Below are 115343 nucleotides of genomic sequence, written 5' to 3' on the forward strand. Positions count from 1 at the left end.
ACAATTCCAGACAATCCATCAAAGCCATTTCGCATGTCAACAGTGCTGCAACACAGAAAGTATCGCAGATTAGCACTTAAACCAAGCATGACTAGTAAATTTTTATATGTATTCCTCCCGGTAATTCAATCTCCATCCGGATCGGCTGAACCTGATCATTCATATCTAAACCGGAACTGAGCTCTACAAAATCAGGCATCATAGATCGGGATGATTGAGTTGAAGTTTTTGTCGGCTGATCAACTTTCACTACTTCGTTGTATTGTTTTTTACACCAATAATTGAATGACTCATACTTAAATCCATGTTGATTTGCAAACGACTTGCGCGTCATACCTGATTCACGCCATTGTTCTACCATTGCAAACATTTTTTCTTTCTTGCTCATGTTTTTTTTGATGCAAAAATATTCCCGATCATCTAATTATGAAATATGCACGCAATGGGGTGGATACCCTAAAACAGGACTTTGAGCAATTGCCCATCCCCCTTTCCGAGACCGACTAATGGTGTGGTTACTTACCCATACAATTATGCCTCGTATTCCGTTCCTGTTCGTCAGTTCAGACTTTTGTAGGCTCGCTTACTTCACTGCATGAATCACTCCAAACCAGCTTGCGACTTACTAATGTTTCCCGGTGTTAACCAAGCACATAAGAGACTTGCACTCTCTGGACTTTCTCACTATAAAATGTGAAAATTTGTTTATATTTACCATTCAAGGCACACACATTTTATAAATTCCATGGCGGCCTTAGTGGTACGCCAGCAGCGGATTTCCGCATGTTTTCCTTGTCCGTATGCGGACAGGAAGTCACCCGCAATCCGCCACGTAACTTATAATTTTCCGTTAGGCAACATATAAACCCACAACTATGGAAAATCCATTATCTAAAGAAGAATACAGAAAAAGAGTAAATGAAAAAGAGTATCCAATAAGAGGAGATTACTTTCGTGACCAAACCGCTATAATACATTCGATGCCATATCGTAGGTTAAAACACAAGACGCAAGTTTTTTTCTCGCCAGAGAATGACCATGTTTGCACTAGAATTGAACATGTTATGCATGTTGCAACGATTGGTGCAACAATATGTAAAGGATTAAATAATTTTGGATGGGATTTAAATGTTGAAATGGCATTTGCTATTGGATTAGGACATGATTTAGGACATGCCCCATTTGGTCATGCAGGAGAGACCGCTCTAAATAGAAAATTGAATGCTGACTTTAAATTCGTTCATGAAGTAAATAGTTACAGAGTTGTTCAATATTTAGCAAACAAAGGAGAAGGGCTTAATTTAACCTACGGCGTTAAAGATGGAATTATTAATCATAATGGAGAAAAGTTTGCTCAATATTTGAAACCATCAGAGTCTAAGAATGACTTAGATAAAATTAAAACAAGAGATTATTTTGCATCAAGTTACGAAGGAATTATAGTCAGATTTGCAGACAGTATCGCTTATTTAGGTAGAGATATTGAAGATGCAGTTTTGGCAAAATATATTACATTATCAGATATCCCCGAAACAATTCGAGATTATATAGGCAAATCAAATGGAGATATAATTAATTCCTTAACAATTGACTTAATAAATAACTCAAAAGAGAGTGATAAAATAGGGTTCTCTGACGAAATGTTTGAAAAATTAAACATTTTAAAACAATTTAATTACCGAAATATCTATTTACATCCTGATATTTTAAAATATCGAAAAAAAGGAGAAAAAATCCTCGAAGAACTATTTGATTATTTGATAGATATTTATGATAACAATGGTCAAAATTACTCAAAATATACTTCTAGTGATTCTGACCTTGGTGTTAGTTTTGGTCGATATTTAGAAAAAATGAAGACTCTTTATGATAAAGAAAATAATATTCCAAGACAGATAGTTTGTGATTATATTGCTGGTATGACTGATAATTTTGCATTAGAGGCTTTTAAATCAATAAAACTTCCAAAAGCCATTAAATTTTAAATACGTTGCCTAATATATAGGAGTATGAGCGGTCGGCATGACCCAGCGATTACTCCAGGTTGAACCACATCCCGGTAGAACTACAACTAAATACTATGGACCTACTGCCGTTTTTTTATGTTTTTGAGAAAAATGCCCATGCTAGTCTTGTGCAGCTACCACGCCTAAGTTTATTTTCTCAATTTTTTTTTAATAGGCTTTAGTTTTAAGTATATTAGGGGGTTGTTTTTGCGAAAACGATATGAATACTGTTTGTTGCCTTCGTTTGATAAACGATATATTAGGTAATTACTATTTAATGCGAGAAATGTTAATAACGATATGAGTGTGTTAGCCCACATTAAAAAAAATAAAATATGCCAACAATACAAAAGTTCATAAACGACGGAAATAAATACAAAGTCGACCATACTTACCAGAGACCAGTTGACGCTTGGTCTAAATTGGACAAGCAATGTCTAATTGATACTGTATTAAAAGGAGAACCTATTCCAATCTTCTTTATGAATTATAAATCAGGCGAAGATAAATTTTATATTGTAGATGGACAACAACGACTTCATTGTATTCAAGAATTTTATGACAATAAATTATCCTTAAATAAGAAATTCTCTGGAGAAGATAATCACGGATTAACTTTCAATGGAGAGAAAGCATTATCTGATAACCAAAAAGAGACTTTTCTAAATTACAATTTAACCTTTCACGTTATGGAGGACTATGATGATGAAAGAGTTAGATTAATATTCTCAAGACTTCAACGTGGTAAACCTTTACAGCTTGGAGAAAGATTAAATGCGAATCCTGGTACCATTGTAGAATGTATGCGAGAAATTGCTAATCACAATTTTATGAAATATTCAATTGGAATTTCACAAAATAGGTATGGTGTTTATCCAGATGCAGCAAGAATCTTATTTTATGAAATGTATGGTTCTAAGCAAATGGGTTCTAATGAATTATATAATTTCTTTGACCAGCATAAAGAATTGGAAAAAAATTCTAAAGAATACAAAAACGCAATAGGTGTATTAAATTTTCTCGAAAAATGCTTCCCAAAAAACCCCGGGAATTATAAATATCTTGAAAAACATGCGTGGGTAATTGCTCTTTACACAATGGTTAGAGATTTAAAAATTGGATATTCACTCAAAGGACAAGAAGAAAATTTAAGAACATTTATAAAATCATTCCACTCCAAGGTATATGACGAATCTTTTAGAGGTTCAAAAGCTAATTATCAAAGATTTTATGATAACGTAAGAGGTGGTTGGTCAGAAAAAATATTAACTCTTCGCAAAAAAATTCTAATTGATGAATTTTTAGCCAAATACAATGTTTCGGAATTGGATGATAGACGACAAATAAATGATGAAGAAAAAATTAACGCATTTAGAAAAGCAGGCGGTAAATGTGAATATCCAAATTGCGAAATAGAGTTCAAAGACTACAAAGAAGCCGAATATCACCATAAAGAGATGTATGCAAAAGGAGGAAAATCCGAATTAGACAACATTATGGTTCTTTGTACTAAATGCCACGACAAAATTCACGGAAAAGAACATATTGAAAGTGACTTGGTAGAAGAATACGAAGAAATAGAATAACGATGGGCTAATATAATAGGAGTATGAGCGGTCGGCACGACCCAGCGATTACTTCAGGTTGAACGACATTCCGGTAGAGCTACAACAAAATACTATGGACCTACTATCGTTTTTTTATGTTTTTGGGAAGAATGCCCCTGCTAGTCTTGTGCAGCTACCACGACTAAGTTTATTCTCTCAATTTAATTTTTAATACGCTTTAGTTTTCAGTATATTAGAGGGTTGTTTTTGCGAAAACGACATGAAGTCTGTTTATAAAGATGTTTTCGTTTGATAAAGATATATTAGGTAATTGCTATTTAATGCGAGAAATGTTATTGACGATATGTGGGCGTTGGCAACAACCTTTACGCAAAATCAGCATAAGAAAAATAAATAATTGAATGAGTAGTAAAAAGAATAATAAGAAAAGAATAACAACAAGACTGACCATTGTTTATAAGTTTATTCTACCTGTTATTTTAATTGGAATTTTAGTTGCTTTGAATCTAGCAATTAAAGAAGTCGCTAGCAAGACAGATTTGATCGTCATAAATTGTTTATGTTTGATCATGATGACCATAGGATATTTACCAATGTTGAATATCAAAAAGGTACATATTGACTCAAAGAAGGTTTATTGTTCTAATTATTTTTCGGAAAAAGAATATGAACTGAAGTCAATCATAAAAGTGAAAAGGTGGTTAATTTTTCATTACCGAATTTTTCTTGAAAAAGAAGGAAAAATTAAGAAAATTAAATTTTTACCGTTTGAATTCTTAAGGCTAGATTATTTATTAAAAAAACCAGATTCAATAGTCAAATTAGAACGAAGAATAGATTCGTTAAAATAAAAAAGGCAGTTGCCAACATGTGGTAATAAGGCATTGGCGGGTTCGTGCCGATTCGACAGGTCGAATCTCGTGCTTGCTTCTGCTCGGTCAGACAGATTGACTCTCGTCAATCCGCCACGACCTCATACCACTGTACGTTAGCACCCATGAACAGCAATTCAAACATATTAAATATGGATTTTAAAAGTTTACTATAATAAATTAAAATGATGAGAAAGAATTTTGTAAAGTTAATTTTCCTTCTGTTAATATTTTCTAGTTGTGAAAAGACCGAGATAAAACAAATTGAACTCAAAGGAACAATAGAAGGGCAGATGTATGTTTATAATGAGTTTGGAGAAAATAATGATGACTTTGAAAACATTAATGTTGTACTTGATGATGGAAACACAAAATTTTCAACTACAGTTAATAGTAATAATGAATTTTTGATAGATAATATTCCAACAGGTACTTATGACCTGATTTTTTCTAAAGAAGGATATTACGTTTATCAAATTCAGGGATTACAAATCGTTGGAGGTGATGAACCTCTCCATACTTCTGGCTATTTGATAGAAGAAACAAGTACAACAATTGAAAATATTAGTATAGAATTAGATGCTGTTAATAACCTCTATCTTAAAAGCACTGTAAATCATAACGGTGATTATGCTCTAATAAGATACTTTTTACATAATCAAGAGAATGTATCTGATTCAAATTATATAGAAGCAGGAACATTGATTTTTGATGGTGAAAGTGGATCCCAAATAGCTTGCAATATGTATAGCAATACAAGCAGTTACTCTTCGGGAAGTGAGGTTTATATTATTGCTTATGGCTGTCCAATAGTTAGCATTGGCTATTATGATATTTTGTCAAATCGCAATATCTGGCCGGTTGGAGAACCATCTAACGTAACAAGAATAACAATACCATAATAAAATAACTAACTATGAATATTTACAAAAGAAATAGTAGAATATTATTCTTTTCTTTTTTCATATTATTGATAAATAATGCGTGTGAAAAAAATGTTGAATACGAAAAATTATCTGGCCAGTTAGTTGGCTATGTCCAACTATTCGATAATAAACGTATCCTTTTGTCCGATAATAGTGGTGTTGAAATTACTTTAGAGGGAAGTAGTTCAGAAATAAAAGTCTATACTAATGAAAGTGGACAATATGTTATTGACAATTTAGAAACTGGCACTTATAATATTCTTTTCAATAAAGACGGTTATGGACAATACAAAATATATGGTAAGCCTTTTGTCGGTGGAAATAAACCAACAACACTTGGTCAAAGGTATTTATATCAATTTATAGATTGTCAAATAGATAATGTGCAGATTACGGAGATAGAAGATGCTTATTATCCAAGTGTTTTTGTAACCGCAAATGCTTTAAACCAAAACGAACATCCTTATCCTTGGTGCCGTTATTATTTAAGCAATAAACAAACCGTTTCATATGAAAATTATATCTCAAGCACTGCTGACCACTTATTTTATGATTCGGGTGATTTTAATTTTATATTATATATTGATACACTTCAATTTCCAACAGGTTCCGAATTATATTTAATTATGTATCCAGCAATAAGCAGTTATGAATATAATTATACTGATATAAACACAGGGAAAGAAATTTATACAACAGTTAATTATAATAACCCATCCAATGTGGCAAGTATTATAATTCCAGAATTTGAATAATTGTTTGCAAATTAAAATAAAACAAAACAAAGAATGAAAACTGTAAAAACATTAATTATACTGAATCTCTTCATTTTTTTATTCGGTTGTGATAAGAGTGATGACAACCTATCATTTAGCGGAGAAATTATTGGCTTTGTTAATTTAATTGATAATAACGGTGTCGAAATTGAAGATAAAAGTAGTGTCAAAGTTTCAATTGAAGGTAGTGGTAATTCGGTAATTACTGATGAAGATGGCCGTTTTGAATTAACCAATGTTAAAGCCGGGACTTACAATATAATTTATGATAAAGCAGATTATGGATTATATAAACTCTTTAGTTACCAATTTATAGGAGGCGATGTACCTGCTTTTATTGATATTAAAGAATTATACGAACTTCCAAATGTGGAATTTGTAAATTTGGATATGGCATATACAGATGAAGGTACTGTATTTTCCAATAACGGGATTAATTTTTTTTTTGAAACAACAGAGACGTATAATATTCGATTTACAGCATTCTTTGATCATAGCGAAGATGTATCAAAATCAAATTATGATTATAAATTTACATATAGCACTTATTCTTTTTCCTCTCCATTGACTGAATTTTTAACATATGTAGGAATAGATAATTCTCCTTATACGAAAGGGGAGACTGTTTATATTAAAGTGTATTTCTGTAATTTTTATGAAGATAATATGGTTTATGATTATGATATTGAGGATTACATGTACACAAGTTATATAGAGGCTTCTGATGTAATAAAATTTACTATTCAATAGTAAAATATATCCTAATTAGACTCTGTCCATAAACTAAGTGTTTGAAATATAAAGTTCAAATTTAAGGCCTGTGAAGTCATAAAAATCAAGGAGTTTACTTTTCGTAAATGACTGTTTTTATGACAAGCATAACGCAGAAGTTGACTTTATAGACAAACACTAATTACTGTTGTTAAAAGGCAACATAGATCAATGTAAAAAATCACGGGTGCTAATCGAGTAGGCTCTCCGCTAGGCTTTTAGCCTGGCGGAGAGCCTCTCACACCACCGACCGTACGCGAGCTCTGCTCCCACCTTTCGTTTTAAATATTCACAGGATATTTTTCACTCGGGTGCATATACGGCGGTTCGTACCTTGATGGGTTAAGCGACAAATGAAGTTCCGGCATAGATATGTAATCGCGTCTCTTTAGTCTTGAAATAGTTATAGTTGTTCCTAAAACAGGACTTTGAGCAATTGCCCATCCCCCTTTCCGAGACCGACTAATGGTGTGGTTACTTACCCATACAATTATGCCTCGTATTCCGTTCCTGTTCGTCAGTTCAGACTTTTGTAGGCTCGCTTACTTCACTGCATCAATCACTCCAAACCAGCTTGCGACTTACTAATGTTTCCCGGTGTTAACCAAGCACATAAGAGACTTGCACTCTCTGGACTTTCTCACTATAAAATGTGAAAATTTGTTTATATTTACCATTCAAGGCACACACAATGTGTCATACGTAATGGCGGGGAAAGCAGTAAATATCAAGGTTTGTGGCTCGCATCAACGCTATATCGGTTTGATAGCGAGAAGCTCCGAAGTCCGCCACTACGCATACACTCGACGTTGTGTTTAATGCTGAAAGAGACCGTGCAAATGCCCACCCACAAACAACACATTTAAAAATCTCATTGGCTTTCCCACTACCAAAATTTTTAAAAGAGTTGTTTTTTTGGCAACGCAAAAAGAAATCGTAGTATAAATTTGAGATTCACACCAAATGGAGGTATATTGCTCGAAATATTTCTAAGTTGACAATTGCAGAATACATAAAAAAACTTTTATCGGTTGAAGAATACTCATTCTCAGTAGTTGAGTTACGTGATGAGTTAGGAAAAACAGATACTTCTATCAAGAGAGAACTTGACCGCTTGACTGAAAAAGGGGAAATTGTAAACCTGAGAAAAGGATTCTATTTAATAATTACTCCAAGATACTCCTCTGCTCAAAAATTACCAATTCAACTTTATAGTGAAAAACTATTTAAATTTTTGGGTAGAAACTATTATGTAGGATTATTTTCTGCTGCTAGGTTTCATGGAGCTAGTCATCAACAAGCTCAAAGAGATTATCTGATAACTGAGAAACCAAAGTTCAACGATATATCAAAAAGGACAATTGACATCCGCTTTTTTACTACAAGCAATTGGTCAGATAAGAATATCCAGTTAAAAAAATCAGATGCAGGAATTTTTAAAATTTCAAGCCCAGCATTAACAATAGTTGATTTGATTCACCATCAAACAAAATTAGGCGGAATAAACAGAATGCTTGCAACTATTGAGGAACTGACAGAAGAATTAAACAAATCAGATTTAGATAACCTTTTAAGTTGGTATCCGAACAAAAGCACTTTGCAAAGGTTCGGTTTTTTGCTTGAAGAACTTGGGATAGAAGAAGAATTACAAGAAATGATTTATTCAGAGTTAATGACAAGAAACTTCTTCCCTGTTTTATTGAGTCCAAAATCAAAAGAAAAACCAGGTGCAGTTGACAATAAATGGAAAGTTGATGTTAATGTAAAATTAGAAAGTGATTTATGATACCCAGACCATATATCGCAAAATGGCAGGAACATGCACCTTGGAGAGAATTTTCACAAGTGGAACAAGATTTAATTATTTCAAGAGCCTTGGTTGAAATTTTCTCAGATGAATTTTTGCGAGAAAATCTTGCATTCAGAGGAGGAACAGCTTTACATAAATTATATCTAAATCCTGCTTCTCGTTATTCTGAGGATATTGATTTAGTACAAATCAAGGCTGGTCCTATTAAACCAATAATGGAAAGAATTGGAGAAGTTGTAACTTTTTTCGAAGAGAAAAGAGCTACACAGGTTCGTGGACACGGAGCTAAGGCTTTATATCGTTTCACTTCGGAATACGAAGAAATAAGAATGCGTTTGAAACTCGAAATCAATTGCAAGGAGCATTTTAATGTTCTTGATTGGGTTGATTTTCCTTTTGAAATTGAAAGTGAATGGTTTTCTGGTAAAGCAGAAATAAAGACTTACAATATAAACGAACTTTTAGGAACAAAACTCAGGGCATTATATCAACGAAGCAAAGGGCGAGATTTGTTTGATTTAGATTATTCACGGCAACATATTGACTTGGACTATAAACAAATCATAAATTGTTTTAAAGAATATACTTCGTTTGCTACAGGAAAAAGAGCTCCAAGTAAAAAAGAGTTCCTACTTAACATAGAAGAAAAAGAAAACAGTGCTGAATTTACAGGTGATATGGAGGCTCTTTTGCGACCTGAAATTAGTTACAATCAAAACGAGGCTTTTGATTGGTTAAAAACAGAATTGATAGAAAAGATATAAATGACAAATATTACTTCAATTGTAAAGTCCATTCGGGATATAATGCGCAAGGATGCAGGATTGGATGGGGACGCTCAAAGAATAGCGCAATTGGTTTGGATGCTATTCATGAAGATATTCTCCGACAAAGAAAAAGATTGGAAAAAGTCAATTGAAGACTATATAAGTCCAATACCTGATAATTTGAAGTGGGAAAACTGGGTAGTTAAGAAGAAATTGTCGGGTGATGAATTGATTGCTTTTATCAACGAGGAGTTATTTCCGACATTAAAAAGTTTAAACGGTGAGGTGAAACGGCATGAAATTGTAAAATCAGTTTTTGAAGACACCTTTAATTTCATGAAGAATGGAAATCTTTTTCGACAGGTAGTTTGGACTTCTTTCCACCTAAAAATATGTTCTATCCTGATTCAAATAGCATTTATCGGGTTAATCCAAAAGGACAATATGATTTGATTTCAATCGGAATAAAGAATTTTCTTCAAACTCAAAATTTGAAACTTGACAATAACTCTCTAATTATTGGACTAGATAGAATAGATGATGGAGAAAAAATTGAGACTTTGAATCCTGACCTTCTTTCTATTGACACATTGGGCCTATATTTTAAATACTATTCACTTAACGAACTTGATAGTCTGGTGAACATAAGTAAACGAATTGTTCGATATGTTGAAATCGGAGAGATTATTGATTATTGGACTGCAGCAAGAATCTCTTTGACATATAAGATTTTGATACCTAAAGAAGTTTCAAATTTTACGGAAAGGCAATACAACTGTTTATTGGAGTATAAGAAAGCTGGAATGAATTATTTATTACAAAAAGACTATATTCAAAATGGTTGGGAACTCATTGAACAATAAAGCACTGCTACCAATATATATGAGTATGAGCGGTCGGCACGACCCAGCGATAACTCCAGGTTGAACGACATCCCGGTAGAACTACAACTAAATACTATGGACCTACTGTCGTTTTTTTATGTTTTTGGGAAGAATGCCCATGCTTTAATTGTGCTGCTGCTTCTGCTCCGTAAGTTTATTCTCTTAATTTGTTTTTTTAATACTCTTTAGTTTTCAGTATATTAGGGGGGTGTTTTTGCGAAGACGATATGAATACTGTTTGTTGCCTTCGTTTGATAAACGATATATTAGGTAATTACTATTTAATGCGAGAAATCTAATGATGATATGGGGGCGTTGTATGCAAGTGTAGAAAACCGCATCTCGACACATTGACATGATATTAAAAGATTGAAATAATTAAAAAAAACGGACTGACAGGATTAGCACTCCGTGGATAGGACGGTGCAATTTGAGGGGAATTTATTTTGTTTTTTCTCCCCCGCGCAAAGACAAAAAGAAACCCCGCCCGCAAAACAACACATTTGCAAACCGCTGCAAGCCAGCCCCGAAAACCAAAGTTTGCAAAAGAGTTGTTTTTTGCCACCACCTATCCATATACATTTATTAATGAAGCAGGAACAATAAGATATTATGATAATAAAAAACACAACTGCAAAAAATGAGTTAAATGACCTAATAAAGGAATTTGTTTTATTAACTAATGATTCCTCTGAAAGGCAAGCTATTATTTCAGTTGATGATGCATGTAATGATTTTATGTTTTTGCAGGATAGTACTATTACAATAAAGTATGGGGGCAAAAGAATTACAAAAACGAACCTGCCTGTTTATACGCATAGATTGGAGCCACCTTGGGAGTTTATATACGAAAGCCATGTGTCATATTTCATAATAAAAGTTCACCCTTGGGCAAATTCTGCTTATTTTCCATATAAAACCCCTTATGGAATTAAAGATGTAAGTGAATTATATGGTGAATCAATTGTTGATTTACATAGCAGAGTTTTTAAAGCAAAATCATTTGATGAGTGTGTTCAAGCGTCAGAAGAATTTTTAGAAGGTTTAAAAATAACTATTGACTCAAATATGATTTTGGTTAAAAACATTTGTAATAAGATTTATGAAACAAAGGGGATGATTACTGTAAATGACCTTTCGGATATGTTTGAAATGAGCAGGCAGACATTAAATAAAATTTTTTTCACCTATGTTAATTATACTACTAAGTATTTTATAATTCTGGTAAGGATATTAAGTGCTTCCAAATTTAAACTAAATAATCCTTCCTGTTCATTAACCGAGTTGGCATATGAATTCGGGTATACCGACCAGTCACATTTTATTTATGATTTTAAAAGAATGAGCGGAGTAAAGCCATCGCAGCTTTTTAGTAATCCACCAGCCTTTTTGCAGCGACATAAGAAATAGCGTGCTTACCATTTTTACAATTTTCAATAACATATGCATACTATTTTTGACGCAAATATTAATATTGTAGATATTTAAAGCCATGAAAACCAAAAATTTTATCCTTTGTATATTCTTTAGTTTTTCAATATGTACAGCAGGATATTCCCAACAAAAGGAAGGATTTGAGATTACAAAACTTATAGAAAGCACTCCATTAAAGAATCAACAAAATACCGGAACTTGTTGGAGCTTTGCAACTACTTCATTTATTGAGACAGAGGCGATTCGTCTTGGCCAAGAACCAATTTTGCTTTCTCCTATGTTTTATGTTATTCCAACTTACTTAGATAAGGCAGAAAAATATATAAGAATGAGGGGTAATAGTTATTTTACTGAAGGTGATTTGACTTTTAGCGTATTGAAAGCGTATAAAAATTATGGAGCAATTCCTGAAATTGTTTTCTCTGGAAAAATAGACAGTACTGCTGAACACAACCATAACGAGATGAATAAAAAGTTGCTTGAAAAAGTAAAATTCTATGTCAATTCTGGTTATGGAAAGATGACACGGGAAAAATACAGAAATGATATTGAAACTATATTAACAAATACAATGGGGGAAGTTCCTGATAGTTTTATTTATCAGAATAAACAGTACACTCCAAAATCTTTTGCTGAAGAAATGATTGGAATTTCACCTGATGATTATATCGAAATAACATCTTTTAGCCATCATCCATTTTATTCAAAATTTATATTAGAAACGGAGGCTAATTGGAACAATAATTACTATTTAAATCTACCAATAAATGATTTTTCGAGTGTAATAGATAGTGCCCTTGAAAATGGTTATTCAGTTTGTTGGGATGGTGATGTAGGTGACGATGGATATAATGTTGGTTTTGCTAAATTAAATGAAGATTATGAAAATATGGTTATTACACAAAAAATGCGACAGGATGCATTCGATAATTATACCACAAAAGATGACCATAATATGCATGTTATAGGTTTAGCAAAAGATGAAAATGGAAAAATGTTTTATGTTATAAAAAATTCGGACTCTTATATGAATAAGTATGGTTATACCTACATGTCAAGAAATTATTTTCTTTTAAAGACAATTTCTATCATGGTTCATAAATCGGCATTACCCGAATCAATAATATCAAAATTATAGGCAATGAAATTAATAAAACAATCATGTATTTCAGTCTTTTTATTCTTGTTTGTTTGTAATTCAAATTACTCGCAAGAATATATTCAGGTACCTTATTTGAATCATACACCCAATATAGATGGCGTTCTTGATAGCGAGTTGGAACAAATGCAACAACATGATTTTAATTACATCTGGCAATTTGATAATCCTCCAACCGATACTGTTTCTGTTCGTTATTTAATCGGATATACACCAACCCATTTTTATCTGTACATCGAGACACAAGCAGATAGTATAAATTTCAGAAACAGAGGTTTTTCAAATGGAGATGGATTTAAGCTACTTTTTACAATTCCACAAAAAGATACTTTGACGGACGAATTTTACGAGTTGAATTTTTCTCCTTCTAAAAACAAAAAATATTGGGCAAGACAAAAAATTTGGACTTTCAATATAAAAACAGTTCTTTGGAATTTTAGTAACCAAACACTATTTGAGTACAGCGCTCAAAATGGGAAGTGTGGATTTGAGGCATTAATATCATGGAGCGATATTCCGCCATACCATCCTTGGATGCTTGACAAAATTGGGTTTAACCTTTATTTTGCAAAGGCTATAGGAGATACAATAACTAATGGGTATGCAGTTGTTCATGATTACGGTATTTGGGATGAAGGTGTTAAACGGAAATTTGCGCCGTTACAATTCGAAAAACCAAAATCAGTTGATACCTCTATAATTCTAGTCCAGCCAAAAAACAGGACAATTCATTTATCCGAACACCTAACAATAGAAATATCAACAATATCAGACAAAACGCAAAAAGAAAAAATCTCTATAAATGTTGCCAATGATTCATCTAAGATTGTAATTAAGAAAGAACTTACGATAAAGATGGGAAAACAACTAACAAAAGAAAGCATTGATATAGAAACGGAAGGGCTTAATCCCAGAAATTATAATGTAACGGTAGCATCTTCAAAGAACAAAATTTCAAGTACTGATTTTACGATTATTCCTGAATTATCTTATAACCAAATTTATAATAGCATTTCAGATAATTCAAATCGTTTAGGTATCGGAATAGTAAATACACTTATTTTTAAATTGAACCTTCTTCGATCTGAATTGAATGAAATAAAGCCTTATGAGAGCGGGAAAGATTTGCTGAGCAGAATAAATAGCTTTATGAAAGAATATGAAATATTTCAAAAAGGAACTGACCCTTTCACCGGAATTACAGAGCCATACCGCAGAGCCTTTAAATCAAAATATGATGGTTTCTATCAGCCATACACTATTAAACTACCCAATGATTATGATAGCAGCAAAAAATATCCTTTACTTGTATTTTTACATGGTAGTGGTGTAAATGAACAGAATTTATTAAATAAACAAAGAAGTAACGGGAATTTTATTGAATTAGCGCCTCTTGCCCGGGACATGTATAATTGCTTTTCATCAGATTCATCACAAAACGATATCATAGAAGCTATTGAGGATGTAATTTCCAATTTCTCTGTAGATACTTCAAATATTATAATTGGAGGTTTTTCAATGGGAGGCTACGGTGCATTAAGAACATATTACGAACACCCTGATTTATACAAAGGAGTTGCGGTTTTTGCAGGATATCCTTATTTGGCAAGTAACTGGCTTGATGGAGAACATCCAAATTTTCTTAAAAAGAACTATATTTCTAAGTTTATTGGCAAACCTGTATTTATTTATCACGGTAAAAAGGATGGTTCATTACCAGTTGATTTGATAAAAAAAATGAGTACAGAACTTGAAAATGTTGGGGCTAAAGTGACATTAATTATATCAGAGGATAAAGGACATGAATATCCTGATAAAGAGACAAATGAAAAGTATTTTGAATGGCTTGATAAGGTGATTGGGAAATAGTTCTGGTTATTGTTTATTTACTTATAACTCCTTGATAAAGATGGCTAGCCCAATTTGTAAGCACATTGCCAATGCCCCACGAGCCATCGCTAAATCCAAAGCTTTGCCAAAGAGCTTCCAAAGCCAACCCAAGTAGCCCACAGGGCTTTTTGTCCAACGCTCAAAAAAACAGAATAAATTTGTGCTTCGTGGATAATTTGGTGGGGTTTGAAAAAGTGATTATTTTAGAGCTAAATAATTGATTAATAGATTTAAATGAATAAACACCAGCATACAATATATAGGAGAATGTGCACCGCATCAACTTTCTTGTACCTTGACAGGAAAGTGGCACGCAGTCGGCTACATATTATTATACAAACCGATTGTGCTTAATTTAACAGAGAGACGCGAGCTGCTTAAAGAAAAGATTGGAAAGTGTAAGCGAGAAAAAATAGAAAATACTGGAAAATGGATTTCAACTAAAATCATTATTTTAAAAATGGACTAATCAAATGGAATACTTGGGTTCTTGTTTATGCAAAGGAATTAAATTTAAAGTTATAGGTGACTTTGAGAGTTTTTATTTATGCCATTGCAGATATTGTAGGAAAGACACAGGGTCTGCTCATGCTGCAAATTTGTTTTCCACTACAGCTAAACTTGAATGGATAAAAAAGGAATCTAACATTAAAATATTTCAACCGCATAAGAGTAATCATGTGAAAGCCTTTTGTGCAAATTGTGGTTCAGCTCTGCCCAATTTACAAATGGACGATAAACTTTTAGTAGTTCCAGCAGGATCTTTAGATACGAAATTAGAAAAGCGACCTAATGCACATATTTTTATCTCAAACAAAGCAAGTTGGGATGATTCGTTGGAAGAAATAAATAAATTTGAACGCTTCCCAGAATAAAAAATAGATAAAGAGATTTGCGCCAGTTTTTGATACAAATAGACATCTAGAAACAACTTAATGGTGATTAATATAAAAGTAAAATGTAAAAAAAAACTAAGCACAATATATAGGAGTATGAGCGGTCGGCACGACCCAGCGATTACCCCAGGTTGAACGACATCCCGGTAGAACTACAACTAAATACGATGTAACCAATTGATTGAAAGTTGTCGTTTCCTTTTTTTTACTAAAAAATTGCTATCTCCACTCCTTTTAATGAATATTGGTTTTCAATGTATTAGATGGTCGTTTTCAATAATTCCCGGAATGCTGTGTGAATTTTGGGGCGATGTTATGACGGCGATGTTTTCACCCGGTTTTATAAAAGAGAGATAGACAATTTACGCTTATTCACTATTACTCAGAATTACTTTATCAGGACGTTAGTGCCATAAAGAACCGTAAAATTGATGCAATGTTAAATATTGAAGACATAGAAAAAGCCAAAGAACGGATTAATAATTATGTGAATAAAACACCCGTTCTATCATCTTCTCTCTTAAATGAATGGATTGGTCATGAGATTTTTTTTAAAGCTGAGTGTTTGCAAAAAATCGGAGCTTTTAAAGCCAGAGGAGCATGTAATGCAATATCATGGTTAATTGAGAACAATGAAAAACCTAAAAAGGTAATCGCAAATAGTTCTGGAAATCATGCTCAAGCCGTTGCATGGGCTGCGCGACAATTTAATATACCGGCAACTATTTATATGCCTGCCTACGCTTCAAAGATAAAGATACAAGCAACCAACGCTTATGGCGCCCAAATTGAATTATGCGAAAATCGAAATGTGGCCGATGAAAAAGTGAAACAAGCTTCACAAGAGAAAGGAACCTGTTGGATACCACCATTCAATCATAATCAGGTAATAGCCGGTCAGGGAACGGCTATTTATGAAGCCCTTAACCAGGTCTCTGATATTGACGCTGTTTTTGCACCCTGTGGTGGAGGTGGACTGTTGTCAGGTACACTTATAGCCACTCGTTCTCTATCACCCGCAACAAAAGTTATAGGAGCTGAACCTTTGAATGCCAATGATGCCGCACAATCGTTAAGAATGAATGCAATACAAAAATTGTCCTCTGTGCCCGATACCATTGCCGATGGTGCCATGACAATGGCGGTGGGCGATATTACATTTGAGTACTTAAAAATGCTTGATGACATGTATGAAATTGAGGAATCGAAAATTATTTACTGGACACAATGGTTAACTCATTTATTAAAATTACAGGTGGAACCAACAAGTGCAACCGCTATGGATGCGGTTGCCCAATGGTTGAAAAATCAGAAAACGAAAAAGCGTGTAATGGTTATTTTATCCGGAGGAAATATTGACCAGACAACCCAGTTAACCCTATGGAATAATAATTATTTAACTTTTAGACCGAATACCTGACCGAATAGAATAAAGATAGTACTGGCACTCATGTCTGAAAATAATAGCCGACATAGTAATAAATTCAAAGAGGGTAGCCCGCATTCGGCACAACCCGGCGATTACTTCAGGTTAAACCGCAACTGCAGGACTACAATTGCCTGTTATGCATTTACTGTCGTTTTTTTATGATTTTGGAAAGAATGACTGTGTTTGCCTTGTGTTACTGGTACTCAAAAAGCCAGGTATTTCGTAATTGAAATAAACGAAATTGGTATGAAAAAGTAAGAGCAGACCAGACTTTTGTTTGGGCTTTGCCAAATGGAGTAACAATCAGTAGGGCTAAATTAGCAAAAGGGTGCTATTTTTACCAGCGCTTAGAGATGCGTACAATGACTGATGTACATGATAAAAAGACCAGAAGTTATAATATGTCAAGGATTAAAGGGAAAAATACAAAACCGGAAATCCTTGTTCGTCAATTTTTGCATAAAAATGGCTTCCGATATCGTTTAAACTATACAAAACTTCCTGGAAAACCTGACATCGTTTTACCAAAATACAAAACAGTAATTTTTGTTAATGGCTGTTTCTGGCATGGACACGAGAACTGTAAATATTTTGTAGTTCCCAAGACAAAAACGGAATGGTGGCTTAATAAAATTAATGGAACAAAACGACGTGACCTGCTGAAAACAAAAGAGCTTGAAACTCTTGGTTGGAGAGTAAAAGTCATCTGGGAATGTGAATTAAAACCAGATAGAAGAGGCCAGGTTTTTAATGATTTAATTGTATTTTTGAAGAAATAATGGGTATAAATGAACTTTATAGATTTATTTTCAGGTGCGGGTGGTTTGTCTGAAGGATTTATTCGGGCAGGATTCACGCCTGTTGCTCATGTGGAAATAGATAAAGCAGCCTGTAATACTTTGACAACCAGAGTTGGCTACCATTATTTAAAAAGGACAAATAATTTAGCTCATTATCTCGATTATATTCAAAATAAGATTTCCAGAACAGAGTTATACGCCTTAATTCCGGACAAAGAAAGAGAATCTGTCATCAACTTACCAATTGGCGAAGAAAACAATAGAATTATTTTTGATAAGATTGATTCGTTAAAAGGAGGTAAATCAATTGATTTTATAATTGGCGGACCGCCATGTCAGGCATACTCAATTGTTGGTCGTTCACGAGACGAGAACAGAATGCAAGGAGATTCAAGAAATTATTTGTTTAAAGAATATGCTAAATTTCTGGAATACTATCAACCTAAATATTTTGTTTTTGAAAATGTGATTGGTTTAAAATCGGCTAAAACAAAAGATGGAAAATCATATCTTCAAATGATGTGTGATTTGTTTAAGGAAAAGGGTTATCACACAGAATATGAGGTATTGGAAGCTAAGGATTTTGGAGTTCTGCAGAACAGAAAGAGAATAATTTTAATTGGTAAGAAAAATGGCGAAGAAGGTTTTTATCCCAAATTTGAAAAAGTCAATTTTAACGTAACGGTTTCTGAAATATTTAAAGATTTGCCAAAACTCCAGGCTGGCACAGGTAATTATTACGCTACTAAATATAATAAATATGATGGTGATTATTTATTTAAGAGTCATATTCGAAATGGGTTAGATTTTACAACTCAGCATATAGCCAGACCTCACACAGAACAAGATAAAGGAATATACAAATTAGCCGTTGAAAAGTGGGAAAATGGTCAACAGCGATTAAATTATAATGATATTCCAACGGAATGGCAAACGCATAAAAATACTAAATCATTTGTTGACAGATTTAAAGTTGTAGCAGCCGATTTACCATATTCTCAAACCGTTGTTGCACACATTTCAAAAGATGGACATTATTATATCCATCCCGATATAAGCCAAAATCGTTCATTAACACCGAGAGAAGCAGCTAGACTTCAGACTTTTCCGGACGATTTCTATTTTGAAGGCGTATCTGAAAAACAAAGCAGAACTGCTGCATATAAACAAATAGGTAATGCTGTACCTCCCTTGATGGCTGAATCAATTGCAAACAAACTCAAAGAGTTAATCCGGAATGAATAAATCTCATGTTCTGACAACCAAAGCTGAACCAGATGCCAGCTCAATGATAGAAACCTTCCGTGCGATAGGGTATTCTATCGAAACAGCAATTGCAGATATAATTGATAATTCAATTTCTGCAGATGCTAAAAATATCTGGATTAGCTACGATTGGAAAGGAGAAAATACGTTTATTATTATTAGGGATGATGGTTACGGCATGAATCATGATGAATTGGTTCAGGCTATGCGCCCGGGAAGTAAGCATCCTTCTGATGAACGTTCTATAAAAGATTTGGGGCGTTTTGGACTTGGACTAAAAACTGCATCCTTTTCACAAACAAGAAAATTTTCAGTTATCTCAAAGAAAAAAGACTACACCCCTGTTTTCTGGGCATGGGATTTAGACCATGTGCATAAAGTACAAACCTGGGAACTTATACAATATACACCAATTGAATCCGAATTGGAAAAAATAGATAAACAGGAATCAGGTACAAGTGTAATCTGGTATTGTCTGGATAGAACTTTAAAAAACACAAAAGAAGAAGATACTGAAGCTCTTGGGAAATTTATGGAATTGATGGAAGGCGTAAAAAAACATCTGGAAATGGTTTTCCACAGATTTCTTGAACAAGGGAAAATTAAAATTTGGTTTCAGGAAAGAGAAATTGAAGCCTGGGACCCGTTCTTAAGAGGTGAAAATGGTATTCAATCGAATGCTGAAGAATTCGTGGGAGATAGTAAAATTGTAATAAAAGGCTATGTTTTACCACACAATTCAAAAATTTCAGAAAATACATTTAAAAAGGCTGCTGGCCCTAAAGGCTGGAATGAGCAACAAGGTTTCTATATATACAGGAATGAACGTTTACTGGTTGCAGGTAGTTGGCTTGGAATGTTTCGCAAAGAGGAACATTATAAACTTTGCAGAATAATGATTGATTTGCCTAACACAATGGATGACCAGTGGCAGATTGATATTAAAAAATCTATTGCCAGGCCCCCTTTAAAAATACAATCCCAATTGAAGTCCTACGCAAAAAATATCAGAAACCAGGCAGTTAATGTTTATAGACATAAAGGAAAAGTATTACAAAGGAAATATCCTTCTTTTAAATTTACCCCAGTATGGCTTGAAAAGCAAAGACATGGTAAACGGTTTTATGCAATTAACAGAAATCATCCGGTTATTAGTAAATTGCTGGAAGAACCAACAAAACAAAATCTGAATGAATTAATTGAATTTATTGAAGAAACAGTTCCGGTTCCTCTGATAACGATATCAGAAAGTGAAAAGCCCGAATCTCATGGAATTCCTTTTGAAAACCTCGAACATGAGATGCTGGTTAAAAGGATGAAGAACATTTTCAAATCTCTGCTAGACAACGGAAAAACCCAAGATGAAGCGGTTGCTACTTTATTATCAATTGAGCCATTCGATAAATATCCTGAATACGTTGAACATTTAAGTAATGACAATGAATAACAAAGCAAAAGAACTTGCATTATTTTTTCTTAGAGATGCCGGTTGCAATGATACTGCCACCGAAAAGCAAATAGCTGATGCCATTGAAAAAACCCTTTTAATCCATCCTGATATTGATAGAAATGAACTAAAAAGACACTTGGAATCTGAATACAAAATATGGGTTGATGATTTTAGGATTATTGAAAAAGAAAAAGCACGAAGGCCTTGGCTTGCAGGATATAAATCAAAAATTGAATGGGGATTCTGGAATAGGTATAGATGGTATCTTGAAGAAAAGAAAAAGTTTCCCCCCAGAACTGTACAATCAATTGCAAAACTCACAGACCGTACACTAGACGCTCTTTTTGAACCAACACAAAAAGTTCCGATTGATAAAAGAGGCATGGTCGTTGGTCAGGTTCAATCCGGTAAAACTGCAAATTATACAGGTTTAATATGTAAAGCTGCTGATGCCGGGTTTAAAATGATAATCGTTCTTGCAGGAATTCATAAAAACCTTCGTAGTCAGACACAGCTTAGACTTGATGAAGGTTTTCTGGGGTTTGACACGCAACAGGAAAGGGTGAACAGAAACAATAATCTGTGGATTGGAGTAGGCGAACCAAGAAGCAACAGAAATTTGATTGCTCATTCATTAACATCAAGTTCAGATAACGGTGATTTTAATGCAGGAGCAGCCAACGCACTCGCTTTGAATTTCTATACCAATGACCCAATTATTGCAGTAGTTAAGAAGAATGCATATGTTTTAAACAGATTGGAACAATGGCTTGCTGCGCAATCCTCTGAAACAATTAGTGGTAATAAGATTATCAGAAACAAGCCATTGTTGATTATAGATGATGAGGCTGATAATGCTTCAATTAATACAAAAAGAGACGACCTGAATCCAACTAAAATAAATGGGCAAATCAGAAATCTTTTGAGGTTATTTCAAAAAAGTGCATACGTGGGGTACACTGCAACACCATTTGCAAATATTTTCATTCCATTGAATGATGATAACCTCTTCCCTAAAGATTTCATTACTAATATTCCTGCCCCTTCCAACTACATTGGACCTGATAAAATATTCGGATTTGAACCGTTAAACGAAGGAGAAGAACCAACCGACACATTGCCTGTTGTTCACAGAATAAATGATTATCAGGGTTTTGTGCCTGACAAACACAAAAGAGACGACCAGTTGCCTGTAAGTGTTCCGGAATCACTTAAAAAAGCAATAAAATGTTTTATCATTACTTGTGCAATCAGAAGATTACGCGGGCAAGGTGATGAGCACAACTCCATGCTGATACATGTTTCTCGTTTTCAGGTTTGGCAAAGCAGAATAAAAGAACTTGTAGAAAATAGGTTCAATTTTTACCGAATGGGAATTGAACAAAATAATGCAGGTATTATTTACGAATTACGCCAAACATTTGAAACCGATACTGATAATTACCACTCGTATGTCACAACTTCAAAACAGATACTCAACTCGCAATTGGCTGAACTTGACCCTGCTGTAAAAGTTCATGCTTGGGAAGAAGTTCTTCCCCATCTTCACCCTGCTGCCTCAAAAATTCAGGTTAAGGAAATACATGGCGGTGCAAAAGACGTCCTTGATTATCAGGTGTATGATAAAAAATATATCAAAGAAGGTGAAGAAGCAGGATTATCTGTGATTGCCGTTGGAGGAAATAAACTGTCGAGGGGGTTGACCCTTGAAGGATTGTCTGTAAGTTATTATTTACGTGCATCAAAAATGTATGATACGCTCATGCAAATGGGGCGATGGTTTGGTTATCGTCCTGGTTATGTAGATTTATGTCGTTTATTTACATCAGGAGAGCTTAATGAATGGTTCTGTCATATCACTCTTGCATCCGAAGAATTACGCAAGGAATTTAATTACATGTCGGATATAGCCGGAAGTACACCTGAACAATACGCCCTGAAAGTCAGAACACATCCGGGGGTATTACAAATTTCCGCTACCAACAAAATCAGAACAGCAGTAAATGTAAATATCTCATGGTCTGGTGTTTTAATCGAATCGTACAAACTAAGCAAAAGAAGCCAGCATGTCAATGCCAACCTCGATAATCTGAAAAAATTAATATCTTCTTTTGATACTAAACCAATTGAAAAGAAAGGAAACTTTTTATGGAATAATATTCCTGCTTCTAACGTAATCTCTTTTATCGGAAGTTTTGTTGCGCCTGAAAATCCAATAGCCTCCCCCGATAGGCTGGCTGAGTTTATTTTAGAAAAACAAAAAGATGATGAACTTGATGTTTGGCATGTTGCTTTGATGAGCAGCAATAATTCAAACAATAAAGATTATGTTCTGGATAATTCAACAAGGATATGGCTGTTTGACAGGACAGATGACGATAAAAATAATAGTGATAGCGTTTACTATATTCGTAAGTCACATATCATCAGTCCGAATCATGAGTTTATTGATTTGACAGACGATGAATATGAACTGGCAAAAAGAAAAACATTTGAACAAAAGAAAGCACATGAAGAATATCCTGGGGCTGCACAAATGCCAAATTATCCCAATGGCAATCTGGTAAGGAACGATATGGAAATTAAAAGTGCACGATTTCCTCTGTTACTATTATATCTGTTGAACCCTGAAAAAGCAGGACTACCTAAATCTGAAAAACCTATTGTTGGCTTTGCAATAAGATTTCCCGGAAGCAGCAAAAACAGAACAATCACTTATGCAGTGCATCAGCAGCTTTTAGACAAATTTGAAGTAAACGAAGACCCTGAAGATTATGACTACGAAGATTGAAGATATCTGGAAGGATTTTGAAGTTAGTGATACTTTAAAAACAGGCGTTGTTTTAAAAAGGTATTCTGCTGATATTAGGCCGAATTGTTTTGTTGCCATGAGAATGCCTGAGAAGATAAAAAGTATTGCATTTCGGCTATCAAAAGACAATATTGATATTTCAGCACTAAATGACCTGAAGGATATTACAACTGAGATTTTACCAGATGATACACAGCATGATAAAATGCTTTTGTTGATAAGTCTTGCTGATAATTCACTTTCGTCAATTTTTGCGGTTTTGTGTGAAGATTTATTTAATTTAATTTCAGATGTAAGGGAAGAAAATGAACTTGTCCGATCATTACAAAATCGCTTCTTAAAATGGAAGGAATTATTTGAACTGGCTAACAGTCCCGGATTATCACCTGAGAAACAGATTGGTTTATTTGGAGAGTTGTTTTTGTTAAAGAAACTTTTTATTGAAACAGAAAATTTAGCGGAATGCCTGAATATCTGGGTGGGTCCCGACACAGGAATCAGAGATTTTGAGAAGAACAACAATGCAATTGAAGTAAAAACCACCCAAACCCATAACCACCAAAAAATAAAAATCAGTAGTGAAAGACAGTTAGATACAACTTTACTTGAGAATTTGTTTCTTTTCCATTTATCACTGGAAAAGCGAAATAGTAATGAGAATTCATTAAATAAAATTGTTTCTGAATTGTTTTCAATCATTGGTGACAATAAACTATTCAGCAATGTAATGAACCGAAAATTAATCAGTGCAGGATATTTTAAACATCACGAAATTCGCTATGAAAATATATCTTATCTGATAAGAGGTGAAGATTTTTACAAAGTCAAAGAAAATTTCCCGCGGATTGAAGAAAATAACTTGATGAAAGGTGTTGGCGATGTGAAATATTCAATTGTATTAACGGCTGAAACAGAAATATACAAAACCAGTCTGTCAAATGTTATTGAAAAGTTAAAACTATAATGAAAGTTGAAGAATTTTATAAAGAATTTTTTCAGGAAATAAAATCGACTCAGGCATCAGAAGAGAACGGAGGGGTTCAGGAACAAATTTTTACCCAGATGGCTATTGATTTACTTACGGATGCAGGGGAAACTGAAAATGCAAGGATTTGTTTTGACCGGAAAGAAGATAAACTGGGCAGAACCATGCATAAGCTAAACGGATATGCCCTTTCTGAAAATTATGAAACGCTTGATTTGTTTGTAACAGTGTTTAAAGGCGTTGAAGCCCCCTTTACATTAACCAAACAGGAAGCCGAATCTTCTATCAATCAGGTTGAACGTTTCTTTCGTAATGCGGTGTACAAAGATTACATTAAAGAACTGGCAGAATCTTCAGAGGTTTTTGACCTGGCTCATACACTTGCTGAAGTTAAAGAAGTACAGGAGTTTTTGTCAAGGGTAAATATTTTTGTATTAAGCAATGGAGTTTTCAAATCTGATTTTAAAGCTAACAAAACAATCTCAGGCTATTCGATATTTACAAGAATAATCGATATAGAATATTTATTTAATCTTTCAGACCAGACACATGTTCCGATAGAAATAAATTTTGAAAATTATGGAGGAATACTTCCGTGCCTCGAATCTCCATCAGAAAATGAGGATTATGAATCATATCTTGCCCTGATTCCAGGCATAACACTTGCCAATATTTATGAAGAGTATGGTTCAAGGCTTCTTGAGCAAAATGTTCGTTCCTTTTTACAATTCACAGGAAAAATTAATAAGGGTATCAGGAAAACAATAAAAGAAGAACCCAGCATGTTTCTTGCTTTTAACAATGGAATAGCTGCAACTGCCGATGAGTTGGAATTAAGAAAATTACCTGACGGAAGCAAAGCTATTGTTTGGGCTAAAGATTTTCAGATTGTGAATGGTGGGCAAACTACAGCGTCTGTATATCATACCTGGAAAAAAGATAAAGCGGACATCGATAAGATTTTTGTTCAAACAAAACTTACTGTTGTAAAAAAACGAGATAATTTCAATGAAATTGTAAATCGTATAGCAGAATATGCAAATACACAAAACAAGGTTTCTACTTCCGACTTAAGTTCAAACAAACCATTTCACGTTGAACTTGAAAAAATATCCCGCACTGTTTGGGCACAACCAGTAGAAGGAAGTAATATTCAAACCCGTTGGTTCTATGAACGAGCGAGAGGTCAATACAAAAATGCCAGATTAAAAGAGGGTTTCACTCCATCAAGAAGGAAAGCATTTGACCTTAAAAATCCAAGAAGCCAAATGATTACAAAAGAATTTTTGGCTAAATATTTAAATACTTATCAGGAAATTTGGTATGGTAAAAGACTTGCGGTCGGACCACATATCGTTGTTCGTGGAAGTCAAAAGAATTATGTTCAGTTTCTGAGTTACAATATGCCTGATAAGCCTGACAATGTTTTTTATGAGGATGCAGTTGCCAAAGCTATAATGTTTAAGACTGCCGAAAAACTGTACGGAGTAAGTCCAAATGCAATTGGTGATATGAGATATATTACGGTTCCATATTCACTGTCTCTTTTAAATTTAAAAACTGATTATAAAATAGACCTCTATAAAATATGGAAGAATCAGGCTCTTAGTGAGAAAATGAAATCTGTTTTATTCAATCTGATGGCATCTGTTGAAACCTTCATTAAAAAGAATGCGCCCGGTGCTTTGTATGGAGAATGGGCAAAAAAGGAAGTATGTTGGACTGCAGTTAAAGAAAATGATTTTGACATTGATTTCAATGAACTCAAACCTGACTTTATCAATTCTAGTACTCCGAAAAGGAAAAGTATTACGGAAGATGAACAATTAAGAATTGAAATACAAGAAGAAATTGCAAGGATAAAGGCCATCCCGTCACAAATTTGGAACAAAATCGAAAAATGGGGCAGCGAGACAGGTGGATTATCAAGCTACATGGCAGGTATAGCTTTTAATATGGCAGGAAAGGTTCGTAATAACTCGTCTATTTCAGATAATGACCGAAAAAAGGCTATTGAAATTATCGACAAAGTCATTGAGCATGCTCCGGATTTACTATATGAGATTGATGAAATTGTAAAACAAATAAACGAAAATCCGGTAACCAACCCTGAAGTAACAATTGATTTGATTAAAAAGATTGTTGCCTGGGATAGAAAAAACAAACGGCTAAAAGACCATCATTTCAGGTTTATGTGGAATGTTGCAGAGGGAAAGTACCCTTTGAATGAGAGAGCAAAGGAATTTGCATTAATGAACTTAAAAACATTAAAAAAGTATGGATTTGATGAATAGTCAACGCAAAAGCCATACACATTTGCGAACCTCACAAGCCATCACTTGACCAAATATTGCAAAAGAGTATGTCTTGTTAACCTGCGAGAAGAAAGAGAAAGACAAAGCACATACCTCCCCAATATATAGAGGCATGTGCAGTCGGTACAACCCGGCAATTATTCCGGGTTGAACCACATCCCGGTAATACTGCAACGGCCTGTTATGGACTGGCGAAAATACAACGGCACTATAAAGTATATGAGACCGCCCAAAACCATCCATGGTATCAAGACAATCAGAAGATATGTCAGGCATATTGCAACCCAAACACTGTCGGAATCAGAATTTTCAGGATTAAAGAATAATCAGAATTTGACTTATATACACATTCTGTAAATTTTGTAAATTCACAAAATTCTGATTCTGACAATTGTCAGTATAAGAATCCCTTGGAATTAATAAATGCACCGATTATTTTAAAAGATGGAAAAGGATGAAATTACATACCAAATAATTGGTTGTGCAATGAAGATTCACAATACGCTTGGCAACGGATTTCAAGAAGTTATTTATCAGCGGTGTCTGGCTATAGAATTAGCAAAACTTGGTATAGAGTTCGAACGGGAAAAAGAACAGATCATATATTATGAGGGATCAAAAGTTGGAACCCGAAGAGCCGATTTTGTCATTGAAAATAAGATCATTGTTGAATTAAAAGCTTTGGTAAAACTAGAAGATGTCCACCTGGCCCAAGCAAAAAATTACGTGGTAGCGTATGACTTTCCCAAAGGGTTACTTATAAATTTTGGTGCTACGAGTTTACAATATAAATTGATATTTAACCCAAAGTTTCAGGGAAAGCATAAATCTGAAAATTCTTAAACCCTCATTTATATAGCAATGCTTCAAACATATTATTATGATTATTATTATTTTGGCGCAACTGCTCAGATAACCCCAACCGGTATATTTAAGCAATACCCCGTTCCACAATTGATAAAAACCTCAATCCATGGTAACAAAAACAAATATTTGGGCCGCAATATTATCGCTTGGGTTGTTACTGACAAGTTGCATTGTAAGCAATCCTAAATTTTTTGCCAATGCATACCCGTCAGAAGATCCAACATATGGATACACACCTGAAAATCCGATTATGATAAAAAATGCAGACTTAAATAATAGTATGGGTTCATCTTATTATTATTTATCCCGACTTAGGACTGAAAAAGGTAATAAACTTCAGTTGATTCAGAGGTTTTCAGTCAGTAATCCAAATTATGTAAAACCAGCCATTCCATTGACAAACAGATATACCGGGCAACCATTAAATTATGGAACAGGCCCTATTTTGGATTACTATATATTAATGCCCGAGAATGAAACAGATACGGTTAAACTTTACATAAATACGTATTTAAAAGGAGAAGTTAAAGTCCCGGTTGGACTGACATTTGAAAATGAATAAAACCCGTGCCCAATAATTAGTGCCTGTCCATAAACAAAGTGTTTGAAATATAAAGTTCAAATACGAGGCTCGCGACGCCTTAAAAATCAAGGGACTGACGAACGAAGTAAAGGCAGAGGCAAAGCTGTTGTTGCGAATTTATGACAAAATTGCTTTGACTATGCTTTACAAGGAGGAAGAAGACGAAATCAGTTTACTTTTCGTAAATGAAGTAGTTGACTTTATAGACAAACACTAATTAGGGGCATGAGCAGTCGGCACAACCCGGCAATTACCCCAACCCCCGTCGGAATTAATTAAGCTCGATTTTGTGTGTATTTATCTGTAACCAGTGGTATATTTTGGCGTGAACAGGTGGCCCATTTTGAACCGTTATACACACAATTGGAAAAAGACCAGCAAGTGTCAGAGTTTTCCGAACGATTCCAACTAATTCCAAAAGATTCCGGTAGAACATAGAAAATTACAACACCCGGGCAGGCATTCTCCGCTTGGGTGTTTTTTTTACTTTTCCCATACGTATTAGGCCGGATATTTACATTACTATTTAATGCATGAAACGTTAGTGATGATATGAGTGCGTTGGCAACATGCAAAATCGAGTTCCAAATAGCAAATTCTTTAATAATATAATATTTTGAATATATTTATATAAAATCTATTTTTGAAAATTGGAGAAAGGGATATGGAGGAGTTAAAAAATGTAATATTATATAGAATCACACATATTGAGAATATTCCTCATATTCTTAAATGTGGTATTACACATAAAAACTCACCTAATAAGAATCCAGACTTTAAGAATATTGGTGATGTTAGCTTAATTGATACTAGAAGTCATAAAACTGTGTTTGTTGATAATGGGAATCTTGAATCAGACTCAATTAAGGCCATAACATTAGGTGACTTTATCCCGTTCTATTTTGGAGTAAAAATGCCAATGTTATATGTTGCTCAAAATGGAGGCAACTTTGTTGAAAATCCAACATTAGCAGAGGATATAGTTTACATTGGTTCTTCTTTGAAAAATATTATTTCAAACGGTAATGAATTTTATTTTTCTGATGGTCATGCTACCAATATGCTTACATCCTTTTTTGACAAATCAAAAATTAATGAATTAGTTAATATTGTTGATTGGACAGCGGTTAAATCTTCTTATTGGGGTGGAGCCGAAAATTTAAATCTTAAACGAAAAAAACAAGCTGAATTTTTGGTTTTAGGAGATATCTCTCCCAAACATATAATTGGATTTGTATGTTATAATAATACGGCAAAGTCTAAACTATTAACCATGGGTGTTGATGAACAAATAATAAAAGTTGTACCCAAAGCTTATTATTAAAAAATGCCTTATGATAAAATATATAACAGGAAATATTTTAGATAGTAATGCTCAAGCCTTAATAAATACCGTTAATACAGTTGGTGTTATGGGTAAGGGAATTGCACTACAATTTAAAAAAGCATATCTTAATAATTTTAAGGCTTATGCAGAGGCGTGCAAAAGAAAAGAAGTCAAAGTTGGAAAATTATTTGTAACAAAAGATTCGAACCTTAGTTCGGGAGAAAAATACATTATTAATTTTCCTACTAAAACTGATTGGAGAAAACCTTCTGAATATACTTATGTTGAAGAGGGACTTGACGACCTTGTTAATATTCTTGTAAATAATAATATTAAAAGTGTTGCAATACCTCCATTGGGCTCTGGAAATGGTGGTTTAGACTGGGTTAAAGTTAAACGTATAATCGAGGAAAAACTTCATTCTCTGGATGTAGAAATTATTGTTTATGAACCGACTAAACAAATTAAAGAAAAGTTAAAAAAGGAAAGAGTTAAGTTGACGGATGCAAGAGCATTATTACTTTATTTGCTTTTTGATTTAGTTCGTAATGGCGAATTCGTTTCTGAATTTTCAGCTGAGAAAATATGTTATTTTCTTCAAAGGTTTGGTGGAGAAAAATATTTTAAATTAAACTACTCGCCTAATTTTTATGGGCCGTATTCAGGAAAAGTGAGATTTGTTTTGAATGCATTAAATGGAAGCTATTTAATGGGATATAGCGACATGAATAAAAAACCATTTGAACCCTTAACATTAGTTGCAGATGGTTATGACACTGTTAAAAAACATGTTGAGGAAAACCCTGAATTATTTAAAATTGCAAAAAAGACTATTGACTTCTTATCTGGATTTTATTCTGATTTCACCCTTGAGTTGTTATCATCAATTGATTATATCTCAATTCAACATAAATCTTTTGATAAATCATTGATTAATGAAAAATTGAATAATTGGAGCGATAGGAAAAGAAGTCTGTTTTCTAACCCCAGATACATTGACATTTCTTTGTCTCAGTTACAAAAAGCTGAGTTTGCATAAAGCACGATTGCCCGATCGAGTAGTCGGCGGACGGTCAAATGACTGCCAGTGCGCATCTCATACCACCGTACGTACGGATAACTCATCCGGTAGTCAGGCTCTACTCGTCCGGGCAAGGTTAAGAAGATAGCGAAAGTAATGGATAAAAGAGAAATGAAAATGATTATTATAAACAAAATCGATTGGTTTACAATTGAAAAGAGCCACGACAATACGTCAGTAATAAGTGAATACAAATATTGTTAAATACAATAAATTTAGTCATTCTGCCGATGATGCTTTTATGGCATATATTAAAGATCAGTTGTTATCAAAACACGATTTCCCGAAACACAGCAATAGACTTGGATAAAAATCAGCGAAAGTATTTTTGAGCTCTACGAAAATGCCCGCACCCATGAGTGTTGTAGGCAAATTCATTTTTGCGGTCAGTATTAGCCCAATAAAATTCCCAAACGATTAGACATTACAATTGTGGTATGGGTAAAACTATTAAGGCAAATGTAAATGAATTTTTAAAAGCTGATCTGTCTGGCGATGATGCAATTAAATGGACGTTTAAATATGGAAATACCACAAAAACCAAAAATGTTTTAGGTGGTTTGGGCCTTGATTATGTTCCTTGAATTTATTAATTTGGCCATGGTTAAATTCAAATTATTTCTTCCGATGGCTATTGAGAACACAGAAAAGGTGACGTGGATACCTTTGTTTTTGACGTTTTTTTACCGGATACAAGAGCCAATATAGAATTTAATTTGGATGATTCCAGTCTGTACACGCTCAATACAAAATATACAAATCATAATCTATCTATAATGACATTTAAAAATTAGAAGCTATTCATATCCGAAAAGGACTAACTTAATAATTAACAGCAAATAGAAATTACATAAATAAACCATCAACAAATCCAAAGGTCATTAGCGTTTTGGGCTGATTAATCCGCAAGAAATAGGAAACGGCAGTAAGGAATGCAAGAGATTCCATAAGGAATACTCAAGCAGCGTTAAGGAGCAGACGGGCATTCGTAAGGAATGCATAAAAAGCCATAAGGAATAGAAGGGAAGCTTTAAGGAATGCATGGGAAGCCATAAGGAGCGCACAATCACCTTTAAGGAACAGGCAAGCATCCATAAGGAGTTCGCAATAATTCTAATTATTAACTTAAAAATTTATTTTTTATGGCAACCAAAAGAACATTAACCGAAGCCGAAACTTTCGAGCAGTACAGAATTTCATTAACCAACGTTGAGAACCAGTCTGAAATAGCCACCATCATGGCTGAGTTCGGATATGATACCGAAACCATTGCACAGGGCAAGGCGCTGTTAGCCGAAACAAGACAATTGTATGATGCAAACAAGATTGAAGACGACGAGACTTCTGCAGCATACAGTCGTTTCTCAAATTTAAAAGAACAACTGGCAAAAATCTATTCACTACACCGTAAAAAAGCCAAAGTGGTTTTCCGAAACGATGCACTTACATTGGATAAGTTAGCCGTTTCAGGTAGTTTACCCAAAGCGCATGTAAAATGGCTGGAGACTGTCAGGAAATTTTACAGCGTAGCTTCCACCGATACTGATTTACAAAGTAAACTGGCAAAATTAAAAATTACAGCCGACGAATTAGCCGAAGCCACTGCCTTGGTGAGTAATCTCGAAGACGCGAGAGCCGGGTATTTAAGAGAAATCGGAGAATCGCAAGACGCTACAAAAATTAAAGATGCAGCTTTTGCAAAAATTGATGATTGGATGAGTGAATTTTACGCAGTAGCTAAAATTGCTCTGGAGGATAGCCCTCAATTACAGGAATCGCTTGGTAAATTAGTGAGAAGCTAAGATGGTCAACCCCATTTGTTAACACATTGGTAACTCTCTCATATCATCCTGCATCCAAAAACCGGCCAAAGAGAAAATAAATAACTGCCCCTGTAACCGCCTTTTATAGGCGGTTACAGGTTTGTCAACCCTTATCAATCAAACTAAATTATATGAAACGAACATGAATTTTAGCATTCTAAAATACACACAGTAGAATGATTAAAATTCATCGAGAGTTCCATATGACCATTGAAAGATAAATTTAATCATATGAAACGAGCCATGGGAATTGATTCTCACACAGAGGGATGATTATCCCGGCGAGCTCCATGTGACAAAAACAAACAAATTAATACACATGAAAAATGTAATACTCGATTTCGGTCATGGCGGATTAGACAGTAATGGCAACTACACAACCGCCCCTGCCAAAATGTTTAAATTCCCCAATGGCGAGATCGCCTACGAAGGGGTCATCAATCGGCAAATTGGAGGACTGATCGAAATTTTCCTGCGGAACCATGCAAATTTGAATGTGGTAACCACCGTAAAGTATTCCGACCCAAGAGACCTCTCTCTTTCTCACAGGGTGGCCGTTGCAAATAAATATTCACCCAACGACTCTGTCTTCGTATCTGTTCATTGTAATGCGTCTCTGAATCACAACGTTTCCGGATTTTCCATTTATACAACCAAGGGGGTTACAAAAAGCGATGAGGTGGCAACCAGCATCGCACAGCAAGTCAAACAATATTATGAAAAACTGAACCTTCCTCTTCGGTTCGACTTTTATCCCGATGGCGATCCGGACAAAGAAGTAGACTTCTACGTCCTGCGTAAAACCCGTTGCCCGGCCGTGTTGTTAGAGTGTCTGTTTTTCGATTTTTGGGACGATTTTTTGTTACTTAAAGATGCAGCTTTTCAAAAAGAGTTGGCCTGGCATGTATATAAAGGAATATTAAGCGCCTGCCAATAAAGTTAAGCTTTGCGCCACACATTTTTTGTTACATGTAAGCACATCGTGATATCTCACCCTTGAAAATGATGTTATTAGTGTGCTGAACACCAGTAAAACGCAACCAACTTTATGGATGAAGCATCATGTTTTAAACAATAACATATAAAATGAAACGAGCCATGGGAATTGTTTCACACACAGAAGTATGATTATCCTGGCGAGTTCCATATGACCATTGAAAGATAAATTTAAACATATGAAACGAGCCATGGGAATTAATTCACACACAGGGGGGATGATTAAGCCAGGCGAGTTCCATATGACCTTAACAAACAAATTATAAACATATGAAAATAGTATCGATTTTATTCTTACTTATTCTTATGATTTTTTCTGGCTGTGAGAAGGACTCTGAATCTGTAAATGGTAATTATGATTCCATGCATTTTGTAAGACAAGGTGGTGGGCAAATAGATTTTAGTTTATATTCAACTGAGAATGTTGATCAAGTTAAAGTCATAGTTTCTATATATCAATTTCGGGATACAACGATTCAGATAACTATAAATAGAAATACTGAAAATGAATCAATCTTCTCATCTTTTAGAAATGCAATAAACGGTAAAGTACAGATTAATGGCGATTTTCAACAGTCTCCTTATGAAACTGGAACGTGGGCTTATATTTATTTTATTACAAAAGGGAAGGAAACTGAGGTTACAAATATCGGGCTTAGGGATTCATTATCGAAATTTGAACAATTAGTTAGAGATCAGATCGAATCCAAAAATACTATTACTGACAATTAAAATTCAATTAATTTTTAATTCAGCAGTTGGTTATTCTAGCAAGAAAATTCAAGTACATAATAAAAAATGTCCAAATTCAAGGCTTGCGCAGTCCGAAAAACGTGAGTTTACTCCTGTAAATGACCATTTTGAGGACAAGCATAACGCAGAAGTTGGTCATTTTTTACAAGCAATAATTAAATATCTCTTACATTAGCCCTATGAAAAACTTCCTGTCAAAATACCTTTCTTTGATTCTGTTAGGTGTGATAATCATTATTAGTCTCACTACCTTGTTCCGGGTTCCCAATAATTTGAAACAAGCCATTGAGACCATTTCCTCTGCCGAAAAGAAAATCGACTCATCCATTTTAATCTTAAAGAACCAAAACGCCTATCTTGATTCTCTCATTATTATCAACGAAAATCTTCTTCTTCAGTTAGATACGCTTAGAGATGACAATACGCAAATAGCCAAGTCGATAAACGATAAACTAAAAACAGCAAAATGGTATTTAAACAAAATTAAGGCAGAGGTTGAAAAACTACCTGCCGAATTTGAAACCATTAATTAATCCCTGTTCGCGGCCTCACAAGATATTGTTAGGCCCCCTCTAAAATAAATTCATACACATGGAAATAATTGCTGCAGGCAAACGCCTGATTGACCTTAACAAACAAATTATATACACATGAAACGATTTGTCACAATTCTTTTGATTGGAATGACTCATTTAACCTATTCTCAGAATATTGTTGAATTACCGGAACAGTTAACTGATGCCGTTGATGTTGATACTATTATATCTCATTCCCCCTATCTTTTAAAAGTGGATGTGGATACGCTTTTTATTATCAACAAAAAAGGACTCATTCAATATCAAAATTGTATTACTGACTATCGCAGTTTACGCCTTAAATGTGGCGAAATACAAGACATTATATATATCATTGATCAGGTGGATTCCCATTTCGACACCCTGAATAGCAATTTGCTTTCGCTGGAAAATAAATATGAAATGTCGTTGATGCAAAATCTGGAAAACAATAGGCTTTTGAGAGATCAGAATGCTGCAATGAGTAAAAATTTAGAGATTGCATTAGACGATTTGGCCGAAGCAAAAAATAAAATCAGACATGAGAGGTGGAACTCAAAAGGAATGAAACTATTATGGGGGGCAGGCGGTGTTATCGTCGGAACTTTGGTCGGGGGAGCCCTGATTTCAATCAGTCGGTAGTGCCTGGCCATCAAATCAACACAAACAAGTCATCTGTATTTTTCACAGTTTTATCTTTAGTTGATAAAACCCAAACGACATGCCGCAAAGCCCATTTTCCTGCCGCCATGCAGCCAATTGTGATATACCCTCCCGCCCATTGCGCATCGGCTGTCCACCTTCTGGAGGGGTTCAGGGGCAGGTCTTCGTTTTCCCATTTCGTGAGCTATCATAGCGCAAACGTCGTATTTTTCTGGCACGTACCAATCAACTGGAATTGTCCTGATAACAAAGCTGTTTGTTGCTCTTTTTCCAATTGTGTGGTAACAGAATTATAGTTCTTTCAAATATACTTTTTGATAACCAGTAGTTTTAAATATATTAGAGGACTGTTTTTGCGATGCGTCTGTACGATGTCGATTTATGAGTCGTTCGATATAGAACGATTATTCTGTTTTATCATGCAAAAACGCAATGCCGTTTTGTGGCAAACAATGATAATTTAGTTATGGGATTGTTGTAACCAATTCATTTCAAAGCATTCAATTAACTTCTCAAGCTATGATGATAAATGTGATTGTAAATTATTAAGAAAAGTAAATTCGATTAAAAGCTAATGTCAGATAATCAACATTGATGTTTGGCATTGTTGGAAGAAATGGTTTAAGATAAGATTTTGGATATAAAAGTTAAAGCCTCATTATAAATAGGCATGTTATGAAACGAGCCATGAGTAAGATTTGCTTCGCTGGTCTTTGATTTTCACAAAGGAAGATGATTCTGTTGGCAAGTTCCATATGGCAAAAACAAACAAATTATAAACAGATACAAATGAAATTCAATTTTAAGTTTTTACTCTTTATCGCTACTCTTCTGCTAACTTCAAAAACGTATGCTCAGGATCCTAATTTTTACATATATCTTTGTTTTGGACAATCGAATATGGAAGGGCAAGGCACAATTGAGCAACAAGATACAATAGTTGATAGCCGCTTTCAGGTATTGCAGGCTCTTGATTGTTCAAATCTGGGAAGATCGATGGCTAAATGGTATACAGCTGTTCCTCCTTTATGTTTATGTTCGTCAGGTCTTTCACCTGCCGATTATTTTGGCAGAACCATGGTTGCAAATATACCCGACAGCATTAAGGTAGGGGTTATTAATGTTGCTATTGGCGGATGCGATATCAGGTTATTTGATAAGGATATTTATCAGGATTATGACGCTACAATTAATGAAGAATGGTTCCTTAAAAAGATAGCAGATTACGATGGAAATCCGTACCAATATCTTATCGACCTTGCGAAAATAGCTCAGCGTGACGGTGTGATTAAAGGTATTCTTTTGCACCAGGGAGAAACTAACACGGGGCAAGTTGAATGGCTCTCCTATGTAAAAAAAATCTACACTGATATGTTGACTGACCTTTCACTCAATGCGGATTCAGTTCCCCTTCTTGCCGGAGAGGTATTGTCCACACCGGGTAATTGCTGTTCAGGTATGAATCCTATTATTAACAGGCTTCCTGATACTATCCCAACTGCATATGTTATTTCATCGAGCGGCTGTTCTGCCATGGATAACGCACATTTTGACTCTGAAGGGTACCGGAAATTAGGAAGACGATACGCAATACAAATGCTATCACTCATGGGATATAACGTTGTTGATGAGGACCAATAACTTACAGCTTTCTACAATCTGGATACATATAAAACAAGACTATTTACTATTTTAAATATCTAAACGTGACGAAAACTATTTTTGTATTAATCATTAATATTTCCCTGTTAAGCGGCTGTGCCCCTTTTTTTAGTGCCATAAATTATAGTCCTTCCTCAAAACTAATAGAAATATCATTTAGTGAAGAAGCGCCAAACTCAGATTATAAGTTCTATTATAGTGATACATTAAATAACAACTATTTAAGAAAGCTGCGTCACGAGTATGAGTTAGACATGATTACTTCAATAAAAACCAATGAAATTGACAAAATCAGAGCCATACTTCATTGGGCAAATTCACAATGGGAACATAACGGATTTAATACACCCTCGAAATCAGATGCATTGACCATTTTGGAAGAAGCAAAGGAGGGGCGGCAGTTTCGTTGTGTAGAGTATGGAATTGTGGCCTCTGCAGGTTTAAACGCCATTGGAATTCCTTCCCGGGTATTAAGCCTTAAAACAAGAGATGTCCAAAAAGTTAAAAGAGGTGCTGGGCATGTTGTAACTGAAGCTTTTTCAACTCAGTATGATAAATGGATATTTATTGATCCTCAGTATGATGTTATGCCTACAGTCAATGGTGTGCCATTAAACGCCGTAGAATTTCAGAAAGCAATTTTTAATGATAAGGAGAGTATTGAGTTAGTAAATCAAGATGGTTTGGTTGCAGAGGATTTTTCAGAGAGCTATATCTCTTGGATTGGAAAGTACTTATATTATTTTGATGTATTATTTGATCAAAGAGTTGATTATGAAATAGACTATAAAACGTTTGAAGGCAAAAAGAAACTTATGTTAGTCCCTTTAAAAGCAGATTATCCAAAAATTTTTCAAAGAAAGAGCAAAATCAATTATTGCATTTATACTAACGCAATAAATGATTTTTATAGAGATCCCCGTAATTAATTACGCCACATATAAAACTTTTTCTCCATCACTCCCTGGGCCAAGCCATCAAATCAACACAAACAAGTCATTGACTTTATAGTCAGATGCTTATTAAAAGCCGAAACGAGTGACCCAATTCATTTTATTTTCGTCGAATTAATGACTTTTGGACTTATTTGTTTACTTTTAAAAAATATCATCAGCCAAAGTCGTGATTTTCAAATAAATCTTTGAGAGTAAGCATCTGATGGACTTCGGAAATTCCAATAAAATATTCAATGAGCCAATTCCTCATCAAGTATCTATTCATCGCATCCTCATTTATACTCCCATTGCTGTCTTTGGCAAATAATGCCACTCTTCCCGGGCCAATAAACCAGCCATTGGATTCTGTTCAATCAGTTTTTCAACGCAAGATTTCTGAGGCCAAAGGCGACAGCCTTCAACAGATAGACGCCTACTATGAGTACGGTCAGTATTTAAGTGAAACAGGAGGCACCGAAGCGTCAATTGATGTTTTTTCTACTGCTCTGCACATTGCCCAACACATCAACAACCACCGCAAGGTGGCCCCTATCGCAAATTATCTGGCCAACATGTATGCTGCAGCAGGAGATTTTGAGGCATCCAATCAGGCTTACTTTACCGCCCTCGCAAGTGCTGAAAAGATCAAAGACATTGGCGAAATTGCCAAGATAAGCATGAATCTGGCCAGTAATTACAATTATACCGGAGACTATACAAAGGCCATTCAGTATGGCCTTTATGCGCTAAAGACCAAAGAGACCAATAACAACCTCGAACGAATCTGCTATCACTACATTGCCATGGGCAACATCTTCAGGGAGAATAACAATACCTCCAAATGGGAAGAGTACGTCAAAAAAGCCTACAAAATGAAAGAGGTGGAAGGCTGTGCTTCCTTTAGCGATATTGCCAAAATTTACAACTCTTTAGGGGGAATTTATGTTCAAAAGGAGGAATTTGATAAAGCTCTGATGTATTACGATACCCTGATGTCTTTATGCCGGGAGGCAGAATACAATCAGGGTATCAGCACCGCTTTAACCAACAAGGCTGGTGTGTACAAACAGCTTAATAATTTCGCCAAAGCATTGGAGCTGTCCAATACGGCGGAACACTATTTTAGCGACAATCCGTACGAACATATTTTTAATAATAACTTCAAAGCCGAACTTTATAATTTAACGGGCCAGTTTAGTAAAGGCCTGGCGTTGGCCAACAAAAACATTAAAATTGAAGAGATCAATTGTTATTCAACGGAGAAATTAAAATGTCTCGAACTTCTTTATGAGTTAAACTTTAATCTAGCCAATTACGAGGATGCCTTTTTTTGGAATGACTCTGTGCGCCAGACCGAAAACATGCTGCGTGACGAAGATATTCGTCAATCACTCGAAGAGTTGGAGACCAAATATGAGACTGAAAAAAAAGAACAGCAAATTGAGTTGCTTACCACCGAAAACGAACTGAAAAATCAGCGTATTAACGCCTCAATCGGGGTGGTTATTGTCCTGCTGATCGTTATTTCGCTCATTGTATATATTTTAAGCATCAGAAAAAAACAGGCTACCCTGCTGCAAAACGACTTGCAGCAACAAGTGCTCAGGGCTCAAATGAATCCGCATTTTATCTTTAATGTTTTGGGGTCTATTCAAAATTATATGATGCAGAACGACCTGCGTAAAGCATCGGGGTTTCTCTCAAAATTTGCCTCTCTGACGCGTGCCACACTAAATAATTCGTCTGCCGAAACCATTTCTCTTGCCGACGAAATCAGCATGCTGACCAATTACATTGAACTCGAAAAAATGCGTAATGCGGATAAGTTCGATTTTGAAATTGTTACGTCAGATGAGCTGGAGGGCGATTTTATCCAAATTCCACCCATGATGGTTCAACCGTTTATTGAAAATGCCATTAAACACGGCTTTAAAAATATCAACCATCCCGGTTTTTTGAGGTTGCAGATTACCGACTTAAATGAATCGGTTGAATTTATCATTGAAGACAATGGTTCTGGCTTTCACGAAAAAGATAAGGCCGAAAGCAAGCACCAATCTATGGCCATGAAGATTTTTGAAAAACGCCGAAAACTCATCCAACAAAAACACAAGAAAGATTTTAAGTTTGAACTGCTGAACTTAGAAGATACAAACCCTGAATTATCAGGCGTTAAAATAACCATTCATATCCCCATCTTAAATGATAATTAAAGCTGTTATAATTGATGATGAACCTGCCAATCAGGAGATAAATGCCCGGTTGCTATCGGAGTCTTTTCCTGAAATACAATTGGTCGGAACTGCCAACTCGATTCAGTCTGCCATTGATCTGGTTAAGACCCAAAAGCCGGACCTGGTATTACTCGATATAGAGCTCACCGATGGTACCGGTTTTCAACTTTTGCAACAACTACAACCCTACACTTTTAAGGTGGTATTTATCACAGGCTTCGATTCGTTTGCCATTAAAGCCATTAAGTTTAGTGCGCTCGATTATATCCTTAAACCGGTGAACGAAACGGAATTTCAACAAGCCATTAAACGGGCCGTAACAGCCATTCAAGAGAACGAAGATTCACAGCCGCAGGTAGACATCTTGATGGATTCGTTTAAACACGAGATGCAAACTAAAAAACTGGTTTTACGAACCTCGGAGTCGTTACATGTTGTTGATGTTAAAGACATCTGTTTCTGCAAAAGTGACAACAGCTACACCACGTTTCATCTCGAAGGTAATGAAGAGATTCTGGTGTCCAAAAGCCTCAAAGACTACGAATCTTTGCTCAGCGAATATGGCTTTTACCGGGCTCATCAATCTTTCCTGGTGAACCTGAACCACATCAAAAAAGTCGACAAAACCGACGGGGGATTTATCATTATGAAAGACAAAAGAGAAATTCCCGTTTCACTGCGACAAATGAAAAAACTGGTTGAACTACTGGAGATGCTCTAATCCCCATTCTTCCATGTCACGGGAGAAAACAACCCCAATACCCTCTTTATTAATCAAAAATATTTTTTTGCCTTTTAAAATTTGAATGTGTTGACAAATAATTTATTCACACTCTATTCCGACGTTTTAAGGGAAGAAACACGCCTCCCCTTTTTTATTTATTTTGATAATCGTTAATTTTCAGTATTAAAAATGGAAAGGAGATAAAACCAATCTGGACCTGTTTTTGATTAAAAACATGTATTTAGAATTTTACCATAAACTCAAATTAGAATGAAATCACACGAAGTAGATTACAAAATTGGAGGTCACGACATTCAGTATGTCGAAATAGAGCTGGACCCGCAAGAAACCGTTATTGCCGAAGCCGGCGCCATGTTGTACATGAAAGACGGAATCGATTTTGTCACAAAAATGGGAGACGGATCGGAACCTGATAAAGGATTGTTCGGAAAATTATTATCCGCAGCTTCGCGCAAAATAACCGGCGAATCAATCTTTATTACTCACTTTACCCATCGGGGCACCGGGAAAAGCCACGTTGCCTTCGCAGCGCCCTATCCGGGAACTATTGTGCCCGTTGATTTAGGTCAAATGGGCGGCTCGGTCATCGTGCAGCGTGATGCCTTTTTATGTGCCGCTTTAGGAACAAAAATAAGCCTGCATTTTAATCAAAAACTGGGAGCCGGATTTTTTGGAGGTGAAGGTTTCATACTTCAAAAATTGCAGGGTGATGGTATGGCATTTATCCATGCAGGCGGTACGGTTATTGAACATGAATTACACGGTGACTCATTGCGCGTTGACACCGGCTGTGTGGTTGGTTTCCAGGAAGGCATCAACTTTAGCATTCAACGGGCCGGAAACCTTAAATCGATGATTTTTGGTGGCGAAGGCTTGTTTCTTGCTACCTTGCAGGGAACCGGGAAAGTGTGGTTGCAATCAATGCCCATCAGTAAGCTTATCAATCAACTTTCCCCACGAAGTTCCAACAGTCGTAAAGAGAGTACCGGTGGAATTTTGGATAGTCTGTTGGATGGATAGTTAAATTCCGAATCCCGTTTTATTTCAGGCTGTTTGGCTTTTTATGGAATAAGCCGGGACTCAAAAATCAATCTGTTTATTGCCTGTCCATAAAGTCGTGAGTTTGGTTATAAAGTTTAATTTCAGGGCTTGCGCAGCTCTGAACTTGTGAGTTGACTCCTGTAAATGATTTTTTTCAAAGCAAAAAAAGCGCAACAGGTGGACTTTATAGCCGGACTCTTATTCAGAATGTCCGGACAGGGCCTTTTCTATTATAGTAATTAAAAGTGAACAAATAATTAAAAGCATACCTGTAAAAGCAACCCCGTGCCATTGATCAATTTTCCAGGCAATACCGGCCAGCAATGTTCCTAAGGAACCGCCAATAAAATAGGTCGTCATAAATATGGTGTTAATACGACTGGAGGCTTCCGGACATACATCAAATATTGAAGCCTGATTGCTGAGCTGAATACATTGCATACCTATATCCAATAATATGATACCGGAAATTATCCCTGCATAACTATTTTCCCCAAAGACGAATATGCTCCATGCTGTTAACATTAAAAAGCAACCAATCACATTGAAGTTTCTTACCCCGACCTGTTTGACATATTTACCCACAAAAGAGGCTGATAGCGCCCCTACTATTCCGCACAGACCCAGAAGTCCTATGATATTACTGCCGGCATGAAATGGGGCTAAATGCATCTTAAAAGCCAATGTTGACCACATGCCTAAAAAGGAGCCAAAAGCTAACGCGGCTCTGGATGAATAGACCAGTAACCGCGGCTGTTTAACGATCAGTGATAGGATCGACTTCATGAGTCCTCTGTAATTACCTTTGAATGTTGGATTGATTTCAGGCAACACAATCATGATCACAACAGTCGCAATTACCATAATGACCGCCGCTATAAAAAACACAGCACGCCAGCCAAAATATTCCCCCATAATACCACTGAATACCCGCGATGCCAATATGCCTGTAAGTAACCCGGAAATAATTATTCCGACATTTCGTCCCCTGTTTTTTGGAATAGAATATTGAGCGGCTATGGGTACAAAGATTTGTGGCACAATAGAACAAACCCCGGTAACAAATGAAGCAGTTAAAAGCACCCATATATTTCGTGAAAGGCCTATTGTTATAAGCGATATAATTAAGAGTGCAAAATTTATAAGTACTATGTTCTTTTTTTTGACCAAATCACCCAACGGTACAATAAAAAAAAGACCGGCAGCATAGCCTGTCTGAGTAATCATTGAAATAAAATTGGCGTGGAATTCGGTAATATGAAGATCGGTACGAATCATATTTAACAGTGGCTGATTATAATACAGATTGGCCACTGAAACGCCTGCTACAATTGCCAGCGTCAAAAGCACTTTTGTGGGTATACCCTGATCTATTTTTAAACTTTTTTCCATTCCGAAATGATATAAAGAAAAGGAAAAGTATGGATTGTAAAAGAATTCTTGACAGCATAAATAACAAAATATTTATTTTTTAAAAATAATAGCCCTTTAATAGTGTCTCTATTTATCATTTTATGTAGCCCCCTGCTCTTACAACCATGAATTGATGTTTTTAAGTTGTCTTTATAAATGTTGTTTCAAGTATTTACGAATACTAACGCAACATCATATTTTATTGTCATAGAGTAATTGAAGCCAGTCATTACCGACAAATTCCAATCAGCCTATAGATCTTTCCCGGGCAGTTTATCAACCGGTCCATCAAATCACTTCGTTCCTGATACCTGGCGTTTCCTCTTTTATCTCACATTTATTCTGTTGAATTTCAATAGATAATATCATTTGGTCATGTACTAAGCAAATACTGCTGAAAAGATAGCGAATTCAAGACGAGAGCTGTCGTTTTCAAATTAGCGCCCAAAACACTGAAAAAGGCCTCTACTTTTACTTTATCAAAATCAAGAAAATACGGAGATGAAACGAACATGAATTTTAGCATTCTAAAATACACACAGCAGAATGATTAAAATTCATCGAGAGTTCCATATGACCATTGAAAGATAAATTTAAACATATGAAACGAGCCTTGAGAAAACTATTCTCACACAGGGAAATGACTTTGGCGGCGAGTTCTATTATGGCCATTCATCAGGATTGACTTTACAAGCCTGTTTTGCAGAGTGAAAAAGGAATAAGACCCTCTGCTTTAAAAATATACGTATCGCCGAAGGGGGCGTTAAATACTACGATCGTGTGCTTTCCGACGGTAAAATTATCGTAAACGGCATTCGCTTCGATGTGAATAAGGCTTCCATAAAACCCGAAAGTAATGGCGCCATTAATGAAATTTTTGAAATCATGCAAAAGCAGCCCGGGCTTAACTTCAGTGTAGAGGGGCACACCGACAGCGATGGCGACGAGGCCTTAAACAAAACACTATCGGAATCACGTGCCAGGGCTGTGATGAATCGCTTAATAACTATGGGGATTTCTGCCAATCGTCTAAAATCAACAGGCTGGGGCGAAAGTAAACCCATTGGCGAAAATAGTACGGCCGAAGGAAAAGCCAATAACCGAAGGGTTGAATTTGTAAAATTTTAAGATCCATAATAATCACTAACACAAAATTTATTTTTATGAAAACTTCAATTTTTTCAATCGCTATTTTATTTAGCTTATTTACTTTAGTTCTAACCTCTTGCAGCAAAGATGATGAGGTGGAAGAGATGGAAAAAGAGTCTGCCGAAACAAGCTTTATTATGGAATATGAGGGAGTCACTTACACCGAAGTCGATCCTGGCTCGCTTCTGGTATCTGGTGGCAGTATTGGCATCGCAGGTACCGGGGAGACTCCCTTTGGTCTGATAATTATAGGTGTAGGTGATGATGGATCTACCACTGAAATTTCCTATGGTGTGGCCGCAGTGACTCTTGACTTTGGCGCAGTTATCGGGAATAACGGATTTGTTGCCACTGACGGCACCATTAAAAGAACCGGCAAAAAAATTGAAGTCGATGTATCCGGACTCAGTTTATTGGGCGACCCCAGAACTTTAACCGCCACCATAGTTGTAGAACAGGTGTTGACCTATGATTTTTAAACGAGGGTTACAGAAGACTTTGAGCCTGAATGTAAAAGCAGCCTTCAACAACACACACTTTAAACTTCAGTAAAATGAAAACCATAACCTTGTTTCTGTCATTCGTTATTGCTCTTATCAATAACAATACCGCAGCCCAAAATAAGCTAAAGCGCTACGATGTAAAGTCCGGGATTGTGGAATACGTTACCACTACTTCAGGAAATGTAATGGGCAGTACAATAACAGGCTCCGGCACCGAAAAGCTCTTTTTTAAAGAATGGGGCGCCGTTGAGTTGAAGGAAACTAAACTGGATCAGACAACTACCACGAAGATTTTTGGAAATGAGAAAACGGAGTCCACACATAAGCATTCAATGAATAAGTTGGATAACGGCGAGAGTTTTTCGGTGGGTTTTGACAACCAAAAAATCTATTTGGGCAGAGATATGGCCATGGATATGTCCGGTTCCTTGCACCCGGAGGGTGATGTCGGTGATGTTGGCAAAAATATGGTGGAGAGTATGGGCGGAAAAAAGCTGGGCAACGAGGATTTTCTCGGATATAACTGTGAAGTATGGGAGCTGATGGGCGGAAAACAGTGGATTTATAAGGGGGTGATGCTTAAAATGGAAATGACCGCTTTAGGTATTAAAACCGTTACCCGGGCGACCAGCATTCGATGGAATATTTCGGTGCCGGATGCCCATTTTTCATTACCCGATTTCCCCATTCATAAAAATGATAGTTATATGATGCCTGAAGACTACCAATCAAGTCAAAATGAGATGGAGGAAGGCATGGATAAACTCCGGAACTTATCGTTTGAAGAATGGAAAGCGGCCGCAACGCAAGACGACCCGGAAATGAAAGAAGCCAGTGACGAAGAGTTACGCCAGACTTACGACATGATGCAAAAAATGCTGAAACTAAGACAGGGGAAATAAACTGAATCAATAGGCAAACGCCTGTTTAACGTAAAATATACCTGATCTACAAACTTATTATTTCAATTATTTAAAACAATTTATACCTATTATCATGAAAAATCTATTTAAAGCACTGATGGTTGCTGTTCTGTTTTTTGGAATTTCCCGGGCTAATGCACAAATCAGTGCCGGTGCAGGAATTGTTTACGGAACCAAAATCAATAATATTGGGTTCAGTGCCCATGGTAACTACCAGTTTAATGACCAATGGAGTGCTGCTCCTTCGTTTACTTATTTCTTGAAAAAGGATTACACAAACTGGTCTGCATTGGATTTAGATGTCAATTATCAATTGACCGAACTACAAAATATTGGAAGTCTGTACGCCATTGGTGGATTAAATATGACCTTTTTTAAAATCGATTTGGATTTGGACGGTTTTGGGGGCTTTGGGGGGTTCGATGACTCTGTTACCGGTTCTGACACCGGTCTTAACCTTGGATTTGGATTGAAAGTAGCGGCAGGCGATAAGATGAATATCTGCCCGGAGCTCAAATATACCCTTGGCGGAGCTAACTATCTTCGTATTGGGGTTAAAGTGATGTTCGACTTATAAAAGCATGCTTTAGCATATAAAAAGGGGTGAAAAACAATTCTGTTTTTCACCCCTTTTCGTGCGTGCCGTGCATGGCAAATAACTTGGTGTGCAAGTCCACTATGGGATTTCCTGATTGCCAACCAGAGCAGGGGCGCTTTCATTCAAAAGCTGATTATCTCAATTATTTTTTATTGAGTGATAGTTTTGAGTATATTAGTAGGTCGTTTTTATGAAATCGACATGAAGGCTATTGATCAGATGTCTTCGCTTGATATAGATATATTATGTAAGTACTATTTAGTGCCTGTCCATAAACTAAGTGTTTGAAATATAAAGTTCAAATACGAGGCTCGTGAAGTCATAAAAATCAAGGCGTTTACTTTTCGTAAATGACTGTTTTTATGACAAGCATAACGAAGTAGTTGACTTTATAGACAAACACTATATAGCATTTTTAACATACCGGTAATTACATACCTGATTAAGCAGATTATTGCAGTTAGTCAGAAAATAAGAGTATCCATACTATTTAAACACATGAAAAACTTTATAATTCTATTAACCTTAGTAATTGTGACCGGATTATTTTCTTGCGAAAATGACAAATATGACCGAATTGACTTTACAGCTGATAAGAATTTATGCCAAATATTTACTGACATAGAAATAGAGAATATCGCATCTATGGTTGATTTTGTTGATAGTGCTGTAGTGAGTATTACCAATAATAAAAATGTAGCAGACGCTTACCATGATTTTTTTGAAATTTATGGGGAAAGTCTGCAAGAGGGAAAAAGGATCGTTCCATTTATTGAAAAGAAAAATACAATTTTCTTCAAAGCATAGACAAAGGGGCTTATAATGCTTTCTGGAGATTGGATGCGCACATAAATCAATTAAAATATAAAGATACCATTTTGAACAATGTTGATTATATAACATGTTTATCTATTAATCCTTTTGGATGTTATATGGAATACATTTTGCAAATTGCAAGCAGAGACAAACGATATAAAGATTTATATGATATGATATTTGCTATGGGAGACCTTTCTACAAGCACTGGGTTATGGAATGCTCGGAACGAATTTGATTTTCTAAAAGTGGAAAATAGAATTTTTGCTGCGATATATATATTAAAAATCGAGGACTCTTACGAAACAAAATTGGATAGGTTTTTTAACGAAGAAAATTCTACAAATAATGCTGTATAGCCAATAGGTTTCAGTGAAATGCGAAGGGATATAGTCAGATTCAACTTTTCTTGTAGCTTGACAAAATAAAATCGCAACTCTTTGCTGCCCCTGGTATAAAATATTGTAATTAATCGATAAAATAATATGAACATGGTTTTAATAGGTATAGTAGCTTTTTTTGTAATTACATTGATTATTATCTATAATGTTATTGTAAAACGCAAAAATGAAGTAGCTAATGCATTTGCATCGGTTGATGTAATGTTAAAAAAGCGATATGATTTGATTCCTAATTTGGTGGAAGTAACAAAACGGTATATGGAACATGAAAAATCTGTTTTCGTTGAAATCACAAAGTTACGTTCTCAGGTAATTGAAGAAAAAAGCCAGGAGCAGAAAGTTGAAAAGCATAATGAGATTCAAAGAAAAGTGAACGGTTTATTTATGAATGTAGAAAATTACCCCCAATTAAAGGCTGATAGTAGCTTCCTAAGCTTACAGGCAAATTGGACGTCCGCTGAAGAACAAATCTCTGCATCAAGAAGGTATTACAATACTGCTGTAACAGAGTATAATAATATTATTCAAATGTTTCCATCAAATATCATTGCCAGAATGTTGGGGTATAAAGAAAAGAAAGTGTTTGAAGCCATCGACGTGGAAAGGAAAAATATAAAAGCTTCTGAATTGTTTTAATAAACAACCTTAATGACTGATAAGACAAAAAACTTTGATGATTTCTATAATAGGATTTATCCCAAGTTAGAAGAAATCGAAGGTTTAAGGTCCCTGGCTGCTAAAAAAGTCCGTAATATATATACGTTTGGGAAAATTGGAGTTGTAGTATCCGTTCTACTGTTTTTTATTTTTCAATTTGGCTTCGCTCTCATTATTTCAATTGTGTTTGCAGCTACTTTCTTTGGAATGTTAAGTGGGCGTGTTCGTAGAGCTTTCAAAGAGTTAGGACCTCTCTTCAAAAGGGACGTAATTGAAAATTTACTTGATTATTTTTATGACGAGGTAAGATACATTCCCAGGCAAAGAATGAGTGCTGGTATACTAAGAAAAAGCCTCCTTTTTAAAAAGACAGTATATAGAAGTACGGGTGATGATTTTACAGAATGTCGTATTGGAGATACAAATATATGTTTTTCAGAAGTTCAGGCTTATTCAAAGAGTAATTACTATTTTTTTAATGGCATTTTTGTAGCAGTAGAGTTTAACAAAATATTCACTTCAAAAACAATTGTAATACCTAATTCCAGCATATCTGTTTTCAGGAAAATCAGGATGAATATATTTGGCACAATGGATAATGCTTCGATGGTTGTATTAGAAGATGTTTTGTTTAATAAAGAATTTGATGTTATAAGTGAAGACCAGGTGGAATCCCGTTATTTACTTTCCACAAGTTTAATGCAACGATTGATTGATTTTAAAATAAAAGTAAATAAGGATGTATCATTTTCCTTTATCGACAACTGGCTGTATGTTGCAATTCCAACGAAAGTAAATTTATTTGAAATAAGTTTAGAAAAACCAGTAACGGATAATGATTTTATCAGGTCTAATTATGAGTATTTTCAATTGTTAACAGGCTTAGTTGAAGATCTGGATTTGAATACCAAAATTTGGAAATAACGCATAAGGATATTGGCCGTGCTCTGCCCTGCCCATGCGTGCCTATTGACTAGCAATCCGGTCAGGTTCCTCGCTGGCACGACTTTGTAATCCTTGCCGCATTTAGGATTCTCCATCTCTGCACGGCCAAATCCATTAAACCAATTGAATTTTGGAGCAATGCGGCGATTAGCTAAAAACTGAATTACATTCACATGAATTCATTCCTGGGTTTATCCTGTTTCTGTTTTTTCAATAAGCCATATATTAGTTTGTGTTCAGTGGGCTTTTGAGAAAAAAGGAATTGCGTCGGGTTATTGATTTTAGTTCAAACAAAAACCAGAATTGAGCATGAAAAGCAGTTTCAACCTGTTTTGTTACGAAGCAACAACGTAACCCGTCGCAGTCCATATGCAGGTCGAAGCAGTGCCATTGCAACAGGAAAGAAAGGACGTGTTCATCAAACTGTGCTTACTTATTGTGTCTCTTTCCTTTTTTGGAAGTGGTTTTTTTGAAATAAATAAAGATGACATTATAGGTCCGTTGACAATAATATTAGATAACGACAACTTAAACACAGATTTGGAAAAGTTTTAAGATACAACATCTCTTAACTTTGTATTATTAATTTAAAACAAAGAATTTATGAGTAATCTGGAAGGTAAAGTAGCTTTGGTAACAGGTTCATCCAAAGGAATTGGTGCAGAAATAGCAAAAACATTGGCAAAAAGTGGAGCAAAAGTTGTTGTTAATTATGCAGGCAGTAGGGAATTTGCAGAAAATGTTGTTAAAGACATTCTTTATGATGGAGGTGAAGCTGTTAGTATTCAGGCTGATGTTAGTAATAAGGATGACGTAGTACGTTTATTTGATGAAACAATTACGCATTTTGGCAAGGTCGATGTTTTGGTCAATAATGCTGGAATTATGAGTAATCAATTAATAAAAGACACTACTGATGAAGATTTCGAACGTCAGTTTAGTACCAATGTTAAGGGTGTTTTCAATACTCTGAGGGAGGCAGCAACAAAACTTGCTGAAAATGGAAGCATAATTAATGTTTCTTCTTCTGTAAATCGTTTGATGTTACCAACTTATGGAGTATATGCAGCTACTAAGTCTGCTGTTGAGCAACTTACCAGAGTTTTTTCTAAAGAAATAGGTAGCCGAGGTATAAATGTTAATTCTGTTTCGCCAGGACCAACAAATACTGAATTATTTATGAAAGGGAAACCGAAAGAAATTGTAGACCGTTTAGCATCCCTTTCATCTTTTAATCGTATTGGTGAGCCCAGTGATATTGCAGAAGTGGTTGCTTTTTTAGCGAGTGACGAAGCTAAGTGGATTAACTCTCAGAATATTGGGGTTAACGGTGGTATGGCGTAATTTTATAAAAATCATTGTGAAACAGTTTTTAACAGCAATAATAATGGGGATTTTGGCTGCACTGGCAATGTTTATATCATTTTAATTACAATGGCCAGCCTGGGTGCTTTTCATAGCGTGGTTGAGTTATTACATATAAATAAGAATATGGAAAAGCTAAAACGTATCTCAAGAATTATTGATTATCATCATTTTGCAAATCTTTCTGCACCAAGACATCCATTAATAAGTTTGATTGATTTTAGCAAGGTTAGATTTCCCGAAGATTTAAAAGGGTTAAAACTAGTACAGGAATATTACACTATTGGCTTAAAACGAAATGTGCCTTACAAAATGTTTTATGGCCAAAAAGAATACGACTTTAACGAAGGTTTGATGACTTTTTTAGCACCAAATCAAGTGATGAGTATGGAAAGAAATCCAAATATTAATGTGAGTGGGGAATTAAGACCTACAGGTTGGTTACTTTTAATACATCCGGACTTTTTATGGAATACAGCTTTAGCTAAAGCAATTAAGTCATACGATTTTTTTGGATATTCTATTAGTGAATCTCTGTTTTTGTCTGAAGATGAAGAACAAATGATGATCGGTATTTTTAAAAATATCGAAAAAGAATATCAAGCCAATATTGACAAATTTAGTCAGAAAGTCATTGTGTCGCTGTTGGCATTGTTGTTAAATTATGCAGAACGGTTTTATGAACGACAATTTATCACTCGCAATAAATCTGGGCATCTACTCTTAGAGCAAATAGAAAATTTATTGCGGAATTATTTTGATCAGGATAATTTAATAGAACTTGGCTTACCGACTGTTGAAGGTATTTCCAAAGAGCTTAACCTTTCCTCAAATTATTTAAGTAGTATGTTGAAGTCTTTAACAGGAATGAGCACACAACAGCATATTCATGATAAACTGATTGAAAAAGCGAAGGAGCAACTTTCAACAACTCGTTTGTCTATTAGTGAAATTGCATATAATTTAGGTTTCGAATACCCTACATCATTTAATAAGCTGTTTAAGAGTAAAACTGAAATGTCACCATTAGAATTTCGAAAATCTTTTAATTAAAGAAATCCTATTGCCCATATAGATGTATATGAAGTGATCAGTACGCCCCCGGCAATTACCACTGACTGAGATACAAGTAATCGATGTAATTCATACGTTGAAAATCAGTCCCTTTTTGACTTGAAATTTACCCTTTTGTCAATTCGATGGCTTCTTCATGTTTATGAAAATTATCGTAGTAACAACAATTATTCAGCTGGACTGGTTTATTGACTCCGGGTGTCGCTCGGAGATGTCGCTTTCCTTATCAGGAATTTCGCACCGGCATAGGGCCCTTAATCTATTGATTGGTTTTCGTAACTGATTGGCATTGGTATAATATCTTATATTATTTTGCTCCTGTTTGTTTGATCACATAATGTTATCTTTGCAGCAGAATCAAATAAACATGTGTCTAAAAAATGAATAAACCTAAATTGATCCGCTACATATTTGGTTTAATCATGATCGGTTTGATGGTGGGAGTTTCAGAATGGTTTGGTGAGAAAGAAATTATATTTCCGGAAGTTGCAGCACTGATAATTGGATTGTGGATTATTAATAAGAAAGTCTGGACTGTAAGTAGACCAATGGTCGTGTTGCTGATGACAGTATGTGCTCTTTTTGGTGTTTGTCTTGTGCGCTATTCGCCTTTACCTGTTCTTGCAAATATTGCCATTTCATTTACATTTACTTCTCTTTGTCTTTTTGTGACCCGTACTACTTTAATCCCTGTTATTTCTGCCTCTATGTTGCCCGTGCTGCTGGGTACTCATTCCTGGGTTTATCCTCTTTCTGTTTTTTCAATAAGCCTTATATTAGTTTGTGTTCAGTGGGCTTTTGAGAAAAAAGGATTGCGTCAGGTTATTGATTTTAGTTCAAACAAAAATCATTATCGGCATAGCTTATGGCATTGGATGAAATTACTTGTTGGATTAATGTTTATAGCGGTGTTTTCCGTGTACACCGATAAAATGTATATCATTGTACCGCCTCTGGTGGTTACATTTGTTGAATTTAGCTCTTCTTCGGCAGGTTTTCGTAATCGTCCCGTGCAGGTTTTTTTAGTATTAGTAGTTTTTGCAATCTTAGGGGCGTCTTTTCAATATGTTTTGCATGATGTTGTGGGGCTTTCGGAAGTAAATACGGTGCTGTTACTCTTTGCATCTCTATTTTGGTTTATTGAAGTTGCAGGTGAACCTTTCGCTCCGGCATTTGCTATTGCTCTTATTCCAATGATTATTCCTCAAGAGAATGTGCTTTTGTATCCTCTTCAGGTAGCGGGAGGCGCCGCTCTTTTCTTGTTTGTGGCAATGGTATTTTTTTTAAAATGTTACCGTTGGAAACGTGAATATCTTTTGGTCTGTTTTGTGCCCGAATTTATTAGAAGTCGGATATTCAGCTCTGCTAAACGTATCGTACGACTAAAGTAAATTAAGCACGAACTGACCTCGCTGGCAACGACTTTTTCGAAACACCAGAGGCTCAGCTGCACGGCGGTGCAGATTTGTAATCCACACTACATCTGAACTTTCTTCAATATAAAATCACTTTTGATCCGGTTCTGGAATTTTTAAGAATGAGAAGCTGTTCCAGACAGTGTTGTAAGCAATTCACATGTAAATCGAAGCAACAGGAGGCGCTAATAAACAGTTATATAGATGTGGAATAGCCCTGCTTTGGCGCCGATTTCTGGGTAAACCATGAATCACGGGCCAGAGCAGGGCAGAAGATTTAATGCGGCAGTGCTAGAATCCATTCAAGGTTATCAAATCACTGATGGCAACCATGTAACACCTCTGTCTCCTCAAATCATTCAGGGGAGCTGCAGGAGGTATATTTCTTTTGCCCGTACTTCATTTTGATCGGTAAAATCCGCTGTTGCGTCAGTTGAATTGTTTCTATTATTATCAATGAAAAACGATTCGATTACTACCAATGTAGCTAACCAAAGCAGTGTTTTTTTGCTGATTTTTTCATTTGTAAGAAGAATTATCAGACTTACAGCAACCGGATTCGCTTATCATTAAAGCTGGCGAATGTTTTTATAGCCGCGATTAAAAGAAAAAGTAAAAGATAAAACCGCCCGTAATGGCCATTATCATTACAGAAAGAATAAAGGCCGCAATTGCCTTAGGTTTGAGCATTGATGAAATAATTGCTATTTCGGGCAGACTGGCGCCTGTTCCACCTATAATTAAAGACATGGCTGCGCCCATGCTCATCCCTTTTACAATAAGCGCTTTTAAGATTGGAATGGCCATTTCAATTCGTAAATACAACGGAATCCCGATTGTGGCTGCAATTGGAATGGCCAATGGGCTGTTACTGCCCAAATGTTTTTGAACCCATGCGTCGGGAACAAAAATGGCTGAAGCTGCGCTGATAAGTGCTCCCACCAAAACATAGGGGAATATGCGCTTGAATAATGCCCACGCGAAGGTAAATGCTTCATTGAGCTTTGGGTTTGTCTTTTTTGTTTGGCTACAGCATGGCGTCGAGATCGCAGAACATTCCGATTCTGTTGCCGGCGCTGAAGCTCTGCAACTTACCTGACTAAAATCTACTGCTGCCGGATTACAGTTGTTAGTTGGTCTGGTAGCGCATTTCGAACGGGACGCGCCGGAATTTAAGTCAATTCGTTTTACTTCATTTTTCAACGATGTTTTTCCTGCAATGGTGCCCATTAATACAGCACCAATAAAAACAACCAGAAAATATATCAAAGCCACTTTCCACCCGAAGACGCCAAGGATAAAACCAACTACAACAAAATTGGCCAAAGGGGCAGAAAGTAAAAACGAAAAAACCATTGAAAACGGGGCGCCCATTTCTATCATTCCCATAGATACGGGGACCATTGATGCACTGCAAAAGGGTGTTGGAATTCCCAATAGAGCTCCCATTAACCCACTGTACTTCCCTGTCTGCGACAGTCGTTTCTGAAGCCTTTCCTGAGGAATAAATGCTCGTATAAGACCTGTCAGAACTGATACCAGGGCAATAATTAAAATGAGTGCTACACCTACGTGTATAAATTCATCTAAGGCTAAACTAAGTTTTTCGTTCATGGCATTCTTTGTTTTAAAAATTAATCTGTTATATGCGTATTTCCGCATATGTTTTATCAAAAAAATATTAATCTTTGCTACTATTGTAAATATTACTGGATTCCTCCTTCTTTCTCACGGATTTGTAGCAGATTTTTACACCGCACCATTTCTATAGTCATTTCTGTTTCAGGAATTGATGAAATCGCTTTTTGAATGAAATGATGAAATTGATTGTTGACCGGAACCAGGTAATAGAAAACCCATTTCCCTTCTTTTACTTCTTGAATTAAAGAGGCATCTTTCAATATTTTTAAATGTCGCGACACATTATATTGGTGCTCTTCCAACACTTCTACAATCTCTGAAACACAAATTTTTTCGTCAATGTTAGTCAGCAGCCAAATAATTTTTAGCCTTGTTATATCGGCCAGTGCTTTTATTATTTTTAGATAGTCGTACATTTCTAATTAATATTATATGCGTAAAATCACATATGTTAGTCGGGTGCAAAAATAGAAATATTTTTTTATTACCATAATATATTTGCTGATTAGTATTAGAAAGAAAACGGAGGAACTTGATAATATAATTTCAGATTCAGGGTTTTAGAAGTTCGGAAAATGTGAGTTTATTCACGAAGGTAATCGTTCTTCGAATAGTCATGGTGCATAAGCAGGCCTTTTCTCGTAAGAACTATGTAATGACTTTTTAACTCAAAAAATGTCAACGTGTGCATAAATAACTAACTTTGAGTCATGAATGTTTTGACTCACTTATAGTGTCGGAAAACTATAAAAGACATATAAAGCAAGGACGCCATGATTGAAGAATTGCTTGATAATATTTATAGTAAAAGACTTGAAATACAGGAAAAAATCATAAAAACTAAATAAAATGAGTACTACAGGCAAAAAATCTTTTTTTGGCGTAATGAAATCCTATAGTAAAGGATTTTGGCTTGCCAGCATGATGGAACTTTTAGAACGCTGGGCCTGGTATGGATTGTTTGCAGTGTTAGCACTGTACTTAACCGGATCGACTGACGAAGGTGGACTTGGTTTTTCGCATACCGAAAAAGGACAAATAATGGGAATTGTAACCGCGATTCTATATATATTGCCATTAGTTACAGGCGTTATTGCAGATAAAATTGGCTATAAATTATCTTTGGTGATCGCCTATGTACTATTGGGCTCAGGTTACTATGTAATGGGTCATGTGCAATCTTTTACAATGGTATTTATTGTATTTTTATGGGTCGCTGTGGGTGCTGCTATGTTTAAACCGGTTGCTTCTGCCATTGTTACCAAAAATACAGACGAATCCAATTCTACTTTAGGGTTTGGAATTTTTTATATGATGGTGAATATTGGTGGGTTTATTGGCCCGGCTTTCTCATCTACATTACGCACTCAATTTGGCTGGAAAATAATATTTATTCAGGCAGCTGTTGTTATTGCAATAAACCTGATCGTACTATTACTTTTTTATAAAGAAAAGGATAAAGAGAAAAATACGGAAACAATTTCAGAAGCCATTAAAAGCTCTGTAATTAAAATTTGGGAAGCCGTTAAAGACAGTCGTCTATCCGTATTGCTGATTATAATGGTAGGTTTCTGGACGATGTTTAATCAACTTTTTTACACACTCCCAACTTTTATTGAAGATTGGGTAAATACAAAAGCGTTACACGACTCAATCGCACAGGTTTCCCCCTGGCTGGCCAGTGCAATGAGTGGAGGTGGTAACTCGGTTAATCCGGAGATGTTAATTAACCTGGATGCCGGTTCAATCATATTATTCCAGCTAATAGTTTCATTTTTTGTATTAAGAATGCGACATGTTAGTGCAATGATTACCGGGTTTATTATTGCAGCTATAGGTATCGGAATTACTTTCTACACAGGCAATGGCTTATATACCATACTCGGTATCATGATTTTTGCAATTGGGGAAATGATGACAAATCCAACCTTCTCCTCATTTATAGCCTTAATATCGCCTAAAGGAAAAGAAGCTTTATATATGGGTACTTATTTCCTGCCGGTTTTCCTGGGGAATTTCTTAACAACATTTGTTTCAGGTAATCTTTACGAGGCATGGTCTGATAAATTAAGTCTGTTGCAGGTTGAAATGGCAAACAGAGGAATTGCGATGCCGGAAATCACGCAGGAGTTTACAAAAAATAATTACTTCGCAGCTGCTTCCGAAAAACTGGGAATGACAGAAACTCAAATGACACAATTTATTTGGGATAACTATAATCCTAACAAAATTTGGTATGTCATTACTGGTATTGGTGTTGTTACTATCTTAGCTTTAATTATTTACGACAGAATGGTGATTAGGCCAAGAGAAGCAAAAGCAAAATAAAAGTTATTATATAAATCTCTGGTATTTATTATTGGGTGCAGGCGGTATTATTCTTTGAATTTTTGTTTTTAAAAAATAGCCAGGGCTTGCCCCAATGTGGGTGTTTTTTAAACCAAATGGCATAGCCGAGCGGTAATTCGTAGGGGAGTGTTATCTGCACTTTATCCACATTTGATCTATACTAATTCATTATGCCAACGCAACCAACCTGATTGTATTGTCAGTTGATTTAACGTTTAGTTGATAACATTCAAACGATAAGTAGCAACACCAATTCATAGGGACATTATTATTTTTCTATTCGTAAAGCCACTTGTTAGATGTTGGGTGGATCAAAAGTTAATTCTGATTTAGCAATAGAGAAGCATTGGTCAATTCGTTTGTTACATACTGCATTTAAGGCCAGCGTTCTAGTTTTTTATTTGTTCGTAATTTGATTAAAGAGAACCTTTCTTTGCTGGGTGCAGTGACTGGCAATGAAACTGCACACGAATAGATAGTTACGCATATTTATATTTCTCCACTTATTGGTTATACTACTCACCCATTTTGTCCCCCCGGTCATTTAGTACCTCCCTATTTACTGCTATTTATAGCCACAATTATCACTAAAAAATACCAACTTCTTGGGATTTCACCCTTTTCTTATCATCAGTAATTTCGACTGTTGAAATATGATACACTTGAGAATCATTTAAAAAAGAAAATATTATCAGATGAGAAAAGGGGTTTGTTTACTAATCTGTATTGTAATAGCTGTATTCGTAAAAGGATATGGACAAAACATGACAACTGTGAAAAACGAAAGTCGTCTAATCCTTGGCGGTTATGGTGAAGCGGTAATGAGCCGAATGTTTTACAGTAATAATTATAAGCGATATACCGACGCTGCAACCTACGCCGATAATGATGGTTATGGTCAGTTCGATTTACCACACGTTGTATTTTATGTTGAATACGATTTTGGAGGAGGTTGGACGATGCAAAGCGAAATTGAATTTGAACACGGAGGTACCGAATCGGCTGTTGAGATTGAGAAAGAAGAAACCGGAGAGTATGAAAGTGAAGTGGAACAAGGTGGTGAAGTGGCATTGGAACAATTTTGGATTCAGAAAAGTTTTTCTCCTGCTTTTAACCTCAAAATGGGACACATTGTTGTTCCGATAGGTTTAACCAATCAACACCATATGCCTACCGAGTTTTTTACCGTTTATCGTCCCGAAGGGGAAAATACTATTTTGCCTTGTACCTGGCACGAAACAGGTGTAAGCCTTTGGGGAAAAACAAAACAATGGCGTTACGAAGTTCAGTTCGTAGCAGGTCTCGATGCCGACCGTTTTGGATCATCAACGTGGATACAAAGCGGAACAGGAAGTCCATATGAGTTTAAGATGGCAACCAGCTATGCAGGCGTTTTGCGTATTGATAATTATTCGGTTAAAAATCTACGTTGCGCTGTTAGTGGGTACGTGGGGAATAGTGCAAAGAACACCCTTTCGCCCAGTAAATTCGAAAATATAAACGGTACTGTTTGTATTGGCGCATTCGATTTCCATTATCAAGCCGACAATATCATTATACGTGGTAATTTCGATTACGGACACCTTTCAGACTCTGAGGCCATAACCTCTGCCAACAAGAGTATGCGACAGGACTCGCCATCGCCCAGTCAGCCTGTGGCTTCCGATGCCATAGCCACAGGCATTGAAGCAGGTTATAACATTGGTTCTTTTTTCAAAATAATACCATCAAACCGTACTCTTTTCTTTTTTGGGCGCTATGATTATTACGATTCAATGTTAAAAACGCAGGGTAGCGTTATTGATAATGAATGTTGGGGACGACAAAAAATCTCAGTTGGTTTGAACTACAAACCACTTAAAGATATAGTTATAAAAACCGAATATTCACACCGCATTTTTAGCAGTCAGTACAACAATGAAGGCACATTTAGCGTGGGGATTGCTTATGCAGGATTTTTTAATAATTAACCAAAAATAACAATAATGAAAAAACTAAATCTACTTTTCTATTTTTTTATCGTTGGAGCAGTAATGCTTGGATTTTCGTCTTGTGACGATGATGATGATGGTATCACTGACGAAGGCTTAGATGTTGATAAAACCGAAGTGATTTCACGATGTGTCAACAACGTTATTGTGAGCACTTATAAAAACCTGGCAGACGAATCTGTAATCCTATATGATGCATGCTTCACATTAAAAAGTAGCCTTACACAAGACAATATTGATGCAGCTTGCGCGGCGTGGATTGCAGCTCGTAAATATTGGGAACAAAGCGAAGCGTTCCTTTATGGAGCAGCTTCCGATTACAATATTGACCCACACATTGACTCATGGCCCTTAGATAAAAGCCAGTTAGACCTTGCGCTTAACAACGAAACATTAATCAGCAATATGGATGAAGAAGGTTGTAATTTCGATGGTTTTTCAACTCTTGGTTACGGACTTTTAGGATTCCACGCTGTTGAGTATATGCTTTTCCGTGATGGAGCCCCACGTGATGTAGATGGCGGTACCGACAGCGATGGCAATACTTATGAAGCACTAAGCCAAACCGAATTGATTTACTGTGCTGCTGTTGCCGAGGATTTGCGTAACCAATGTATCCGTTTGGAAGCCAGTTGGGCAGGGATTGATAATATTGGCCCTGTAAAACAAACCATTTTGACCGATGCAGAATTAGAACCTTCAATGGATTACGGTGAAGCAATGGAAACTGCTGGAGAATCTGGAAATGTATTGTACAAAACTCAAATTGCAGCCTATGTACAAATTTTACAGGGAGCTGCCGATATTTCTGACGAAGTCGGGAACACTAAAATTACCGACCCAGTAAGTAGTGGGGATGTGTTAGATGTGGAATCTTGGTACAGTTGGAATTCAATCGACGATTTTGCCAATAATATGCGCAGTGTTCAATATGTTTATTTAGGCAATACATCTAGTACTGCTGTTGATGCTTCAGTTAGTGCTTATGTAAAATCGCTTGATGAAACGCTCGACAACGCTATTCAAACTGCTATTGCAACTGCCATCATCGAAATTGAAAGTATGCCGGCTCCTTTCCGCAATTATTTAACCGAATCAGCTTCTTCATCGGCTAAAGCAGCCTGTAATGCTGTTATGGACAAACTGGAAGAGGCCATCACTTTAATACAAGAATAAATGTTAAAATTTAGATGTTTGTTTTTCTTTAGTGTCATCTTCTCTTTACTGACATCATGCAGTGACGATGATATTATTGATGATGGAGATAAGGATTCAACAGAACTCTCTGCTGAATGGTATACAGGAGGACAACTTGGAACTACTTTCAATATTTCGTCAAGTGCTTACGAACAACCATCACATGCGATCGAAAACTCAGGGCTTGAAGCTGCATTTAAATCGGGAGAAGGATTTTTCGAAGGTATTTTTGTAACAACAGACCCAAACGAAAGTCCTATGGGCGGATTAGGTCCACTATGGCTGCGCACCAGTTGTATTGCTTGTCATCCCGGCTATGGCCATGGTAAACGTCAAACCGAATACGACTCAAACGTAACGGGGAATGGTTATTTGTTGGTAATTACGGATAATACTGATACTTATCTGAGCTCGTTGACAGGAATGCCACAGACGCAAGCTATTGAGCCATTTTCGCCACCGGTCGATGAATCATTAATCACAATTAGCTGGCTTTCGTACAACGATGAATGGGGAAACGCTTTCCCAGATGGTGAAACTTACGATTTGATTTATCCCGAAGTGACAATTCCCGAAGAGGCTTTTTATGTGCCGCTTGAAGTGACCAAAGACAACGTAACTTATACCGTTGCTCATTCAGACATTCGAGTGCGGTTAGAATCAACTATTGGTATTTATGGCTCAGGTTTATTGGATGCTATTCCTGACGATTCGTTAAAAGCTCAATATGTTAAGGAATCGGCCCACGCTAAGTTGAACCCCGCTTTCTTTGCCGATGGTGAGTGGGTCAAACAATATAAAAACACCAGACAAGGTGATGGCGAACAACATCCTTACCGTTTCACATATGGTTTAACTCGTGGCCCGCTTCAAGATGGTCCGGGTGCAAATGCCATTTGGAATATTTTCAACCTTACACGTAACAATCGCCGTTACCATTATATGACCAAAACGTATGCAGTCAAGGCATCTCAGGATCCCAATGTTCAGGCAAAATTTTATAGCTATTTTCCTGAATATTATGTAACCGGTGATGTAAAAACTGATATTTATAATTATCTGATGTCAGACTCATTACCAGTTGAATTAGCCGATGACGACTATTCCGATTTTATGGTTTGGCATCGTGGGTTGGCTGTTCCGGCAGCCCGTGATTTAGATGATGAAGAGGTTCAATTGGGAAAACAATTGTTTACTGAAATAGGTTGTTCTTCGTGTCACCGTCCATCATGGACTACGGGCGACGATAATGTTTATGACCCGAATTTGTTTTATTCTAGAGGCGATACCCGTTTACCACGTTACCCGAATCAAACCATCTGGCCGTATAGCGATTTAGTTCAACACCGTTTGTATATGGAAAACAATATCCGTACAGGTTGGTGTCGTACCACGCCGCTTTGGGGACGTGGTTTAAGTCAAATTTGTACAGGTGCAGCCGACCGATTGCACGACTGTCGTGCTCGTAATGTAATTGAAGCCATTATGTGGCACGGAAATCCTAAAAGCGATGCACGTTGGGCTATTGAAAATTTCAGAGAGTTAAGCTCGGAAGAACGTGATGCTGTTGTGGCGTTTATTAATGCAATTTAATATACCAATAATTAAGAGGGATGAGTAGTTTCTACTTTTTCCTCTTTTTATGTTTTTATGAAGAAATTAAAAGTAATCAGTTTTGGTCTTTTGGCAATTATGGTTGTTATACTGGCAACAGCAACAATTATAGAACAATTTAAAGGTACTTCTTTTGTAAGTAATCAAATTTACGGTTCCACATGGTTTGTTGTATTTTGGACAATTTTGGTAATATTCGCGTTGGCTTATTTATTCAAAATGAAATTACAACGTAACCCAATTGTTTTCTTTCTTCATATTGCCTTTCTTTTTATTCTTTTGGGCGCCTTTATTACATGGATTAGTGGTAAAAGCGGTAGTTTACACCTCCGTCAGGGAAAATCAAGTACTGGATATATTGAAAAGAATGGCAACAAACACCAGCTTCCTTTTTCAATCGAGTTGAATAGTTTTAATGTCATTTACTATCCGGGGACTCAAACGCCTCAAGATTTTGAAAGTGAAATTACCATAGCCGAAACCAATAGCAAGAAGTTTTCTGAAAAAGTGTCGATGAATAATATCGTGTCTTATAAAGGTTATCGTTTTTATCAGTCGGGGTACGATAATGATGGTAAAGGAACACATTTGTCGGTTTCACACGACCCTGTTGGTATTGCTGTTACTTATGGTGGATATGTAATGTTATTGCTATCATATATTCTGTTTTTCTTCGGAAAAGAGAGCCGTTTTTGTCAACTTCTAAAGCATCCTCTACTGAAAAATGCTACACTTGTTGCATTGTTCCTATTTTGTTCAGACGGTGTTCAAGCTGCAATCAGGCCTTCTAAACCCAAAGTATTGCCTGAAAGTGTAGCGGCTGAATTTTGTAATTTGTACGTTTATTATAATGGTAGAATTTGTCCGCTTCAAGCATTAGCTAATGATTTCACATTGAAATTGTATGGAAGATCATCGTTTAAAGATTATACCTCAGAGCAAGTTTTTACCGGTTGGTTGTTTTATTATTCAAGTTGGAAGAAACAGGATTTCATCAAAATTCGCAGCAAGGAAGTCAGGAGCATTTTAAGTGTTGATGGGAAATATGCGTCGTTCGATGATTTTATCAATAATGAGAATGACTATAAATTGGAGTCTGAATTACTCAAAATGTATGAGGGTAAAATAATTGCCGATCAAAAAGGGGTTAAAGAAGCTGATGAGAAATTCAATATCATCAGTATGTTATATGCTGGCGAACTAACCAAAATATTTCCTTATGCAACTTCGGCTCAATCATTAAATTGGTATGCTACCAATAGTCAATTGCCTCAAGAAATGGACGAAACTCGCTATATTTTCATTCGGCGTTCGATGGACTATATCCGGGAAATGGTAATGAAAAAGGATTTCGAAAATTTAATTGCATTGGTTCATAAACTTAAAGAATATCAGACTAAAGAAGCAGGGGATTTATTGCCGTCAGACACAGTGTATATATCCGAAAATATTTATAACAAAATGGATTATACTAAATATTTGGCAATGTTTCTAGTTTTCATTGGCATATTTGGTTTTGTTTATTTTATTCGCTGCTTAATAATTGCTAAATCTGCTTCGAAACGGATAATTGTGATATTCAATTCAGTTATACTAATTAGTTTCATTTATCTCACAATTTTTATCACATTGCGGGGTATAGCTAGTCAGCACTTTCCGGCATCGAACGGATACGAAACAATGCAGCTTTTGGCGTGGGCATCGTTGTTGGCGTCGATATTCGTGCAAAAGAAATTCCGAATGGTTTTGACTTTTGGTTTATTGTTAGGAGGTTTAGCTCTTATGGTATCGATGATGGGACGCAGTAATCCGCAAATAACTCATTTAATACCGGTGTTATCGTCTCCGCTCTTAAGCATACATGTAATGACCATTATGGTATCGTATCTGCTGTTTGCTTTTATGATGTTTAACGGTGTTGCGGGGATTGTCCTTAGACTTTCGGGCAGCAATAATGGCAACCCAATTCAACGGCTACAAATTATTAGTCAGTTGATTCTTTATCCTGCGGTTTTCCTTTTGGCAATAGGAACATTTATCGGTGCGGTATGGGCAAACGTTTCATGGGGGCGATACTGGGGGTGGGACCCGAAGGAAGTATGGGCATTAATTACCTTGTTAATTTATTCCTTTCCGTTACATACGCTCTCATTAAAACGCTTTCAACAACCAATGTTTTATCATATATTTATGGTTATAGCGTTTTTCTCGGTGTTATTTACCTATTTCGGCGTCAACTTTATACTTGGCGGAATGCATAGTTATGCTGGATAAAAACTTTTCTATCCATAGGAAATCTGTTGTAAACAGGTCAATAATTATAGTCAACCAAGAAAAATGTGTAAGAGCTCAGGAAAAGCTGAAAAAAATGAGCTTCAATGCTTGGCATTACGCAAAAAGTAAAAAGTAATATTTAAAGCTACGTGTGAAGTCCGAAAAATCGATAAAGTATTGAATAATAATATGATAGTAGCAAGGGATGATCCGCCTGCAATGCTGATAAATACACGTGCAAATAAAGATGCCGGAAAATAGTAGATAAAGGCATAAGTATTATTAAAACTGAAGGGAAAGCACTATGCTCATTTGTAAAAACATTGACCAGTAATATGATCATATTATGCATATTGGACTGCCTATTAGATTAATGTGAGCCGATATTATTGATGTCAATCAACAAAATTATAATGTGGCAAAATGTTTTTCATTCTATATTTGTGCTGAGAGTAAGGAAGAAGCTGATAGATTATTTGTAGCAGTGGCAAAAGAGGACAAAATAAAACTTCCTATATCTCAACAGTTTTGTGGCTCATATTAAGGATTCTGTTTGTTTAAATTTGGTATTAGCTGGAAAATAAGTTTCAGTTTAGAGACTAATTGAATAAAACCCGTGATACAGTCCTGCGCTCCCTTCCCGCCCAACGCCAATTTTTTATGCCAACAAATCAAGCCGTTTATATTTCACAAAAGTTTTATCTTTAGTCGATATAAGTCAAACTGTGAGTTGGATGTGGTAAATGACCATTTAGAAAGTAAGCATGATTCAGCAGTAGAGCTCAATTGGCCGATATTAACCCGGTTGTTAGTTTGAAATTAAATACAAATAAAAAAACAGTAATGAAAATGACATGTAATCAGATGAAACGAAAACTATTAATTTGTTATTTGTTTATAATTACCACATTAGCAGTGGCACAAGAGCAATCGATTTGTAGTCCAGATGGAAGACTAGTTTTAACGATTAAGACAATTGCGGGTAGTTGTTGTTATACTGTAAAATATGATCAGAATTTGATGCTTGAAGATTCACCTCTTGGTTTAATTACAAATGTAGGTGACTTCAGTAAGGGGTTGACTCTCCAATCGATTGAAAGAAATTCCGTTGAAAAGGAGTATAATCAGGACAAAATTAAACAATCGCATATTGTTTATGAGGCTAACGAATTAAAGGTAGCCCTCACTAATAAGGAGAATAAGCAGTTTGAGGTTATTTTTAGAGTTAGCAATAATGATGTCGGTTTTAAATATAGCTTACCCCAATATGGAGAGACTGCCGCTTGTATTGTTGAAAAAGAAATCACAGGGTTTAACTTACCGCAGCACACCACAACGTTTTTGTCGCCACAAGCCACTGCTGGTATAGGTTGGAAACATACGAAACCAAGTTATGAGGAAGAATATGTGGCAGATGAAGTAATCAACACACCATCGAAATATGGCCAGGGATATACTTTTCCTTCTCTTTTTCATGTTGGTGATCAAGGATGGATACTTATTTCAGAGACTGGCGTGAGTAGTAAATATTGTGCATCACATCTAAGCGACGGCACAAATGATGGAATCTATTCCATAGCTTTTCCTCAAGTTGGTGAAAATAATGGCTTTGGAAGTGCAACAGCTGTTTTGTCACTCCCTGGTTCAACTCCGTGGCGTACCATTACTGTTGGCAATAATCTTAAACCAATTGTTGAAACAACTATTCCATTTGATTTGGTTGAGCCTTTATTCGAACCATCTTATGAATATCAATATGGTCGCTCTACGTGGAGTTGGATTATGTGGCAGGATCGGAGTATGAATTACGATGATCAGATTATATACATCAACTTAGCTGCTGAATTGGGTTACGAGTATATTCTCATGGATGCCTTATGGGATACTCAAGTTGGATATGATAGAATGCCAGAGTTGTTTAAGTATGCGCAATCAAAAGGTGTTGATGTTTTTTTATGGTATAATTCAAATGGATCTTGGAATGATGCACCTCAAGGGCCTAAACACAGGATGGACAATGTCATTGTAAGAAAAAAAGAAATGAAATGGCTCCAGGAAATGGGCGTTAAAGGCTTGAAGGTTGACTTTTTTGGTGGTGATAAGCAAGAGACTATGAAGCTGTATGAAGAGATACTCTCTGATGCCAATGATTATGGTTTGATGGTAATATTTCATGGGTGTACGTTGCCCAGGGGATGGGAACGAATGTATCCGAATTACGTAGGAAGTGAGGCTGTATTGGCGTCAGAGAATCTTATATTCACTCAACATGCCAACGAAATGGAAGCTTATAACGCTTGCTTACATCCTTTTATTCGAAATGCGGTAGGCAGCATGGAATTCGGTCCGGTATTATTAAATAAGCGCCATAATCGAAACAACGATGGGGGAACGATACGCCGTACCTCAGATGTTTTTCAGCTGGCAACTTCTATTTTATATCAATCACCGGTCCAAATGTTTGCTATTGCTCCTAATAATTTAACTGATGTTCCATCGTTTGAGATCGATTTTATGAAAAAAGTTCCAACCATTTGGGATGAAACAGTTTTTATTGATGGATATCCCGGTAAATATGTTGTTGTCGCACGTCGTCATCAAGACAAATGGTTTGTTGTTGGTGTAAATGCAGAAAATGAAGCATTGTCTATTGATGTTACACTTCCTATGTTAGCAGGAAAAACTATTGCTTATTATGGTGATAACCTGGATTTAACTCCTTTTCAAAAGGAACAGAAAATTAAAAAGTCAGGTTCGGTTAAATTGGTTATACAACCTAATGGGGGTGTTATTTTGACAACAAACTTCTAAAAATTAATGTAATAAGTGCTTGTTAGAGAAGTTCAGCTTTCGCTTTTTGTTATCCAGGAAATGGTTATTTATATTAGTAAATACTTTTTTTAGTTGCGAAAGTCTTGTGTTTGAATTTTTTATCTTAAACGTTTGACTTTATAGGCAGGCATTTATCAAATTTGTTTCTTTACAGCGATTAGTGTCTACATAAAAATAACCTTCTGAAATAAGCGGACTGTTTTTACGTACTTTACGCTGTTCTGTCTGTAGTGAGGGAAATACTGTGTTTTTGTCGCACCTATACGTCAATAGGGATTGGATGGAGGCATTTATTTTATCACGATTCTTAGAAACGCATTGTTGGGAGTTTGTCAAAACAACGGTATTAAAAAAAGAAGCATTTATGAATTTAATCCATAAATGCTTCTTTTTAAAATGTGGGCCCAGCTGGGCTTGAACCAGCGACCCCCTGATTATGAGTCAGGTGCTACTAACCAACTGAGCTATAGGCCCTGTTAAAAATAAATATTTCTTATTTTTAGCGATTGCAAAAATACAAAGAAAAGTGAATTATCAAAACAAAATACCATAAGAAAATGGCCAAAAAACCAGAGTTTAATAACATTGTCTTCGATTTAGGAGGCGTCATTGTAGATATTGACATAAACAGCACAATTAATGCCCTTAAACGAACTCTAAATCTGCCTCCCGATACTGAGCCGTTCAAAATTATGGAAATGAGCGTCTTTCACCAATACGAAACAGGTACCATTAATTCGTCTCAGTTTATAAATCGTCTCAGCGAATTATCAGGCACCGGGGTTAAGCCTGATTTGCTAATAGAAGCATGGAATGCCATGCTCGTAACAATACCTGAAAAAAGAATAAACCTCATCGAAAAATTGTCCGGGCGCTTTCGTCTGTTTGTACTAAGCAATACAAATGCTTTACATGCTGAAAAATTTGAAAAAATGGCCCCCGGATATGAAAACTTATCGCAGCTATTTGAGAAAATGTACTACTCGCACCTCATCGGCTGCCGAAAACCACAAGCAAAAGCTTTTACCACAGTTATTGACGACAGTGGCATACAACCCACTGAAACACTATTTGTTGACGACCTGCAAACAAATATCACAATGGCAAGACAACTGCATTTTCAAACATTACAAGTTAATAATGGAACGGATATAACTGAGCTGATGAAACACCTTATAACGTAATTAAAAATTGGATCAATAAGTCATAAATGGAGTTTGTCTATAAACGTCAACTTCTGCGCTATGGACACATACAAAATACATTATGAACAAATCATCATATCAGGCACCATGCTTGCCTTATAGCACTCATTTATAAACATTAACCTCCAATTCTAAAAATATTACAGGCTCTGAATTTAGGGCATGTATATCAACAACGTAGAAAAAAGAGTTTTTAGGCTAGCACTAAATATGACAAAAAAAGGGGAACTTCATTGAAGCCCCCCTTTCACTATTTAAAAACTTTATCTGCGCACCAGCAACCAAACACTGTCACGCCCCACAGATGTTCTTTCGCTGTTAAGGACTTCAAGTGCTTTGTTCCAACTACTAAAGCCCATATACGACACTTTATAAAACTCACCATTAGGACCTTCAGGACGTTCAATAATTTCTGAAGCAAATCCCTGATTAAGCATTTCCTGACGGTATTTTTCGGCATTGGCATACTCAACAAAACTACCACCAATAAGAAAATATTTATTCGGTTTCACCGGTTCCTGAACAACAGTTTCAACCACCTCGGGAACCGCTTCTTCGAATATAGTATCAGGCTTAACGGGTTCTATAACTTCCTGAACAGGCACAGGCTCCGGCGTCGGGTCTGCTTTCTTTTTCTTATTACATGCCACCAACCCTATGGCCAGCACCAACGCAAAAAGTAAAACATTCTTCATTAGGCAACATTTTGGTTTATAATGAGGGTAGATATCAGCAGTATGCTGAAATCTTCACCAAACACATTTTTAAGGTTTTAAGCAAACATACAAAAATGAAAATAAATGCAATATACACCAAGTGTTTCTTTTTGTAAACAGATTTAGCAAAAAAAACAATCAACTAATAAAAAATATTTTTTTTTGGTCAACGATAGAATCCTGCATTAAAGCTTTGTACCTAATTACACAACCATAATAAAAATTATTTATTAATGTTTGATAGCCTCGCAAGGAATCAGAAAAAGCACCGTTTTTATTCGCTGCTCAAGCTTTCCAAACAGCCATTTACCATAATAAACCAACATACCCCAAGCTTCGCAACAAACAGATAATCAGTCCACATACTTGTAACCGACGCCTTTTATAGTACGAATATGCTCCTGTCCAATTTTTTCACGCAACTTGCGTATATGCACATCAATGGTTCTGTCACCCACAATGATGGTATCCCCCCACACGGAACTGTATATTTCGTCACGTGTAAATACCTTATCAGGTTTCGAGGCTAACAAAAGCAACAATTCAAACTCCTTTTTTGGTAACGACAATTCTACCCCTGCTGTTGTTACCACATAACGCTCTTTATCGATCACCAGATCGCCTATTGATACCAGATGACTGTCGACATGTGAGGCAAATTCAGCCACCGCATTAAAACGTTTAAGTAAAGCCCTGGCTCTTGATACCAGCACTTTAGGTTTAATAGGCTTGGCAATATAATCATCAGCACCCGCCTCAAAACCAGCTATTTGCGAATAATCCTCACCCCGCGCGGTTAAAAATGCCACCAGCGAATGCTTTAATAACGGCTGCTTTTTTATCTCTTCGCAGGTTTCAATACCGTCCATACCGGGCATCATCACGTCCAATATAATCAGATGGGGCAAAAACTCGATGGCCATTTTAATGGCATCTTTACCATTGGAAGCCGTTTGAACCAGAAAACCTTCCTTTTTAAGGTTATAACTCAAAAATTCCAAAATATCAGGTTCATCGTCTACTAAGAGAATTTTTTGTTTTACAATCTCGCTCATAAATAAGTCTGTGTTTAAGTTAATTAACCTTCTCGAGGGTAAAAGTAAACGAAGTGCCTTTTCCGACAGTGCTATTAACGTTTATAGTTTGCTTGTGCGCCTCAATAATATGCTTAACAATAGCCAGCCCCAAACCTGTTCCGCCCTGCTCACGCGAACGACTTTTATCCACACGGTAAAAACGTTCGAAGATGCGGGGAAGCTCGGCATTGGGAATTCCGATGCCGGTATCACGTACCTGTATGAGAACCACTTTATCCATATCATAAAAACTCACTGTAGTGGTTCCACCAGTGGTTCCATAATTAATGGAATTGACCACCAGATTACTCAGCACCTGAAAGATACGCGTCTTATCTGCATTAACAAGCGTGGCCCGGTCGCACGAACGCCCAAAACGAAGCTTTATATTACGTTGCTTAGCTCTTATCTCCTGTAAATCAAAAACATCTTCAATTAAATTATACAGAAAAAAATGTTCGTACTGCATCTCCAGTTCACCCGATTCCAGTTTGGAAATGGCTTCCAAATCACTGATAATAGATATCATACGATCGATACTCTTCTCGGTGCGCTGTAGGTATAGCTGATTAATTTTCGGATCTTCCATGCCTCCATCCAAAAGCGTAAGAATATAACCCTGTATGTTAAAAATAGGCGTTTTAAGCTCGTGCGAAACATTGCCCAGATACTCTTTCCTATATTGTTCCAATTGACGCAACTGCTGGATTTCCTGAATTTGACCTTTCATCCATTCGCCCACTTCCTGATTTACCTCCGTAAAGATATCATCATTGGCGTAGGCCGAAACCTCTTTTAAGGAAGGTTTAAAATTGCGGATGGTACGATAAATAGGTTTAATCTTTGCATAGATATAAGCATTAATAAAATAATTGACCAGATAATAAACCGTGGCTGTGAATAAGGGGATAGATATTAACAGGGAGATGACCAGGCTAAGACCAAGAAAAGTATTAACGAAAAAAAAGACAAGCGTCATCACCAAAAAAGAAATGGTGATGTATCCCGCAATTCGCTGTGGCGCAATAGACTTCATATAAGAATCATTATAATGTTCAAAATTAACTGAAAAATAATACCGCCGCGCCCCATCGAGCGATGCCCGCAATGTTAAATAATTGTAAAGTCATCTGAAGTTCTGAAAATTAATGATTTCAACGATAAATTTGCTACATTCATCTGATAAAACCTAACAAAAAATTAATGTATACCCATTTTTTGGGAGGCGGGGATACACTATTTTTGTCCATGCTTAATAACTATTCCCATGATTTTTATCACGACAGCAGTCATTATATTGGCAATATTGGTCATTTTTCAGTTGGTTACTGGTATAGCCAACGATGCGGTTAATTTTCTTAACTCAGCATTTGGTTCAAAGATTGCTTCACGAAAAACCATCATGTGGATTGCAGGAGCCGGACTTATTATAGGCACATTTTTCTCCGGTGGAATGATGGAAGTAGCCCGTAGTGGCGTTATTCATCCCGAAAAATTTTATCTGCACGAATTGCTTACCATTTTTTTGTCAGCCGGTATCGTAAGTGTCTTGATATGGGATGCCTATAATACCATCGGATTTCCCACTTCAACCACCATTACCATAATTACGTCTCTGATAGGCGGCTCGCTGGCCATTTATATACTCCGAGGTGAAACCGGCAACTATTCCGGCTACATTAATACGGGCCGCATATTTCTTATTTTTGCCGGCATTTTACTGTCTATTATTTTGGCCTTTATCACCGGTAGTTTGGTTCAATTCATTACACGACTAATTTTCTCGTTCGAATATCGCAACAAATACCATTTCTTATTCGCCTTAGCCGGGGCCTTATCGTTTACCTCTCTCATTTTTTTGATAATGAAAAAAGGGATTGGTGGTATTTTTTCCGACTACGATTACAACCAAATCCTGCTAAACAGTCTGGGCAGTTGGTTGTTAATTTCCTTTATTATTTCTTTTCTGGTTTTATGGGGATTAGGCGTATTAATGAAGCTAGACATCCCCCGACTGGTTGTATTTTTTGGCACTTTTGCATTGGCTTTATCGTTTGCCGCCAATGATTTAGTCAATTTTACCGGATTACCGCTAACCGGTATTGAAAGTTACAAGGCTTTCCTCAATACACCGGGAGCTAGTCCAAACCAGTTCGCGCTGGATTTTTTGAATAATGAGTGGTTGCGAAATCAGAAATTTAATGACGGCGTATACCTGGCATTTTATGTTATTTCGGGTATTGTCATGGTATTGACAATTCTCTATTCCAAAAAATCACGAACTGTTACCGATACAGAAATATATTTAGGACGCCAATCCACAGGTAAAGAACATTTTGAGCCCTCGCAGCTGTCTCGGTTACTCGTACGCAATTTCTTATCTGCCTATGAAAAAGTTTTATTATTAACTCCTAAAAGCGTACGCCGTTTAGTAACATCGCGTTACACTAAAAAAAGCACCGACGAAAGTTCTACCGAAATCATTTATTTCGACACTGTTAGGGCTGCTGTTAATCTGGTTATTGCCAGTGTTTTAATATCTTTTGGAACCTATTTGCGCTATCCCCTGTCAACCACCTTTGTCGCTTTTATGGTTGTTATGGGTACCTCATTTGCCGATCAGGCATGGGGCCGCGAAAGTGCAGTTTACCGCTTATCGGGTGTGTTATCTATTTTGGGCGGCTGGTTCGTAACGACCATCGGAGCCCTGGGTGGCACCTTTATATTAACGCTGATTATTGCCTCCGGCGGATGGATCGCTGCTATTGTAATGTTTTTACTTATGGTATTCGTATTATACAAAACAACCATCTATCACAAAAATCAGCAACAAAAAAAAGAAACGCTTTTAGCCAGTTATAACCAACAAAAAAGCAACAGCCTAAACCGGCTTCAAACCGATGACCACCTGCGTATAAGAAAGGCAATTCTGGAAATATCCAAAATATACTTTCTGATCATTAACGGGCTAATTCACGAAGACATACAACAAGTTCGTGAAGCCAGAGTAAAGGCGATACAACTCCATGAGTCGATCAAGGATTTTAAAAATGAAGTTTTCCGCAACTTAGCCACACTGCCCGAAGAAATACAGGACAGCAGCTTTTTGTTTGTTCAGGCTCTTGACTACCTCTCTGAATTAACCAATAGCCTGCATCAGCTTGTTCCGGCCATCTGCAACCATGTTGAAAACCGTCATAAAGGATTAACAGAAGCCCAAAAGCAAAGCTTACAAAACATTTTAGATGAGATGACCGCCTATTTCAATTATCAGGTACATCTGGAAAAAGATAAACGATTTAATGAAATAACGGACCTTAAGCAAAAACAAACGACATTAAAAGTGATGCTCGAACAAATAAGAATCGAACACATCCGTCGTATCCGTACGGGGGAGGGCAAAACGCGCATCAATGTAATTTATATGGAAATTCTGGGTGAGACGCATAACTTACTTCTATACGCATTCAATTTGTTTCAGTCTCTCAGCGAGTTCAACAAACAATCGCGCCGACCAACTCCCTAGACGTATCTATCAAAAAAATCATTTTTAAAACCGACCTTAATTAAACTTCCTAAAACATACTAAAGTGATTATCTTTATCGTTGATTAAAAGCAAACCTTTTGGGAAAAAAGGAGGGGATTACGTGACACTTCTTTTCTTTAAAGAAATGATTTTTGACACGTAAATTGTATCAGGCTATTGTAAAACATTTAACGATGAAGACAAGCAGAATTACATTATTGATTGCCGCCATAATGACGGTTATCAGCGTAGAGGCTCAAAAGCCAGTACTCGAGGGCGAAAGCCTTGAAGCTCAATTTGAGTATGTAAAAACCAAAAGCTCGCGATGGCAGAACTACACAATGGTTCCCGATCCGTTATTTGAGCAATTAAAGAAAAGCACAAACGACACTTTGAGCGCTAAATACAACAAGATAAAAGAATTAAATCAATTGATTGCTCAAAAAAATGCCGACCTGGCAGCTATTAACACTAAACTTACGGACACTCAGGATGAGTTACAACAAACTATAAAAGAAAGAAACTCTTTTACTGTTTTTGGTATTAATATGAGTAAAGTGGCTTTCCTCTCCATCGCAGGATTTATTTTTATCGGCTTGTTGGTCGTAGCTGCTGCTGCAGCACTATTGTTTCAAAAAGGAAATATGGCCGCCAAAAAAATAAAAAAAGATCAGGAACAATTGAAACAGGAATTTGAAGATTACCGTCAGGAAACTCGTAAAAGACAAGAGCAATTGGTAATTCAACACCATAAAGAAATTCAAAAGCTCAAAGGCATGGGATAAAAAATAATCAGAACCTGCACGAGAAGTCCGACTCATGACATTCCGGGCAGGGACTAATTAAAAAAAGCAGAGGTTTTGCAACCTCTGCTTTTTTTAAACATCTGTATAAAGCGATATACCTTAAAGGCTAAGATGGTTTGAATTTAAAATTCAGCCCATTAGCCACTAAATTGGCCAATTCCTTATCGGCTTTATAAAAATGGTCAAGCTGACGCTGAATAATTTTATCGCGTTTCGGGCCAGAGATCCCGGCCATTGAATCAACAATATTGGTTACCGTATTGGCGCGTTCCTTGTCGGTCATTACTTTACTGAACAACAATCCCGGTTGGGTATAATGATCGTCGTCGTTTTCGTTACGGTCATAGACGTCGGCAACTGTAGAATCAATAGGCAATCCGGGTTCTTTAAACTTCACATCGGCTTCAATATCGTCATAACTATTAGGAAAATAGTTGGGCTCACTACCGCCGTTTCCCATCACACTCATCGATCCATCGCGCTGGTGATTATGTACCGGACAGACAGGCCGGTTAACAGGAATCTGCTCATAGTTGGTGCCCAGGCGATAACGATGCGCATCGGGATAGGCCAGAATACGACCTTGCAACATTTTATCGGGAGACATGCCAATACCCGGAATTTGGTTGGAGGGGGCAAAAGCGGCCTGCTCAACATCGGCAAAATAATTGGCCGGAATTTCATTTAATTCCATGATCCCAACCTCCATAAGCGGATAGTCAGAATGAGGCCATACTTTTGTCACATCGAAAGGATTCCATGGAAATTTTTGAGCCTGACTGTTTGTCATCAGCTGAATATGCAATTTCCATTTAGGAAAGTCGCCTTTTTTAATAGCATTAACAAGGTCGCGTTGGGCATAATCAGGATCTTTACCTTTCAGCTCATTGGCTTGTTCAAGATTAAGAGTTTTATTACCCTGCATCGTCTTAAAGTGAAACTTCACCCAAATGCGCTCATTTTTGTCGTTGATAAACGAAAAAGCATGACTACCATAACCATTCATGTGACGAAAGCCATCGGGCGTGCCGCGATCACTAAAAAGTATTAACACCTGATGCAGACTTTCAGGGTTAAGACTCCAGTAATCCCACAGCATATTTGGACTTTTCAAATTGGTTTGCGGATCACGCTTCTGCGTATGAATAAAATCGGGAAACTTCTTGGCATCTTTAATAAAAAATACCGGTGTATTATTTCCGACCAAGTCCCAATTCCCCTCGCGTGTATAAAACTTAACGGCAAAACCTCGCGGATCACGCTCTGTATCAGCACTTCCTTTTTCACCTCCAACAGTTGAAAAACGAACAAAAACACGACATTCGTTGCCCACCTTACTAAATAAACAAGCTTTGGTATATTTAGAAATATCTTTGGTGACTTTGAATACACCAAAAGCGCCAGAACCTTTGGCATGCACAACCCGTTCAGGAATACGTTCACGATTGAAATGAGCCAGTTTTTCATGAAGATGATAATCCTGCAGCAAAACAGGCCCCTGTGGCCCAACAGTCATGCTGTCCTCATTCTCGTAGTACGGCCTACCGGATGCCGTAGATAAATTTTTCTTTTCTTCTTTCATAGTAATGATTTTTAGGGAATTGAAGGAATCAATTTAGTATTTTAAAGTAAAAAAAACAATTTATTGCAAGAGATTATGCCCCCAAACAAAAAGAAGGCTCTGCTTTGGCAGATACCTTCTTACACAACAACCTCTCTTATCAAGCATTTGAGTTTTCTTGCAGGCACTATTTAAAGTCTGTCCATAAACTAAGTGTTTAAAATATAAAGTTCAAACCCAAGGCTGGCGAAGTCATAAAAATCAAGGCGTTTACTTTTCGTAAATGACTGTTTCTATGACAAGCATAACGCAGAAGTTGACTTTATAGACAAACACTATTTAAAGACAAGCGCCTGAATCTTCGCGCGGCGCGATATAAACCGGTGGTTAAAAACTATGACTCAGACCAATGCTGAATGACCGACCGGGGCTATAACTCTTATACACTTGTGTACTTGCATTATATGAATCATAAAAACTCTCATATTTCTCACCCAAAATATTAGAAATCTTAAAATCAATCCCTGTATTTTTCTCTAACCCCAGTTTCTTTTTAAAACTAAAGTTCACACTATGAAAAGGAGCCACGTAGATATCGGGGAACAATCCAGCACCCACAATCGACAATGTTTTACCCTTAACGTTGTAGAATAACCCGGCCTCGACACCGTTATCGCGGTCACCATAAATAAATCCTGCATTTATCACATAAGGTGACTGGCCAGCCATGTCGCGCTTCGAATTCACATTTTCTCCGCTTTTTTCGTAGGCTTTACGTGAGTTGTACTCGGCATCTGTCATATTTACTTCCGATTTAACCAAAGTCAGATTACCATTGAGGCTGAATTTCTGTAATGCTGGTGCTATAACAGACAAACTGCGGTTAAATTCAAATTCAAAACCCATTAAAACGGCGTCGCCAACGTTACGTGGCTGATACTCGGTACTGGTTTGCTGTTCGGGTATTCGCACCATTTCAATGGGATTATCAAACTGCTTATAAAAAACACTGGCAGAGATATTTTGTCCCTGCTCTAAAAAATATTCCCAGCGTATATCCATATTATCTATCAACGTTTCAGTCAGATTGCCGTCCCAGTCGGAATACTGGAACAAACTACCATTAAAAATACTGTTGCTGATAGGATCCAAAATCTGGGCGAAGGAAAGCTCCTTAAACGAAGGGCGGGCAATTGTACGTGCATAAGAAGCACGCAAATTCTGATTATCCCTGACCTCATAGATTAGGTTAACGGACGGAAACAGGTCAAAAGAGTTAAGCACCTCATCATTGTCAAGGTTACGACCACTCACCTTGTCACCACTGGCATAACTCTGATCGCGGCCTGTATGTCGTTGCACAAAATTTTCAGCGCGCAGCCCTACAATTGTTTTTAACCTGGTGAGCGGATAAAACTCGTTGGACAAATAAAAACCGCTATTATTAATATTGGAAGTGTATTGATTGGGATTCGGCGTATTATTTCCCGATTGATAATAAATGCCATTTGGCCGGTTGGGAAACAAATTCACATCATCCAATACAGAAGAAATTTCAGTATTAATATCCCACACCTGCGTATAGGCAAACTGAATATCGAAAAATAAAATTTCGTAATCGCGCTTTTTATAGATATGGCTCACACCAAACTTCAATCTGGCATCTTTCCCATTGTACTTATAAGCCCTGGTCACATCAAACCGCGCGGGCAGATTAATTTCTGTCAATTCGCGCCAGATACGGGAGGGATTTCCGCCAGCACCGGCACTGAAACTTTTAGTGCCATTCGAATTTAATGTAAAGGCAGTTTTACGAATGTCAGGATCGTCAGAGGTCGAAAAAGTGGGAGAGATACGCCAATCCAAATCCCAACCAGAGTCATTTATGTTATGCGTTCCATTTACTAATACATTGGTCAGTGATCGCTGATTGTATTCGAGGTTATCAGATTCAGCTTCGTACCCCGATTGCCCAACTGCTTCGGCACTATTCAGAATATTAAGACGCGCCGCCCTGCTCTCGCCGTTTTGTAAACGCATAGCCGTTAAGCGTAGAGTGTTATAATTATTTTTATAGGCCAATCCAGCTAAAGCACCTACCAACACATTCTTTTCGCCCAACATTCCATTTTGAACCGTTGCATATCGCATCTCGTAAACATCAGGATTTAAATTTTTCTGATACTCACCATAATGCATGTCATCATAAAATTTTGTATCCGATTTGTACGACAACGAGAAAATGTAACTCATTTTACCATCTCCCCGCGAACCAACATTCCATTGATTTCCCATAGAAATGCCGGCACTGTAATCCATGAAACTGGTTTTATTTTGAGCACCCAACTGATTACTAAAACTCTTTATAAAATTCGTGACCTCCTGAGTTGAATATCCACTATAAGGGACAGGTATTTTGTCATTTCGTGCCAACGAAGGCAGCGCTCTGGAGCCATCATCGAACCCCAAAAAATCGAATTTGCCACCGTCATAGGTCAAATAATCAGAGTTAAAATGCATATCAGGGTTGTAGGCCATGCTAACAGAGACATCAAAGACTTTTGTTTCGGGAAAATCTTTGGTTTCGACATTAATGAGTCCACCGGTAAAATCAGCCGGCATATCGGCTGTAAAATTTTTACTCACCACCATATTTTCGATGAGATTCGTTGGAAAAATATCCATCTGGAGGCTGTTTCGATCGGGATCGAGCCCGGGAATTTCCATTCCGTTAAGAGTTGTTTTAGAATAACGGTCGCCCAAACCGCGCACATAAATATATTTACCGCCTTCAATGGTCACCCCTGTAACGCGTTTGGCGGCTTCAACAGCTGTGGCATCGCCAATGAAGTCCATTTTAGAGGCCGAGATCCCATCTACCATGGCCGTAGAATTTCTTTTAATGGTTTGGATGGCTGCTTCGGTGTTACGCAAAGCGCGGGCTGTAATCATCACATCCTGTAACTGAATGGTACTGGCGCCCATTCTTATATCTTTAAGAATGGTTTCCTGACCGGCTGTTACCACTACATCGTTAATAATAACAGGATCGAAAGAAATGAAAGAAACCTGAAGATCATAGGTTCCTGCATCCACAGGAAGGATAAAATGTCCATCCAGATCGGTTGAAGTACCGGTATAGGTCCCTTTAATCACGACACTGACTCCCACTAACGTTTCACCAGTATTATCGTCGTAAACAGTAGCGCGTATGGTGCCTTTTTGTGAATATACTATAGTAGATAAAAGAAGTAAAATAACAATTCCAATGTGTCTCATTAGCTAAAATATTTGTTGCTGTGTGTTTGTGTGTTCGCTTTCGCGGAAGACCGACCTACCATCAAAAAACAGTCGTTCTAAAAAAATCAAAAGAACAGGCTTGCAATATTCTCAGCTGATGCAAGCCTGTTCCAAATACTCATGACAGGCCCGGGGCCTAACGTTTTACATTACAGAGCGGGGATTTTACCAGCTTCACTGGCCCATGTCCAACCATTAAAGACCGACAAATCGATATCAGACGCTTTAGCAGGGGCTGAAGCAGCAGTAACACCAGTGGGGACGTCACCGTTAACATAGTCAGCTAAAGCAGCGGCATCTACATCCAAAACAACACCAGTAAAAGAAGTAACGCCTGCTTCAAAAATTACACGATTAATTTGCTGACCTTCTTTAATGCCGGTAATAAATACATTTTCGAATGTAACACTGGTGTTATCATCCGTATTGATAAGATCTTCAGATACACGCTCGTAGTCATCGTCGCTGGCGACAACCACCCCATTTTTAATGGTAAAAGCACCATAATCAGCAGTTCCTTCAGGACCATCCAATTCGAAGTTGTGACCGGCAGGTGACAGCACAAGGAAGTTGCTGATTGTACCGGTATAAGACATATCAGCGTCGATACCATCATCACCCACATTCCAAACCAACAGGTTAGTCACGTTGACAGTACCACCAAACCATTCAACGCCATCGTCCTGGTTTGACACTATTTCAATATGATCGATCGTAGTACCTGAGCCAACACCACCTAAGGTAAGACCATTAATTTCGTTCCCGGAACCGATGTTTGTGCCACCATGCCGAATGGAGACATACCTCAGAACACCTGAGTTATCATCTAAAACACTACCACCATATAAACCGTTGGGATCAGAAGTTGGAATACCTTCCACTTGCAACTCACTGGCATCTGCCGTATTATCTTCATTGGAAGCAGAAATACGCGATTTACCAAGAATAATAACACCACCCCAAAGACCATTAACATCGGGATCGAGGTTTGGACTACCAAAATCACCTGCTGCAACATCTTCAGGTGTAATCTCATCATTAACAGCGGTAAAAATAATAGGAGCAGCCGCAGTTCCTTCAGCCATCAATTTGCCACCTCGGGCTACTAATAAAGCCGTCGCATTAGCACCGGTACCGGATTGACCTTTAATAACCGTTCCAGGTTCAATGGTAAGAGTTGCCTGGTCGACTACCGTAATACGTCCACCCAATTCGTAAACATGATCTTTGGTCCAGGTTGTATTTTCAGTAATATTCTCAGTCACGACTAAATTTCCGCTTGCTTGACCAGGATCGTCAGTATTGTTATTATCCTCATCGCATGCGGTAAAAGAAAAAACCACGCCAACAGCTAATAAAAAGCTTAAGAATTTTAATTGATTTTTCATCTCTTCAATTTTTGGTTTATTTGTTTGTTTTAAACATCACAAAAAAAGAGGAATAGAATTGCCTGAACTTTAAGGGAGCTTTAAGTGTGTATTAACAAAACAGAAGGGTGATTAACAATGAATTAACATTGGAATTTGTTGTCGACAAAAAAAACACTTTTTTTGATCGCTTATCTCAAAATAAACATTTACACCAGTAAACTCATAATTTCCGAGTTACGTGCACCTTGAATATGAACACTTCTCATAACGCACTGGCGTTTTCGTGCTTTTGCTATTACTGTATGAAAGCCTCGAAAATTAAGCTTTCTTATCTGCCACAGAACTGTTCGGGCAAGCACGACTTACGGGATAATGTATATCTTTGCATATAAGTGATGTGATTCGTATTACGGCGCTTAGACGAAGGCTATGTTGAGTATGTTAAAGTCCTGACTCTAAGTTACACATGCTCTTAAAGTTGCTATTTGCGACGGTATATTCACATTTTTCGAACTGTGGATGCTCCAAATTTGAACTTAAGCAGTAACATCTTATGGACAAGTTAATCGTGATATTATCCAGTACCTGGAAATTTGCCGCTACGTTCCCGGTAGCTGTCTATGGTTTTAAAATGTCGTTTACTCAAACCATTCTTTACACAAATATAGGAGGAGTATTTGGTATTGTTGCCTCGGGCCTGTTATCAAAAGGATTAATAAAACTCTATATAGCTTTTTGGCCCAAAAAGTTAAAAAGGAAACCCAGAAAAAAATTTACAAAAAGTAACAGGCGTTTGGTCCGATTAAAAACCAAATACGGGTTGCATGGCATTGTTTTTTTGACACCTGTATTGTTATCCATCCCAGTTGGAACATTTTTAGTTACAAAATATTATAAAAAGACTATTTTAAATTATTTGTATTTGCTTACTGCACAGATAATATGGTCGGTTATTTATACTTTTTTCTATATCAAAATTAAAGGCATTTTTTGATTTGAAGGAACCTCAAAATTGAATTTGACAACCAAATAAATGGTCGTTAATTGTTACAGTACTTTACAGATCGTTTAGCGTGCTTTTAATGGTAAGCTCGTTATTACTCTTTTTTGCTATTGATCCCAAAAGATCCGGAATGTAATATTCGCTAAATCCAGCCAACACAGAGATTGAATAATGAACAAAAATATTCCCGGTTTCCTCTATAAATCCGAATACCAGGTTGGATTTAATAAGTACATAAACTATCAGACTGGAGATCATGGCTATGGAAATGCGGGAGATGGCAATCCATATCTGAAGGTACTGGTTGTAGAATAATTCGAAATCGAGTTTGTTGATCTTTAATGATACCGAAATTAATCCGCCAAAGCTCCCAAATGTCGCAAGCAGGAATAAACTTGCCAGTTTATTATTTAAAAGATCAAGACTATGAATTGTGCAACATATCACAATATTCATCATGACGATGGCGACACAGCTCAACAGATAAACAATTTTATTTTTCGTGATCTTTTCATTTTCAAGGGTAACAATAACTGAATTAAGGAGTAACTCAGCCTGCTTAACGTTATTATCCAGACAATTGGCTATTGCTGTGGCTAGTTTTTGTGCATACTTGCGTCGCTTACGTTTGGATGACATGTAATCCTCAAACCTAATGATTAAAGGATTTAGTTTTGAAATATTTTTAACATTGTCATCAATGGAGTTCCGGACGATCCTGTTAACGACACCGTTTTTTTTAACCTCATACAGTAAGTAATCTTCAGTAGCACAATAAATGGCTGTGATTTTTTCATTATTCAGGTCCAAATCGCCGATGTCAAATTGATAAAAGGGTTTAGTATCCATGTCAGTAGGGCTTGGTTTATATTTCAATCTAATTTCTTTTTAAAATGCTTAATTCAGATTCCTTCGGGGGGTGCTGCTTTTATATTTCAAATTATTGGTTTACTGATATAAAAAGTGAAATCCGTTAATGATATTTCCGGCCAAATGAAAGTCGACAGCCGCCGCGGACATCTGACAGCCGCATTGAAACTAAACATTGTCACTAATTTGTTTCATATGTTTATAATTTGTTTTTCAGTTGCCATATGGAACTCGCCGGAATTAATCATCTTCTTGTGTGCGATATAATTGCCATGGCTCGTTTCATTACTATGGGTGACATTTAAAAGTTGCAACAAAAATCATAACCGAATTGTAATTCATTGCCTAAACGTATCATTATTTTTATATGTGCCGCCATTAGTTTTACAATCCAATTGCTGTAAATGTCCAAAATTGAAACGGCCTTACGATGATTTTAATAAAACTAATCGTCTAATTTACTGAAAATTAATAATTATCAAAAAAATAAATGGAAGAGCTAATATTCTGAATAGAAATAATAATGAGGTGGAAAAAACGATGTTAAAACCCATTATGCAGGTTTTATTGGATTGATAAAAATACCAACGCTGCTTTTGTTAAAATAATAGACAGACGTCATTGTTAGAATGATTCCTTTAAATTTGTTTCCCAATGGTCGTTTACATATTTTTCAATCTCCGTAAGCCTGAAAGGAACATTTTTGCCTGTTTCGACAAACAAACAAGCTTATGATGGATTACTATATTATTTGTTATCGCAATCGATAAAAGTTCAGTTACCATAGCATGAATGCTTCATTTTGGAACACTCCGGTGAAAAACACAATAAATTATGATTCTAAGTGTAAGCAGACGAACCGATATTCCGGCTTTTTATTCCCAATGGTTTTACAACAGATTAAAAGAAGGCTATGTGTATGTTCGTAACCCCATCAATAGAAATGCCATCAGCAAAATAAGATTAAATCCGGAGGTGATCGATTGCATCGTTTTTTGGACAAAGAATCCATCCGCCTTTTTTATGGAAAATCTGGACGCTGTTTCACCCATCCCCTATTACGTTCAATTTACAATTACCCCATACGATGCTTCGATAGAACCCAATGTTCCCGGAGAGAATGAGGTGATCCACAACTTTATCCGGTTATCAGATAAAATTGGCAGAGAAAGAGTCATCTGGCGATATGATCCCATACTGCTTAGTGAAACCTATTCCATTAAATACCATACAGCTTCTTTCGAAGCATTGGCCAAACAACTAAGCCCATATACCGATAAATGCATCGTCAGCTTTGTTGATTTTTATAAAAAATGTGTGCCCAGATTAAAAAAAGTCTCTGTGCGACAGCCAACATCGGCGGAGGTGATAGAGTTATATACCCTATTAAAACAGATAGCCGACGCCTATGATCTGGTCATTGAATCCTGTGCTGAGTCGCGTGATGTTTCATCCACAGGGATAAAGAATGGCAAATGCATTGACGATGTGCTCATTGAGAAAATAACGGGAAAAAAAGTAAAAGCTAAAAAGGACAGAAACCAAAGAGGCTTCTGCCATTGCATTGAAAGCATTGATATTGGCGAATATAATACGTGTAAACATAATTGTCTGTATTGCTATGCCAATTACAATAACACAAAAGTTCTTGCAAACTCAGGACTTCATAACAATAAGACGCCTCTTTTAATCGGAGCGGTTCGCAATACGGACATTATAAGGGAACGGAGGGTGTATACGCTATTGGAGAGTTCATTATTCGATTAAATAAAATTTGATATAAAGCCCAACTTCTGCGTTACGCTTGCCATAAAAACAGTCATTTACGAAAAGTAAACTCCTTTATTTTTATGACATCGCAAGCCTTGAATTTGAACTTTATAGTCAAACTTCCGATTTCATGGACAGGCATTTAAAAGTGTTTGTCTATGTTTATAAAGCCCAACTTCTGCGTTACGCTTGCCATAAAATAGTCATTTACGAAAAGTAAACTGACTTCGTCTTAAAGCAGAATCAAAGCAATTCTGCTATAAATTTGCGGCAATAGCTTTGCCTCTGCGTATACTACATTCGCCAGTCCTTTGATTTTTATGATATTGTAATTCTGGAATCATCATTTCGTTTGCTTCCTCTGTTTTCATCTCATCACCATTAATTTCCAGATAGTCCATAATCGTATGAGCGATGTCTTCTGTTTCTACATTCTGCTTCATAATGTTTAATGGCAGTTCAAACAGACTGGAACACCCAGTCTGAGAAAATAAATTGACCAATTGCTTATCCTCTTTTAGATCGGAATAGACAAAGGTGCTTAACTTGTCTATGCCCAGGTACTTTTTATCTGTTTTTTGAATCCCTAATTGATCGTATAGTTGGTCCCCCTCAGGAGTTCCATTATTGGTTAACAACAAAAACGTTGTGATTACTATAATACCCTCGGTATATTCATAGGCCAAATAGCCTAACTTCTTTTTTTCCACGCGAAATTCTATCAAATTCTGCCCTCTTTTATTTGTAACCGTTGAAACATCCATTAAATTATTGATTAAACTAAGATGAATAATACCCCATCCAATACAATCCAACCTTTCCTTAAGACGGTTTAGCGCATGTTCCTGAATATATATATCTATTTTTAAATCATTAAAAGAACTTGCTATTCCAATATTTACGGGATGAGTATAAGACCAAAAGATCTCCCCATTAACAGGAAACCCCACTCTATAAGCCGGTCGTTTTTTATTATCTAAGCTTACTTTTAAAACCTCGGGCCTAAGAACATTTACATAATAACAATTAAAGAGGGTAGGAGGAAACCCGGGAACCATTACGAAATCAAATTTGAATATGGTAAATCCCAAATTGGAACAGCTGAAAACATTGGAAGATATTCTGGCCAGTTGCTGTGCTATATCAACAGGCTCCCGATCGGCATATTCCATAAAGGGTTTAAAACCATTTATTATCTCATCTCTGTTTTTACAATTATCATCCAAATTGCGTATTAAAAAGCGCAATGGTTCACCCACCAAATAATAATCATAAAGGGAAACATCAGGTCCGTTTCCATAACTGCTTAACATTGTCTTTTTTAATTGTTGACACGTATAGGTTCTTAAACACTTTAGAAATCTAGCCGGAAGACGTTCGCCTTCAGCAGGCATTACCGTCAATGGTTTCGTCCTTATCTTAAATAGAATATCAAGCTCTTTACGAGGTATAAGGTTATACGCTTCTTCTACGTTAAAAGCTTTAACCAATTCCGTGGTCTTACATTTTAGGTCTTTTACCGGATAACCCTTATTTGCTTTAACAGCAACTTTATGTTTTCTTTTTCGTCTGGTTTTTGCCATCGTTTCAGATTTCGGAACTATTAAACAATAGATAGCTGGAGGGCACAAATCGGCCCATGATATTTATGGAGAAGTGATAATATTATCTAATCTTTGCATTTCATTATTGGTATCGATCTGATTCCAGATTGGAAAGTGATCGCTGAGCCCATAGATTCGCTTTGATGCGCTAACATCAGGGAACAATTTTTCCAATAATGCGTCCCTGGCAAAATCTATCACACCGCCATGATCGGCAGGTAATCCTGTAAAATAAACCATTCTTTGATGGAGCAAAAACAGAGAGCGTTCATAGTTTACTCCCCTATCATTTTGCCAATCGCTTAAAACATATTCCCAATTAGTACCTGTATGTTTTAATATCTGTTTAAAGTCACTGAAGTCTTCCCTCTCCTCTGTATTGGTTCTCAAATCGAATTGATGTAATATCTGTGCAATAAACACAATCCCATCTTCGCACCTGCTTTTGTTACCAAAATCACGAATATTCCATTTCGTCCTATTTAAACTTTCGTCTAACCGGGAAGATGGAATATCATATTCTTCGATGCGTTGAAAAAGTAGCTTTAACTTTTTAGAGGTTTTGGGAATAAGGTTAGAATAATGCATATCGTGGTTTTAATTTGCATTATGTAATTTCAAAATTTTTCTTTTAAAAGTCAATATATGAAGTCATTAAAGTACGCAATACGATAAGCAAATCATTCAATAACAAAATATTACATCCTTATAAAATTTTTCTTAATCAGGAATTTACCCCTAATTAGTGTTTGTCTATAAAGTCAACTTCTGCGTTATGCTTGTCATAAAAACAGTCATTTACGAAAAGTAAACTCCTTGATTTTAATGACTTCACAGGCCTTGAATTTGAACTTTATATTTCAAACACTTAGTTTATGGACAGACTCTAATTAGTGTTTGTCTGTAAAGTCAACTACTGCGTTACGCTTTTCGTAAAAACAGTCATTTACGAAAAGTAAACTCCTTGATTTTTATGACTGTGCAAGCCTTGTGTTTGAACTTTTTGGCTCATACTGAGTTTCTGATTAGACATTATTTAATGCAGTTTGCGATGAAAAAAGTCGTGTTTTTTATATAAATGAAATCATGCTCAACTTAAATTTACTTCAGGCGGGCTTTGATAAAAGTTTCGATGATAAGTATGTTTTAAAGTATTGGGTTACAAAGTTATTACATACATCTACCGTGATGGGAAGTATAAAGCCAAATAGGACTGATTTTATTGAATAGACAATGTTTTGAATGGGGCTCTCAATGTTGTGTTTTAAGCCTTTTATAATTTTTGCAATTACGCCTTTGCTAAGCAGAAAATTAGAAATGCGTCATTAAATCTGTCTGCACGAAAAATAGTCGTTAAAAGTTTACATAATGTTATTGTGTCGAATGTTGAGTAATCTAAATTTTACCACTAAGAATGGATTTTTCTTCCTGCCATGTTGTCCAATAAAAAATAGGGGTTAAACTAAGTTCACTTATGACTTTGAATGTTTTATTCACTATTTGTGTGGCACTGCTATGTTGAACAGTTTGAATGCTGTCATCGTGTTTTTTACCAGCATTTTTTTCGTCGATTTCTTTTGTATCCTCAATTTCTGGTAATAGTGCAAAGAGCTTCTCCCAATCGTTTCGGTTAATCATTGCTAAATATTTTGGAAATTGTTCTAATTCTATCATCGATTGTCAATTAATGCGTTATAGTTATTCAGTAGTTGTAGTTAACGAGTTGTGCCCTTTTGCGGGCTTGTTTACGCATTCTGTCACTCCGTTATTTTTCTAAGCTAATGAATTTTTTAATCCGTCATTAATTATCAGGAAATCTTCAGTAGTCATCCTATCGTTATAAGATTTGAAGAGATTAATGTTCTATATTCAAAAATTGATTTTTTATTAATATGAACGGGTTGCCTCATTTGAGACAACCCGTTTATGTTGCTTATTAAAACGTTACGTTTTTTTCTGTCGCATCAGTGAAGATTACATTCATTTTAGTTCCATCTGAAGAAGAAATGATATCGCTGACAGGCATCAGTTCTTTTTCGGTCCAATCTTCGTTGGACTTTTTCCATAACATCAAGCAGGCATACGTTTTGTTTTTATTGGGTATATGTTTTGCTGTGGAGTTAATAACTACACTGCTTTTGGATTCTGGATTTAGACCATCAATCTGCACCGTTTCAAGTTTGTCCCAGCCCATTAATGTAACCATGGCTAATTGGTATTCTCCATTGTCGATAATGATGGCTTTGTGGCCACCGATATTGCGAGAAATGGTCTTAATCGGTTGATCCTTTTCGGGCAATGCATAATGCCCTAATCGCATGAGTATGGTGTCTGAGCCGAGGTATCTATCGATTCTTAAAATGCCATTGGGTATGGGACATTCGCTCAGCTGTATTTTTACATTTTCGTTAGTTTCTAAAACAGCATCCCGGTAGTAAAATCCATCTTCAAATTTTTTGAAGGTATAGAGTCTCAGTGCTTCCCATTGTTCTTTTTTGTTAAGAAAAACATAGTTCATGGCTACCGCTCCATCAGGACTGTCGGCTTGCCATAAAAATTTACTGTTATATGAAAGGCGGTTGTAGTTTTCTGTTGAGCGGAATTTTTGCCAATCGTCGGCGACTTTTTCGTGGCACCATGCCCTGACTTCAGAGGCTCCGATATTGGGGTAATTGGTAATAAGTGTATTGGTCGCAGAGGAAAAACGATTATATACTTTGTCATTTTTGTACTCGTTGGTCCATGGTCCCTGATTTTCAATTTCGGTCCAGAATGGATTATCTTCTGGAAGCATTAAACCAAGAAATGCCTTACCCATCCAATAAACACTACCACGACAACTGTAATTTTGAACAGCAGGCTCAAACGGACCGTAAAAGCCAAGAGTTGGCACACTGTCTTTAAGAAATCCGGGATGTTGAACAAATTGTAGAATTGTTGCCGACGCATTGTGTCTGATCCATCCCAAATTAAATTTTTTGCTGTCGATCAGGCCAACAAATGGAAAGGGAGCGATTGATGCCATTCGATAGGATATGCTTCGTCCCCACATAATCATTTTGCCATCTTTATCAAAAAGGAAGGGGTAATTATCAGCCATGTCAATAAAGTTGCTCTTAAATTTTTCGGCATAATCGGGGTAATATTTTTTGCCAAAAAATTCATTCCATACCACGCCATATAATTGATATGCCCACATGCTGTAATAGTCGTAAGCCGGATGATCATTGTACCAGCCTTCTCCGCGATAGTCGTCCAGCGTTTTTGACAGATATTCTTCCAGCAAGTTTTCATTGACACTGTAACCCTGATCTTTAAAAAAGCTTAATACAAATATGTTAAAGAATTTCCAGTTCGAGGCCACGGTCGGGCCGTCACCGTAGCTCAGCATGAGGTGCGCAATGGCATCTTTTTTGTCTTGCGGTAGCGGTTCCCATATAACCTGAGGTGCCATAAACAAAGAGATGGACAAAGCTCCGAATTCCACAAGGTTTTGGTTTGGACCTTGACCTTTTTTTCGGGGCGCGATATAGGACTCTTTGGTTGAATCGATGAGGTTTAGGAGCTGATGACGATAATAATCTGCTACTTTGATATTATTTAATACTAATGCTGAGTCTTCGCGTAGCAACGGCGATGCTATGAATAGCGTGCGACACAGACCCTCTAGCTTTTCTGTTGGGATTTGTGCTTCCTTTAGCGGGTAACTTTTGCCTGGCTGTTTGGGAAATTTCATTGGATCATCCAGATCATTGACATAACTGAATGCGCCGTTTAAGATGTAGCGCGCCGCGTCTTTCCAATGTTTCCTTGTCATGCCGGTGAGTGGGCTTGTTTGGTAATCTGGTGTAACAAGTTCAAAAGTCGGGTTGCTCTTGTTTTTATCACTGCTTTTGCCAGGTTTACAGGAACTGTTGATTAGCAATAGTATTATGAATGCGATAAATAACTTTTTTTTCATGTCTGTGGCAATTAAATAAAATGGTTACCGAAAAGGATTAACCGGTATTGAGTTTTTTGCGAAACTGTTCTCTCTAACATAATTCATCCGGCGACTCAATTGTGTTGCGTTTGAGTCGTCGGATGAAAAAGCCTTTTTACTGTGTTAAAAATGAGGTGATTATTAATTCTGTTTTGCGATGTTTACCGGTTCAACGCCTTTAAAAGTTGGCTTTACCGGAATGATATTGCCTTGCTCATCAAATTCGAGTTTGTCGATACATACTTCGCGGTGATAACCGCCCGCTCTGCCCATTTTTAAACCATTGGGATAATTAAAGCGGTGGTATACCAAATACCATTCATCTTTACCTGGGATTTGGATGACTGAGTTATGGCCTGTAGCAAATATGTTGCTAACAGAATCGCGCTGAATAACAATGTTATTATCGGGGATGTTTAATGGGCCCATTGGGGACTCGGATGTTGCATATCTTACTTTGTAATTGGGACTTCGGGTGTCGTCTTCTGACCACATAAAATAGTATGTGTCGTTGCGGACTATGACATAAGTGCCTTCACGGTAGGTATTGTCAATGTTCATCAATTTTATGCTTTTTTGATTGATCGAAATCATATCATCATTTAGTTCTGCCGCAGCCATGTATCCATTACCCCAATACAGATAGCTCTTGTTGGTTTTGGGATCTGTAAAAACATCCGGGTCTATCTCCTGTCCTCGGTTTACACCTAAAGCTTTGAAGTTTATGAGAGGCTCACCGCTGTCGGTAAATGGACCTGTGGGATTATCTGCCACTGCAACACCAATTTTTTGAGCAGCTGTGAAATAGTAGAAATATTTATATTCTCCATTGATCTTTTTTTCCACTATGCATGGTGCCCATGCGTTTCTGTTGGCCCAACTTACGTCTTTTTTCAGATCCAGAATGGTGCCTTCATCGGTCCAGTCAACCAGGTTGTCAGATGAAAACACCTTGAAGTAATATCCCGACCAGCCGGTGAATCCATCGGTGGTTGGATAGATGTAAAATTTGTTGGTTTTTTTGGCATAAAGAATTTCCGGATCAGCATAGTAACCTTCCAATACCGGGTTGTGATCTGCTGAGGCAGATACCTGAAAAATTGTGGGTTCTTTTCCTTCGATCGTGAAGGTGTAGTTTACAGGACCATTGGAAAAATTTTGCGGACCGGAGGGTGTTATTGTGATGCCCGGCCAACCTTGAAATTGTGGATCCAGATTGGCAATGTCTGCATGGCTTTTAACCGGTAGGTGAATTGTTTTGGCTGTTTCATTGAAGTCAACATTCAATGTTTTTAGTTCTGATGACTTCGTTTCAATTAATGAGCCGTCAATTTTACCCCATTCCTGAATGAGTCGCTTTAGTTCCCTAGCTGTAACTGGCATAACCGTGCCATGGCGAGGGTGGAAGTTCATGGAAATCTCTTCATCAATCACAGCGAAATGTTGCAGGTCGGAACTTTTGGTAAATTGATACCGTCCATTGGTGTATACATCGTACATCAGGATGTATTCTTCTGTATTATTGAGTTTAAAGATACCGCTACCTTCAACGCCGTATTTTTCACAGTCTACACGTTCATCGCTTACCAGTTTGTAGCCTTCAGTTAATTGATCGGAAATAGCCAGTTTAATTCCGGGATTACCATCTTCAGCTTTATGAAAGAGGTAATATTTGTTGTTAAAGGGTATTATGTCGCCATCAATACAGGCCTTGGTATTGCTTTCGACGGGTGGATAATAAAGTTGTTGAGGAGCTGATTCGAGAGCTGTGAAGTCGCTATTGGCATAGGCATAGTAAATAATGTCGGCCTGGTTGCCTTGTTTCATAGAGAAATAAATCATGTATTTACCTGTTTTCTCATCATAGATGGTCTGAGGCGCCCATACACGGTGCACATCGCCAAATTTTTCAGGAAATGTTTCGGGTATATTTACTACTGAAGATTCCCATTGTATGAGATCGTCAGACTTCATCAGAATCATCGCAAAATTATTCCATCCCTGTTCGGGTACATAGAGGTCGGTTGCCACCATATAGAAGTGTTTACCATCTGCACTGCGGAGTATATGTGGATCGCGAACACCGCCTGAGGTACTGATTTTTTTTGAATCCAAAACCGGCTGGTTGTTGTTTAGGGCTTTATAATTATAGCCATCGGAGCTGATGGCGAAGCGTATTGCTTCCTCACCAGGTCCATTACCGGTAAAATAGGTAAACAGGTATCCTTCGTATTTTTGGTTCGTTCCTGTACATCCTGCGATGGTTAGTAGCAGCAGAAAAAATACTGGGGTTAATAACTTCTTTTTTAAGTTGATTGTCATAGTATTTGTTTTATAGGTTAATTTTTAGTCTGAATACATAGAACGCATTTCCCGGCATCGTTAATTGAAATTTGTTGCCAGTTGCCTGTATGGAAGTGTGGGCCGGAACAATGGTCAAGGGGGCTTCAAAAGTGTTTATTTCGTCGGGATTGTTGGTGTGCAAGGTCGTTAGTTTAATTTCGTTATTTTTAATCCCTTTTTTCAAACCTTCCAATTTTATATTAATGTTTTGAATGACGTCAGAGGCATTTACTATTTTCAGGATTATTTCAGAAGTTTTAGTATCGATTGCGGCGCTGGCATAGAGGCTGTCCTGACCACAAATTGGTTTCGCATTAAGAGTTATTGGCAGCACATTGGTTCCTGAATTATTGGCATACATCATCTGTACATAATAGTTTGGGGTGCGAACCACCGACAGATTGTCAAACCAAATCATATCTGGTTTCCATTGCCAGGCATCTTTATGTGCCAACAATGGTGCGTAAGTTGCTAACTGAACAATATCCGCATTGCGTTCAAGTCCTGTCATGAAAGCAGCTTCAGCCAAGGCAGAGCGCAGGTTGTTATTGCGATTTCTGTCATGCGCAGCATATTCTCCGGCAAAAACTTTGGGTCCTTTGCGATTGTAGTTGTCATATCTGTCTGCATTTTTCAGGAACCATTCGGGGCTTCTATAGTAATGTTCGTCCACTAAATCAACTTTTAGTTCCGTCATTTTTGGCCACAAATAGTCAAATTTGTCGCCATCGGGTACGGGTCCTGAACCTCCTACAATTTCTATTTTTGGGTAAGTCTTGCGAATGGCATCGATAAATTTGACCAGTCTTTCTACATATATTTCACCCCATTGTTCATTTCCTATGGCTATTTTTTTAAGATTGAAGGGCTGCGGATGGCCCATCTCGGCGCGCACTTTACCCCATTGGCTGGATGGTGAACCATTGGCAAACTCAATCAAATCAAGCGCATCCTGTATATAAGGTGTTAAGTTTTCGAGTGGCACGCATTCTTTGCTTTCGTACTGACAAGCTAAACCACAGTTAACAACTGGGAGAGGTTCTGCTCCAAGGTCTTCACACAGTAGAAAATATTCGTAGAATCCAAGTCCATAGCTTTGGTAATAATCTGGGAAGAAACGGTGTTTGAAGGTGTAGTTCCAGCGGCTTTCGTTGGTTGGTCTATTTTCTACCGGACCGAGGGTGTTTTTCCATTGGTATCTTGTCTCTAGTGTGTTGCCTTCAATTATGCAGCCACCGGGAAAACGAAAGACTCCAGGATTAAGGTCGTATAATGCTTCAACCAGGTCTTTTCTGAGTCCATTGGGACGGTTTTTCCATGTCTCAGATGGGAATAATGATATATGGTCTAAATCGGCTATTCCAGGTGTTTCGAGTACCAGTCTGATCTTTCCTTTTGATTCGGTGGCTGAAGCCTTTATGGTGCATGAATATTTTTCCCAATTAGCGCCTTTAACCTGAATGTAAGCTTTACCTATAATGTTTGCATTGGAATCGATTAGTTCAATTCTGAATTTTTTTTCTTTTTTATCGGGTACTCGTGCGAAGAATGAGAAATTATAGGTGTTATTTTTTTTGTATCCAATGCCTACAAATCCTTCATTTTCCAATCCTGTTCCCGAACGCCAGCCTTGTTCGTGAAAACGAACGTAATTGGGATTTCTATCGAAGCAAGGGTTTTCATTTAGTATTTTGACATCTCCAAATGGCGTCCAGCCGATAAATGGATGGTAAAATTCAAAAGAACGGTTTTTGATCAGTTCCGCATATAGCCCCCCATCGGCACCAAAATTTATATCTTCAAAAAAAATTCCATACATTTCTGGCTGTATGGTTGCTCCCGTTTTTCGGATCTCCACTACAAATTCTTTTTGCCCAAAAATGAGTTGAGTCCAAACTATTAACATGATGAGTGTAATTCCGACCTTCATAGTTTTATTTTTATATGATTATTGTTGAATTTTTAACGCTCATTTTTTTAAAAATACACATAAATCTGAGCAAAGATAGTTATTGATCCCTTTTTTGCCGAAATAATGGTTTTCTATAGAAGTATGCCTTATTTTGAATGTGTAGTTGATAGCATCCATTCATCCTCCCATTTGATGATTGGTTGATCATTTTTAAATTGAATTGGGAGCCAAATGTACCTGCCATCAATTGGGTTTTTGGGTTGCCAGCGGTCGCCCATGTAAATAAAGCTGTCTTTTTTACCATTTACCGGTAATATGTATGTGCTTTGAGATTTGAATGTTAAGTCGGCCTCAGGACCGATGCAAGGGTTGCCCAATTTTTTCCATGGTCCCCAGATTGATTTTGCTTTAAACATTCGGGCTGCGTTTGGTGCCCACCCGGTACAGCCTGAAGCCATCAAATAGTAGATGCCATTTCTTTTGAATATGGCAGGGGCTTCGTTGTGCCCAGCTGGGAAAAGACGGATGTATTTTCCGGTGAAATTTTGATAATCATTCGTAAGTTCAGAAATTTGAAGCGTTAGATTTTCTTCTGCGGCGTGAATGTGATATGCTTTACCATCGTCATCTACAAAGAGAGTCATATCGCGCGACATTTGTCCTTTTTCGAAATCGAGTTTTAGAAGTAGTCCTTCATCAATTGCGGTATACCAGGCCGGGGACCACCATTCTAAATCTTTGGGATACTTCTTTGTTTGTAATGTGTCTGGATAATTTAGCGGCCATTGTTTTTGGTTTGGGCGGACAGATTTTACAAAGTGATAAGGTCCTACAACATGATTGCTTACAGCCAGTGCTGTTTTGGCAGCCTTATAGCCTTTCCCTTTTAATTCAAGGTGAAACCACATCACGTATTTTTTTGTCTTTTTGTTGTATATGACTTTTGGACGTTCAATAACGCATCCTTTCTCAATTTCTGAGCCATTTTCGTCAGACACTTTTAGGACGATACCTTCATTTTTCCAATTATATAAATCTGTCGATGAATAGCAGCTTACGCCTATTTGTGCTGTGTTTCCTTTTGCACCTGTGGTTTTGAATTCTCCAAACCAATAATAAACGCCTTTATTATATAAAATACCGCCTCCATGGGCGTTTATGTGCGTACTGTCGGTGTCAAGCCAGACTTCTCCGGGACGAAAGGAATTGTAAGGCTTGACGTTTTGTGAGTTAATTGTAAATGTGTTTGCTAATGTTAAAATTGCAATTACTATTACTATTGTTGGATGTGCGTATTTTTTTGTTTGTGGGTGCATTTTATTTATAAATTGTAGTTAGTGTCAATAAAAAATGCCTTTTTTTTCGTTACTCTTGCTCGCAAAATAATGGTTTACAATTGTATACTCTCATTTATTGAGTTGCGCAAGCTTTGAATTATTCTGTGTAGCTTAACCTCAGGACTTTACGGACAGGCACTCGTTAGAAATAATTGTCGATTTGAACAATGTTTATTGTTTTGCTTTTTGATTTACAATTTCAATTTTTTAATGTCAACCAAATAACGCACATTTGGCGCTTAGACATTATCACGAATTTGATTTTATTTAGAACAAAATTTAATATTAATCGAAATTTCATGGGATTAATAATGTCGGTTTTAGCTGTTCGCAAAGCCTACTAACTGTTTATTATAGACACTATAAAGTGTCGGTGAGATTTTTGCTTTTTCTATTTAAAGACCTGTTAGAGTGTTTCCATCTATTATAATAGCATTCGAATAATTTTATTCCATTTGTTATGATGTATGCAAAGTATAGGAAGGTTCTCTACTTGCTTCAAAATCTATGAGTTTAAATTTTTAGATATGATGAATTTACGCGATGGTGAACCTTGATTTTTTTTGTGGATGAAAAGTTTTCACAATACGAATTAGTTATAGCAAATTTCATTTTTGAAATATAAAGTGGGGGACGTAAGTGTTAATTTTGTGAAACTATTTACCAAAAACATTAATATGGATTTTAGTGAAAATAATTAATTATGGAAAAGTCACAAAATTATCAAAATAGCCAAATTTTAAATGAAATATGTTTCAGCAGGTCTGGACTAAAGTTTGCTTCTTATGTGAGGTTGATGATGGTTGTGATGATTTGGTTTATGTTTAATGGAAGCGTCCTGGCCGCTAAAATTGAAACTACAGCAACACTTACCGAAAGTCGTGTTTTGGAAGAAGCGTGTGAATTGCATATCACTTCATCAGATAATCCGTTATCCGCAGGTGTTACAATTGCTTTGAATCATGAAGATGCGTGGGTTTTTTTTGACAATTTGAAACCTTCGTTCGTAGTTGAACATTTTCTTGATCGTATTAGTGTTAATGGGGCCGCTTTTGTTACTGGTACCAATGGACGTATTGCTATTTATGCGCAAGGTACCGTATTGATGCCGCACGCTGATACATATAAGCCATTATCAGTTTTTACAGACGAAAATTATGGTGGAAAAATTGCCAAATATGGTGTTCATACTTATTATAATAATTTGGGAGAATTTGATAATGCCATTAAATCCTTTAAACTTAAAAGAGGGTATATGGTTACTTTGGCAACGGAGTCTGATGGGAGTGGATACAGTCGTGTTTTTATTGCTGATACGACAGATTTGGACATTGAAGTAATGCCAGAATTTTTGAACGCCAATGTCTCCTTTATCCGTGTATTTAAATACCAATGGGTTACAAAAAAGGGTTGGGCAGGTTGGAATCAGGATGAGTATGAGATGACTAATTCTACTTGGTATTATGATTGGAGTGCTGGAGGTTCCACATCTTTTGATGTTGAGTATGCTGTAATAAAACAAAATTCAGGATGGCCTAGTTGGTCGGATATTAATAGTAAAACTAATGTTACTCATCTTCTGGGTTTTAACGAGCCGGATCGTCCTGACCAGTCAAATATTGATTTTGATGATGCGTTGGCAATGTGGCCCCAATTTATGGCTTCGGGATTACGCTTGGGAGCACCAGCCACTTCAGATCCATTTAATAGCTGGTCCCTATTCAATTTCATTGACAAATGTGATGAGCTAAACTATCGGGTTGATTTTGTAGCTATTCATGCCTATTGGGGAGGGAAGAGTGCACAGCAGTGGTATAATGATTTGAAATACATACATAATCGTACTGGTCGACCCATATGGATTACCGAGTGGAATAACGGTGCCAACTGGACAACAGAGTCATCTTGGCCTGATGATCCATCTGAATATACTGACGCGAATGCTCAAAAGCAGTTGAATGATTTAAAAGCTATTTTGGAAGTTCTGGATACAGCTAGTTTTGTTGAGCGTTATTCTATTTATAATTGGGTTGAGGATGCCAGAGCTATGGTTCTTAACGGTGAACTAACGCTTGCAGGCGAATATTATGCTAATAATAATTCACGAATCGCTTATAACAGTAATAACGATGTTATTCCTGAGTGGAATTATTTGCAACCGTCACTTTCATTACGACATCTAACTCTTTCTAATACAATTAGATTAAGTTGGAATAACACTAATGGTGATTTAGCAAAAGGTTTTATTTTGGAAAAGAAAGTTAACAGCGGTGCATATGAAGAAATATATAATGTTGACGATATTTCTGTACTGTCGTTTGTGGATCCATTGGATTCGGACATTAGGGGATCGGTGAGTTACAGGTTAAAAGTTAAAACTGTGGAAGGAACCAATATTGTATCAAATGAAGTGTCTTACTATCAGACAAGTGGTGAAAATAGTATTCAGGCAGCAACATTTTCTGTTGGAACAACAGATTGGGTGCAATCAATTTTTGCTGAGAAGTATGAAACGGCTCCAATCATTATTTCTGGTATCCCATCCTTCAACAATGTGATGCCTATTACGACACGGGTTAATTCTGTATCAACGACTTCATTTTTGTTTCAATTCGATCCCTGGAATTATTTAAATACACCGGTTTTTTCGAAATCAGAGAATCTGTCTGTGCTTGCTATGCCTGAAGGAGTCTATAATTTTAGCGGGTTGAAAGGAATCGCAGGCGTCGTTTCGGGGATGGATAAAAATTGGCAAGAGGTTACTTTTGAAGAATCTTTTGAAACAGTGCCAGTGGTTTTATGCACTCAGGTTTCTAATAGCACGTCTTTTGCAACAACAGTTGCATTGCGAAATGTTTCTAAAACTGGATTTGAAGTTCGGTTGAAATCAGAAGAAGCTGTTACCTCACCTACGTTAGCTGAAAAGATTAATTTTTTGGCTATTGAGTGTGGGCAGGGAATAATTGGAAGTTTTAGAGTTACCGTGGGACGAACTGAAGATGGCGAAGATATAGCCGCTGACAAAATTATTGTGCCCATTGATAATAGTTATATAGAGCCTGCGGTTTTTGCAGGATTGCTTACAGAATCAAACGACTTTGCATCTACCATGCGATATTATTATTCGGATGAAAGTGAGATAAGTTTGTTTAAACAAAGAGAAATGTCTGGTTCTTTGGCTGTTGTGGAAAAGGATCATGTAGGATGGTTAATAATGGATGTTGGAGAACAACAGCCATTATCTGATATTGATACTCGTGATACTAATAATCTGCCTTTTTATCCCAACCCGGTTTCAGACAATATTTATTTCAATTTTAAAAGTCCTACGCATGTTGAGTTGTATGATCTGTCAGGAAATCAGGTAGATGTTTCAAATGTGCAGAACAGTCTAAGCGTGTCTTTTTTACCAGCGGGGATCTATTTTATAAAATCGCCTTATGGGGTTGGTAAATTTGTGAAAAAATAAAACACATTAATTTTTATAAGTAAGCCCTTAACAGGATATTGAGTTAACAAAAATGAATGAAATGAATATATTGAAGTTCAATAATAGAATTGCTTTTGTTTTAGCTATTTTATGTGTCTTTCCCGTATGTGTTTTTGGTCAAAGTCATTCGCCTGAGTTGTATTATTCATTTTCAAATATTTCTTCTGATGGCACTATGGTGATTGATGATGCGAATAATGGATACAATGCAAGCCTTAAAAACGGAGCATCTGTCTGTCAATTAGGTGAATTCAATATTCTAAAACTAGGAGATGCCAATGGCTATCTGGATATGGGCGAAGAAACCGGTTCCTTAATTGCGTCTTTAGATAACTACGCAATTGCTGTATATCTTTATGTGGATGAATCCAGTACCTTGAGCGCGGCTGGTAATTTTGTCTGGGCATTTGGGAATTCAAACAACATGGCATATTATAAGAATGGCGGCTTTTTTTTTAGTGCTAATAGTCAAAAATATGCTATCTCCTTAACACATTGGGCCGGAGAGCAGGTTGTAAATATTGGAGATATTTTCCCTAGCGGGAAGTGGAAGCACATTGTATATAATCAGGATGGTAATACTGGTAGTTTGTATATCGACGGTGAATTCATTCTTAGTGAAGAGGTTACCATTAAGCCAAAAGATTTGGGGACTACATTGTATAATTATTTAGGTCGTTCACTATATAGCTCAGATGTATATTTAAAAAATGCTAGCCTTTTTGATTTCAAAATTTATACCGATGCCTTATCAGATGAAGAAATATCCTTGCTGGCGTCAAATACAGTAGCGTTAAATAACGCACAAATAGAGCTGAGTCTTAAAGCTGCATCTGCAAACCTAATTATGGATGGGCTGGATTATGTGATTTCGGATTTAAATTTGCCTTTGCACAGTGGGAACGCTATTTCAATAACATGGGAATCGTCTGACCCATCAATCATTTCAGATGATGGTAGTGTGGTAAGGCCCGCCATCGGAGAAGATAATACTACCGTAGTTTTAACGGCCGTATTTTCGCAGGGCGACATTTCTTATTCAAAATCGTATGGAGCGACTGTCATTGCCTTGCTTAGTAACGAGACGTCTGTTGAGCACGATGCGGCTGACTTGAAAATCGAAGGAAATATTAATAATTTGCGTAATGATCTGGTGTTACCCCAAATTGGAAATGAAGGATCAACCATAACATGGAGTTCTGATTTAGAGTCTTTTTTGACTTCTAGCGGACATCTGGTTAAATTATCCCCCAACGGATCCGGAAAACGGCTTGTAACTCTATCAGCCATCATCTCAAAAGGCAATGTTTCAGAAATACGTACTTTTGATATATATATTGCTGAAGATGAGGGTTGTGAGGCTTATTTATTTGTCTATTTTACCGGAAATGTTGGTGATCAGGAAGCTATTCGGTTTGCTTTAAGTGACGATGGTTATAGCTATACTTCTCTTAATGGTAATAATCCGGTAATAAGCTCACAATTAATAAGTTCTACGGGAGGTGTAAGAGACCCTCATATTTTAAGAGGTAACGATGGTTGGTTTTATATGACGGCAACTGATATGGTTTCAGCCAATGGCTGGAGTTCTAATCGGGCCATGGTGCTTTTAAAATCAAAGGATCTGATTAATTGGGAGTCGAGTGTTGTTAACATCCAAAATCGATTTCCTGGTCAAGAAGATTTGCTTAGAGTTTGGGCGCCACAGACTATTTATGACAGTAAGGTTGGTAAATATATGATTTATTGGTCTATGAAATATGGCGATAACCCTGATATCATTTATTATGCTTACGCCAATAGTGATTTTACTGATCTTGAATCAGTCCCGGCTCAGCTTTTTTATCATCCGTCCAATAGCTCATGTATTGATGGGGACATTATAGAAAAGGATGGTAAATTTCATCTCTTCTTTAAAACAGAAGGTACGGGAAATGGAATAAAAAAGGCTGTTTCAGATAATTTAACAGAGGGTTATGTATTGTATGACCAGTATCTTCAGCAAACTGATATGGCAGTGGAAGGTTCTTCAGTGTTTCGCTTAATTAATTCAGATACTTACATTTTAATGTATGATGTTTATATGGCTGGCCAATACCAATTTACAGAGAGTGAAGATCTACTGGATTTTTCGATTTGTGACCAGGATGTTTCTATGGACTTTCAGCCACGACACGGTAGTATTATACCTATTACGGCAGAAGAAAAAGAACGGTTAATACAGAAATGGGGTACTCCTTCTGGCTTTGATCAGCAACGAATACTTAACCCTGCATCTCTTGACTTTTCTTTATTTCCGAATCCAGCCAAAGACGTTTTAAATGTGTTGAATGCTTCCGGTATTAAAGCTTCGGTTACTGCAAATATATATAGCTCGACAGGAGATTTTTTGATGAGGTATGATTTAAATAATGCCTTGACATCTATAAATGTATCCCATCTGGATCCGGGTTTATATCTTATTGTATATACAAACCTTAATCTTACTGTTGGTCGACACGTTTTTATTATACAATGAATGGTTCAGGTAATATGCAAGTGGTTGTAAAATAATTTATTTGGCGAATCGATTATTCAGATTCACAATGAAGGTTATCTATGCTTTTGATAAAGTTGTTTAGTAACAATAATAAGATTCTAATAACGGCTTTATGCTTGTCAGAACAATACTTGTTTACGCCATTAGACTTTATTTTTCTCGGTTTTTACTAGGTTATTTTTTTATTAAAAGTTCTATTTTGGATACGTGTTTTATATACACTAATGACTTTAGCCAATACTCTTTTCCCTTCATTAATAAATTTCAGTTTATTACATCTTTTTATGCTTTATATCTTTTTTTAAAACTGTTATTATAGATGTAAATAATGTAATTATTTGATTGACAACTTATTATAACTTAATTGGCAATTGTTTGAAATCAAATTTATTATAGCATAAATCGAAAATTTGTAAAATAATGAAATGTTGGCCGGTTATATTTGTGGAGTTCAAAATCGTGCTAGTTTATTGAACCTATGCATATCGTGTTGATTTGGCCCGGGAGTGTGGTTAATTCAAAAATTAAGAAAGGTTTGTAAATCGGTTTGGGCGTTTTTTTTAAGAGTGGGTGGTGCTACTCGGTTATTAAGAAGTTTTTCTTTTAAAGTTGATGTTTTATTTAATCAAAGAGGACAATGAGAAATAAATTTTGGAAACAAAATGTAAGATACACCCTTTGGATTTATCTGTTAATTGTTGGGACTCTCTGGCTTGTTTCCTGCAAAGACGATTATATGTATGACGAAAAGGAGCCAGAGTGGTTGGGTGAAAGTATTTATGATTATTTAGATCAACAAGGCGACTTCACAAATTATGTAAAGTTAATAAATGATATAGGTTATACTTCGGTATTGGCTAAGACTGGTAGTAAAACATTATTTGTTGCTGATGACGATGCTTTTGATCGGTTTTATCAAAACAATTCGTGGGGTGTAAATGAATATGATGATCTAACAACAGCACAGAAAAAACTGATTTTGAATTTCGGAATGATTGATAATGCTTATTTGATAGAGACATTATCAAATTATAACGATGGATCTCTGCAAATCGGGTCTGGTTTACGTCGAACTACTGCTAATTCAGCTTTTGATAGTGTATATTATGAAGGTGGTAGTGTGTTGCCTACAAACTTTTATTGGGATGAATACAGAGAGTCTGGCATTCATTTGCTTAAAGATAATACCTCAAAGCCTATTGTTTATTTTCTTGATAATACATTGGCCAATGCTGGTATTAGTAATGAAGATTTTAAGCTTATTACTGGCGTTGAACGAGTCAGCGGTGAAGCACATGTATTTAATATTAAGGTTGTAGAAAAGGATATTACTTGCAAAAATGGTTATGTACACGTCTTACAAGAAGTGATGATTCCACCGGTTAATATAGCAGATTATATTCGTGGAAGAGAGTCAACACAAATTTTTTCCAGCTTACTGGAACGATTTAGTGCACCATATTACGTTTCTTCCATAGACGAAGATTATAAACTGCTTTATCCGGATTTTAATGACAAGTTATACGTTAAGAAGTATTTTTCAAATGTAGGTGGAACTACTGAATACCCTGATTTAACAAGTATCAGCAGCGATCTGCTTTTACCCTTTGACCCGGGTTGGAATAGTTATTCAAATGGGGCTCTTCAGCGCGACATGGCGACCATACTTGCACCAAACGATGAGGCTATGACTAATTATTTAAATTCGGGTAGCGGTCAGGTATTGAAGAATCGTTTTGGAACATGGAATGATATTCCAGATCATATTGTCATGAAATTTTTGGATAGACACATGCGCCGATCCTTTTTGGAATCAGTCCCAAGTCGTTTTGACAAAATGAGTGATAGCCAAAATAATCCAATTCCTATTTCAACCTCTGATATTGAAAATACTTTTATCGGTGTTAATGGTTTGGTTTATGAAACCAATAAGGTTTATCCGCCTAACGATTACGTCTCGGTTTATGCACCAGTTTTATTTGGGGAAAATACCAAAATATTTAACTGGGTTATAAATAAACTGGACTATACCTTTTATTTAAATTCGTTAGTTAGTCGATATAGCTTTTTTGTTCCGACCGATGATTATTTTAAGGAATATATAGATCCTTTTAGTATTTCGAAGAATGTGCCTGGTGCATTGAAGTTTTGGTATGATTCTGAAACCGCCAGTGTTAATGCGACTGTTTATAGTTACGATAAAGATGCAGGAGTCATAGGCGATTCCATAGGGGTTATTATGTATAATGGCTCTTCTTCGACATCTGAATATAGTGATATGGTTCTTAATCGGCTTTGGGACCTGCTTGATTCCCATGTAATCGTGGGAGATGTTGAATCCGGAAAGAGTTATTTTTTGAGTAAGGGAGGAACTCTGGTGCATATTAATGGAAGTGGTTTACAACTAAAAGTGCAGGGAGGTGGAGATATTGAGCGTAATGAAGTTGTAAACGTCACCGAAATGTATGAACAGGATAACGGAAAAACTTTTTTTATAGACAAACCCATTCAGGCTCCTTTACGATCTGTTTACAGTGTTTTAAGTCAAACACCTGAATTTAGTGAGTTTTTTAATCTGTTAACTGGATTTCCTTCTACTTCAGAGTATGTCATTTTTGTAAAGAAAAATAATTATTTCGGTGTCGATTATAATGTTAAGTTTTTTAACACTTACAACTACACCGTATATGTCCCTACAAATGAGGCAGTTATTCAGGCCATTAATCAGGGTATTATCCATCCGTGGGAATCCAGAGAAGGTATTATTGGTATTAATGATATGGAGTCGTTGGAAGAACAGAATGCAGCGATGGAACAATTGGAACGGTTTTTAAGATATCATTTTCAGGATAATGCTTTGCTCATAAGTGGTGAGAGCGTTACTGGAACTTTTCAGACAGCCACAATAAAATTGGATGATACGCCCTCACTTTTTGGAACTTATAAAAATAAATATTACAAGCTCGGAATAAGCGGCGATGGCAGTAATTTGAATTTGGAGACGGAAAGCAGTGGAAGCGCACATGTTATTAAAGATAATGGTCTTTATAATATTATTACGAGGGATTACATTTTTAACGTAAATCCATTAACGTACAAAGAGATAGATGGATCCGGAACAGGGAATGCTTATTCAGGATCGCGAATAACAACCTCTTCATCGGCGGTAATTCATCAGGTTGACAACGTATTGATATTTAGAGATGAAGACTAAAATGAAAAAGAATATGAAAATGAAAATAGGACTCCTTTTTTTCTGTTGTTTGTATTTTACTATGATGTTATCGGGACAAACAACCACTTCTCAATTTCTCGTGCAGGGTACTGTAACAAGTGAATTAAGCGGAGAAACATTGATTGGAGTTAATGTTATTGAAGTTGACAAAACAAAGCGAATCGTAAGTGCTACAGTTACTGATATTAATGGTCACTATGTTATTAAAATAAAAGATCCAAACAACGTCCTGGTATTAAGTTTTATAGGGTTTGTTACAAAAAAGGTTGAAATAGGTAACCAACGCACTATTAACGTAAAAATGGAGGAGGAGTCTCAGCAGGTCGATGAAGTCATTGTAACTGCCACAAAGACCCATAATGATGGGACTTTTTCAATTCCTCAGCGGGAAGTGTCAACAGCTGTTCAAACTATAAGTACCAAGGAGTTTGATGGGTTACAGATAACATCTGTTGATGACGCCCTTCAGGGACGTATAGCAGGTTTGGACATTGTTGGCAATTCGGGAGACTTAGGAAGTGGAACTTCGATGCGCATCCGGGGAATTTCATCCATTAACTCTAATACAGAACCTTTAATTGTTGTAAATGGAGTTCCTTATGAAGTGGAAATTGATCCTTCTTTTGATTTTGCAAATGCAAACCAGGAGCAATTCGCTAATATGTTAAGTATAAATCCCGACGATATCGATGAAATAACGGTGTTAAAGGATGCCGCTTCAACAGCCATTTGGGGTTCAAAAGGGGCTAATGGAGTTTTAGTAATTAATACTAAAAAGGGTTTTAGAGGTCCTACACGCATACAGTATTCCTATAGGTTAACCCGGGCTGTGCAACCAGAAGGATTGAAAATGTTAAATGGCGATGATTACACAATGTTGATGAAACAGGCCTACTTTAATCCGCATCAAAATGAATCAGCAGCTAACATCCGGGAACTAATGTATGATCCTAACTTTTCGGAATATGAAAACTTTAATAATAATACTGATTGGTTTAGTGAAGTGACGCAGGTTGGATATAAGCATGACCATTATTTGACTTTGTCGGGAGGGGGAGACAAGGCTCGTTATCGTGTTTCAGGTGGATTTCTTACTCAAACTGGGACTGTAATTGGGCAGAAGATGGATCGGATTTCTTCAAGGGCTTATTTGGATTATGCTGTTTCTGACCGAATTAAATTCGTTTCGGAGTTTTCTTTTACCTATTCCGATAACGATCGAAATTATGAGAATTTGTTAGAAATTGCTTATAAAAAAATGCCTAATGTTGGTGTTTACCGCCAGGATATGAACGGGAATAATACCTCCGATTACTATAATATTATGAGATCTTCTAGTCTTCATGAATCTCAAAGAGACTTAAAAAACCCTGTTGCGTTGGCTTATCTGGCTACCAATAATTTAAAGAACTACCGTATTTTGCCAACTTTCAGGTTGCAGTATGATTTGTTGGATCCCTTACAGTCAACACTTCGGTACAATATATATGTTTCATTTGATGTTAATAACAATAAGGTTGCGAAGTTTCTGCCTCGTGAAGTATCCAATCTTGAATGGGATAACGAAGCTGTAAACCTAGCCGAGAGTGCCGACTCGGAAAGTATGACTGTGATGATGGATAATAATGTTACCTGGCAACCAAAATTGGTTAATCCTAATCATAGTTTATTATTGTATGGTTCATATCAAATGAGAACTGGGAATAGCTCCAGTCAAGGTCTGTCCACAGCCAATTTACCTTCAGGTGAAATTGTTGATCCTACGGCTATTGGTTATTTGTCTGGTATTTCAAGCAGTCGTTCGGCATACCGGTCAAACGCCTTACTATTCAGGGGGCATTATTCTTTTAAATCAAAATATATATTGGGTTTGACGTTTAGAAGGGATGGCAGTACTAAATTTGGTGATAGCAGAAAGTATGGAAATTTTCCTGGAATTTCGGCCAAATGGATTATTTCTGATGAAACGTTTATGGATTTTTCCAATAGTTGGTTAAGTATGTTTGCTGTTCGCCCTAGTTGGGGTATTAGTGGAAATCAGCCCAACGCCGAATATTTACATTTTAGTCGTTACAGTTCCTATGGGAGTTATGCCGGAATGCCTGCCACCCGACCGACAACGCTTCAGTTGGCTGATTTGAAATGGGAAACCACGACATCTTTGAATTATGGCCTCGATATGGGATTTTTTGATGACAGGTTTTTGTTTGATATTAATTTTTATAATAAACATACTGAGGATTTATTATTTGAAAATTTAAAAATGCCTACTTCATCAGGTTATTCATCCTTACCATGGCAAAATGTTGGAACCATGGATAATAATGGTTGGGAGGTCAATTTTTACACTAATAATGCTATTAAAGCAAAAGATTTTTCAATCGATTTCAATTTTAATTTATCCAATTACAAAAACACCATTGTTAAACTTAGAGACGATGTTCTTGAAAATTATAATGGTGATTTCGATTACGCCAATGGTAGCTATTTATCTCGTATTCAGGAGGGAAATTCTTATGGTTCGGTTTATGGCTTTAAATATAAAGGCGTTTATCAATACAACGACTATATTCCCGGAGTTCAGGAGAACGCTCCTGTAGCTCGAGATGCCAATGGAAATGTTTTTACCGATGAAACAGGAAGTCCTCTTCCCATGTATTTTGCCTATGGACGCAGTAATGCTTATGAGTTTAAAGGGGGAGATGCCATTTATGAGGACATTAATCACGATGGCTCAATAGACGAGTTGGATATTGTGTATTTAGGTAATTCAAATCCGAAAATAAATGGTGGTTTTGGGTTTTCAATCAGGTATAAACGCTTTGCCATGACACCATTTTTTAATTTTCGTTATGGAAATCGAATCGTTAATGCTGCGCGTATGTATGCTGAGAATATGTATTATAATGATAATCAAAGTGTTGCGGTTAATTGGCGATGGCGGAAAAATGGTGATGTAACAGAAATACCGAGAGCTTTGAATGAATATGGATACAACTGGCTAGGTAGTGACCGATATGTTGAAGACGGCTCATTCTTGCGCCTTAAGTATTTGACGTTTAATTATTCTATTTCTCCTGAAAAATTAAAGAAATACAACATGAGGCAGTTTAGTCTGTATTTAACATTTAATAATCTGTTTGTATTGACAAAATATACTGGTGTTGACCCCGAGGTCGGATACTCTTCATTTAGCGTCAGTAAAGATGAAAATAAGACCCCCAGGTCCAAGGATTTCACGTTTGGCTTAACCGTTTCATTTTAATCAATAAAGTAAGGTAATGAAAAAAATAGTATCAACTCTTATATTGTCCGGTTTCGTTTTTTTGACTAGTTGTAGCGATTGGTTGGATTTACGACCCGAAAGCGAAATTGTTCTGGAAGATTTCTGGCAGGACGAGAGCGAAGTTAATGAGGTGCTTGCAGCCTGTTACCGTGCCATGATTGAAGATGGTTTTATGGAACGGGTATTGGTGTGGGGTGAATTACGGTCAGATAATGTTGTGAGCACTGGTAATACAGATATGCCAACAGATATGTGGAAGTTGATTAATGGTGATATATCTAGCAATAACGGGTATGTTAAATGGGGCCCTTTTTATACTGTTATTAATTACTGTAATACTTTTTTGCATTATGCCCCTGGTGTTGTGGAAAAGGATGCAAATTTTACTCAATCTGATTTAAATTCGTTGAAAGCAGAAGTTCTGACTATAAGGGCACTATCTTATTTTTATCTGGTGAGAACTTTTAAAGAAGTACCCTGGATTACTGAGGCGAGTATTTCTGACAACCAGGATTACAGTCTTGCTAAATCGTCCGAAGAAATTATTCTCGACAATCTTATTCAGGATCTTGAATTTGCTGAAAAATATGCCAGAGATCAATTTGATACTAATTTGTTATCGAAGGGCCGAATTACGAAGTCGGCTGTTCGGGCTCTTTTGGCTGATATTTATATCTGGAAAGAGGATTACGCCAGTTGTGTGGAGTATTGTGATAAAGTAATTTCCGACAGTAACCTGGAATTAGAAGAGGGAGAGAATGTTTTACAAAGTGTATTTTACTCGGGCAATTCTTCTGAAAGTATTTTCGAATTGCAGTTTGATGAAGACATTCAGAATAATAATATTGTTGATAAATATTATGGTACTTATTCGGATCCGATTGGTTATTGGGCTTTTCCTTATGTTCTTATTAATGGAAATTATAGAATTTTTAATCTAACCACTGCCTCTGGTACTGAAAGTGAAGATGATTTACGCAGATATGATTTTTTGATAAATGTACTCAGCGAAAACTACAATATCTTTAAATACGTTGGGGCATTACGTCAGGAAGTTAGAGAAAATGTTTTTGGTTATGTTTACGGGAGTAGTACTTCTAACTGGATTGTTTATCGCCTTTCGGACATTATGTTGTTGAAAGCAGAAGCTTTGGTGCAACTTGAAAATTATAAGGAAGCCTTAAAGTTGGTAAATACTACTTATTTACGTTCAAATATTTCTACCGGACAAGATTCTTTACTGCTTACGACCTACAATACTCAGAAAGAAATGCAGGATCTTGTATTAAGGGAACGCCAGAGAGAGTTAATGTTTGAAGGCAAGCGTTGGTTTGATTTGATGCGTCTGGCCCGTAGAGAGAACTCACCTGAAGAGTTGTCTAATTATGTAATTAGAAAATACAGCAGCTCTGGAACACAGAATCTTAAACTTTCAGTTATGGATGCGCTTTATTTACCAATTCATATTGATGAGTTCAATTCTAATCCAAAGCTGGAACAGAATCCGTTTTATGAGATAGAAAGCGGTTCCATAACAAAGTAAAATTATTTGTCATGAAAAAAAATACGCGTTTTCATCACTTTTTTTATATAAGTTTTATGAAGCTTACTATTATGTTATTAACATGTTTGCTGTTTCTTCCAGGATGCGATAGCGACGATGTTGGCGACAGTTATTATACTTTTACAGGAGAGACTGTGGGTGGATATATTTCTGCGCGTCCTGAACAATATTCCGAATTTCAGCATATGTTGGATACTACTAAGGTAATGGGATTATTGAATGCGTATGGCGACTATACCTGTTTTTTGCCTACTAACGATGCTTTGTTTGATTTTTATGAGCATAGAGGAAAAAGCTCTTTGGCTGATTTTTCACTCGACTCTATTAAAATAATAGTTTACAATCATCTTATAAAAGATTTTTCCATCCCCTCTGGGGATTTTAGCGAAGGTTCTTTGTCTAACCTGACAATGAACGGACGAAGTATTGAAATTAGTTTCCAATCAACCGACAATGGGGTGGCGTTCATTGTTAACAAAGAAGCCAAAATTATTGATGGGGATATTGAGCTTCATAACGGAATTATCCACACAATTGATGCTGTTATTTCGCCTACCGATAATACTTTGATTGAAGCAATTCGGGCGGACGGAAATTTTAAGTTGTTTTATGAAGCATTGATTGAAACTAAATTATATGAGGAACTGGAATTAATTGAAGATTACTCCTATTCTCCACCTCTCGATTTACTTGATAAGTATGATGGTCAAACAAATGGTATTGGGAGCATTTTGCGAGTACCGCATAAACGTAAGTATGGTTTTACGGCACTTCTTGAAAGTGATGCTACTTATGCTGCAAATGGAATCAATAATCTTGAGGATTTAAAAGGTTATGCTAAAGGGGTTTATGATCTTGTATATCCTGAAGATGCCGACATAACAGATATAACAGACAGAAAGAATAGTTTAAATCGGTTTGTTGCCTATCATTTATTGAATCGAAAAATTCCTCGGGAGTTTTTTATTGAAGCTTATGACAATACCGGATCGGCTAGTGGTACATCTCATTCCATCAAATCATACGATATGTATGAGTATCTCGAAACCATGTGTCCTTATACGCTCATGGAAGTGCGAACCCATCGGGTCAGTAACGAATATGATGTGTTTAACATGGTTGAAGAATCTGGGTCGGCCGTGCGATTTGTAGATGGTAGAACGGATAATCCTGCTGTTAATGGTGTTTTTCATGAAGTTGATGGTATTTTGGCCTATACTACAGATGTTGAAAGAATGCTTACCAGTAAAAGGATAAGAATGGATGCTGCCAGTTTTTTTCCGGAATTTCGGAATAATGATATTAGAGTTGGGAAAAAATATAAAGGTAGTAGCCCGGCTTATCCATCTGAAAGTTGGAAATTTCCAGCTGGTTATATTGAACGCGTGGAAACCTCTGAAACAACTCAGTTTGGCTATTTTAATTCTGATGATCGTTTCCTTGATTATCAAGGGGATGAGGTTTTTCTTGAAGGTTTATACGATTTTTCAATCACAACACCTCCCATTCCCGCTGGAACCTATGAGGTTAGGTTTGGCTACCAACCAACCGGAAATAGAGGCGCTGCTCAGTTATATTGGGATGGACAGCCTTGTGGTATCCCTTTGGATTTACGCTTGCTTGCCAGCAACGCTAAAATAGGGTACCAGACGCCCGGCCTTGATCCCTCTGACCTATATGGTTATGAGAACGATAAAATGATGCGGAACAGAGGGTACATGAAAGCGCCTTCAAGTTTTAAAGTTATCCAGGAATCCTGGTATAGTGGATCATCAGCACGGATGAGCCCTTCTGCATTACGTCGTATTTTAGGCATATTTACTTTTACTAAAGATGATAATCATGTATTCTCTGTCAGGGCCGCACGTGAAGGAGAATTTATGTTTGATTATCTGGAGTTTGTTCCTATTGAAGTGCTCGAATTTGAAGGTGTAGATTAATTTTAATAGTTATTGAAAAGAATCAGCTCTACGAATTGATCGGGTGCTGAAGATAATGGATTTAAGTTTTTTATATCAGACAGTTATTTTTAATTCTATGAGAATTCTATGTGGACTTTACAAAAAAAATATAAACTCATGAATCACCTTTTTCATAATACAATTTTGTCTGCATTGCTATTGGCATTTATCGTTTTTGTTTCTAGTTGCGATGATAAGTGGGATAAGCATTATTATGGGGAGTCGGATGAACTGCCTGATTATTCTTTGTATGATTATATCAAGTCGCAATCAGATCTGGCCACCTTTGCAAAATTGCTCGAAATTTCAGGTTATGATACTATTATTAATGCGTCCCAGAGTTATACTGTATGGGCCCCGGAAAATAGTAGCCTGGCTGACATTGATTTAACTGATAAGATCGCAGCAGAGACCATTGTCAAAAACCATATCGCCAGAGGGAGTTATTCAACATCTGGTATCGACAATAAACAGGTCGGTTTGCTAAATGGAAAATATATTGATTTTGGCAAAACCGAATCCGGACAAGTGACTTATGGAAATGCACATCTCATTAAGTCTAATGTCAGGGCTAAGAATGGACTCGTGCATATTATTGATCAATACAATCCATTCCAATTTAATATTTGGGAATATATTGGGAATGCTGAAAATATGGATTCATTAAAATCATATTTGTACGGCTTGGATCAATCCATTTTTGATGCCGAATCAAGTGTTGAAATTGGAATTAATGAAGATGGTAACCCTATTTATGATTCTATATTTATACGTAAAAATCTATTTCTTGAATCCTTAGGTTCTCTGGATGATGAAGATAGCATATATACTGCTGTTTTATTGAATAATAATGCCTGGAATATGGCTTATAATAAAACAGCTAAATATTTTAATGTCCCTGAAATCTACGGCGGGTCGAAACGAAGTGAGTCCCTTTCAAGATGGGCTATCGTACAGGATTTGGTATTCCGAAACACAATTTCGAACCCTCTTTCTCTCGATTCATTGGTTTCGACCAATGGAAATGTATTTTACAACCCTTCGTACCTGTTTGCTGGTGCGCAACAGCATAATTTAAGTAATGGTGTCGGTTACTATATCAATGAGTTTACCTATCCGGATACCCTTTCCTGGTTTCGGGAAATAAGGGTCGAAGCTGAAAATGAAGAAGGAAGATCTAATGCAAATAATAATATTATTAATGGGAGCAGTTTAGGGTCGGATATTGACGTTTCAAAAAAAGGATATATTTTGCTAGAGCCTTCTTCAACAAGTAATTTTGCCCGTTCAAGTGTGACGTTTGCAATACCAAATACCTTGTCGGCTAAATACAATGTGTATTGTGTGTTTGTTCCACCTTCCATTGCTGATCCAAATAATTTGTTACCAACCAAGACGTCTTTTCAATTGGTATATGTAACCACGACAACAGGTCGAACATCTCGTTTAAGAGTAACTCCTGATAATAATGTCACCAATATCAATGAGCTTACGAAAATGTTTGTTACTAAAATTGATTTTGATTATGCAAATGTGATTGATGAAGATTTTAAAGATGTTGCAGTGACGTTACAAGTGACAAATGATGTAACCATAGCTGAAGAAAGTGCTGGAGATTTCAGTCGTACAATGAGTATCGACTGCATTATATTAGAGCCCGTTGAAGAATAGGTTATAAATATTTACAGGATGATAATGAATAGACATATTGAATTAGTGGAAACTACAAAATCTTTTGTGTTATACAAGTTGATTGTACTGCTTTTGGCCATAGGGATACTCCGATCTCCAGATTTGGTTATGGGACAAAATGAGATACCCGATTCCCTGAGTCTGGTGAAAATTGTTGTACGTGACGCTTACTCAAAGAAGCCAATACCTGCAGTGCAGGTTAAAACTATCAATTCATTGGCTGCTGGTACTTCAGACGAGAATGGGGAGTTAAATATTGCGGTTACCTCGGGGAATGAGGTGCTGGAGATAAAGGCTTTTGATTATAAATTGCAGGAAGTCCCCGTTAGGGGGCGTAATTTTCTGGAGGTTGAATTATATCCAGACTTTTTTTTGGAATGGTATAAAACAAACGACGGTTTAGACGGACATGTTCGTTCTTCTCATAATCCGCTATCCACCTACCAATTACAAAATATTTCAAAATCTCCTGCAATTACGATCGAAGATTTATTACAGAAGAATGCTGGTGGTGATGTGAAATCGACGAATAGGTCAGGTTTAGCAGGTGTTGGTGCATCGATGTTTATTAGGGGCTTTAATTCCATTAATGCAAATTCGCAGCCGCTTTTTGTTGTGGATGGCGTTATTTGGAATATGAATTATAATGAGGCATCACTTCACTATGGCTATTTTGGAAATAAGCTTGCTGATATTGACGTAAATGATATTGGCAGCGTTACCGTGTTGAAAGACGGCACTTCAATTTATGGAAGTAAAGGTGCTAATGGCGTTGTTTTTATTAAGACAAAAAGAGCGCAGGATATGGTAACCAAGATTGAATTCAATGCTTTTGGAGGTATCTCTGAAAAACCAAACAAAGGTATCCCAATGATGTCAGGTGATGAGTATCGAATTTATCTAACTGAATTACTTGGAACCTCTGAATTTTCAAATAATGAAATTGCAGGCATGCCATTTTTGAATGATGATCCTTCGTATTTAGAATATAACAAGTATCACAATGTTACCGATTGGGATGATGAAGTCTATAAAACAGGGATTTTACAGAGCTATAATATTAATGTAACGGGCGGTGATGAGAAAGCTCTCTATTTTTTCTCACTTGGTTATACCGGCGAAAATGGCGTGGTTAAAAGTACTGATATGGAACGCCTGAATACTCGTTTTAATGCCGATTTTGATTTGACTGAACGGTTTGATATGGGATTGAATATAGGATTTACCAATGTAGATAGAAATTTATTGGATGATGGGGTTTCCTTTTATACCTCGCCAACTTATCTTGCGTTGATTAAATCTTCTTTTTTGAGTCCATATACTTATACTCCAGACGGAACTTTGACGTCAGATTATGAAGATGCTGATGTTTTCGGTATCGGTAATCCTTCGGCCATTATTAATAATTCATTAAATACCAACAATCAATATCGTCTTAATTTTGGCGTGAAACCTTCTTTTATTATTACTCCAACACTCAAGCTTAGTTCACTTTTCGACTATACGCTAGATAAGGTTAAGGAAACTTATTATAGTCCTATGACAGGTGTTGCCACCCGTTATATCGAAGGGTATGGGCTTTCTGAAAATGTTTTTAAAGGACAAATAATACGAAGTATCTCTATTTTTGATGATACTCAGCTTACTTTTTCTGGTGTCATAAATAATCAGCACCATATTAATGCCACTTTGGGGTGGCGGTATTTGGTGGATAATTATAGATTGGAGTATGGCGAAGGGCACAATTCAGGTTCCGATCAGAAGCGCAATCTTCTTAACGAAGAGGAGTATAAATCGACTATGGGTGTTAATAATGATAGTAAATATTTGTCAACATATATAAATGCAGACTATAATCTGAACAATAAGTATTTTCTTACTACTTCCTTAGCGGTTGATGGATCTTCCCGTTTTGGAAATGAAACAAAAGGCGGTTTTCGCGCTTTTGATAGAAGCT

At 36.6% G+C, this 115343-nt stretch carries 85 protein-coding genes, 1 tRNA gene and 1 pseudogene (1 of these 87 running past the window's edge); 67 read left to right on the forward strand and 20 right to left on the reverse strand.

The window, feature by feature from the left end; translation table 11 throughout:
* Positions 1–91: 91 nt before the first annotated feature.
* Positions 92–388, reverse strand: a complete 297-nt coding sequence (gene tnpA, locus ACT3CD_RS00005; protein ID WP_444641707.1) for an IS66 family insertion sequence element accessory protein TnpA — start codon at positions 386–388, stop codon at positions 92–94.
* Positions 389–875: 487 nt separating this feature from the next.
* On the opposite strand from tnpA, the gene ACT3CD_RS00010 reads away from it, so the two are divergent.
* The 37 genes from ACT3CD_RS00010 (at position 876) to ACT3CD_RS00190 (ending at position 42059) form a co-directional block, all read left to right on the forward strand.
* The gene (locus tag ACT3CD_RS00010; protein ID WP_444641709.1) at positions 876–1985 is read left to right on the forward strand and encodes an HD domain-containing protein; all 1110 of its coding nucleotides are present in this window, start codon (positions 876–878) and stop codon (positions 1983–1985) included.
* A 356-nt stretch (positions 1986–2341) separates the two neighbouring features.
* The gene (locus ACT3CD_RS00015) at positions 2342–3592 is read left to right on the forward strand and encodes a GmrSD restriction endonuclease domain-containing protein (protein WP_444641711.1); all 1251 of its coding nucleotides are present in this window, start codon (positions 2342–2344) and stop codon (positions 3590–3592) included.
* A 383-nt stretch (positions 3593–3975) separates the two neighbouring features.
* The gene (locus ACT3CD_RS00020; protein ID WP_444641713.1) at positions 3976–4425 is read left to right on the forward strand and encodes a hypothetical protein; all 450 of its coding nucleotides are present in this window, start codon (positions 3976–3978) and stop codon (positions 4423–4425) included.
* A 206-nt stretch (positions 4426–4631) separates the two neighbouring features.
* Complete coding sequence (locus tag ACT3CD_RS00025) at positions 4632–5348, forward strand: carboxypeptidase-like regulatory domain-containing protein (RefSeq protein ID WP_444641715.1); 717 nt, start codon at positions 4632–4634, stop codon at positions 5346–5348.
* 14 nt (positions 5349–5362) lie between these two features.
* Positions 5363–6127: a carboxypeptidase-like regulatory domain-containing protein gene (locus ACT3CD_RS00030; protein WP_444641717.1), complete on the forward strand. Its 765-nt coding sequence runs from the start codon at positions 5363–5365 to the stop codon at positions 6125–6127.
* 33 nt (positions 6128–6160) lie between these two features.
* Positions 6161–6898: a hypothetical protein gene (locus ACT3CD_RS00035; protein ID WP_444641719.1), complete on the forward strand. Its 738-nt coding sequence runs from the start codon at positions 6161–6163 to the stop codon at positions 6896–6898.
* 1015 nt (positions 6899–7913) lie between these two features.
* Entirely contained in the window at positions 7914–8705 is a 792-nt protein-coding gene (locus tag ACT3CD_RS00040; RefSeq protein ID WP_444641721.1) for a type IV toxin-antitoxin system AbiEi family antitoxin domain-containing protein, read from the forward strand.
* Positions 8702–9493, forward strand: coding sequence for a nucleotidyl transferase AbiEii/AbiGii toxin family protein (locus ACT3CD_RS00045; RefSeq protein WP_444641722.1), 792 nt, complete (start codon positions 8702–8704; stop codon positions 9491–9493). The genes ACT3CD_RS00040 and ACT3CD_RS00045 overlap by 4 nt, the downstream gene beginning before the upstream one ends.
* On the forward strand, positions 9494–9949 hold the full coding sequence (locus tag ACT3CD_RS00050; protein WP_444641723.1) for a type I restriction-modification system subunit M N-terminal domain-containing protein: 456 nt from the start codon (positions 9494–9496) through the stop codon (positions 9947–9949).
* The gene (locus ACT3CD_RS00055; RefSeq protein WP_444641725.1) at positions 9889–10359 is read left to right on the forward strand and encodes a hypothetical protein; all 471 of its coding nucleotides are present in this window, start codon (positions 9889–9891) and stop codon (positions 10357–10359) included. Before ACT3CD_RS00050 ends, ACT3CD_RS00055 begins: the two co-directional genes overlap by 61 nt.
* 633 nt (positions 10360–10992) lie before the next feature.
* Positions 10993–11790 carry a helix-turn-helix domain-containing protein gene (locus ACT3CD_RS00060; RefSeq protein ID WP_444641726.1) on the forward strand — a complete coding sequence of 266 codons (798 nt, stop codon included), beginning with the start codon at positions 10993–10995 and terminating at the stop codon, positions 11788–11790.
* An 82-nt stretch (positions 11791–11872) separates the two neighbouring features.
* On the forward strand, positions 11873–12952 hold the full coding sequence (locus ACT3CD_RS00065) for a C1 family peptidase (RefSeq protein ID WP_444641728.1): 1080 nt from the start codon (positions 11873–11875) through the stop codon (positions 12950–12952).
* Positions 12953–12955: 3 nt separating this feature from the next.
* Positions 12956–14842 carry a prolyl oligopeptidase family serine peptidase gene (locus ACT3CD_RS00070; protein ID WP_444641730.1) on the forward strand — a complete coding sequence of 629 codons (1887 nt, stop codon included), beginning with the start codon at positions 12956–12958 and terminating at the stop codon, positions 14840–14842.
* A gap of 494 nt (positions 14843–15336) precedes the next feature.
* Positions 15337–15738 (forward strand): GFA family protein, encoded by a 402-nt coding sequence (locus tag ACT3CD_RS00075; protein WP_444641732.1) that lies wholly within the window; start codon positions 15337–15339, stop codon positions 15736–15738.
* A 457-nt stretch (positions 15739–16195) separates the two neighbouring features.
* The gene (locus ACT3CD_RS00080) at positions 16196–17179 is read left to right on the forward strand and encodes a serine/threonine dehydratase (RefSeq protein ID WP_444641734.1); all 984 of its coding nucleotides are present in this window, start codon (positions 16196–16198) and stop codon (positions 17177–17179) included.
* A 371-nt stretch (positions 17180–17550) separates the two neighbouring features.
* Entirely contained in the window at positions 17551–17967 is a 417-nt protein-coding gene (locus ACT3CD_RS00085; protein ID WP_444641736.1) for a very short patch repair endonuclease, read from the forward strand.
* A 9-nt stretch (positions 17968–17976) separates the two neighbouring features.
* On the forward strand, positions 17977–19233 hold the full coding sequence (locus tag ACT3CD_RS00090; RefSeq protein WP_444641738.1) for a DNA cytosine methyltransferase: 1257 nt from the start codon (positions 17977–17979) through the stop codon (positions 19231–19233).
* A complete protein-coding gene (locus tag ACT3CD_RS00095) occupies positions 19226–20701 on the forward strand; it encodes an ATP-binding protein (protein ID WP_444641740.1) in 1476 nt (491 codons plus the stop codon). The genes ACT3CD_RS00090 and ACT3CD_RS00095 overlap by 8 nt, the downstream gene beginning before the upstream one ends.
* The gene (locus tag ACT3CD_RS00100; RefSeq protein WP_444641742.1) at positions 20694–23495 is read left to right on the forward strand and encodes a Z1 domain-containing protein; all 2802 of its coding nucleotides are present in this window, start codon (positions 20694–20696) and stop codon (positions 23493–23495) included. The genes ACT3CD_RS00095 and ACT3CD_RS00100 overlap by 8 nt, the downstream gene beginning before the upstream one ends.
* Complete coding sequence (locus ACT3CD_RS00105; protein WP_444641743.1) at positions 23479–24480, forward strand: PD-(D/E)XK motif protein; 1002 nt, start codon at positions 23479–23481, stop codon at positions 24478–24480. Before ACT3CD_RS00100 ends, ACT3CD_RS00105 begins: the two co-directional genes overlap by 17 nt.
* On the forward strand, positions 24480–26795 hold the full coding sequence (locus tag ACT3CD_RS00110) for an AIPR family protein (RefSeq protein ID WP_444641745.1): 2316 nt from the start codon (positions 24480–24482) through the stop codon (positions 26793–26795). The genes ACT3CD_RS00105 and ACT3CD_RS00110 overlap by 1 nt, the downstream gene beginning before the upstream one ends.
* A gap of 135 nt (positions 26796–26930) precedes the next feature.
* The gene (locus tag ACT3CD_RS00115) at positions 26931–27173 is read left to right on the forward strand and encodes a hypothetical protein (RefSeq protein ID WP_444641747.1); all 243 of its coding nucleotides are present in this window, start codon (positions 26931–26933) and stop codon (positions 27171–27173) included.
* 87 nt (positions 27174–27260) lie between these two features.
* The gene (locus ACT3CD_RS00120) at positions 27261–27659 is read left to right on the forward strand and encodes a GxxExxY protein (protein WP_444641749.1); all 399 of its coding nucleotides are present in this window, start codon (positions 27261–27263) and stop codon (positions 27657–27659) included.
* 130 nt (positions 27660–27789) lie between these two features.
* Complete coding sequence (locus ACT3CD_RS00125) at positions 27790–28245, forward strand: hypothetical protein (RefSeq protein WP_444641751.1); 456 nt, start codon at positions 27790–27792, stop codon at positions 28243–28245.
* Between the two features lie 664 nt (positions 28246–28909).
* The gene (locus ACT3CD_RS00130) at positions 28910–29590 is read left to right on the forward strand and encodes a DUF4433 domain-containing protein (protein WP_444641753.1); all 681 of its coding nucleotides are present in this window, start codon (positions 28910–28912) and stop codon (positions 29588–29590) included.
* A 10-nt stretch (positions 29591–29600) separates the two neighbouring features.
* Positions 29601–30632 (forward strand): type II toxin-antitoxin system antitoxin DNA ADP-ribosyl glycohydrolase DarG, encoded by a 1032-nt coding sequence (darG, locus tag ACT3CD_RS00135; RefSeq protein ID WP_444641755.1) that lies wholly within the window; start codon positions 29601–29603, stop codon positions 30630–30632.
* Positions 30633–31111: 479 nt separating this feature from the next.
* A complete protein-coding gene (locus ACT3CD_RS00140) occupies positions 31112–31258 on the forward strand; it encodes a hypothetical protein (RefSeq protein WP_444641757.1) in 147 nt (48 codons plus the stop codon).
* Between the two features lie 558 nt (positions 31259–31816).
* Positions 31817–32476: a hypothetical protein gene (locus tag ACT3CD_RS00145; RefSeq protein ID WP_444641758.1), complete on the forward strand. Its 660-nt coding sequence runs from the start codon at positions 31817–31819 to the stop codon at positions 32474–32476.
* Positions 32477–32816: 340 nt separating this feature from the next.
* On the forward strand, positions 32817–33434 hold the full coding sequence (locus ACT3CD_RS00150; RefSeq protein ID WP_444641760.1) for an N-acetylmuramoyl-L-alanine amidase: 618 nt from the start codon (positions 32817–32819) through the stop codon (positions 33432–33434).
* Positions 33435–33763: 329 nt separating this feature from the next.
* Positions 33764–34225 (forward strand): hypothetical protein, encoded by a 462-nt coding sequence (locus ACT3CD_RS00155; protein ID WP_444641762.1) that lies wholly within the window; start codon positions 33764–33766, stop codon positions 34223–34225.
* 200 nt (positions 34226–34425) lie between these two features.
* Positions 34426–34779, forward strand: a complete 354-nt coding sequence (locus ACT3CD_RS00160; RefSeq protein WP_444641764.1) for a hypothetical protein — start codon at positions 34426–34428, stop codon at positions 34777–34779.
* A gap of 117 nt (positions 34780–34896) precedes the next feature.
* The gene (locus ACT3CD_RS00165) at positions 34897–35442 is read left to right on the forward strand and encodes a hypothetical protein (RefSeq protein ID WP_444641766.1); all 546 of its coding nucleotides are present in this window, start codon (positions 34897–34899) and stop codon (positions 35440–35442) included.
* An 810-nt stretch (positions 35443–36252) separates the two neighbouring features.
* The gene (locus ACT3CD_RS00170) at positions 36253–37104 is read left to right on the forward strand and encodes a sialate O-acetylesterase (RefSeq protein ID WP_444641768.1); all 852 of its coding nucleotides are present in this window, start codon (positions 36253–36255) and stop codon (positions 37102–37104) included.
* 65 nt (positions 37105–37169) lie between these two features.
* Positions 37170–38054 carry a transglutaminase-like domain-containing protein gene (locus tag ACT3CD_RS00175; RefSeq protein ID WP_444641770.1) on the forward strand — a complete coding sequence of 295 codons (885 nt, stop codon included), beginning with the start codon at positions 37170–37172 and terminating at the stop codon, positions 38052–38054.
* A 260-nt stretch (positions 38055–38314) separates the two neighbouring features.
* Positions 38315–40273 carry a tetratricopeptide repeat-containing sensor histidine kinase gene (locus tag ACT3CD_RS00180; RefSeq protein ID WP_444641772.1) on the forward strand — a complete coding sequence of 653 codons (1959 nt, stop codon included), beginning with the start codon at positions 38315–38317 and terminating at the stop codon, positions 40271–40273.
* Positions 40263–41015, forward strand: coding sequence for a LytR/AlgR family response regulator transcription factor (locus ACT3CD_RS00185; RefSeq protein ID WP_444641774.1), 753 nt, complete (start codon positions 40263–40265; stop codon positions 41013–41015). The genes ACT3CD_RS00180 and ACT3CD_RS00185 overlap by 11 nt, the downstream gene beginning before the upstream one ends.
* A 273-nt stretch (positions 41016–41288) precedes the next feature.
* Positions 41289–42059 carry a TIGR00266 family protein gene (locus ACT3CD_RS00190; RefSeq protein WP_444641776.1) on the forward strand — a complete coding sequence of 257 codons (771 nt, stop codon included), beginning with the start codon at positions 41289–41291 and terminating at the stop codon, positions 42057–42059.
* A 219-nt stretch (positions 42060–42278) separates the two neighbouring features.
* On the opposite strand, the gene ACT3CD_RS00195 is transcribed toward ACT3CD_RS00190, so the two are convergent.
* A complete protein-coding gene (locus ACT3CD_RS00195) occupies positions 42279–43472 on the reverse strand; it encodes an MFS transporter (protein WP_444641778.1) in 1194 nt (397 codons plus the stop codon).
* 801 nt (positions 43473–44273) lie between these two features.
* On the opposite strand from ACT3CD_RS00195, the gene ACT3CD_RS00200 reads away from it, so the two are divergent.
* From ACT3CD_RS00200 to ACT3CD_RS00250, 11 genes are all read left to right on the forward strand, one after another.
* Positions 44274–44621, forward strand: a complete 348-nt coding sequence (locus ACT3CD_RS00200; RefSeq protein ID WP_444641780.1) for an OmpA family protein — start codon at positions 44274–44276, stop codon at positions 44619–44621.
* A 35-nt stretch (positions 44622–44656) separates the two neighbouring features.
* On the forward strand, positions 44657–45121 hold the full coding sequence (locus tag ACT3CD_RS00205) for a hypothetical protein (protein ID WP_444641782.1): 465 nt from the start codon (positions 44657–44659) through the stop codon (positions 45119–45121).
* Positions 45122–45195: 74 nt separating this feature from the next.
* On the forward strand, positions 45196–46047 hold the full coding sequence (locus ACT3CD_RS00210) for a hypothetical protein (RefSeq protein WP_444641784.1): 852 nt from the start codon (positions 45196–45198) through the stop codon (positions 46045–46047).
* A 94-nt stretch (positions 46048–46141) separates the two neighbouring features.
* Positions 46142–46645, forward strand: a complete 504-nt coding sequence (locus tag ACT3CD_RS00215; RefSeq protein WP_444641786.1) for an outer membrane beta-barrel protein — start codon at positions 46142–46144, stop codon at positions 46643–46645.
* Between the two features lie 519 nt (positions 46646–47164).
* Complete coding sequence (locus tag ACT3CD_RS00220) at positions 47165–47473, forward strand: hypothetical protein (protein ID WP_444641788.1); 309 nt, start codon at positions 47165–47167, stop codon at positions 47471–47473.
* A 71-nt stretch (positions 47474–47544) separates the two neighbouring features.
* The gene (locus tag ACT3CD_RS00225; protein WP_444641790.1) at positions 47545–47841 is read left to right on the forward strand and encodes a hypothetical protein; all 297 of its coding nucleotides are present in this window, start codon (positions 47545–47547) and stop codon (positions 47839–47841) included.
* Between the two features lie 132 nt (positions 47842–47973).
* On the forward strand, positions 47974–48519 hold the full coding sequence (locus tag ACT3CD_RS00230) for a LemA family protein (protein ID WP_444641792.1): 546 nt from the start codon (positions 47974–47976) through the stop codon (positions 48517–48519).
* 12 nt (positions 48520–48531) lie between these two features.
* Positions 48532–49464 carry a DUF3137 domain-containing protein gene (locus ACT3CD_RS00235; protein ID WP_444641793.1) on the forward strand — a complete coding sequence of 311 codons (933 nt, stop codon included), beginning with the start codon at positions 48532–48534 and terminating at the stop codon, positions 49462–49464.
* Positions 49465–50088: 624 nt separating this feature from the next.
* Positions 50089–50829 carry an SDR family oxidoreductase gene (locus tag ACT3CD_RS00240; RefSeq protein WP_444641795.1) on the forward strand — a complete coding sequence of 247 codons (741 nt, stop codon included), beginning with the start codon at positions 50089–50091 and terminating at the stop codon, positions 50827–50829.
* A 147-nt stretch (positions 50830–50976) separates the two neighbouring features.
* Positions 50977–51903 (forward strand): helix-turn-helix domain-containing protein, encoded by a 927-nt coding sequence (locus ACT3CD_RS00245; RefSeq protein ID WP_444641797.1) that lies wholly within the window; start codon positions 50977–50979, stop codon positions 51901–51903.
* Positions 51904–52304: 401 nt separating this feature from the next.
* Complete coding sequence (locus ACT3CD_RS00250; RefSeq protein ID WP_444641799.1) at positions 52305–53315, forward strand: hypothetical protein; 1011 nt, start codon at positions 52305–52307, stop codon at positions 53313–53315.
* 624 nt (positions 53316–53939) lie between these two features.
* Here ACT3CD_RS00250 and ACT3CD_RS00255 read toward each other — a convergent pair.
* Positions 53940–54953: a permease gene (locus ACT3CD_RS00255; protein ID WP_444641801.1), complete on the reverse strand. Its 1014-nt coding sequence runs from the start codon at positions 54951–54953 to the stop codon at positions 53940–53942.
* Positions 54954–55045: 92 nt separating this feature from the next.
* Complete coding sequence (locus ACT3CD_RS00260; RefSeq protein WP_444641802.1) at positions 55046–55396, reverse strand: ArsR/SmtB family transcription factor; 351 nt, start codon at positions 55394–55396, stop codon at positions 55046–55048.
* Positions 55397–55829: 433 nt separating this feature from the next.
* Here ACT3CD_RS00260 and ACT3CD_RS00265 point away from each other — a divergent pair, with 433 nt between their 5' ends.
* The 6 genes from ACT3CD_RS00265 (at position 55830) to ACT3CD_RS00290 (ending at position 67216) form a co-directional block, all read left to right on the forward strand.
* Positions 55830–57308 (forward strand): MFS transporter, encoded by a 1479-nt coding sequence (locus tag ACT3CD_RS00265; RefSeq protein ID WP_444641804.1) that lies wholly within the window; start codon positions 55830–55832, stop codon positions 57306–57308.
* 794 nt (positions 57309–58102) lie between these two features.
* The gene (locus tag ACT3CD_RS00270; protein WP_444641806.1) at positions 58103–59299 is read left to right on the forward strand and encodes a hypothetical protein; all 1197 of its coding nucleotides are present in this window, start codon (positions 58103–58105) and stop codon (positions 59297–59299) included.
* A gap of 15 nt (positions 59300–59314) precedes the next feature.
* Positions 59315–60496, forward strand: a complete 1182-nt coding sequence (locus ACT3CD_RS00275) for an imelysin family protein (protein ID WP_444641808.1) — start codon at positions 59315–59317, stop codon at positions 60494–60496.
* Positions 60497–62110: a di-heme oxidoredictase family protein gene (locus ACT3CD_RS00280; RefSeq protein ID WP_444641810.1), complete on the forward strand. Its 1614-nt coding sequence runs from the start codon at positions 60497–60499 to the stop codon at positions 62108–62110.
* A gap of 57 nt (positions 62111–62167) precedes the next feature.
* Positions 62168–64405 (forward strand): cytochrome c biogenesis protein CcsA, encoded by a 2238-nt coding sequence (gene ccsA / locus ACT3CD_RS00285; protein WP_444641812.1) that lies wholly within the window; start codon positions 62168–62170, stop codon positions 64403–64405.
* 864 nt (positions 64406–65269) lie between these two features.
* Positions 65270–67216, forward strand: coding sequence for a glycoside hydrolase family 97 catalytic domain-containing protein (locus ACT3CD_RS00290; protein ID WP_444641814.1), 1947 nt, complete (start codon positions 65270–65272; stop codon positions 67214–67216).
* Positions 67217–67636: 420 nt separating this feature from the next.
* Here ACT3CD_RS00290 and ACT3CD_RS00295 read toward each other — a convergent pair.
* Positions 67637–67711, reverse strand: a tRNA-Ile gene (locus ACT3CD_RS00295).
* Positions 67712–67794: 83 nt separating this feature from the next.
* On the opposite strand from ACT3CD_RS00295, the gene ACT3CD_RS00300 reads away from it, so the two are divergent.
* Complete coding sequence (locus ACT3CD_RS00300; RefSeq protein ID WP_444641816.1) at positions 67795–68421, forward strand: HAD family hydrolase; 627 nt, start codon at positions 67795–67797, stop codon at positions 68419–68421.
* Between the two features lie 284 nt (positions 68422–68705).
* Here the strand turns inward: ACT3CD_RS00300 and ACT3CD_RS00305 are convergent, their stop codons facing one another.
* The 3 genes from ACT3CD_RS00305 to ACT3CD_RS00315 form a co-directional block, all read right to left on the reverse strand.
* A complete protein-coding gene (locus ACT3CD_RS00305) occupies positions 68706–69137 on the reverse strand; it encodes an SPOR domain-containing protein (protein WP_444641817.1) in 432 nt (143 codons plus the stop codon).
* Positions 69138–69511: 374 nt separating this feature from the next.
* Positions 69512–70213: a response regulator transcription factor gene (locus ACT3CD_RS00310; RefSeq protein ID WP_444641819.1), complete on the reverse strand. Its 702-nt coding sequence runs from the start codon at positions 70211–70213 to the stop codon at positions 69512–69514.
* Between the two features lie 19 nt (positions 70214–70232).
* The gene (locus tag ACT3CD_RS00315; protein WP_444641821.1) at positions 70233–71270 is read right to left on the reverse strand and encodes a sensor histidine kinase; all 1038 of its coding nucleotides are present in this window, start codon (positions 71268–71270) and stop codon (positions 70233–70235) included.
* A gap of 231 nt (positions 71271–71501) precedes the next feature.
* Between ACT3CD_RS00315 and ACT3CD_RS00320 the strand changes: the two genes are divergently transcribed.
* Positions 71502–73760, forward strand: coding sequence for an inorganic phosphate transporter (locus ACT3CD_RS00320; RefSeq protein WP_444641823.1), 2259 nt, complete (start codon positions 71502–71504; stop codon positions 73758–73760).
* 195 nt (positions 73761–73955) lie between these two features.
* Complete coding sequence (locus tag ACT3CD_RS00325) at positions 73956–74546, forward strand: hypothetical protein (protein WP_444641824.1); 591 nt, start codon at positions 73956–73958, stop codon at positions 74544–74546.
* Between the two features lie 127 nt (positions 74547–74673).
* Here the strand turns inward: ACT3CD_RS00325 and ACT3CD_RS00330 are convergent, their stop codons facing one another.
* The 3 genes from ACT3CD_RS00330 to ACT3CD_RS00340 form a co-directional block, all read right to left on the reverse strand.
* A complete protein-coding gene (locus tag ACT3CD_RS00330; RefSeq protein WP_444641826.1) occupies positions 74674–76149 on the reverse strand; it encodes a catalase in 1476 nt (491 codons plus the stop codon).
* 366 nt (positions 76150–76515) lie between these two features.
* A complete protein-coding gene (locus tag ACT3CD_RS00335) occupies positions 76516–79407 on the reverse strand; it encodes a TonB-dependent receptor domain-containing protein (protein WP_444641828.1) in 2892 nt (963 codons plus the stop codon).
* Positions 79408–79577: 170 nt separating this feature from the next.
* Positions 79578–80816, reverse strand: a complete 1239-nt coding sequence (locus tag ACT3CD_RS00340) for a right-handed parallel beta-helix repeat-containing protein (RefSeq protein ID WP_444641830.1) — start codon at positions 80814–80816, stop codon at positions 79578–79580.
* 535 nt (positions 80817–81351) lie between these two features.
* On the opposite strand from ACT3CD_RS00340, the gene ACT3CD_RS00345 reads away from it, so the two are divergent.
* Positions 81352–81792, forward strand: a complete 441-nt coding sequence (locus ACT3CD_RS00345) for a hypothetical protein (RefSeq protein ID WP_444641832.1) — start codon at positions 81352–81354, stop codon at positions 81790–81792.
* Positions 81793–81855: 63 nt separating this feature from the next.
* Here ACT3CD_RS00345 and ACT3CD_RS00350 read toward each other — a convergent pair whose 3' ends face one another.
* Positions 81856–82677 carry a hypothetical protein gene (locus ACT3CD_RS00350; protein ID WP_444641834.1) on the reverse strand — a complete coding sequence of 274 codons (822 nt, stop codon included), beginning with the start codon at positions 82675–82677 and terminating at the stop codon, positions 81856–81858.
* Between the two features lie 828 nt (positions 82678–83505).
* Between ACT3CD_RS00350 and ACT3CD_RS00355 the strand changes: the two genes are divergently transcribed.
* Positions 83506–84438 carry a DUF1848 domain-containing protein gene (locus ACT3CD_RS00355; RefSeq protein WP_444641836.1) on the forward strand — a complete coding sequence of 311 codons (933 nt, stop codon included), beginning with the start codon at positions 83506–83508 and terminating at the stop codon, positions 84436–84438.
* Between the two features lie 260 nt (positions 84439–84698).
* On the opposite strand, the gene ACT3CD_RS00360 is transcribed toward ACT3CD_RS00355, so the two are convergent.
* From ACT3CD_RS00360 to ACT3CD_RS00395, 8 genes and pseudogenes are all read right to left on the reverse strand, one after another.
* Complete coding sequence (locus tag ACT3CD_RS00360; RefSeq protein WP_444641838.1) at positions 84699–86024, reverse strand: hypothetical protein; 1326 nt, start codon at positions 86022–86024, stop codon at positions 84699–84701.
* A gap of 63 nt (positions 86025–86087) precedes the next feature.
* The gene (locus ACT3CD_RS00365) at positions 86088–86633 is read right to left on the reverse strand and encodes a hypothetical protein (protein ID WP_444641840.1); all 546 of its coding nucleotides are present in this window, start codon (positions 86631–86633) and stop codon (positions 86088–86090) included.
* A gap of 700 nt (positions 86634–87333) precedes the next feature.
* A pseudogene (locus ACT3CD_RS00370) lies at positions 87334–87426 on the reverse strand (DUF6508 domain-containing protein); the annotation flags it as partial.
* Positions 87427–87440: 14 nt separating this feature from the next.
* Complete coding sequence (locus ACT3CD_RS00375; protein WP_444641842.1) at positions 87441–87719, reverse strand: DUF6508 domain-containing protein; 279 nt, start codon at positions 87717–87719, stop codon at positions 87441–87443.
* A gap of 262 nt (positions 87720–87981) precedes the next feature.
* The gene (locus tag ACT3CD_RS00380; RefSeq protein ID WP_444641844.1) at positions 87982–90006 is read right to left on the reverse strand and encodes a DUF2264 domain-containing protein; all 2025 of its coding nucleotides are present in this window, start codon (positions 90004–90006) and stop codon (positions 87982–87984) included.
* A 162-nt stretch (positions 90007–90168) separates the two neighbouring features.
* A complete protein-coding gene (locus ACT3CD_RS00385; protein ID WP_444641846.1) occupies positions 90169–92349 on the reverse strand; it encodes a family 43 glycosylhydrolase in 2181 nt (726 codons plus the stop codon).
* 10 nt (positions 92350–92359) lie between these two features.
* Entirely contained in the window at positions 92360–94300 is a 1941-nt protein-coding gene (locus ACT3CD_RS00390) for an alpha-L-arabinofuranosidase C-terminal domain-containing protein (protein ID WP_444641848.1), read from the reverse strand.
* Between the two features lie 128 nt (positions 94301–94428).
* Positions 94429–95598, reverse strand: coding sequence for a glycoside hydrolase family 43 protein (locus ACT3CD_RS00395; protein ID WP_444641850.1), 1170 nt, complete (start codon positions 95596–95598; stop codon positions 94429–94431).
* A 724-nt stretch (positions 95599–96322) separates the two neighbouring features.
* On the opposite strand from ACT3CD_RS00395, the gene ACT3CD_RS00400 reads away from it, so the two are divergent.
* The 8 genes from ACT3CD_RS00400 to ACT3CD_RS00435 all read left to right on the forward strand — a co-directional run.
* Positions 96323–99088 (forward strand): glycosyl hydrolase, encoded by a 2766-nt coding sequence (locus ACT3CD_RS00400; RefSeq protein WP_444641852.1) that lies wholly within the window; start codon positions 96323–96325, stop codon positions 99086–99088.
* Positions 99089–99149: 61 nt separating this feature from the next.
* On the forward strand, positions 99150–101627 hold the full coding sequence (locus tag ACT3CD_RS00405) for an immunoglobulin-like domain-containing protein (protein ID WP_444641854.1): 2478 nt from the start codon (positions 99150–99152) through the stop codon (positions 101625–101627).
* 658 nt (positions 101628–102285) lie between these two features.
* Positions 102286–104862, forward strand: a complete 2577-nt coding sequence (locus ACT3CD_RS00410; RefSeq protein ID WP_444641856.1) for a hypothetical protein — start codon at positions 102286–102288, stop codon at positions 104860–104862.
* A 13-nt stretch (positions 104863–104875) separates the two neighbouring features.
* On the forward strand, positions 104876–108148 hold the full coding sequence (locus ACT3CD_RS00415) for a SusC/RagA family TonB-linked outer membrane protein (RefSeq protein ID WP_444641858.1): 3273 nt from the start codon (positions 104876–104878) through the stop codon (positions 108146–108148).
* A 16-nt stretch (positions 108149–108164) separates the two neighbouring features.
* A complete protein-coding gene (locus ACT3CD_RS00420; protein WP_444641859.1) occupies positions 108165–109712 on the forward strand; it encodes a RagB/SusD family nutrient uptake outer membrane protein in 1548 nt (515 codons plus the stop codon).
* A 71-nt stretch (positions 109713–109783) separates the two neighbouring features.
* Positions 109784–111673 carry a fasciclin domain-containing protein gene (locus tag ACT3CD_RS00425; protein ID WP_444641861.1) on the forward strand — a complete coding sequence of 630 codons (1890 nt, stop codon included), beginning with the start codon at positions 109784–109786 and terminating at the stop codon, positions 111671–111673.
* A gap of 138 nt (positions 111674–111811) precedes the next feature.
* On the forward strand, positions 111812–113365 hold the full coding sequence (locus ACT3CD_RS00430; RefSeq protein ID WP_444641863.1) for a fasciclin domain-containing protein: 1554 nt from the start codon (positions 111812–111814) through the stop codon (positions 113363–113365).
* A gap of 18 nt (positions 113366–113383) precedes the next feature.
* Positions 113384–115343 carry the 5' portion of a SusC/RagA family TonB-linked outer membrane protein gene (locus ACT3CD_RS00435; protein ID WP_444641865.1) on the forward strand. Its footprint extends 1247 nt past the window's final position, so the window shows 1960 of its 3207 coding nt (coding positions 1–1960); it begins with the start codon at positions 113384–113386; the stop codon falls past the right edge of the window.

It is taken from the genome of Geofilum sp. OHC36d9 (assembly GCF_052400685.1).
GTDB lineage: Bacteria > Bacteroidota > Bacteroidia > Bacteroidales > Marinilabiliaceae > CAZHHH01.

Coding starts and splice junctions, on each gene's coding strand:
- tnpA (WP_444641707.1), bottom strand. CDS start 388: ATGAGCAAGAAAGAAAAAATGTTTGCAATGGTAGAACAATGGCGTGAA.
- ACT3CD_RS00010 (WP_444641709.1), top strand. CDS start 876: ATGGAAAATCCATTATCTAAAGAAGAATACAGAAAAAGAGTAAATGAA.
- ACT3CD_RS00015 (WP_444641711.1), top strand. CDS start 2,342: ATGCCAACAATACAAAAGTTCATAAACGACGGAAATAAATACAAAGTC.
- ACT3CD_RS00020 (WP_444641713.1), top strand. CDS start 3,976: ATGAGTAGTAAAAAGAATAATAAGAAAAGAATAACAACAAGACTGACC.
- ACT3CD_RS00025 (WP_444641715.1), top strand. CDS start 4,632: ATGATGAGAAAGAATTTTGTAAAGTTAATTTTCCTTCTGTTAATATTT.
- ACT3CD_RS00030 (WP_444641717.1), top strand. CDS start 5,363: ATGAATATTTACAAAAGAAATAGTAGAATATTATTCTTTTCTTTTTTC.
- ACT3CD_RS00035 (WP_444641719.1), top strand. CDS start 6,161: ATGAAAACTGTAAAAACATTAATTATACTGAATCTCTTCATTTTTTTA.
- ACT3CD_RS00045 (WP_444641722.1), top strand. CDS start 8,702: ATGATACCCAGACCATATATCGCAAAATGGCAGGAACATGCACCTTGG.
- ACT3CD_RS00050 (WP_444641723.1), top strand. CDS start 9,494: ATGACAAATATTACTTCAATTGTAAAGTCCATTCGGGATATAATGCGC.
- ACT3CD_RS00055 (WP_444641725.1), top strand. CDS start 9,889: ATGTTCTATCCTGATTCAAATAGCATTTATCGGGTTAATCCAAAAGGA.
- ACT3CD_RS00060 (WP_444641726.1), top strand. CDS start 10,993: ATGATAATAAAAAACACAACTGCAAAAAATGAGTTAAATGACCTAATA.
- ACT3CD_RS00065 (WP_444641728.1), top strand. CDS start 11,873: ATGAAAACCAAAAATTTTATCCTTTGTATATTCTTTAGTTTTTCAATA.
- ACT3CD_RS00070 (WP_444641730.1), top strand. CDS start 12,956: ATGAAATTAATAAAACAATCATGTATTTCAGTCTTTTTATTCTTGTTT.
- ACT3CD_RS00075 (WP_444641732.1), top strand. CDS start 15,337: ATGGAATACTTGGGTTCTTGTTTATGCAAAGGAATTAAATTTAAAGTT.
- ACT3CD_RS00080 (WP_444641734.1), top strand. CDS start 16,196: ATGTTAAATATTGAAGACATAGAAAAAGCCAAAGAACGGATTAATAAT.
- ACT3CD_RS00085 (WP_444641736.1), top strand. CDS start 17,551: ATGACTGATGTACATGATAAAAAGACCAGAAGTTATAATATGTCAAGG.
- ACT3CD_RS00090 (WP_444641738.1), top strand. CDS start 17,977: ATGAACTTTATAGATTTATTTTCAGGTGCGGGTGGTTTGTCTGAAGGA.
- ACT3CD_RS00095 (WP_444641740.1), top strand. CDS start 19,226: ATGAATAAATCTCATGTTCTGACAACCAAAGCTGAACCAGATGCCAGC.
- ACT3CD_RS00100 (WP_444641742.1), top strand. CDS start 20,694: ATGAATAACAAAGCAAAAGAACTTGCATTATTTTTTCTTAGAGATGCC.
- ACT3CD_RS00105 (WP_444641743.1), top strand. CDS start 23,479: ATGACTACGAAGATTGAAGATATCTGGAAGGATTTTGAAGTTAGTGAT.
- ACT3CD_RS00110 (WP_444641745.1), top strand. CDS start 24,480: ATGAAAGTTGAAGAATTTTATAAAGAATTTTTTCAGGAAATAAAATCG.
- ACT3CD_RS00120 (WP_444641749.1), top strand. CDS start 27,261: ATGGAAAAGGATGAAATTACATACCAAATAATTGGTTGTGCAATGAAG.
- ACT3CD_RS00125 (WP_444641751.1), top strand. CDS start 27,790: ATGGTAACAAAAACAAATATTTGGGCCGCAATATTATCGCTTGGGTTG.
- darG (WP_444641755.1), top strand. CDS start 29,601: ATGATAAAATATATAACAGGAAATATTTTAGATAGTAATGCTCAAGCC.
- ACT3CD_RS00140 (WP_444641757.1), top strand. CDS start 31,112: ATGGGTAAAACTATTAAGGCAAATGTAAATGAATTTTTAAAAGCTGAT.
- ACT3CD_RS00145 (WP_444641758.1), top strand. CDS start 31,817: ATGGCAACCAAAAGAACATTAACCGAAGCCGAAACTTTCGAGCAGTAC.
- ACT3CD_RS00150 (WP_444641760.1), top strand. CDS start 32,817: ATGAAAAATGTAATACTCGATTTCGGTCATGGCGGATTAGACAGTAAT.
- ACT3CD_RS00155 (WP_444641762.1), top strand. CDS start 33,764: ATGAAAATAGTATCGATTTTATTCTTACTTATTCTTATGATTTTTTCT.
- ACT3CD_RS00160 (WP_444641764.1), top strand. CDS start 34,426: ATGAAAAACTTCCTGTCAAAATACCTTTCTTTGATTCTGTTAGGTGTG.
- ACT3CD_RS00165 (WP_444641766.1), top strand. CDS start 34,897: ATGAAACGATTTGTCACAATTCTTTTGATTGGAATGACTCATTTAACC.
- ACT3CD_RS00170 (WP_444641768.1), top strand. CDS start 36,253: ATGAAATTCAATTTTAAGTTTTTACTCTTTATCGCTACTCTTCTGCTA.
- ACT3CD_RS00180 (WP_444641772.1), top strand. CDS start 38,315: ATGAGCCAATTCCTCATCAAGTATCTATTCATCGCATCCTCATTTATA.
- ACT3CD_RS00185 (WP_444641774.1), top strand. CDS start 40,263: ATGATAATTAAAGCTGTTATAATTGATGATGAACCTGCCAATCAGGAG.
- ACT3CD_RS00190 (WP_444641776.1), top strand. CDS start 41,289: ATGAAATCACACGAAGTAGATTACAAAATTGGAGGTCACGACATTCAG.
- ACT3CD_RS00195 (WP_444641778.1), bottom strand. CDS start 43,472: ATGGAAAAAAGTTTAAAAATAGATCAGGGTATACCCACAAAAGTGCTT.
- ACT3CD_RS00205 (WP_444641782.1), top strand. CDS start 44,657: ATGAAAACTTCAATTTTTTCAATCGCTATTTTATTTAGCTTATTTACT.
- ACT3CD_RS00210 (WP_444641784.1), top strand. CDS start 45,196: ATGAAAACCATAACCTTGTTTCTGTCATTCGTTATTGCTCTTATCAAT.
- ACT3CD_RS00215 (WP_444641786.1), top strand. CDS start 46,142: ATGAAAAATCTATTTAAAGCACTGATGGTTGCTGTTCTGTTTTTTGGA.
- ACT3CD_RS00220 (WP_444641788.1), top strand. CDS start 47,165: ATGAAAAACTTTATAATTCTATTAACCTTAGTAATTGTGACCGGATTA.
- ACT3CD_RS00230 (WP_444641792.1), top strand. CDS start 47,974: ATGGTTTTAATAGGTATAGTAGCTTTTTTTGTAATTACATTGATTATT.
- ACT3CD_RS00235 (WP_444641793.1), top strand. CDS start 48,532: ATGACTGATAAGACAAAAAACTTTGATGATTTCTATAATAGGATTTAT.
- ACT3CD_RS00240 (WP_444641795.1), top strand. CDS start 50,089: ATGAGTAATCTGGAAGGTAAAGTAGCTTTGGTAACAGGTTCATCCAAA.
- ACT3CD_RS00245 (WP_444641797.1), top strand. CDS start 50,977: ATGGAAAAGCTAAAACGTATCTCAAGAATTATTGATTATCATCATTTT.
- ACT3CD_RS00250 (WP_444641799.1), top strand. CDS start 52,305: ATGAATAAACCTAAATTGATCCGCTACATATTTGGTTTAATCATGATC.
- ACT3CD_RS00255 (WP_444641801.1), bottom strand. CDS start 54,953: ATGAACGAAAAACTTAGTTTAGCCTTAGATGAATTTATACACGTAGGT.
- ACT3CD_RS00260 (WP_444641802.1), bottom strand. CDS start 55,396: ATGTACGACTATCTAAAAATAATAAAAGCACTGGCCGATATAACAAGG.
- ACT3CD_RS00265 (WP_444641804.1), top strand. CDS start 55,830: ATGAGTACTACAGGCAAAAAATCTTTTTTTGGCGTAATGAAATCCTAT.
- ACT3CD_RS00275 (WP_444641808.1), top strand. CDS start 59,315: ATGAAAAAACTAAATCTACTTTTCTATTTTTTTATCGTTGGAGCAGTA.
- ACT3CD_RS00280 (WP_444641810.1), top strand. CDS start 60,497: ATGTTAAAATTTAGATGTTTGTTTTTCTTTAGTGTCATCTTCTCTTTA.
- ccsA (WP_444641812.1), top strand. CDS start 62,168: ATGAAGAAATTAAAAGTAATCAGTTTTGGTCTTTTGGCAATTATGGTT.
- ACT3CD_RS00290 (WP_444641814.1), top strand. CDS start 65,270: ATGAAACGAAAACTATTAATTTGTTATTTGTTTATAATTACCACATTA.
- ACT3CD_RS00300 (WP_444641816.1), top strand. CDS start 67,795: ATGGCCAAAAAACCAGAGTTTAATAACATTGTCTTCGATTTAGGAGGC.
- ACT3CD_RS00305 (WP_444641817.1), bottom strand. CDS start 69,137: ATGAAGAATGTTTTACTTTTTGCGTTGGTGCTGGCCATAGGGTTGGTG.
- ACT3CD_RS00310 (WP_444641819.1), bottom strand. CDS start 70,213: ATGAGCGAGATTGTAAAACAAAAAATTCTCTTAGTAGACGATGAACCT.
- ACT3CD_RS00315 (WP_444641821.1), bottom strand. CDS start 71,270: ATGAAGTCTATTGCGCCACAGCGAATTGCGGGATACATCACCATTTCT.
- ACT3CD_RS00320 (WP_444641823.1), top strand. CDS start 71,502: ATGATTTTTATCACGACAGCAGTCATTATATTGGCAATATTGGTCATT.
- ACT3CD_RS00325 (WP_444641824.1), top strand. CDS start 73,956: ATGAAGACAAGCAGAATTACATTATTGATTGCCGCCATAATGACGGTT.
- ACT3CD_RS00330 (WP_444641826.1), bottom strand. CDS start 76,149: ATGAAAGAAGAAAAGAAAAATTTATCTACGGCATCCGGTAGGCCGTAC.
- ACT3CD_RS00335 (WP_444641828.1), bottom strand. CDS start 79,407: ATGAGACACATTGGAATTGTTATTTTACTTCTTTTATCTACTATAGTA.
- ACT3CD_RS00340 (WP_444641830.1), bottom strand. CDS start 80,816: ATGAAAAATCAATTAAAATTCTTAAGCTTTTTATTAGCTGTTGGCGTG.
- ACT3CD_RS00345 (WP_444641832.1), top strand. CDS start 81,352: ATGGACAAGTTAATCGTGATATTATCCAGTACCTGGAAATTTGCCGCT.
- ACT3CD_RS00355 (WP_444641836.1), top strand. CDS start 83,506: ATGATTCTAAGTGTAAGCAGACGAACCGATATTCCGGCTTTTTATTCC.
- ACT3CD_RS00360 (WP_444641838.1), bottom strand. CDS start 86,024: ATGGCAAAAACCAGACGAAAAAGAAAACATAAAGTTGCTGTTAAAGCA.
- ACT3CD_RS00365 (WP_444641840.1), bottom strand. CDS start 86,633: ATGCATTATTCTAACCTTATTCCCAAAACCTCTAAAAAGTTAAAGCTA.
- ACT3CD_RS00375 (WP_444641842.1), bottom strand. CDS start 87,719: ATGATAGAATTAGAACAATTTCCAAAATATTTAGCAATGATTAACCGA.
- ACT3CD_RS00380 (WP_444641844.1), bottom strand. CDS start 90,006: ATGAAAAAAAAGTTATTTATCGCATTCATAATACTATTGCTAATCAAC.
- ACT3CD_RS00385 (WP_444641846.1), bottom strand. CDS start 92,349: ATGACAATCAACTTAAAAAAGAAGTTATTAACCCCAGTATTTTTTCTG.
- ACT3CD_RS00390 (WP_444641848.1), bottom strand. CDS start 94,300: ATGAAGGTCGGAATTACACTCATCATGTTAATAGTTTGGACTCAACTC.
- ACT3CD_RS00395 (WP_444641850.1), bottom strand. CDS start 95,598: ATGCACCCACAAACAAAAAAATACGCACATCCAACAATAGTAATAGTA.
- ACT3CD_RS00400 (WP_444641852.1), top strand. CDS start 96,323: ATGGAAAAGTCACAAAATTATCAAAATAGCCAAATTTTAAATGAAATA.
- ACT3CD_RS00405 (WP_444641854.1), top strand. CDS start 99,150: ATGAATATATTGAAGTTCAATAATAGAATTGCTTTTGTTTTAGCTATT.
- ACT3CD_RS00410 (WP_444641856.1), top strand. CDS start 102,286: ATGAGAAATAAATTTTGGAAACAAAATGTAAGATACACCCTTTGGATT.
- ACT3CD_RS00415 (WP_444641858.1), top strand. CDS start 104,876: ATGAAAATGAAAATAGGACTCCTTTTTTTCTGTTGTTTGTATTTTACT.
- ACT3CD_RS00420 (WP_444641859.1), top strand. CDS start 108,165: ATGAAAAAAATAGTATCAACTCTTATATTGTCCGGTTTCGTTTTTTTG.
- ACT3CD_RS00425 (WP_444641861.1), top strand. CDS start 109,784: ATGTTATTAACATGTTTGCTGTTTCTTCCAGGATGCGATAGCGACGAT.
- ACT3CD_RS00430 (WP_444641863.1), top strand. CDS start 111,812: ATGAATCACCTTTTTCATAATACAATTTTGTCTGCATTGCTATTGGCA.